We start from the raw sequence: 111,258 nt of genomic DNA, 5'->3' as shown, positions 1-111,258 counted from the left end.
GAAGTGCAGTTTTCAGATCGCCGGTCCGCCCGAGCGCTATCAGCAGCAGCCCGGCCACCGGCACCGACCAGATCACCCGATGCGCAACTACCTCGATCGGGCCGATATGCTCCATTGCTTTCATGTAAAGTGGCAGGAAGCCCCAAAGCACATAGGCCATCACAGCCAACGCCAGCCCTTTGGGCGTATCGGTATTGTTTGGTGGTACGCGGGTGTCTGCCACAGAGAGTCTCCGACTGATACCGTGTTTCTCTACGGCAAATCAGATGGGCTTGGGAACTATCAAAACTGTGAAGCAGGGCATCAAAGTTTCTGATAGGTCGCGCGTTCTGCAGCCAACCTACGTGCGAAGCGCTGTCTCACGCCCATGGATATTGTTGGCCAGATGAGCAGGTGATCCCTTGTTGATCTGGCCACAAATACTCTCGCGAGCGTCGCCTGGTACGGACGGTGGGGCAGAGCCTACCCCTGTCGATATTTTCTAGACTTTGACCCGCTCGGATTTCGCATCATACATCGGTTTCAACGACGCCTCTGCCTGGACTTTCACACCACAGACATCGATCTCATAGGTCGAGGCCAGCAAGTCTGCAGGCTTTTCGCCCTCGCAGGGCACATAGCCCAGACCAATGGCACCACCCAGCGTGTGACCATAATTGCCCGAGCTAAGGTAACCTACATATTCACCATCGCGCACGATTGGTTCGTTGTGGAACAACAGTGGTTCGGGATCAGTCAGTCTAAACTGGACAAGCCGGTTCTTAGGCCCGCTTTCCTTTCGGGCCATCACCGCCTCGCGACCGATGAAATCGCTGCCTTTGTCCACTTTGACGGCAAATCCCAATCCCGCGTCGACCACGTGATCCTCGCAGGTGATGTCATGACCGAAATGGCGAAAACCCTTCTCGATCCGGCAACTGTCCATCATGTGCATGCCGCAGAGTTTCAGGCCCATATCTTGTCCGGCTTCGTACAGTGACTCAAAAACATGACCTGCCATGTCGGACGACACATAGATCTCCCACCCAAGCTCACCCACATAGGTCACCCTGTGGGCGCGAGCGAGACCCATACCGATCTCAATCTGCTGTGCCGTGCCAAATGGGTTAGTCCTGTTCGAGAAATCAGCGGGCGAAACCCTTTCAAGCAATGCACGCGCATTCGGCCCCATGACGGCCAAAACGCCCTCGCCAGCGGTGACATCGGTGATAACCACATTGAAGCCGCCTGCATGACGCATCAACCAGGTCTGATCCGCCAATCGGGTCGCCGCGGGGGTGACGACCAGGTAGGCGGTCTCAGTCAACCGTGTGACCGTGACATCTGCTTCGATCCCACCGCTACGGTTTAGGAATTGGGTGTAGACGATCTTGCCATTGGGCACTGAATAATCGCCGCCGCCGATATAGTTCATGAATTTCTCGGCATCCGGCCCTTCGACGCGGATTTTGCCGAAGGACGACATGTCATACATGCCTACATTTTCGCGCACGGCACGGTGTTCGGCAGCCGAATTCTCGAACCAGTTCTGCCGTTTCCAGCTGTATTGATATTCTCGTTCCTGCCCTTCGTTGGCAAACCAATTGGCGCGCTCCCACCCAGCCAATTCGCCCATCACGGCACCCTGTTCGATCAGGTGATGGTGAAACGGTGTCCGGCGCACACCGCGCGCGGTGGTCTTTTGGCGATAGGGATAGTGGTCGGCATAAAGCAGGCCGAGCGTCTCTTTCGAACGCTCAAAGAGGTACTGCTTGTTGCCCTGAAACGGCTGCATGCGACTGATGTCAACATCGCCCAGATCGAACGGTTTCTCGCCCGAGTCCATCCACTCGGCCAGTGCCATACCAGCACCACCCGCCGACTGAATACCAATCGAATTGAACCCTGCAGCGACCCAAACGTTATCCATCTCGGGGGCGAGTCCCAAGTGATATGCATCATCCGGCGTAAAGGACTCGGGGCCGTTAAAGAAGGTGTGAATCCCCGCCTCGGCCAACATCGGCATCCGATTGCAGGCCGCTTCGAGTATTGGTTCAAAGTGATCGAAATCCTCTGGCAACTGGTCGAATTCGAAACTGTCGGGGATGCCGTTCATCGCCCAGGGTTTTGCATTTGGCTCAAACGCGCCCAGCAGGATTTTTCCGGCATCCTCTTTGTAGTAGGCACATTCATCCGGTACGCGCAGCACCGGCAGTTGGGTCAGCCCGTCGATCCCTTCGGTCACGATATAGAAATGTTCGCAGGCGTGAAGCGGCACGTTCACACCTGCCATCTTACCAACCTCGTGGCCCCACATGCCCGCACAGTTCACCACCATGTCGCATTCGATATGGCCCGAGGAACTGCCATCGTCCGCAATCCAGTCCACGCCGGTGACTTTACGACCCTGCTTGACGATGTCGGTGACTTTCACACGTTCTTTGACGACGCCACCGCGCTGACGCGCACCTTTAGCCAAAGCCAGAGCGATATTCGCTGGATCACCCTGCCCGTCCAAAGGCAAATAAACCGCCCCCTTGACCCCTTCGAGGTTCAGATGGGGATACAGCTCCTGCACACGATCATTGTCGATCTCTTCGACCTCAACCCCGAAGGCGCGGGCCATGGCGGCCTGACGATAGATCTCTTCCTTGCGCTCTTCAGTCAGGGCCACCGTGATGGATCCGCAACGCTTGAACCCTGTGGCTACGCCAGTTTCTTCCTCAAGTGCGCCATAGAGTTCCTGACTGTACTTGGCCAGCTTGGTCATGTTTGCGGTCGCGCGCAGCTGCGCAATCAGACCTGCAGCATGCCATGTGGTGCCGCTGGTCAGTTGCTTGCGCTCAAGCAACACAACATCGGTCCACCCTTTCTTGGTAAGGTGATACGCGACCGAGCATCCGATGACGCCGCCGCCGATGATGACCACACGGGCCTTGGTGGGAAGATCAACCATCCTGATGTCTCCGCTGTCTCAGGTTTTTTGCAAAATGCCATGAAGGATCGACAAAAAAAGCGTCAAAAACGTCATCTCAATCGCGAAAATCACCTATATTCTGCACGTCTTTTTTGACGTCTCAGAACAAACGGAGTGACGCCAAAGACGCTTTTGTAAACGGATGAGAATCCGTTTGGAAAGCCGCACACCAAGCCGATTTCCCGCACGCTCATCGTTGTGTTCAAAAGCAGGTTGTTGGCTTTGGCCAAGCGCATTTCTCGGTAGAATCCGTTTGGAGTGGTTGCGAAAGTTGCCTTGAACTTGCGCTCAAGCGATCTGTTCGACACGTGTAACATGTCAACGATCTGATTGATCGGTAGCGGTTCTTCAATATTTGCCTGCATCAGCTTGATACACTGATCCAGCTTTGCGTCACCTGTGGCTGTATTCCGAGCGCCCGAAAACGGCTGCATGGATGAGAAATCGCGGATGTTCTCGTGCAGCATGATATCCGCAACTGTCATCTTGGCGGCACCCGAAATGTGCCGCCCAATCACCGCCAGTGCCACATCCGTCGTTGCCTCCATTCCCGCGCAGGTGACCACCGAACCCTGTTCGGTCGCAATTGAAAGCTTGGCCTCAAACCGCGCGCCACGTTCGCGTAAGAAAGAGGCGTTTTCCCAATGGGTTGCCATATGATCAGCGCCGTTTTCATCGATGTACCTGCTTGCCGCTTCGGCCAGCAAAAAGACCTGGGCTCCCCGGTACGTATAGTCGGGCACGACGCGACCTAAAGAAAGCTCTGGCTGATCCGGATCCGAGTTTCCGATCACAAACAGATAATCCGCATCGGGCTGCGCAGGTATGGTTTCGGTCGACACCGTCGCGCAACTGCTGCTTTCAACAGGCCCCCCCTTTCGGGACCGGTAAGTGAATGTGAACGGAGGATGCGCGCAAACCCGGTTAGCCAGGCGCAACACTTCGACCAACGAGGCCAATTCAAGCAACACGAAACCGGGTGCAACCAGAATATCGAAATGCTGCTGATCCCGATCTTTTCGCCGTTCAGATTTGTTGCGGATCGACATGAGGCACACTCAAACAATTGTGTGCCCGGCCGCACGTAAACTGTCGGCAAGGGTTTCGATATGATCTGGCCCAACTTCGCAGCAACCGCCAACAATCGTCGCGCCCTGCGCCACCCAGCCCATGGCATGCTGTGCATAGGCGTCAGGGTCTAGGTCATGACGGCTTTCCAGAGAGTCAACCGTCGGGGCATCCTTCAAAAAACCGTCTTTGATACCAGTAAAGCCATTGGCATAAGCGCCGAACGGGCGACCCAGCTTTGCGATGATCTCCAGTGCAGCCGGAATCGCTTCCGGGCGCGCGCAGTTGATCAAAACGGCCTCGGGGGCGTAACGCGCAACAAGCGGGGCGATGTCCTCCAGCGCTTCGCCTGACCGCAATCGCGTGCCGTCATCATCCATAACCGACATTGCCAGCCAGACGGGTTTGCCGCAATTCTCGGTACCGCGAAGCGCACCTTCGGCTTCCAGAACCGAGGACACGGTTTCGATCAGGAATAGATCAACCCGGTCTGCCATCAGTTGAGCCAGCTCGGCAAATTTTTCAGCCGCATCGTCTGGGTCGGGGTTCAGATCGGGCCGGTAGCTGGCCAAAAGCGGACCAAGCGCACCAGCGATACGACCGTCAGTTCCCGCGCAAGCCTGCTCGGCCCGCGAAAGAGCAGCCTCGATCAGAAGTGGCATCTGGTCTTCGATCCCCTCACGCACCAGCCGCGAGCGGTGAATGGCATAGGTATTCGTGGTGGCAATCGTCGCGCCACTGCGGAAATAGGCCGCGTGAACTTCGGTCAGCAAGTCAGGTTTGTCGATCATCACCCGCGTTGACCACAAAGGCGTGGGCTGGTCACCGCTGCGTTTCACCAGTTCCTGCCCGATCGAACCATCTAAAAGCGTAATGTCAGCCATCTACCCCCCTTTCACGGTATTAATACCAGTTTCCCGGGCAAGGTCTTGGACATAAAATCCTCTTGCGCCTGAACAATGTCACGCAACGGGTAGGTTTTTGAGACCAAAGGCCTGATCCGACCTGCATTCATCAGCACAACAAGTCGGCCAAAGACTTCGGGAGGCTGATGGGTGCAGCCATGGATTGTGATGTCGCGCAGATAGATGTCTCGCAAATCGGCGCTGACGATGGGGCCAGCGATTGCACCTGACACCGCATAGTGCCCGCCGGGTTTCAGCGCCAGTATGAGATCGGGCCAAGCCGAGCCGCCCACCACATCGATGACGACATCGAACATATCCTTCGGCAGCTGCGCATCCCGTTCAAAGGTTGCCGACGCCCCCTGCGCTTTGACCACATCCGCCTTGGCAGCGCTTGTCACCCCCCAGACCGTCGCTCCTCGTAGCGCCGCGAGCTGGACCGCGGCGAGGCCCACACCGCCTGAAGCCCCTGTAATCAGCACTGTGTGGCCTGCCGACACACCAGCGCGAGTCAGCAGGTTTTCTGCGGTCCCAAACGCGCAGGGAATAGCGGCGATTTCCACGTCTGATAGGGGCGAGGCGGTCACATCATAGAGATCATTGCTATCGACCAGACAGTATTGGGCAAACGCTCCGTCGATTTCTGAACCAAGCGCGATAAAACCATGCGGTCTACCCGGCCCCGGGCGTGGCAAGTTGATAGGACAGGTCACGCGTTGGCCGGGCTTGAACGCTGCCCCCGGTCCAATCTCTTCAACAATCCCACACAGATCACCGCCTTGGATGCGGGGAAAGTGCAGCGCACCTCCCCACCCGCCGGCCTCAACCTGCTGATCTACCGCATCCGTCGCTTCTGTAACATCCGACGAGTACCAGCCGATCCGCGTGTTGATGTCGGTGTTGTTGACCCCGGCAGCGGCGACGCGCACCAGAACCTGCCCTGGACCGGGGGTCGGAACGGGGACGTCTTCCCGCCATTCCAACACCTCAGGACCTCCATGGCCAGTCAGATATACGCCTTCCATCTGCCGGGTCATATCAGCGCCTTTCTGTCGTAGGGGTCAGGCCCTCAACCGTTCATTTGCAGGATCCCAGAGCGGCTGATCCTCCTGAACAACAGCACGACATTTCTGTCCGTAGATTTCAACCTCTAGCTCAGTTCCCGGGACAGCCAGATCTGCGCGCACCATGCCCAGCGCGACCGAGGCACCAATGCGATACCCCCACGCACCCGATGTGGTTTCACCCACGATCTCATCACCGCTCCAGATGCAGGACATGTAAGGCGCATCGACCTCACCTGCGTCCACGATCAGAGTGACAAAGGACTTTTTAACGCCTTGCTGTTTTTCGTTCTGAATGGCTGCTTTGCCAACAAAATCCTGCGGTTTATCGAGCTTGACAAAGCGCCCCAAACCACCTTCCAGCAGAGAGTAATCCGTGCTTAGGTCGCCTTTCCACGCGCGATAGCCTTTCTCGATCCGCAGCGAATTCAACGCATACATGCCAAAGGGTTTCGCTCCAGCGGCCAGCACAGCTTCGTAGATGGCGGGCATCGCATCATTTTCAGCATGGATTTCCCAACCCAACTCACCCGCGAAAGATACACGGATCAAGAAGGCATCCTGCCCGGCCACTTTGGCGAATTGGTGGGTCAGCCACCCTTGCTGCAAATCTGCATCGGTGATGCCGGACAATACGTTCCGCGTCATCGGTCCTGTCACGATCAGTGTGTCGCGCTCGGTTGTGGTTTCCCGAACGGTCACACCTTCGGGCACCGAATTGCGGATCAAATCACCATCGTGCCACTGTGCCGTGGCAGCAGTGATTAGGACGAAATTGTTCTCAGCCAGACGGATACAGGACAGCTCGGTCAGAATGCGCCCTCTTTCATCCGAGACATAGATCAGATTCATGCGCCCTGCTTTAGGGATACCTCCGGTACAGAAGCCACGCAGCCAGTCATCCGCCCCCTCGCCTTGTATCCAGAACCGCGAGAAGCCCGGCAGATCCAGCACCCCGCAGTGATCGCGCACGGCTTCGCATTCTTCTTTGACCCGTTGCTCCCAAGGGCCCGAACGTCCCCAGGTATGGGTGGCTTCCAGTGACGTGTCATCGCCGGTTTGCGCAAACCAGTTTGCGCGTTCCCAGCCGTTGTACGCGCCCATGACACCGCCCAATTCCTTGACCTTGGCGTGCACAGGCGAGACCTTCTTGTCGCGTGCGGCAGGCCATTCGTGATGTGGGAAATGCATGGCGTATTCGTTGCCGTAGACCTCCATCCCTTTCTGATTGCAATAATCCTGATCGGTGTAGTCGGTGTAACGACGCGGATCGACCGCCCACATATCCCATTCGGTGTGACCATCGACGATCCATTCGGCCAGAACTTTGCCTGCACCACCACCTTGGGCGATACCGAAAGTGAAGGTATGAGCCTCGAACGCGTTTGTCACACCCGGCATCGGGCCAATCAACGGCAGACCATCTGGCGCATAGGGGATCGGGCCATTGATGACGCGACCAACGCCCGAGGTTGCCATCAGCGGAACCCGTTCCATTGCATCGGTGACGATATCCTCGATCCGGTCCAGATCATCATTCCACAGTTGGAAGCTGAAATCCTCGGGCATCGGGTCATCCTTGGTCATCCAGTGGCCCTTGCAATTGGGCTCATAAGGGCCAAGGTTGAAGCCATTCTTCTCTTGCCGCAGATAGTACGAGATATCGACATCGCGCAGCAGCGGTAGCTTCTTGCCACCGTTTTCTTTCGACCACGCTTCGATTTCAGGAACTTCGTCGGTCAACAGATACTGATGGCTCATGACCATTGCCGGGACGGTTCGGCCGCCAAAGGGTTTGAACCATTCCCCTACGCGCTGCGCATAGTAACCGGCGGCGTTCACCACATAATCGCAGGCAATATCACCCTTTTCGGTATGCACGGTCCATGTGCCGTCGTCCTGCTGTGTCACACCGGTTGCCGGGCAGAATCGGATAATCTTTTGCCCCATATCCCGCGCTCCCTTGGCCAGAGCCTGAGTCAGCTGCGCCGGGTCAATGTCACCATCGGTCGGGTCATACAGAACGCCTTCAATATCATGGGTCTCCAGGAAAGGATAGCGTTCCTTGGCCTCTTCCGGAGTCCACATCTCCATCGGGATGCCTTGATAGCGGCCCATAGACATGGCCCGTTCGAATTCCTGCATCCGCTCCTTGCTGTGCGCCAGACGAATTGACCCGGAAACGTGGTAGTTCATCGGATAGTCGACCTCGTCCGCGAGGCGCGAATACAGTTCGGTCGAATAGCGCTGCATGTTCATGATCGCCCACGAGGTCGAAAACGTCGGAACGTTACCCGCCGCGTGCCATGTCGAGCCTGCGGTCAGTTCGTTCTTTTCCAGCAGAACACAATCCGTCCAGCCCTTCTTGGCCAGATGATACAGCGATGAACAGCCCACAACGCCGCCGCCGATGATGACCACACGGGCCTTGGTTGGAAAATCACTCATGTGTTTGGTTCCCTATTAGTGTGCCCGCTGGGGCAGGTCGTCTTTGATGTCATAGTAATCGCCCTTGTCCGCAACGAAGATGTGCTGGGCGAGTTTCAACCCGGTCGGCTCATCCAATGAGCCCACGGAAATTGCGATCGTGTCCTCGTCATTGTGCTGCCAGAAGAGGAACGAGCCACAAGCGCGGCAAAATCCGCGCTTGGCAATGTCAGAGGCGCGATACCAGCCCAGCGTTTCGCTGGTGGTAAAGCTGAGATTGTCCTGTTGCGTAACGGTCGAGGCCCACAGGTGACCCGACTGTTTGCGACACTGCCCGCAATGGCAGGCATTTGGTGGCGTGAGGTCTCCGTCAACAACAAAAGCGACCGCGCCGCACAGGCAGGAACCGGTATGCATATCCTTACCCCCTCGCTGTCGGCGTCGAACTGGCACCCAGCAAAACGCCATAAATGATGAAACAGGTCGCCATCACGCGGCGTACCCAGATATTAAACACCGCCCCCAACGCAGCCTTGCCCATCAGCGCCCCCAGCGAGGTGAACCCGGTATAGCTGAGCGTCGTGATGACCAGTGCCGTCGGCATGATCACCGCCATCTGCTGCCAGATGGGTACATTCGGCTGCACAAATTGCGAAAACGCCGCAAGGTATCCGGCGACGCTTTTGGGGTTGATCGTGGCAACAGCCAACGCGTGAAAGTAAACATGTCGCGCCGGACGCTCTGACGCCGGAGCGGGTTTCGCTGCGTTCATCCAACCGCGAATGCCCATCCAGATCAGAAACCCGGCCCCGATCAGCTTGGCGACAAAGAAACCTGTTGGCGACGCGGCAATCAACGCTGTGATTCCCACAGCCGAGAGGATCAGGAACACACACGCCTGAGTCAAAATAGCCAAGACACCCAACATAGCCTTGGAGAACGGCAGGCTCATCCCATTTGAGATGCAATTGACCGCATTAGGCCCCGGGGTGGTAACGAACACCACCCAGAACAGGGCGAATATGGTCCAGGCCTCGAAACTCATCAGTACACCGGTGGGGCGATAACCCAGATGGCCACAGCGGGCTCATCAAAGGGGTTGGACCAAGTGTAGGGCTCGTGCTTGATCCGGAAGCTATCGCCGGGGCCGACCTGGAAGCTGCGCGAGCCGATCGTCAGTTCCAGACGGCCTGAAACCATATAGCCGACTTCCTGCGTCGGCCGGTTTGCCGGGGTCTGCATCTGCGAATGCGGCTCAAAGGTCGAATGCACCATCTCGAAATCATCGGTCAGGTCAGGCGAAAGCAGTTCTTCGATCAACCCTTCTTCGCCAGAGCCCATCGGGCGACGGGACCCTGCCCGCACAATATACCCTTGCTCATCCGCCGGCGCAGCGGAATGGGCAAACAGCATCGACATCGGCACACCCAGACATTCGGCAATCTGGCGTAGATCCGAAATCGACGGCTCGGACATGTCACGTTCGACTTGGCTGAGCCAGCCAACGGACCGATCCAATCGGTTGGCGATCTCGGTCAGAGTCAGCCCGCGCGCCTTGCGCAGTGCGCGCAGATCGGCACCGAGGGATGCGCTATGAGGGGCTTGCGAATTCAAGTTGCGCTCCGAGTCTGCGTGAAATTTTCTGTTACTTTTTCACGGTGCCTCGAATCGGTGAAATTTCCAAGCATTTTTTCACTTGGGTCTGCAAATTTAGTTGGCTATGCACGGTCCATGTGGATTGCCGTAATCTATCTTTGGGCCATTAATACCCTGACTTTGATGGCGTTTGGCTGGGATAAGCTGCGCGCGCGCCGTAGAAGGCGACGCATCCCCGAGCGGCGCTTGTTATGGTTGGCGGCACTAGGTGGCAGCTTGGCCGCGCTACTGGGGCGCTGGATCTTCGGGCACAAGACCCGCAAGCGCGGTTTCTCGGCTTGGCTATACACGATCACAGCGTTTCAGGCCGGGCTTTGCTATCTGATTATGTCCCGAGATCTTGGCGCATTTTTGCGATAGCTCGGAACCCTCTAACGCGCAAATACATCCGTTAGAATAGCACCAAGTGCGGTCGCATCATCTTTGGTAAACGCGTCGGGCTGGTCGCTGTCGATATCAAAGACAGCGATCACGTTACCATTCGCATCCCGCACTGGTAGAACCAACTCGGACCGAGTGGATGACGCACAAGCGATATGGCCGGGGAAAGCATCTACATCCGAAACCAATTGCACTTGCCCTGTACGGGCAGCCGCACCACACACACCGCGTTCGAAAGGGATCACAAGGCAGCCATGCCCCCCCTGATAAGGCCCGATCTTTAGCACCTCGGGCTCAGTTACGCGGTAAAATCCCGTCCAGTCGAATCGGTCGTCCGAGTGATGCACTTCGCATGCCACCGTAGCCATCAGTGCAACCTCGTCGGTTTCACTGTCGGTCAAGGCGGCTATGGTTTTGGAGAGTGTGTCGTAGTCGGCTTTCATGTTGGTAGACCTTGCATCCGGGGAACTGCGGGCGCTGCCGCCAATTCCCCGAGTATTTGCAAAAAGGCAAAGCGTCAAATGCGTTCTATTGCAATGGCCGTCCCTTCTCCGCCGCCAATGCAGATTGCAGCGACACCGCGCTTGAGATTTCGCTTTTCTAGCGCATTGAGCAGCGTGACCATGATCCGGGCCCCCGAGGCACCTATCGGGTGGCCAAGCGCACATGCGCCGCCATTCACATTCACGATCTCACGGGACAAGCCCATTTCGTGCATGAAAGCCATGGGTACAACGGCGAAGGCTTCGTTAACCTCCCACAGATCGACATCCTCTTTTTTCCAACCGATATGGCCCAACAATTTCTGCGCCGCCGGAACCGGAGCAGTTGTGAACAACCCCGGTGCCTGCGCGTGACTGGCGTGGCCAAGAATCCGTGCGCGCACGGTCAGGCCCTGCTGTTCTGCCGCCTCTGCCGAGGCAAGCACAAGGGCGGCTGCGCCATCCGAGATCGAAGAAGAATTGGCTGCCGTTACCGTTCCATCCTTGCGAAAGGCTGGTTTCAGTGTGGGTATCTTCTCGGGCCGCGCCGATTTTGGTTGCTCATCCGCGTCCAGCACAACCTCGCCTTTACGAGTCTGAATCTTGATCTGTGTAATTTCCTGGTCGAACGCATTATTTTCCTGCGCGGACAGCGCGTTGGAGAGCGACCGCAGGGCGTATTCGTCCTGCGCCTCGCGCGTGAACTGATAGGATTCGGCACAGTCCTCGGCAAACGTGCCCATAAGCCGACCTTTGTCATAGGCGTCTTCGAGCCCGTCCAGAAACATGTGATCGACGACCTGCCCATGTCCGATCCGGGCGCCACCGCGCATCTTGGGCAGCAGATAGGGCGCGTTGGTCATGCTCTCCATCCCGCCAGCGACCATGGTCTGAGTATGGCCCAAAGCGATCTGATCAAACGCGATCATTGCGGCCTTCATGCCTGAACCGCACATTTTGTTGAGCGTTGTGGCAGGTACATCTTCTCCCAGACCGGCGGCAAACCCAGCCTGACGCGCCGGGGCCTGTCCCTGGCCGGCAGGCAAGACGCAGCCCATCAGCAACTCATCCACGGCCCGAATGCCTGCACCCTCCAGCGCTGCGCGGATAGCAGCACCGCCCAGATCAGCAGCGGCGACGCCGTCAAACATGCCCTGAAAGCCGCCCATTGGTGTACGCGCGGCACCTGCTATCACAACCTCGTTCATCCGAAATCTCCTTGAACTTTCCAGCCTATGGATACCGAATGGTAAGAATTACCGTCTAGCGTATTTCTACTATCATTTTGCATTGCCAAAGGCGGACGAACATGGGGCTCAGCAGCGAGATCACCGGCGAGACACAGATAATATCCGTTCATTGTGATCGAATTGATGCCGCAATGGCGATTCAATTCAAGGAAGATATGCGCGCGGAAACCCAAACCCATGCCAAACGGGTGGTGTTGGATTTGTCTTCTGTTGAATTCATCGATTCCAGCGGTCTGGGCGCCATTGTCGCCTCGATGAAACAATTGGAAAAAGGGCGCAGATTGGATCTGGCCGGCTTGCGCCCGATCGTTGAAAAAGTGTTCCGCCTGACCCGCATGGACACCGTGTTCAGACTGTTCAAATCGCTGGATGAGGCGATCGGCGCTGGTGCAGACTGACGATCGGCAGAGGTGGAACAGCGTGTGCTCGAATTGCAAACAAAACTGCCTGGAGGTGAGCTTTCCCGCGACACAAGTGCAGGCCAGCGCAGGGATCGCGGCGTTAAGCGCACGGCTGGCGGCGCAGGGATTGCCGGAAAGCAAAGCAGATGACGTAAGAATCGCGCTGACGGAAGCGATCAACAACGTGGTCGAACATGCCTATGCCGGGGTGGCCGCCGCTGACGTTCAAATCGATTGCTCATTATGTGCAATGAAGCTGGTGATTCAGATCACCGATACCGGCGACCCGATGCCTGAATTGCGGATACCGAGCGGCACTCCACCATCTGTCGACACTGCTTTGCAGGACCTGCCCGAGGGCGGCTTTGGCTGGCACCTGATTCATCAACTTGCCAGCGACATACAATATGAACGCAAAAGCGGCGGGAACCTGCTCTGCTTGCGGTTCGACTTTGACGAGATGCCCTAGCAGGCATCAAATGGCCACAATAAGGCCTAGATCGAACCATTGTCGCGCCGCAAACAAAGGTCATAAGTAAGGGGTAGCTCAGATAGCTTCCCTCGGCGCCTAGCGTCACAGCCCCCACCCAGTGAGCGGCGCCGAGGACCTCCTTCCTCTGATAGCATTGGACAATTCCCAGCTGCGGCTTAGTGTCTGCGTGTTTGCAGAAGGAAAGACCCATGCGCGATTTTCACAAGACAGGACGTTCTGAAGTTTTGGCAACCGAAGGGATGTGCGCAACGTCCCATCCGTTGGCCGCCAAAATCGCGCTAGATATTCTGCAGCAGGGCGGCAATGCCATGGACGCAGCCATTGCAGGCGCGGTGCTTCTGGGAATTTGCGAGCCGCAAATGACCGGCTTGGGCGGAGATTGCTTTGTTCTGTACAATCGCGCAGGCGAGCAGACTGTTCGCGCACTAAACGGTTCGGGTCGGGCCGCGGCAGCAGCGGATGCACAGGCATTGCGGGATCGCGGTTTAAATTCGGTTCCCGAGACCAGCCCGGATGCCGTGACAATTCCCGGAGCGGTTGAGGCATTCTGCCGTCTGGCAAAAACCGAAGGTCGGCTGGGCCTGGAAGCAATCCTGCAACCCGCAATCCATTATGCCGAGTCAGGTGTCCCGGTGGCTCCACGCGTTGCCTTTGATTGGATGAACAGCGCGTCCACCCTGCAAGGCGCGGCTCGTGATCATTATCTGATTGACGGCAAACCCTTGCAAACCGGGCAGGTTTTTCGCGCCCCCGGTCAGGCAGAAGTTCTTCGGCGCGTGGCCCAACACGGTCAAAAGGCATTTTATTCTGGTGAGATTGCCGATGACGTGCTTGCGGCCCTGTCCGATCTGGGTGGAGTACAGACTGCGCAGGATTTCGCGGCCGTGCAAAGCGATGAAACTGTGCCCGTCAGCGGAGATTATGGCGGTGTCGAACTGGTCGAGCACCCACCGAACGGCCAAGGCGCGACGGCAATCCTGTTGCTGAATATCTTGAAGCACTTCGATCTGGCCGCAATGGACCCTTGGGGGGCTGAACGTGTGCATATCGAAGCCGAGGCCAGCAAACTGGCCTACGACGCTCGCAATCGTTTCATCGCCGATCCCGACCACAGCACGCGGATGGCTCATTTTCTTGCACCTGAGACAGCCGCCCAACTTGCCGCGCTGATCAATCCGAAACGCGCCATGGCTGCCGCCGCTCCACTGACCGAGTCTGTTCACAAAGACACCGTCTATATCACCGTGGTTGACCGGGATCGCATGGCCGTTTCACTTATTTATTCGATCTACCACGGGTTCGGGTCGGGTATCGCTTCGGAAAAGTTCGGCATTTTGCTGCAGAATCGGGGTGCTGGTTTCAACCTCGAACCCGGTCATCCAAATGAGCTTGCCGGTGGAAAGCGACCAATGCACTCAATCATACCGGGAATGTTGCGCGCCCAAGGCCGCATCGCGATGCCCTTTGGTGTCATGGGAGGTGCCTATCAACCAACCGGACACGCCAGGCTAGTGTCAAATCTCACGGATTTCAACATAGAGCTGCAGGAAGCTATAGATGCGCCTCGGGCATTTGCAGTTGGGGGCGTTCTGAAAGTTGAGCGCGGCTATTCCGATGCCGTTTTGCAACAATTGTCCGATATGGGGCACACTGTCCAAATACCGGAAACACCTCTGGGTGGCGCGCAAGCCATTCGAATCTGTTCAAACGGAGTTCTGGAAGGTGCTAGCGATCCCCGTAAAGATGGTTGCGCATTAGGCTACTGACACACGCCAATATGACGGACACATTCAGTTCAACTGAAAGTGCAGCGGATAAGATCCATCCTGAAACGGGCCGAACATGTTGGGGATATCTGGATGGTCTACCGGCTCACCCGATTGATCCTCAACCAGATTTTGTTCTGAAACATAAGCGACATAGAAGGATTGATCATTCTCAGCCAGCAAATGATAGAACGGCTGATCCTTCAGCGGGCGACTGTCTTCAGGAATGGCCTGATACCATTCCTCCGAGTTCGAGAATTTCGGATCGACATCAAAAATAACCCCTCGAAAAGGGTGTCTACGGTGTCGAACCACCTGTCCCAGGCGGTACTTGGCTTGTGTCTTTAGCATTGTTTCGGCCCCCAAAGCATTTAGTACATCTTTTCGGGCAGAAAAGCCAACCAATGAGCTGAAATTCGGGGAAACAGTCTGTGAACCTACTCCTAACAGTGTTCGAAATCGTTGCCCCGGTGTTCCTTCTGGCCGGGATCGGATTTGCATGGGTCAAGCTCGGGTTCGAGTATCGGCTGCAATTTGTCACGCGGTTTGCGGTGACGCTTGCAGTGCCCAGCCTGATCTTCGTAGCTTTGATGCAAACCGACATTCCTGGCAGTGAATTGACCGTTTTCACGCTCGCTGCGATTGCATCACATGTTGCTTTGGCGGTGGTTTTCTGGGTCTTTGTACGTGCCTCAGGGCTTGAGCAGCGGACCTATCTGTCACCTCTTATCTTCGGTAACACTGGGAATCTGGGCCTGCCTTTGTGCATCTTTGCGTTTGGGCAGGCTGGGTTGGGTTTCGCGGTGATCTTTTTGGCCGTAACCGCTCTGTTTTCTTTTACCTACGGTATCTATCTGGTCGCGGGGCGCGGCGCCTTTGGCAAGGTTCTGCGCGAGCCGATGGTCTGGGCCACGCTGCTGGGGGCATTGTTTCTGTGGCGTGGATGGCAGACGCCACTGTTTCTAACCAACACGCTGGAACTGTTGGGCCAGATGGCGGTGCCTATGATGCTGATCACCCTTGGGGTCGCGATTGCACGCCTGACAACACAGAAGCTGCAACAGGCTATATGGTTGTCCTTGCTGAAACTCGCGGTGTGCTTCGGGTTGGGCTGGGTTCTTGCCATCAGTTTTGAACTGGGCCCTGTGGCTTTCGGAGTTTTAGTTTTGCAGATGTGTACCCCAGTCGCTGTCACCTCATACCTGCTGGCAGAGCGGTTTGAGGCGGATTCAGATGCGGTTGCAGGCATGGTCATGGTCTCGACCGTGCTATCGGTTGCCGCACTGCCTATAATTCTCGCTATTATTCTGTAACGATTGTGATTTCCTCAGAGCTCAATCTGCGCTAGAATAAAGAAAAAAAGGCACGAGGCACATGAGCAGATTTCTTTTCGTACTCTTCGGGGTGCTGCTTTTGGCATCCTGTGGTGGTGGGTCCAAACAGCCACCGAGCAGACTGAATGACGCGTGCAGCATTGCGCGCGAAAAACCCGATTATATCAAGGCCTTCAAAAGCACCGAACGCAAATGGGGTGTCCCCGTTCACGTTCAGATGGCCACGATTTACCAAGAAAGCCGTTATCGCGCAGATGCGCGCACACCGCACAAATACGTGCTGGGCGTCATCCCGATGGGTCGCCAAAGCAGTGCTTACGGCTATGGTCAGGCACTTGATGGCACGTGGGAGCAGTATCAACGCGAAACCGGCAAACGCCGCGCCAAGCGGGATCGCATCCGTGATGCGTCGGATTTCATTGGCTGGTACATGAACAAAAGCTATGAGCGGAACGGGATTCATCCCACCGACGCGCGTAACCAATACCTGGCCTATCACGAAGGGCAAACCGGCTACGCGCGCGGCAGCTACAACAGCAAATCTTGGCTGTTGAACGTTGCGAATGATGTAGACGCCCGAGCGCAACTGTATCAGGCGCAGCTGGCGAACTGCCGTTACTAAACAAACCCTGTCAGGTCAGCGATCGTCTGACCTGATACGGGTTTTGCTTGAAAACACGCTGGAATCGAGGTTTCCGCCTTCAGTCAACGGCCCCAGCAGTACGGTCGTTTGACTTCCAGCGTTGTCGTGGATCACCCATTTGCGCAGCTCAACCGGATTGGATGTAAACATTAACTCGATCCGCCCGCTTTCCGGGTTCTTGGGGTCCTGAGCCGTCACAACCGTGGCGGTCCCGTCAAAATCGTGCCCAACAACCATATTGGCTTGCCCCAGATTGACATTCCGCGCCAACACCAGTGACAGCGGTGTGCGTTTCAGCGGGTACTGTTCGGGCGGCTGATTGGATTTCGGGTCAAAGATCTGCACCGTCCCTGACCGCGCCAAAACTACCGCGCTGTTGGGCGGATCATATTCGAACCGCATTTTTCCGGGCCGCTCGAGCCACAGCTTACCGGTGCTAAGCGATCCGTCATCATTCACCTGCGTGAATGTGGTCTGAACCGTCTTCATCTGGTTCAGGTAGTTAGAGATTTGCGACAGTGGCAGCTTTTCAGCCGCCCACGCGGCGGGCGCAGCCAGTGTCAGAGCAAGGGCAAAAGCAATCTGTTTCATAGGACCCAGATAGGCGTTCTGCCCTTGTTATTAAATATCTTACTGCTCGGGGACGAGGATTTCGCGTTTTCCAACGTGATTTGCCCCGGAAACAACGCCTTCGTCCTCCATCTGCTCAACAAGCCGCGCAGCTTTGTTGTAGCCAATGGCAAGTTTTCGCTGAATGTAGGACGTCGAGCATTTGCGATCTTTGATCACAATCGCCACTGCCTGATCGTAAAGGGCGTCTTCTCCGTTCGTGTTGCCACCCGTGTTCAGGCCCAGAACAGCGTCGATATTGTCAGCCTTTTCCTCAGCCGGGCCATCGACCACGCCACTCATGTAGGCCGGCGGACCGAACTGTTTCAGGTGGTTGACGATTTCTTCGACCTCTTCATCCGAGACAAACGGACCGTGGCAACGGGTGATCTTCGCCCCGCCCGCCATATACAGCATGTCGCCCTGCCCAAGCAGTTGCTCGGCACCCATCTCGCCCAGGATCGTGCGGCTGTCGACTTTCGAGGTCACTTGGAACGAAATCCGCGTTGGGAAGTTCGCCTTGATCGTCCCGGTGATCACGTCAACAGAAGGGCGCTGAGTGGCCATGATCAAGTGAATGCCCGAAGCCCGCGCCATCTGTGCCAGACGTTGGATGCAGGCTTCGATTTCCTTGCCCGCGACCATCATCAGGTCGGCCATTTCGTCGACGATCACAACGATATAAGGCATTGCTTCGGGCGCGAATTCTTCGGTCTCGAACATTGGCTCGCCGGTTTCATCGTCAAAGCCGGTCTGGACCGTGCGGCTGAACATCTCGCCCTTGGACAGCGCATCCTTCACGCGGCCATTGTAGCCCGCGATATTGCGCACGCCCATTTTGGACATTTTGCGATAGCGATCCTCCATCTCGCCCACGACCCATTTCAGGGCCACAACCGCCTTTTTCGGGTCGGTCACAACGGGCGAAAGCAGGTGCGGGATACCATCATAGACCGACAGTTCCAGCATCTTGGGGTCGATCATGATCAGGCGGCACTCATCCGGCGTTAGCTTATAAAGCAGCGACAGGATCATCGTATTGATTGCCACCGACTTACCGGAACCGGTCGTACCAGCGATCAAGAGGTGAGGCATTTTTGCCAAGTTCGCCACCACGGACTCACCGCCGATATCCTTGCCTAACGCCAAGGGCAGCGCATGGTTACCATCGCCGAAATCGCGACTGGCGAGGATTTCGCGCAGCACCACCATCTCACGGTTTTCATTGGGCAGTTCAATGCCAATAACCGAGCGCCCCGGTAGAGTTGAAACCCGCGCGGACAAAGCCGACATTGAGCGCGCGATATCGTCGGCCAAACCGATCACACGGCTGGCTTTTAAACCCGGTGCAGGCTCCAATTCGTACATGGTCACAACCGGACCGGGGCGGACGCTGACGATCTCACCCTTGACGCCGTAGTCATCCAGCACGTTTTCCAGCATCCGCGCATTTTCCTCGAGCGCCTCATCGCTTAGGTGATGGCGTTGGATGCTTGCAGGGTTGGACAGAAGGCCCAGCGGTGGCAGTTCGAAATCAGAATGCCGTTCCTCGAAAGAAAGTGTCGGCTGTGCTTCGGCTTGCGCCCTGCGCGAAGGTGGAGGAGTGCGTCGGACCGGTTGAGCTACGACAGGTTTACGCGGCTCAGCGACAGGAATCTTGACAGCCTGTCTCGCTTGGAGCGCGGGTTCGGAGGCATCATCAAACACGGCCTCATCATCATAGTCCGGTTCGGAAACATAGTCCTGCTGCATCCAATTATCAGCCTCGGAGTCAGCCGCCAGCGTCTCAACATCAGATCCTGCTGTCAGCGGTGGTTCGGGTGGCAAACCTGCAGAGGTCATCGGGGGTTCGGGCGGCAACTCGTCTGCCGCGCCAGAGTTCAAAATCAACGGGTCCGGTCCCCTGCCCCGCCCTTTGGTCAATGGCAAGTTGGGATCGGGTTCGGGCGTTAGCACACCAGCGGCCACTTTACGATTGCGCACAGCGGCGGATATCTTGGACCTGATGCGATCCTCACCCGGCATGTCGTAATACCCTTCGACCGCAACGTTTTCGACCAACTCAGGCTCGGGCATTGGGTCAGGACGACGGATCAGGGAAGGCATTCGAGCCAGAAGGCCTGTCTTGGCGACAGGTTCCTGCGCTTCAATCTCAGGGTCTTCAAAGACCGGATCAGCGTAGGCCAGGTCGTCGTCAAAATCCGCTTGAACCGGAATTGCACGTTCGGCCTTGCGCTCGGCCCATTGGGCCTTCCGGTCCCGTGCTGCCCGCGCTGTCGCCGATGCCCCGCGTCCCAGCGCGTTCATCAACAGATCATAGGCCATGACCAGTCCCAACAGAAACGCCCGGAAGCCATTGCGAACGTCCGCTTTGCCGAAACCCAACACAAATACACCCAGAGCCAGCATACCGACCGCCATCGCCAGCGACATCAGCTTGACCAGGAAATGCGATGAGATCGGCAACAAAGTCAAAATCGCGCCCATCACTGTATCGCCGAATAGACCACCCAAGCCATAGCTGTGCGTCGTCCGCCATTCGGCACCCGGCACCAGAGTCGCTGCATAGACAGCCAGAACGGCGATCCAGATCGGCGCAAAAATCAGGCGGGCAATGGCACGGTCTTCACCTAAATGACCTGCAAATCGAACGCCCCAAGTGATCAGCACCAAGGCGACACCCAAGCTGCCCCAACCCACGATCATAAACAACGGCGCGGCAATCGAGGCCCCAATGCGCCCCATCCAGTTTTGCACGGGCGCATCAGTCGAAACCATCCAGTTTGGATCATCGGGCGTATAGGACCAGATCATCGCTGCAGCGGCCAACCCCAACAGGATCAAAGCGATCCCGATCAGTTCTTTGCTACGCCGTTCAATGGCGGCTTGCGTGTTGCTGTCCAGCAGCGGGTCACGGTTTCGCGCGTTATATGATGCCATTTTGCCCTCGTACCTCACGAATAGATGCAGTCGCGGAGTGTAATCAGCCCGCGCTTCATCTCTGTTTTTGGGGCCACCATCGCGACCCGGATAAATTGCTCGCCCGGGTTTTGCCCCGGATCACCTTGAGAAAGATATGCGCCCGGCAGAACCCGAACACCGGTTTCCTGCCAAAGCTTCAATGCGGTTTCTTCACCGTTTTCGACCGGCAGCCACAGGAAGAACCCGGCCTCGGGCGGCATGTAGCCTTGTACGCCTGCGAAAACCTCATCCGCGACGGCGTATTTCTCCTGATACAGCGCGCGGTTTTCCTGCACATGCGCTTCATCCGCCCAAACCTTGGCGGCGGCGGCCTGCAGCGGGGCGGGCAAAGGGGCACCCGCATAGCTGCGCAACAGTTTGACACGGCTGATTGTTTCAGGTCCACCTGCGATCAGCCCCGACCGCAGCCCGGCCAAGTTCGACCGCTTGGACAGAGAGTTGAACAGCGTGACACGTTCGGGGTCAGCACCCAGTTCCTGCGCAACGGTCAGCGCGCCAACCGGCGCGGCGTCGCGGTAGATTTCGGAATAGCATTCATCGGCAAAGATGCGGAAATCGTACTTTTCAGCCAATTGAATCAGCTCAACCCAGTAATCGCGCGAGGCGACCGCCCCCTGAGGGTTCGCGGGCGAGCAGATATAGGCTACAGCAGTACGGTTCAGAACCTCTTCGGGCAGGCCTGCATAGTCTGGCAAATGGCCAGTGGCAGCGGTTGCCGGCACGAAATATGGCTGCGCACCGACCGAAATCGAGGCAACCATGTAGACCTGATAGAAGGGGTTCGGGCACAGAATGATCGGTTGCTGCCCATTTTTCTGTTCGGGGCAGAGCGCCATTGCAGCGTTATAAAGACCCTCGCGCGTACCGTTCAGTGCCATCACATTGGCATCTGCATCCATCGACACACCATAGCGGCGGTTGATCCAACCCGTGATCGCTGCTCGCAATTCAGGTGAGCCTTCGTTCGGGGGATAGCCCTGAAACCCGGCGGCGTTTTCCATGATCACGTCGGTCACCCAAGATGGGAAATCATGCTTGGGCTCGCCAATGGTCATGTGAACGACTTCACCACCCGGCTGATGATGATCCAACAGGGCGCGTAGACGCGGAAATGCGTATTCCGGTAGGTTCGAAAACCGCTCGGGGAAATTCATGATACTGCCTCAATTTCGGGGTCATTTTGCGCCCCGTTTTATGGCAGATTACAGATCGACCCGGGCTTCGTCCAGACAAAGAGGTGCCGAATCAGGGGATTGTGGCATTCAGGTCAAAGCGCTTTCGGCTGCTGACCCGAGCCGTAACAAGGCCTCTTCCGACCCCGGATAGCCCAACATCATCAGCCCGCAACCGGGTGTTCCCGTGGGCAAAGTCAGTGCCGCAAGCCCCATCAGATTGCCGATCCGGGTGTTGCGGAGAGCCAAGAGATTTTCGGTAACATAGTAGTCATGATCATTCATCAACCGGTCGAGATTGGGCGGTAGGATCGGGGCCGTCGGCGCAAGCACGGCGTCAAAGCCCGCAGTGGCCGCATCCCAAGCCTGTCGACAAGCGGTTAGTTTCGACCAAGCGGCCACGTAATCGGGGCCGGAATAGGCCTTGCCCATTCGGAACCGTTCAAGGATTTCGGGATACATCGCTTCGGGGTTCGCTTCTATCACATCTCGCCACAAGCCGTAGGCTTCGGTTGTATAAAGCACGCCCGACAGGCTCATCGCTTCGTTCAGCTCAGGCACGTCAAGCGGAACGATCTCGGCCCCGGCCTCTTTCAGGCGCGCCAGCGCCTCATCATAGGCCTTAGCGGGTGCTTCGCGCAGATCGTCCTTGGCGACGTTCTGTAAATCAGCAAAGCGGCGACCGATCAATGACGCCCCGCGCAGGTCAGCCGGGGCGGTGCCCTCAAGCGCGGCAAGCATATGTGCGGCGTCCTCAATTGATCGCGCCAGAGGCCCAACGGTATCGAATTTAAGACACAGCGGCACGACGCCCTCAAGGCTAACGCGCCCCGCCGTGGTTTTCAGCCCCACCAGATCGTTCCAGGCCGAGGGAATCCGCACCGATCCACCCGTGTCCGAGCCAACGCCGCCTGCAGCAAGCCCCCAAGCCACCGAAGCTCCTGCACCTGAAGATGAGCCGCCCGGCACTGCGTCTTCGTCATTCACGCATGGAGGCGTAGCCGTCACAGGGTTTAGACCCAAACCCGAGAACGCCAATTCGCTCATATGCGTTTTACCCAGACAGACCGTACCCATCGCGGTCGCGTTCCGCACCACCTGCGCATCGGATTCGGGCACGCGGCCTTCCAACAGGGCCGAACCGGCCTCGGTCCCTACGCCTGCCGTGTCAAACAGGTCTTTCCAGCTGATCGGGACGCCATCCAACAAAGACCGCCGCAGGCCAAGCTTGGCCCGCTCTTGCGCCGCAAGGGCCTCGGCGCGGGCGCGATCGTGGGTCACCCGGGCATAGATCCGATCGCGATGTGGATGGGCGTCAATCGCGCTGAGATAAGTTTCTGTCAGTTCAACCGGATCGATCTGCCCCATTCCGATACCACGGCCCAAATCACATGCCGTCATGGTCAGCCAGTCTTGCATCCGGTCCCCTCCCGAGTAATTCCGTGATCGGACGGTAGCGACAGGACCGCACATGGACAATCCCGAAAGGGCGCGCATATTGCAGCACATGGAACACAGATCCGATATCCTGATCGTTGGTGGTGGCCTGAACGGCCCTGCCCTTGCGCTGGCGCTGGCGCAGACCGGGCATTCAGTCGTGGTTGTTGACGCTCTGGCAGAGAAAGTGCGCAAGAATGCGGCCTTCGACGGGCGCGCTTATGCGCTGGCATTGGCGTCGCAACGTCTGCTCGACGCAATAGGCGTTTGGGAAAAGGTGGAAGAGCACGCCCAGCCGATGCTGGAGATCAAGGTAACGGATGGCCATGCCGGTGCCGGACCTTCCCCGTTCTTCATGCATTTTGATCATGCCGAGATCGAAGAAGGCCCGATGGGCTATATGGTTGAAGATCGCCACCTGCGGCGGGCTTTTCTGGAGGCCATGACCGAACAAGACGGGATTACCGAAATCAGCGGAAAAACGGTCGTGTCTCAGGACATCTCAGCGCTCGGGGCAACGCTGACGCTGGATGACGGGGCCGCCCTATCTGGCAGCCTACTGGTGGGTTGCGATGGCCGCCGCAGCGGGACCGCTATGCGCGCCGGAATCAAGCGAACCGGCTGGGACTATGGCCAGACCGCTCTGGTCTGCGCCATTGAACACGAGCTACCGCATCACGGTATCGCCCATCAGTTCTTCATGCCCCCCGGCCCGTTGGCGATTCTGCCGCTGACCGGGAACCGCAGTTCCATCGTCTGGAGCGAACGCAATGATACGTCCGCGCAGATCAATGCGCTGCCCGAGGCAGATTACCTACAAGTTCTGCGCCCGCGCTTTGGCGATTTCCTGGGGGATATCCGCCTGCAGGGTGACCGGTTCACATACCCGTTGAACCTGACCATCGCCAATTCCTTCATCTCGGACCGGTTGGCTTTGGTCGGAGACGCCGCCCATGGCATGCACCCCATCGCCGGGCAAGGCCTGAACGCAGGTCTGCGTGATGTCGGTGCATTGGCCGAGGTTCTGACCCTTGCGGGACGACGTGGCGAGGATATCGGATCAACGCTTGTGCTGGAGCGCTATCAGGAGTGGCGCCGGTTCGACACCGCCTCGCTTGCGATGGCGACTGATGTGTTCAACAAGCTGTTTTCGAACGACAATCCCCTGCTCCGCATAGGTCGGGATATTGGAATGGGTATCGTCGGATCGCTGCCCGGGCTGCGCCGAGGTTTCGTGCGCGAGGCTGCAGGTCTGACCGGAGACCTGCCGAAACTGCTGCAGGGACACCCGATCTAGTCCAGCTCTCGGGCCTCATCCACTAGCATCACTGGAATACCGTTGCGGATTGGAAAGGCCAGAGCGGCGGCTTTTGACACCAGCTCTTGCCGTTCGGCATCATAGTGCAGCGTCGTGTGGGTCTGCGGACAAATCAACGCCTCAAGCATATGGCGGTCAAAGGCGTGTTCGGTATCGCTCATTGCAGTTTTTCCTCATTCGATCCGCCGCGCATGGCGAATTCAATCAACGTCACCAATGTCTCGCGCCGGGTGCGTAAGCAAGGGGCCTCAAGCAAAGCCTGCTTTTCCTCCGGGTCAAATTCCAGCATCATGGACAGGGAATTGACCAAAAGCTCATCATCGGCATCTTTCATTGTGTCCCAATCGGTGGACAACTGACGGGACGAAAAAAACCGTTCCAACAGCCGCAGGAACCTGTTCCGATCAAAACCATCATCCACCTCGGCCTTGCCGAGATCTCGGTCAAACCCGTCCCAGGACACCGAAACCCGGCGATACGGGGTGAAACTGTCCAACTCTGATTTGACCCTGAACCGAGAGATTCCCGTCAGCGTAATCAGATACCTGCCATCTTCGGTCTCGGAAAACTGGGTGACCCGTCCAGCGCAGCCGATCTGGTGCAGCTTGGTTTCGTCGCCCTGACAGGTATTCGGTTGCACCATCCCGATCAGGCGTTCTTGCGTTTTCAGCGCGTCGTCCAGCATCTGTAGGTAGCGCGGCTCAAAAATATGCAGCGGCAGGCGAGACCGTGGCAGCAGCAGCGCTCCGGGCAAAGGGAAAACGGATACCGTTTCCGGCAAATCGGCAGGATGCATCATGTACCCGAGTTTAGTTCTGATCGGGGATTAGGCAAATATCATCGAGCTGAGCTTGCGCCGCCCGTTCAGAACAATCGGGTCATTGGGCTTGAGCGCATCGAAAATTGTGAAGAGCTGCGCCTTTGCCGCCCCATCATTCCACTCGCGATCGCGGCGGAACAATTCCAACAGTTGAGCCACTGCCTCTTCGACATCGCCATTGGCATGCAGGGCCTGCGCCAGATCGAAACGGGCTTGATGGTTGTCTGGCTCGGCCTCAACTGTTGCAGTCAACTCACCTACCGGACCAGCATCTGCAGCCTGCTTGGCCAATTCCAGTTGCGCATGGGCCGCTTCAACCTCGGGTGAAGTGGAAATCTCGGCAGGAGCGCCATTGAGGATCGCCTCAGCCTGATCCAGATCCCCCGATGCGATATGCGCGCGCACCAACCCGCCATAAGCGGCAGCGTGATTGGGGTCTTCACCCAGTATGGCGGCAAAAGTCTGTGCCGCGTCTACAGCGGCCCCCTCGGTCAACATTTCTTCGGCAGCTTGCACAGCATCATCTAGTTGACCACCCGGGCTTTCACCGCCCGCGGCTTCGATCACACGATCTATGAAGGCCTTGATCTCGGACCCTGGCAAAGCGCCCTGAAACCCGTCGATCGGTTGGCCTTTGTGAAATACATAGACCATCGGAATCGACTGGATGCGCAGTTGTCCTGCAATCATCTGCGCTTCGTCCACGTTGATCTTGACCATCTTGACCGCACCCTTGGCAGCGGTCACGGCCTCTTCCAACGCCGGGCCCAGCGTTTTGCAGGGGCCGCACCAAGGCGCCCAGAAGTCAACGATGATCGGCGTCTCTTGTGAGGCTTCGACCACATCGGCCATGAAGGTGGCCTCGGTCCCGTCTTTAATCAGATCAGTGGCTTGGGGGCTGCCTGCGCCGTTCAGAAGGTCCATGGCTTATACTCTCTGGTTCGAACTTGCGCCCTATATGCAGTCCAATGCGGCAGAAACCAAGGGGAGAGTTCGGCGAATTTGCTTCGGTCAGACGTCAAACGTGGCAAATACCGGGGCATGATCACTGGGTTTTTCCCATCCGCGCGCGTCGCGCAGAATGCGGCTGGAATGACCCGCGTTCGAGATATCGGGCGTAGCCCAGACATGATCCAGCCTGCGTCCCTTGTCGGCGGCATCCCAATCTCGTGCCCGATAAGACCACCAGCTGTATAGCTGGCCCTCGGGAATATCCTGCCGGGTGATATCGACCCAGCCACCTGCATCCTGAGTCTCGGCCAGCGTTTCAACCTCGATCGGCGTATGTGAAACCACCTTCAGCAACTGCTTGTGCGACCAGACATCATCTTCGCGGGGCGCAATATTCAGATCGCCTACCAGAATGGACTTTTTCGGCTTTTCCGCACGGAACCAATCGCGCATGTCAGCGAGGTAATCCAGCTTTTGGCCAAACTTCTCGTTCACTTCGCGATCCGGCACGTCGCCCCCAGCGGGGACATAGAAATTATGAATGGTCACGCCATTCTCCAACCGCCCCGCAATGTGTCGCGCATGACCCAGACCCGCGAAATCCTTATCCCCTACTTCCTTAAGCGGAAGGCGCGACAGTATGGCGACGCCGTTATACCCCTTCTGGCCCCGCGCAATCATATGCGTATAGCCCAGCTCGGCGAACCCTTCGGTCGGGATTTTGTCGACCGGCGATTTGCATTCCTGTAGACACAGCACATCCGGTGCCTCTTCCTGCAGCAATTTCAGAACGATAGGCTCGCGCAGGCGGACCGAATTGATGTTCCATGTGGCAAGGGTGAAGGGCATATCCGGGGGTTCCTTTGTCGAAGTTGCCGCAGGTTAGCGCGGCGCCAAGCGAGGTGCCATCGAAAAACAAAGCAATGTTGCCTGACCCGGCGGTTACGGAAACTTGCAAAGTTTCCGGTCCGATTTCATTGAATGAAATCGGATGCCCGGTGCCGATATCGCCCTGCACGATACAGTTGCACCCTACGAAAAAAGCCGGGCCATCAGGCCCGGCAGTCCAACAGGGAGGTGCATGTCATAACCCGGACATGCGCGGGTTGGGAGTAATCTAAAGATGCCTACAGAGTATCACTTTGATCCAAGTCAATCCACCATTAGTCAAGCAACAAGGCGATATCCGCCCGATTCTGTGACCAAAAGGCGTGCATTCGACGGGTCGGGTTCAATCTTCTGACGCAGACGATAGATATGGGTTTCAAGGGTGTGTGTTGTAACGCCCGCGTTGTAACCCCAGACTTCGTGCAACAAAACATCACGTGCAACGACGCCGTCAGTTGATCGATAGAGGAACTTGAGAATGTTGGTCTCTTTCTCGGTCAGGCGGATCTTGCGATCATCTTCGGTCATCAGCATCTTCATGGCCGGTTTGAAGGTGTAGGGCCCCAGAACAAAGACCGCATCCTCGGATTGTTCATGCTGGCGCAGTTGGGCCCGAATCCGGGCCAGAAGAACCGGAAATTTAAAAGGCTTGCTGACATAATCATTAGCGCCAGCATCAAGGCCCAGGATCGTGTCAGCATCGCTGTCGTGCCCAGTCAGCATCAGCACCGGGCTTTTGACGCCCTGCTTGCGCATCAGGCGACACAGCTCACGGCCATCGGTATCCGGCAGGCCGACATCCAGAATCACCAGATCGTATATTGCTTCGCGCGCGCGTTCCATTGCCGACGCGCCATCGGACGCCTCGAACACGTCAAAGTCTTCGGTCATGACAAGTTGCTCGCTGAGCGCTTCGCGCAGGTCTTCGTCGTCATCCACCAGCAGGATTTTCTTGAGCTGAGCCATGTACGGTCCTCCTAAGCCTTTTCCATCACTTGCGTATGAAGAATGCAATCAGCAAGATTTACTGCAGTCGTCTCACGCCCTCGTGTCTGACGCCGAGGAAATGTTTCACATTTTCCAGTGATCGGGGTAGGACAGGGTCTGATCGTTTCAAGGTAAACTGCATGAGTCTCACTCCCGACATCACCGAATTGCTGGCACGGGCGCGGGCTGACCTGCGTATGGGTGTTCCCGTTGTTCTGACCGACGAACTGGGATTTGGAGTACTCGCATTCGCCACCGAGACCCTGAGCCCGCAAAGGTTGGCCGATTTGCGCGGCTTGGGCGGGGACCCCGTTGTCGCCATAACGGTTCGGCGCGCTGAAACACTTAAAGCGCGCGCATATGACGGCGATCTTGCTCGCGTCATGATCCCGGCGGATGCTGGGCTGAGCTGGGTGCAGGCGGTGGCCGACCCGTCCGATGATCTAAACGCCCCGATGAAGGGCCCGCTGATGACCGAACGGCAAGGCAGCGCAAATCTGCACCGGATCGCTATTGCGTTGGCCAAGTCGGCGCACTTGCTTCCGGCCGCCGTCGTCGCCCCTATTCAAGACGGGCGCGAATTTGCGGCAGATCATGGTCTGACCTGCATTGACCATGCCCGGGCCGCGCCACATCTGACAGATCGCAGTGCTCTGCACCCTGTCGTCGCCGCACGCCTGCCGATGGAAGTGTCGGAGGCCGGGCGCCTGCATGTATTCCGCCCCGAAGATGGTGGAGAGGAACACTATGCGGTTGAAATCGGTCGCCCCGACCGCGACAAGCCCGTCCTCGCGCGGCTGCATTCGGCCTGTTTCACTGGCGATCTCATGGGCAGCCTGAAATGTGACTGTGGCCCGCAACTGCGCGGGGCCTTGGCCCAGATGGGGGACGAGGGTGCGGGTGTCCTGCTCTATCTGAATCAGGAAGGGCGTGGGATCGGGCTCGCCAACAAAATGCGCGCCTATTTTCTTCAGGATCAGGGATTTGACACAGTCGAGGCCAATCACCGGCTTGGATTCGAAGACGATGAACGGGATTTCAGGCTCGGCTCGGATATCCTGAAATCGCTGGGCTTCAATTCGGTCCGTCTGCTGACCAACAACCCTGCAAAAATCGCGATGATGGAACGCACAGGTATCGCCGTCACCGAACGGGTTCCGTTGAAAGTAGGTGAAACAGATTTCAACCGCGCGTATCTGGCGACCAAAGCGGCAAAGTCAGGCCACCTGCTGTGACACCAAGCGATCTGGTTCTTACACCACGTGGCATTCGGTTTCTCGGGCACCTGTTCCCCTGCGCTATAGGCAAAGGGGGCTTGAGCCCAACCAAGCAGGAAGGTGACGGAACAACACCAACAGGTGTGCATCACATTGTGGGTATGCTCTATCGCGCAGACCGAATGCCACGGCCGGCGCATTGGGCACGACCGATCGGACCGCGCGATTTATGGTCAGACGACGTAGAGGACGATGCGTATAACCATTTGGTGCGGGCGCCTCATGATTTCAGTCACGAAAAACTGCGTCGCCCAGATCCGCTTTATGACCTGATCTTGATAACCGATTGGAACTATCCCAATTCAGAACCCAGCCGGGGATCGGCCATCTTCCTGCATCAATGGCGACGCCCACGGTTTCCGACCGAAGGCTGCATCGCATTCAGGCGCGACCACCTACGTTGGATTGCCCAAAAAATCACGCCGGGCACACGGCTGATCATCCCTGAGGCTTAACCCGCGCCCCGAATATGGCAGACCCAATACGGACGTGTGTGGCACCCAAGGCGATTGCCGATTCAAAATCACTGCTCATTCCCATCGACAAACCCTCCAGCCCATTCCGCTCTGCGATTTTTGCTAATAGCGCGAAGTGCAGCGCGGGCTCCTCTTCAACCGGTGGAATGCACATCAAACCTCGGACGGGCAGGTCCATGCCGCGGCATTCTGCAATGAACGCATCAGCATCTTGTGGAAGAGTACCGGCTTTCTGATCCTCTTCGCCTGTGTTGATCTGTATAAAAAGATCAGGGCACTTACCCATCTCTTGCGCCAATCGCGCCAATATTTTGGCGAGCTTTGGTCGATCAACTGAATGGATGGCATTGCAAAGCTCAATCGCCTGCCGTGCCTTGTTTGTTTGCAATGGACCGATCAGATGCAGATCGATGTCCGGAAAACTCTCGCGAAATGCAGGCCATTTGCCAGCGGCTTCCTGCACACGGTTTTCTCCGAAACACCGGTGGCCCTGCTTCAATACGGCTTCGACCCGGTCGTTAGGTTGCACCTTGGAAACCGCGATTAATTGCACCGAGCCTTCGGCGCGTCCTGCCGCAGATTCAGCTTTGGCTATTCGATCGGTGATTTCTTGCAGCGACATGGGTTCCTCATTCTGCGTTTGCAGCAGCAAAACACCATGTTGCGGCAAAAGAAAAGGGCAGGTCCGAAGACCTGCCCTTGAACCTTGTGGTTCAGATCAACTTAGAAGTTGAACTGAGCACCAAAGTCGGCACGCAGCTGGCTGTCGCCGTCGCCACGCTTCTGGTTGCCGATACCACCGCGCAGCGATGCACCGCCACCCAGGTCGTAGATGGCACCGATGCCGTACTGCTGCAGATCGTCGTCTGCCGAACCGTCACCGTAAGCGAAGGTCAGAGTGGTTGCCGCGCCCAGGTTGTAGGCTGCCGACAGACCGTATGCGGTGCCGTTGCGGTCATCGTTTGCAACGTCATCGTCTGCGACGAACAGAGTACCGGAGAAGTCACCGAATTCTGCACCCAGGGTCAGAACGGTCAGGCTCTGCTTGTCGGCGTCGCCCAGACCGCTGGTCTGACCGTAGGCCAGAGCGGCAGTTACGTTACCGAAGGTGTAGGTCGCGCTGATGTCCCAGCGGTCTGCATCATCAGTGTCCGCACCCGCAACAGCTTCGTCAGCAAATGTGCGCTGGTCATACGACGCGCCAAAGGCGAAGTCGCCAACTGCGTACTGGAAGAACACAGCGTTTGCGCCCGAACCGGTCGACGAGTACGCCAGGAAGTCATAGTCGACGCCCGAGTACTGACCAATGAAGCTTTCCAGGCCAGGCTCGTTACCGTAGTAGTTTGCCAAGTTGTCGAACGAACCGGCTACGTTACCGGCGTCAACACGCAGACCACCGAAGATGACCGAGAAGCGTGCGCCGTTCAGGCCAGCGGAGTTTGCTTCGCCGTTGCCGGCATCTTCGTCTGCCTGCAGACGAACACGGCCTTCAAAGCGAACGCCACCGTCAGTTTCAACGATTCCGTCGATGTTCAGACGGAAGCGCGAGACCAGGATGGTTTCGTCGGTTTCTACGCCGGTCGCTTCACCACCACCAATTGCGTCAACGGTACCTGTACGGTCTTCCAGGTATCCCAGACCAAAGCGGCCGTAACCGCTGAACTTTACTTCGGCCGCTGCAACACTTGCGGTTGCAATCAGTGCGGTCGTTGCGAAGAGAACTTTTTTCATCTTGTTTCCCTCGGTTTCAAAGATTTTCTACTCGACACATGCAAAGCACGCGTCTCAGCACGGACACCGTTTCGCTTTTTTTGCCCCCGTTGCGCAAGCTTGGCATAAACGCAAAGACGTCATTCGGCCCAAATTGGTGCAAGGATGCCACAGTCGAATTCAACGGATCGTGCGGTTCGCGCGAGTCGATCATAAAAGAATAGGGTTGTTGCTGTACGGGTCCTTGTCTAGGAGTATCACTCGACAGAGCAAAACAAGTGACACGGGACCTTCCAACGATGCGCCGTATTACGATTCCAGGTTTGATCATGGTAACGGCTGCCTTATCAGCCTGCGGAGGGCCACCGCCTGGCGATGCAAGTGTGTTGACCGCTGATGGCAGCTCGACAGAGGAACGCGAACTGAATGACCCGAATCGTTCGACGATCTGGGACGTATTCGGCCCGAACACCTCAGAGCAGGTCACTCAGGTAAATCGCTATCTGTGGGCCGCATCGCTGGATGTACTGAATTTCTTGCCGATCCAAGAGGTCGATCCGTTTACCGGAGTGATCGTAACGGGTTATGGCACACCGCCCGGCGGCGGGCGTTCCTATCGCGCGACAGTTCACATCAGTGATCCCGCTTTGGAAGCGCGTTCTTTGTCCGTAGCTCTTCAGACCAGTGGCGGTTCTCCGGTCAGCGCTGCAACGTCGCGCGCCGTCGAAGATGCGATCCTGTCTCGCGCGCGTCAGCTACGCATTGCGGACAACAAGTTCTAGAAACCCGACAAAAATCACACTATTACCACGCCGGGTTCCTACCCGGCGTTTTCATTCACGAAGGACCGCATGATGTCGCGCTACTCGGCCAACGAAATCGAAGCAAAATGGCAGGAGGCCTGGGACAAGGCCGGAATCTTCACCGCCAATCACAAGGCGAACAAGCCGAAATACTATGTGCTTGAGATGTTCCCCTACCCGTCTGGCCGTATCCACATGGGGCATGTACGCAACTACACGATGGGTGATGTGATCGCCCGCCACAAGCTCGCAACCGGTCATAACGTGCTGCACCCGATGGGCTGGGACGCGTTCGGGATGCCTGCGGAAAACGCCGCAATGGCCAGTGGTGGCCACCCCAAAGATTGGACCTACGGCAATATCGCCGACATGCGCGGACAGATGAAGCCGCTGGGCCTGTCGATCGACTGGTCTCGTGAATTCGCCACCTGTGATCCGGAATACTACGGCCAGCAGCAGGCTTTGTTCCTGGATATGCTCGAGGCCGGTCTGGTCTATCGCAAGAACGCCGTGGTGAACTGGGACCCGGTCGATATGACCGTTTTGGCCAATGAACAGGTAGAAAACGGCCGTGGCTGGCGTTCAGGCGCCTTGGTTGAGCGTCGCGAGTTGACTCAGTGGTTTTTCAAGATTTCCGATTATTCCGAGGAACTGCTCGACGCGCTGGATACGCTGGATAACTGGCCCGCCAAGGTACGCCTGATGCAAGAGAACTGGATCGGCAAGTCCCGTGGCCTGCAATTCGGGTTCGAACGCACCGATGGAGGTGAGCCGATCACCGTCTACACGACACGGCCCGATACGCTGATGGGCGCGTCGTTTGTTGGCATCTCGCCCGATCATCCGATTGCCAAGCAGCTTGAGGCAGAAAACCCGAAAGTCGCTGAATTCGTTGCCGAATGCCGCAAGGGCGGCACCACCGAAGAGGCGATCGAAACCGCCGAAAAGCTGGGTTATGACACCGGCATACGTGTAAAACATCCACTCGACCCCAGCTGGGAGCTGCCGGTCTGGATCGCCAACTTTATCCTGATGGACTATGGCACCGGCGCCATCTTTGCCTGCCCAGCTCATGATCAACGCGACCTCGATTTCTGTCGCAAATACGGCCTGCCTGTGGTCGATACATTCTTTGCACTGGATGATGACACTCCAGTCGACAAAATCGCGTTTGTTCCACCGAAAACCGAAAAAGTCCGCTGGGTGAATCATTTTGCGGGTCTCACCGAGGCAACGGGTGACGAGGCCATCAATGCCACCGTTGATTTCGCCGAAAAGGCCGGTTGGGGTGAAGGTGTTACCAAATACCGCCTGCGCGATTGGGGGCTCAGCCGCCAACGCTATTGGGGCTGCCCGATTCCTGTTGTGCATTGTGATCAATGCGGCACGGTCTCCGAGAAGAAAGATAATCTGCCGATCGAGCTGCCTTATGATGATGGCAACGGCAAACCCATAGATTTTTCGATCCCCGGCAACCCGCTGGACCGCCACCCCAGCTGGCGCGACACCCCTTGCCCTTCCTGCGGCGCTCCAGCCAAGCGGGAAACTGACACGATGGACACGTTTGTCGATTCGTCGTGGTACTTCGCCCGTTTCACCGCTCCACGCGCGGAAACGCCCACCGATCTTGCCGAAGCCGAGTATTGGATGAATGTCGACCAATATATCGGTGGGATTGAGCATGCGATTCTGCACCTGCTCTATTCGCGCTTCTTCGCGCGGGCGATGAACATCACTGGTCATTTGCCGAAGAAAGCGATTGAGCCGTTCAACGCGCTGTTCACTCAAGGCATGGTGACTCATGAAATTTATCAAACACGCGACGCCAACGGTCGCCCGGTCTATCACCTGCCCGAAGACGTGACCGACGGCAAGCTGACCGACGGCACCGAGGTTGAAATCATCCCCTCAGCCAAAATGTCCAAGTCGAAAAAGAACGTCGTCGATCCGGTCAGCATCATCTCGGCCTTTGGTGCGGATACTGCGCGCTGGTTTGTTCTATCCGACTCCCCACCTGAGCGCGACGTGGAATGGACCGCGTCGGGCGCCGAAGCCGCGTTCAAACATCTCAGCCGCGTGCACCGCATCGCCGCAGAAATCGCAGAATCGGACTTGCCGGCCACAGCAGATGACGAAACGCTGCTACGTGAGATGCACAAAGCCATTCATGACGTATCGGGCGGGGTCGAATCCTTTGGCTTTAACGCATCTATCGCAAAGCTTTATGCATTCACTAACACGCTTGCCAAATCCAAAGCGGGCTCTGCAGTCAAGCGCGAGGCAGCCAAGACACTAGCGCAGCTGATGTCGCCGATGACGCCACACTTGTCCGAAGAACTTTGGCAGATGCTGGGCGGCGAAGGCCTGGTTGCAACCGCGCCTTGGCCCATCGCGGATGAGACGATGCTGATCGATGACACCATAACCCTGCCGATTCAGATCAACGGCAAGCGTCGGGCCGAGATCAGCGTAGCCAAAGATCTGGATAAAGCAGAGGTTGAAAAAATCGCCCTCAGCACCGAAGCTGTGCAAAAGGCGCTGGATGGCGCTGCACCGAAGAAAGTGATCGTTGTTCCGGGCCGGATCGTTAATGTCGTCGTTTGATCGTAGAACCCTGTTATTGATGCCGCTGGCGCTCGCCGCTTGCGGGTTCGAGCCGGTTTATGCGCCCGGAGGATCAGGCTCGGCCTTGGATGGCAAGGTCGAGGTGTCCGCACCAAATACGGTCGAAAGCTTTCTGCTGGTCCAAAACCTGGAACGTAAATTAGGTCGAAGCGCGACCTCGGGCAACGAATACAAGCTGGATGTCGGGGTATCGACGGTCACCCGCAGGGCCTCGATTACCACAGCGAATGAAACTAATCGCTATACGATCGACGGGAATGCGACTTACGCGCTGAAATCCAATGCGACCGGGCAAATCATCGCCTCGGGCAACGTTACCGAATTTGTCGGTTATTCTGCTGCGGGCTCAACTGTGTCGACGCTGGCCGATGAGCGTGATGCGACCGAGCGGCTGATGGTGATTCTAGCCGATCAGATCGTGAACCGCCTTTACGCCACGCCGGGCCTGTCCACATGAAGTTGAGCCCGCGTGAGGCTGAAGGGTATTTTTCCAAGCCGGACGCGGACAAAGCCGGATTGCTGATCTACGGGGCGGACGCGATGCGCGTTGCGTTGAAGCGTCAACAGGTGCTGGCGGCTTTGCTGGGACCTGGCGCCGAAGAGGAAATGCGCCTGACCCGCATTCCCGGAAGCGATCTACGCAGCGATCCGGCCCTGTTGCTGGACGCGGTCAAGGCTGTCGGATTTTTCCCCGGTCCCCGCGCGGTGTTTGTTGAAGACGCCACCGATGTCGCAGCGCCTGCGATTCTCACAGCCCTTGAAGACTGGGATCATGGCGATGCACAGATCATCGTGACGGCCGGGCAGCTCAAACCCAGCTCGAAAATCCGTAAAGCATTCGAAGCGAACCCTGCCGCATACGCTGTTGGCATCTACGATGACCCGCCCTCGCGTGCCGAGGTGGAGCGCATTCTGGCGCAAGCCGGATTGAAGAATATTCCGCACGATTCGATGTCGGCGCTTAGCGAACTTGCAATGGCGCTCAGCCCTGGTGATTTCACTCAATCAGTTGAGAAACTGTCGCTTTACAAACGCGGTGACGCCGGTGAACTGACGATTGAAGACATTGAAGCCTGTGCGCCGCGGTCGACCGAGGCGGCGCTGGATGATGTATTGAACGTCGTTGCCGAGGGCCGGGCACAGGAAATCGGCCCCCTGATCCGACGCCTGCAGGCGCAGGGCACCAACGGGGTCACCTTGTGTATTGGGGCGACGCGGCATTTCCGAACGCTCTATGCCTGCGCATCCGACCCTGGAGGCGCGGCGCAGGGAATCGGCAAGCTGCGCCCTCCGGTCTATGGCAAACGACGTGACCGGATCCTGAGGCAAGCTCAGGGATGGGGGGCGCCCAAGCTGCAGACCGCTTTAACCGTCCTTACAGATACGGACCTATCCTTGCGCTCGGCAGGTCAAACCGCACCTGCAATGGCACTGGTAGAGCGTGCCATGATCCGTCTGGCGATGCTGGCCCGATCGGGTTAAGGCCTAGCGCGCCAACCACGTTGCCGCCGACTGACCGGCCCAACGTCCCGTCGCCAGACAGGCGGTCAGAAGATAACCACCGGTTGGGGCTTCCCAATCCAGCATCTCGCCCGCGCAAAAAACGCCCGGACATGCAGTCAGCATCAAACCGCTGTCCACGGCACCCGATGCTACCCCGCCAGCGGTCGAAATCGCCTCATCCATCGGACGTAGTCCAGCGTAACGGATGGGCAGGTTTTTCAGCGCACCGATCCATTGCGTTTGCTTCAATGCGCGGCCCTTAGTCATTTCGTGGAACAAAGCGATCTTTTGCGGAGACAGACGCAGACCATTCTTCAACCAATGCGAAAGCGTTGCCTTTGATTTCTTCGCGTCCAATCGCGCCTGCATCCCTTCAACCGTCACATCCGGGACCAGATCAACAAACAGCGGCGCCCCCGTCCGCAGCGCAGGGGTCAGGGCATACATACCGCCACCTTCCAGGCCTTTTGCGGAAATAGTGGCCTCACCACGGCTATCCAGATCGCCCGCCATCCACCGCACCGATTTGAGCGCCGCGCCAAAATGTGGCTGCATATAGGGGCTCCAATCGACTGACAGAGCGGCGTTAGCCGGTGCAAACGGTGTTAGATCAACTCCGCTGTCCGCAAGCCATTGGGCCCAAGCCCCATCCGAACCCAACCGCGCCCAGCTGGCACCCCCTAATGCCAAAACCGTCGCGCCGGGCGAGCAAAACTGCATGCCATCTGGCGTCTCAAAAACCAACGCGCCACCTTGCCATCCCTGCCAGCGCCAGCGTGTCCTGATCTGAACACCGGCCTGATCCAATCTGGCCAGCCAGGCCCGCAGCAAGGGTGAGGCCTTCATGACTTTCGGAAACACCCGCCCGGTGGAGCCCGTGAACATCTCTTGCCCAAGATCACCGGCCCAAGCCTTCACCGCCTGTGCGTCAAACGCTTGTATCATCGGATGCAACCAATCCTTTGCATCCCCGTATGCGCCCATAAGCATGTCAAAAGGCTCATCCTTGGTCAGGTTCAGGCCGGACTTCCCCGCCATCAGGAATTTACGCGCGACAGACGGCATGGCTTCGGCCACTACAACCTCGTGCCCGGCGGCGGCAAGCTGTTCGGCGGCCATTAGCCCCGCTGGCCCTGCTCCGATGACCATGGTTTGCGCCATTGTGTCCCTCTTGCCCTGTACACGCATCAGCGCGAAGTTAGGTCATGGCAAATTCCGATCCGATCTGCCCGCTCTGCAACCGTCCGATCCCCGAAGGTGGTGGAAGCCTGCACCATCTGATCCCAAAGCTTAAGGGAGGCAAGGGCGGGCCCACCGTTTTGTTGCATCAGATATGCCACAAAGAGGTCCACGCGACGTTGACCGAGTCCGAACTGGCGCGCGACTTCCACACTGTCGATGCGCTCCGCACCCACCCGAGGCTTGAGAAGTTCCTGATTTGGGTGCGCAAACGCCCACCGGGGTTTCGCTCAAAAGTGCCGGGCAAACGGCGCAGACGTTGATCAGGCCGGAAGCCAGGGATCACCGAATGCATCCTTTTTCGGGTCGGTCAGCCCTTCAACCTCGATCCCAAGATAATCCGGCACCGGTGCAAACCGAGCATTCGGAATATGCTGGTATTCCAACGTGGTATATGGGCGTTTCCACAGCCATTCGCGATTTTCAACCGCCCAGAGATTGGGGTTGGGAGGCTCCTCTGCGGTGAACGCGTAGAAATGCAGATCGAACCCGTGAGGTTCGACATCCTGCAGAGACAGCAATGACATTCCCATGGATCGGCAGAACGCATCTTCGGCAGCAATATCGCCAGTTCGCAGGGTGATCTGGCCGATACAGGCCTTGGCGAAGGGTGCGTCTGGGCTTGTAGCATCAACCGGTCGGTTGCCCTCGAAATCCTGCTGCAACAGCTCGATGGCAAAACCTTCGAGGTCATTCAGATGGCACATATAGCCGATATCCAGAAACTGCCGCGGCGCGCTGACCAGGATGCCCTTCTGGCGCAGGTGTTCTGCAGCAAGATCAACATCCGGCAGCGTGATCCCGATCTTCCAATACCGTTGCCCCGGGTCATGGCGGTAGCCCCCGCCGCCCGGCATAAGCAACAGATCGGCATCCTGACCCGGATACCCAAGACCACGATTGGCGCCTTCAACCCTGACAGACATGCCAAGCACATCACGATAAAACGCTGCCAACGCATCCGGGTCCGCCACCCGCAATCGGAGCGCGGCCAACCTCATGGGCACAATCCGGCTATGCCCGCAGCAACCGACGGATCTGCGGACAGGCTGTCGGCTACAAGTTCTTGTGCAGTTGGTATCAAATGTTCGGGCTCAACCACCCGATCAACCAGCCCAAAGCTATAAGCTTCTTCTGCAGAAATCTTCTGTCCCGCCATCAGTATGAGTCGGGTTCTGGCCGGACCGATCAACTCTGCCATCCGCTTGGGATCCGAGGGCTGCGGCAAGAATCCCAGCTTCATGACCGGGTAAAAGAACTTGGCCGAGGGCACTGCGATACGCAGGTCACAGGCCAGCACCATACCGTTGGCTCCACCGGCCAAAGTGCCGTTGAGTGCGGCCACCGTCAGACAGGGCAAGGCGGCAATGGCACCCGACAACCTCTCCCAAAGATCGGAGGTCGCAAGGCCCGCCCGCGCTTCTTCAAGATCGGCGCCCGCACTGAAGACCCGGCCCGCCCCCGTCAGGATCAATGCACGTGCCTCGGTCGCCGCCTCTGCGATGCGTACCAATTCGCTAAGCATCGCTGAGGTCAGCGCATTGGCCTTATCCGGATTGTTCAACCTGACGGTCCACAACCCATCATCCTGTGTCAGTTCGATCACGTCAGCCCGACCCTTTTTCGGATGTCTTCGTTGCGCAGCGATATCTCGGTCCCCAAGAACTCATCCGCATCTGCCGAGCACATCCACATCAACGCCCGCGCGGGCCAGTCTGCGGGGATGTGATCGTCCCAATCCAGCTGACTTACTGGATTGATTCCGCTGGCCTTGATCACCCGCTGCATATCTGTGGCCACAGTTCCCGGGGACAGGCCCATTGCGCGAATACCGTGATGCGCCTCTTCCAGATGCAGGCATTCGGTCAGCATCTTGGCCCCGGCTTTTGATGCGCAATAGTGGCTCCAGGCTTCGACCGGGTTCGACGCGGCACCGGACGAGACTGTCAGAACGGTCCCGCCGCCTGCTGCCCGCATGATGGGCAGGACGGCACGCATTCCATAAAAGACACCCTTCAAGTTGATGTCGATTGCTTGGCTCCAGGCCCGGGTGTCGGCATTCGAAAGATGAAAGATCGGATCAATGACGCCCGCGTTCCCGATTAGCACATCCAGCTTGCCGAACCGGTCGATGCAATCGGCAACTGTCTGTTCGACCTGGGAAAAATCGCTGACGTCGCAGGCCAGCGCCATTGCATTTTCACCCAATGCCGCAGCCAGAGCGTCAATCTGATCGCGGCTGCGTGCGACCAAGGCCACATTGGCCCCAGCTGCGGCAAAAACGCGCCCGGCTTCCGCTCCAATGCCTCGGCTTGCCCCTGTGATCAGAACCGTTTTCCCTTGCATATGCATCGTTTAAATCCCTGCATTTGAAATTGTCTTAACTCGTACCCTGCAAATGGGGAATTGGTCCACCCCTTCCCCCTTGACGCTGGCCGCTACAGGCACGACCATGCCGGCAAATTGATCAAGAAGGGTTCTCTTATGACTGTTTTCCTTCGCCGTAGCTGCGGTGCAGCTTTGGCCTATGCTGTTGCAACCAACGGCGCGTTTGCAGATGTTACCGCCAATGATGTCTGGGCCGATTGGCAGGCTTATCTGGGCGGCATGGGCTATGACGTCACTGGCGATCAGAGCGTTTCCGGCAACGTCACCACCATCGCGAACATGACGATGGCCATGGCCATTCCGGACACCGAAGGCACCTTCGACATGGTCATCCCCGAGATGACGTTGACCGAAAATGGCGACGGTACAGTCAATATCGGCTTTCCTGCCAGCTTCCCGATGACAATTTCGGGTGAAGCCGAGGGCGAGACATTTTCGGCTGATCTGATGTACGCTCACGACGCCTTGGAAATGGTCGTTTCGGGTACCCCCGAAAACATGACATATGACTATACGGCGAACAGCCTGACTCTGTCGATGGACTCGATGGAGTTTGATGGCGAAACCGTATCCAGCGACATGTTTGCCTTGAACGTTCAGATGGACGAAATCGCAGGCACATCGCAGATGCAGATCGGCGAGATGCGCGATATCGCGCAGCAGTTCACGGCCAGCAGCCTGTCCTATGATGTGGCCTTCAACGAGCCCGAAAGTGAAGACACGGGCCGGATCAGCGGTAAATTAGATGGTTTGAAATTTGATGGCGATACAATCATCCCACCCGGTATGGATGTCGCCAACATTGAAGACATCTACAAGGCCGGATTTGCCGCTTCAGGTACATTCACGTACGCCGCGGGCAGCACCGAAATGGCAGGCACTGCCGAGGGTGAGCCATTCTCGCTCAGCAGCAGTTCCGAAGGAGGCAGCTTTACCGGCAGCATCGATGCACAACGCCTTGTCTACGATCTTGCGCAGAACAGCACCAAACTAGCCGTCACCACGTCGGATCTGCCTTTTCCAATCGAAATCGCGATGGCAAATGCAGGGCTGAAATTCGAGCTTCCGGTGCAGGCCTCGGAAGAAATCCAGCCATTTGGATTTGGCATGAACCTGACGGATTTCACCATGTCCGACGTGTTGTGGAGCATGTTCGACCCTGCTAGTGCGCTGCCGCGCGATCCGGCGACCATCGCGTTGGATGCAACCGGCACCGCCAAAGTTCTGGTCGATTTCATGGACCCGGAAGCCGTCGAAGAGCTTGAGACATCTGATATCGTTCCGGGCGAGCTGCATTCGCTGAAGATCAACAAGCTTCTCGTATCATTAGTCGGAGCCCAATTGAGCGGTGATGGCGACTTTGCGTTCGACAACTCCAACACGGAAGAGTTTGATGGCCTGCCTGCCCCGTCGGGTGTCGCCAACTTGAAACTTGTTGGGGCCAACGCTCTGCTGGACAAGCTGATCGGCATGGGCTTTGTGTCGGAAAACGACGCGCTGGGCGCGCGTATGATGATGGGTCTGATGGCTGTTCCGGGCGAAGAACCGGACACGTTGAACTCGAAAATCGAGTTTACCGAGGATGGACAGATCCTGGCGAACGGTCAGCGTATCAAGTGACAAACAAATCGGGAAAGGCCGCTGTGCTGGCCTTTCCCGCCCGAGGCACATAAAGCCAGTGGGCTGCAGGCCTTGCGGGACAGACTATCCGAGGCTAGGTCCAGAACAACAAGACCGGAGGCCTCATGACGCGAACACCTCAAACAATCAGTGAAGAGCTGCTGAATGCAGCCCGCAAGGCAGGCGCCGAGGCAGCGGATGCCATAGTAATTGATGGCTCATCCGTTTCTGTGGAAGTACGTAGTGGCGCATTGGAACATGCCGAACGCTCGGAGGCGACCGATCTAGGGCTGCGGGTCTTCCTTGGCAAACAGCAGGCAATCGTATCCAGTTCGGATAGTCGCCCCGATACGCTTACCGCGATGGCCGAGCGCGCCGTGGCCATGGCACGGGAAGCGCCCGAAGATCCGTTCACCGGCTTGGCCGCGCCTGACCAATTGGTCGCCGACTGTAATTTCGACGCGCTGGAGCTGTTTGACCCAGCCCCTGAACCCAGCGCTGAAGCTCTGATGCAGGATGCGCTGGCGGCAGAGGCAGCAGCGCTGGACGTTGCGGGAGTCTCACAGGTGTCCGACGCTGCGGCCGCCTATGGTACCCACCGGGTCCATCTTGCCGCAACAAACGGCTTTTCGGATGGCTACATGCGCAGCAGCCGTTCAACCTCATGCGTCGCCATTTCCGGCGAAGGGACGGGAATGGAGCGTGACTATGACGGTGACAGCCGGACTTTTCAGTCTGACCTGCGCAGCCCCGCCGAGATTGGTCGCACGGCTGGTGAACGTGCGGTTCAGATCGTGGGAGCACGCAAGCCCCAGACCGGCAGTTTTCCGGTGGTGTTCGACGAACGGATTTCATCATCCCTGATCGGCCATCTGCTGGCCGCCAGCAATGGCGCGGCGATAGCCCGCGGGGCCTCGTGGCTGAAGGAAAGCCTTGGGCAACAGGTTCTACCGGCACATTTGTCTTTGATTGAAGACCCGCATCGCCCGCGCATTTCAGGCTCGCGCCCGTTCGATGCCGAAGGGCTGGCAACACGGCGCAGGGCGATCGTTGAAGATGGCGTTCTGACCGGTTGGACGTTAGACCTGTCCAGCGCCCGCAAATTGGGAATGACCTCGACCGGCAACGCAGCGCGCGGCGTGTCCGGGCCGCCGTCGCCTAGCAACTGGAACCTGAGCCTGACGCAAGGCGAGAAGACCCGCGCAGAGTTGTTGCGCGACATGGGTACCGGGCTTTTGGTCACTTCGATGATCGGATCGACCATCAATCCGAATACCGGCGACTATTCACGCGGCGCTTCGGGATTTTGGGTTGAGAACGGAGAGATCACCCATCCCGTCAACGAGTGTACCATCGCTGGCAATCTTCGCGACATGCTGATGCGAATCATTCCGGCAAACGATGCGCGGCCTTACCTATCGCGCGTTGTACCCTCGCTGTTGATCGAAGGGATGACACTTGCCGGCAACTGACCTGCCCCTGCTGATCGACGCTGCGCTTGAGGCCGGAAAGATCGCCACGCGCTATTCGGGTCCTGATGCCCAGCGCTGGGATAAACCCGAAGGCGCAGGCCCGGTGACCGAGGCCGATCTGGCCGTCAACGCGATGCTAGAACGTGATCTGCAGGCGGCCCGCCCGGATTATGGCTGGCTGAGCGAAGAAACCGAGGATTCACCCGATCGTCTGGCCCGTGATCGGGTCTTCGTCATCGATCCCATCGACGGCACCCGCAGTTTTGCCGAGGGGTCGCGCACATGGGCCCATTCGCTGGCCGTAACCGAGAACGGTGAGGTCACGGCAGCCGTCATCTACCTGCCCTTACGTGATCTGCTGTATGCGGCTGCAAAAGGGCAAGGTGCAACGTTGAATGGCACTGCCATCCAAGTGTCAGGGCAAGCGCACCTGCCCGAAGCCGAGATTTTGGCGGCAAAACCCAATCTAGATCCGCGCCACTGGCAATCCGGTGCTGCACCTGACTTTCGCCGTGTATACCGCCCGTCTCTGGCCTATCGGATGGCGCTGGTTGCGCAGGGACGGTTTGACGGGATGCTGACGTTGCGACCCAGTTGGGAATGGGATATCGCCGCCGGAGATCTGATCCTGCGCGAGGCAGGCGGGCTCTGTACCGATCGTTTGGGGCAACCTCTGCGCTTCAACAATACCCACCCGCGCCTGAACGGCGTGGTGGCGGCAGGTTCAGCGGTGCATTCGGACCTTCAGACCCGACTTAACCCGAATGGGGCCGGAATTCCGGCATGAGCAAGCCGCGATCTCTGAGCCTTGCGGCCTATCGAGTCCTGTCCTGGGGCGTCCCGCAAAGCACGGGTCACCCCGAGATTGCGCGCCCGGAAGGTGAACTTCTGTGGGTCCATGTCAGTACACCCGATCGGTTGCGGGCCGTCGACAATATTTGCCGTCGGCTGCTGTCTGTGCGACCAGAACTTTCGCTGTTGCTGACCGCCCCACCCGATGTTGATCTGAAGGACTGGGAAGATTGCGATACCCCGATCACAATGCTGCCCGCCGAGCATACCGGCGCGGCGCGCACGTTCTTGGATCACTGGCGCCCTGATATGGGGCTGTGGTTTGGCGGTGGGCTGATGCCCAATGTCATAACACGCGCACAGGAGCGGGGCATTCCGCTAATTTTGCTTGAGGCTGTGGTCGACGTGAAAACCGCAAGGGGTGGACGTTGGCTACCTGATATCACGCGATACACGCTGGATTGCTTTACAGCGATACTTGCGCCCAATGATGACAGCGCACGCCAAATCCGACGCCTGGGAGTGAACTCGGCAAAAATCTCGGTCGCGCCACCACTTCATATCAGCCCCAACCCAGAGCCCTGGCCCGAAGATGAATTGATCGAGACCACTCACACAATGGCCGGGCGCCCAGTTTGGCTGGCCGCATGGGTTCAGGACAAGGAATTCATCTCGGTTCTGACGGCCCATCGTCAGGCCTTGCGGATGCTGCCACGTCTGGCTTTGGTCCTGCATGTGGCGGATATGTCCGAGGCATCGCCCCTGTTTAAACGCCTCGAAGCGATGGACCTTCGATGCGCCAACTGGGATGAAGGCCATCCAATCGAAGACACCACACAAGTGATTCTAACAGCCGAGCCCGAGGATCTGGGCCTTTGGCATCGTGTATCCGCAGTTACCTTCATGGGAAGTTCACTGGAACGCGGGGCGCGGGGGCACGACCCTCTGACCGCAGTCGCCTTGGGATCTGCGGTAATCCATGGGCCTCATGTCAGCAAGCATCGCAGTCTCTATGACAGATTGGGGCAGGCAAAAGCCGCGTTGAAGATACGAACCGCAACAGAGTTGGGCGATGGCGTTGTCGAATTGTTGGCACCTGACCGCACAGCAGACATGGCATTGGCCGGATGGCGGATTGTCACCGAAGGGGCTCCACAGGCGGACCAACTGATCGATATGGTACAGGATACACTGGACCGGCGAGGGCGTGACGATGCGGGCACCTGACTTCTGGAACTCAGCCCCTGATCGGTTGGATCTGCGCGCCAGGCTGTTGGCGCCACTTGGTCGCCTCTATGCCGCTGCAACCGCCCGTCGCGTGGCGAGCGGGCAAGGCATCTCGCCGGGCGTACCGGTTATCTGCGTTGGAAACCTGAATGCCGGTGGCACAGGGAAGACACCGACGGTGATCTGGGTTTTGGAATATTTGAGGGATACCTGGCATCAACCTCATGTCGTGACCAAAGGCCATGGTGGCTCGCTGGAAGGCCCGGTGCAGGTCGACCCGCGCAAACACACAGCGGCTCAGGTCGGGGACGAACCCCTGTTGCTCGCCGCGTTTGCCGAGGTCTGGGTCGCCAAAGATCGTGCAGCGGGCGCGCAGGCAGCCGCAGCGGCAGGGGCAACCGCGATCGTGCTGGACGACGGTTTTCAGAACCCCGCAGTTGCCAAGGATTTTTCCATCATCGTGGTGGATGCGCAGCGCGGATTTGGCAATGGCCTTTGCCTTCCTGCTGGTCCACTGCGAGAGCCTGTGGCCGTTGGATTGAAACGTGCCGATCTCGTGTTGTCGCTAGGGGACGCCGCAGCGCAGTCAACATTTTCAGAAAGATGGGAACCTGCCCTGACGGTCCCACACGCCACCGGCGAGGTGTGTCCGCTCCAAACCGGAATGGACTGGAACAATACACCCGTTCTGGCCTTTGCGGGCATAGGCTATCCGGACAAGTTCTTTGGAACTCTGCGACAGCAAGGCGCTAAACTGCTGCGGGCCGAGGCACTGGATGATCACCAACCACTGACTTCAGCGCTGATGACGCGGCTTGAGAACGAGGCCAAAGCACTGGGCGCGCAACTGGTGACAACCGAGAAAGACGCCGTGCGCCTGCCCGCCACATTCCGCAGCAAAGTTCTGACCCTACCGGTTCGGTTGCAAATCAATCAGGATGACAAAGTCAAAGAGTTGTTGGCGAAGGCCGCGCCTTCACCTTAGGCAGATGGCCAGCCCAAAACAGGCTGACCATTCAGGATTTAGCTGCCAAGCTCGGCTTCGATCAGCGTCTTGAAGTCGTCATAAGGCTGATTTTCAACCTTCTTCCCATTCACGACGAAAGTAGGCGTCGCCTGAATTCCATCGCGTTCGGCATTTTCCTGATACCAGGCCACCAGTGTCTGCGCGCGGGTACCGTCCTGCAGGCAAGCCTCAAGCTGATCATTGTCTATGCCAGCGAGACGCCCGATCTTGCGCAGTTCATCAACGATCTCGGCAGGACCTCCGGCCCGAGTCCATTCCGACTGGCCTTCATACAGCAGGTCGGTGATGCCAAAGAACTTTTCAGGTCCTGCACAGCGCGCGACCATCGAGGCCCACAGGCCATAGCGGTCGAAATACACCTCACGGTAAGTGAACTTTACCTTGCCGGTATCGATGAAGTCCTTTTTGAGCTGCTTGTACGTGCCCTGATGGAAATTCGCGCAATGCGGGCAGGTGTACGATGCATATTCGATGATCTCGACTGGCGCGTCTTCGGCCCCCTGCACCATCTCGACGATGGTCGAGGTGTCCAAATCCGCCTCTTGCGCCTCAGCAGCACCAACAAGCGGGTTCGAAGGGATCGTGTTACTCGACGTTGTCAGCCAATAGCCGCCAGCGGCCACGGCGACAGCCGCACATATTACGGTTGCAATCCGGCTCATTCATCAGCCCTTTCTTAGCGTTTCTGTCTGGATAAAACGTTGCGGCCCAAACGTTCAAGGGCCGCGCGCAAATCTTCATCATCAACGGCGCGCGACACATTGTCGGCCTCAGCTGCGATTTCTGGTGAAACAACCGGTTTCGTCTGTTTCGGTTTGTGATCGAAACTCGCCTGCCCCTCAGCAAATCCGGTAGGCGCGGTCTGGGTGATACGCACCCGATTGATCGCGTTGTAACCATAGACCGCATTCACTTTGTCGCGCAGCTGTTCTTTCTGCATCTCTAGCATTGGCGCCTGCGGCCCGGTTGTCAGCACCGTCAGTGTCGCGCCAAAGCCACCCTTGGCGTATCCCACATTCACCGGCCGGGCGATCGACGCGATGTCCTGGCCCACAATCTCGGCCCAATGGGTCAAAAGGCGCGAGACGGCAAATCCCCGGCTTTCCCCGGCCTGCCTGATCCGGTCGTTCAGCAAAGTGGCGGTGCGCTTGAACCCGCGGGTCGAGGAACGTCTGCGTTGCATCTGGTTTCCAACTCCTGCGTCGCTATTGTAATAGGCTGATACCCGGACGCCAGCGAAACCCGACAGAGAGTTACATAAAACTTGCGTGACTGCACCGAATCTGACCTGAGCAATACGCTGCTGGATTGGTACGACCGCCACGCACGTGAAATGCCTTGGCGTATCGGCCCGGCAGCGCGTGCCGCAGGCGTAGCACCAGACCCCTACCGCGTCTGGCTATCCGAAGTGATGCTGCAACAAACGACCGTTGCCGCCGTTCGCGACTATTTTGTTCGTTTCACCACGCGCTGGCCAACCGTCGAGGCCCTTGCCAATGCGCAAGATGATCAAGTCATGGGGGAATGGGCTGGCCTGGGCTACTACGCCCGCGCCCGCAATCTTCTGAAATGCGCGCGGGTGGTTGCGTCCGCGCATGACGGGCAATTCCCGGACAGCTACGACGCGTTACTGAAACTGCCGGGCGTTGGCCCCTACACGGCGGCGGCCATCGCAGCCATCGCATTTGATCGGCCCGAAACTGTCCTGGACGGCAATGTCGAACGGGTCATAGCAAGGCTCTATGATATTCACGAACCCCTGCCCGCCTCAAAACCCCTGTTAAAGAAAAAAGCCGCGGCATTGACCCCGCAGCACCGGCCTGGAGATTACGCGCAGGCTGTCATGGATTTGGGTGCAACTATCTGTACTCCAAAATCTCCGACTTGCGGTATTTGCCCCCTGCATGCGGCCTGTCTGGCGCGGAAGGCGAGGACGCAGGTGGAACTGCCGCAAAAAACGCCCAGGAAACCCAAACCCACCCGGCTGGGCCACATCTACATCGCCCAACGCGGCGATGGTGCCCTGCTGTTGGAACGCCGCCCCGATAAGGGCCTGCTGGGCGGAATGTTGGGCTGGCCCGGCTCGGACTGGTCCGAAACACCGCTGGAAAGCCCTCCGTTCCCGGCGCGATGGCACGAAATCCCCGGTGAAGTGAGACACACCTTCACCCACTTTCACCTGATCCTGCGTATTTGGACAACCGAATTGCCAGACGGTTGCAATCCGAACGGTCTGACAGTCATGGACAAACACCAATTCAGGCCCAGCGATCTGCCCACGGTTATGCGCAAGGCTTTTGACCTCTGGCGCGGCCAATAGACCGCTGGGCAAAGCCCAGTGCGCGGTCTACGGTGCCGCCAACGTTTCGGAGCCTCAACATGATCGCATCTGACACCCTGTCCCGATGGCAATCCGCCCTTCCCTTTTGGGTCTCATACCTCCTGATCCCACTGATCTGGATGACCACTACGGCAGGCGGATGGTGGGTCCTGCTGGTACCGCTTTCGACATGGTGGGTCTTTGCGGTGCTAGACCGGCTGACCGGCCTAAACCTTGAAAACGCCGACCCGGATACGCCAGATGCGGGGCTGCAATGGTATATCTGGCTGACCAAAGCCTGGGCGCCGGTGCAATTCCTCACGCTCTATGGGCTGATCTGGTACACTACCCGAGCCGTAAATATGAGCTCGGTCGAAAAAATCGGCGTGTTCTTCGGCATGGGCGTCCTTTCCGGAACGATCGGGATCAACTACAGCCACGAGCTGATGCATCAGAAAGGCAAACTGGAACGCTGGCTTGGCGATTTACTGTTGTCGATGGTCCTTTATTCCCATTTCCGGTCCGAGCACCTGCTGGTTCACCACCGCTACGTCGGAACCCCGCGTGATCCGGTAACCGCTCGCTACAACGAAGGTTTCCACCGGTTCTATCCGCGCGTTCTGCGCCAAAGCCTGATTTCAGCTTTCCGGGCTGAGCGGGAAAAACTGGCCCGCAAAGACCGCCCGTGGACCGACCCGGCAAACCCGTTCTGGCGCTATTGGAGCCTGCAAGGAGCCATGCTGCTGCTAGCATTTCTGATCGGCGGATGGGCAGGGCTAGGCCTGTTTTTGGTACAGGCCGGCACCGCGATCTGGCAGCTTGAACTTGTTAACTATGTCGAGCACTACGGGCTGACGCGCAAATATCTGGGCGATGGCAAATATGAGCATGTGCACCCGCGCCATTCCTGGAACGCGTCACAAAAGGCCTCGAATTGGTTGTTGATAAACTTGCAACGCCACTCGGACCACCACTACAAGCCAAACCGGCGCTTTCCATTGCTGCAACACCATACGCAGGACGCAGCGCCGCAACTGCCTCATGGATATCCGGTCATGACCCTTGCCGCGATGATCCCGCCCTTGTGGCGGCGTATCATGAATCCGAGGGTCCGCGCTTGGCGGCGTCAATACTATCCCGAAATCACCAACTGGAAGCCTTACAACAAAGCGCACAACCCTGCCCCTCGCACCTGACTGCAGCGCGCACCAGCGCGCTGCCCGGCCCAACGGGAAGGATCACATCTTTGATCCGGTGCTGACAGGCGGGAGCCCTGGTTGCTACAGCACCCAGACATCCATCGGGGCTGTAACACCGCGAACAGGCTGGTCCGAGTGCTGTGCAAACCCGGTCATCATGTCTTGCGCATTTGGCGTCTCGCTTAGAGCCTGAGACCGCAATGCATCGCTGACAATGATGCGCGCTTGAAAATCGCGCGTCAGGGCCTCTAGCTTCGCAGCAACATTCACCGCATCGCCGATCACTGCAAATTCCAGCCGGTTTGCACCGATATCCCCCAGTACGACCGAGCCATAATGAACCCCGACCCCGATCCGAATCTCTGGCTCACCCGCGCGCTTGCGCTCCAAATTCCAACGGTCGATCATCTCGACCATGGACCGCGCGCATGCCAGCGCATTGCTTGCATCCAGCTCTCCAGGTACGGGGGTTCCAAACGTGGCCATCAGCCCATCGCCCAAGTATTTGTCGAGTGTTCCGTGATGGCGAAACACCTCGGTCTCCATTCGGGCGTGGAAACCACGCAAAACTTCAATAACCTCATATGGATCACGGCCAGCCGAGAACTTGGTGAAGCCAACGATGTCGATAAATAGAACCGCGATATCCTCTTTGCGGACCTGCTTCAGAGGTTCGTCGTTCTGGCTCAGCTCATCCACCACATTCGGCGAAAAGTATCGAGACAGATTAGCACGTTCACGTTCAAGCCCAGCATTGGACATCAGCAAGCGATTGAGGCGGCGCATCGACACCCCAAGCGTCACTGCGACCATGACAAAAACGATCACCTGCTGGATACGTAGGGTTGGCATGAAACTGTTGGGATCCATGAACTCGGCCACATCCGGGTAGCCTGACAAAGCCTCGGCCACACGCTCGCTAATCCCGGGGATCGGGGTGGCGACCCACCAAGCGATCACCCATCCAGCCGTCCACATCATCGCCGTCCACGAACCGATCGCAATGACAGTGCGCCAGGAATAGGCAAGCGTCCCTGCTGCCAGGATAATGAAGAAATACTGAAAATTGTCGAACCGATACTGCATCGCCAGTGGTCGCACATCGTCGCTGAACGGGTTGGGCACAATCATCCCCAGCGTCATGATCAGCAGATCGACGAAGATCAAAAGCAACTCGGTCCGGGATTGCCCCACACGACCCGCGCGTTGGATCAGCCAACCATTGGCGCAGATCAGAAGTAGGATGAAATGGTACCATAGGACCTCCCACTGGGGATTCAGATAGATCAGCAAAAGCCCGGTCAACGCCATCGCGATCCAACGTGCACGAACGGCCAGTTCAAGCCCCTCTCGCTTGTGTCGTTCCAGTGCTGCCTCGGTATATTTGTTGTCCAGATCGAAGTTGTCGGGTTGCGTAACAAAGAACCGGCTAAGGCGGGATTGACTGGCGGTGGTCTCGGTCATTGCCTTTATCTCCCAAAAGGGCTGTCAGGGGCTGCCCTATGCAACCATCTCACAGGCAAAAACAAAAGACCCCGCCGGTAACGGCGGGGCAAGGCGTAGTGCCTTGTGTCAGGCCACAGGCACCGGCGGTATTCAGTTATGCAATTCGGCCCTGATCTGCTGACGCAACACGTCGATGGGCACGGTTTTGCCATCGCGTTTGAAGCACCAATAGGTCCAGCCATTACAAGACGGAGCATTTTCCAGATGCGCGCCAACCTGATGGATCGAACCTTTGACGTTCTGCCCTACCAGAGTCCCGTCGGCGCGGACCTTGGCCTTGTGGCGTTGGTTCATCGAATACAGTTCCTCACCCGGGCGCAGCATGCCGCGTTCGACCAATTGGCCGAAGGGCACGCGCGGCTCAGCGCGCTTGCTAGCGCTGACTTCCAACGCTTCGCGGTCAAACTTACGGACCTTTGAGATACGCTTTTCAGCCACCTTGCGATAACTTTCTTCGCGCTCGATTCCAATGAACTCACGCCCCAGCATTTTCGCTACAGCACCTGTGGTGCCCGTGCCAAAGAACGGATCCAGCACCACGTCACCGGGATTGGTCGAGCCAATCAGGACACGATGCAGCAGTGATTCCGGTTTCTGTGTCGGATGCGCCTTGTCGCCGTTTTCGTCCTTGAGCCGTTCATGCCCGGTGCAGATCGGCAGTACCCAATCGCTGCGCATCTGCACGCCTTCGTTCAGCGCTTTCAGTGCTTCGTAGTTAAACGTGTATTTGGCCCCTTCGCGCTTGGACGCCCAGATCATTGTTTCATGCGCATTGGTAAACCGCTTGCCACGGAAGTTCGGCATCGGGTTCGACTTGCGCCACACAACGTCGTTTAAAATCCAATAGCCCGCATCCTGCAGGGCGGAACCCACGCGGAAAATGTTGTGATAAGACCCAATCACCCAGATCGCACCATTGGGCTTCAGCAGACGATGCGCAGCCTTCAACCATTCCCGCGTGAACTGGTCATAAGCCCCAAAGCTGCTGAACTGATCCCAGTGATCATCGACCGCATCGACCTGAGAATTATCGGGCCGGTGCAATTGACCTTTCAACTGTAAATTATACGGGGGGTCCGCAAAAATCAGGTCAATCGACGCCTCGGGCAGACTGTTCATCGCCTCGATGCAGTCACCGGATAGAATCGTGTTTAAAGGGAGCGCGGCTGCGCCCTTTGTCTTGATTGTGGTCATATCACTGCCTCAGTTCCACGGCGCTTTTGCGCTCATTTGGTTGAGACAAGGATGAGTCAAAGATGATTCGCCGTCAATTTCTTTTTTGAATCAGCGACTTACGATTTACTCTTGATACAAGATATTGTGGACCGGTTTGAACGAACGTCTATGGTGTGGGGTCACGCCAAGATTTTGCAACGCCTCGCGGTGCTGTTTTGTCGGATATCCGGCATTCGCCTCCCACCCATAGCCGGGATGCTGTTGCGCCAAATCCACCATCAGCTGATCACGCCAGATTTTTGCAATGATCGATGCTGCCGAAATCGACACCGACCGTGCGTCGCCCTTCACCACCGCCTGCGAGGGCAATTTCATACCGCGCGGGATCATGTTGCCATCAATCAGCAAGAAATCCGGAGCCGGGTCCAGCGCAGCTACCGCGCGTACCATCGCCAGATGCGAGGCGCGCAGGATGTTATGCTCATCGATCTCTGCAACCGTGGCTTCGGCCACCGCGACCTCTGCCCGGTCGCGCAATATCTCATCCAAACCGCCGCGACGCTTGGCCGTCAGTTTTTTTGAATCGTTCAACCCAGCGGGAATGTCATCCGGGTTCAAAATAACCGCTGCGGCTACAACCGGGCCGGCCAGCGGACCGCGCCCAACCTCATCCACCCCGGCAATTCGGGTATATCCGCGTGCCAGCAAAGCCCGTTCGAGTTCATAATCAGGTGTCGTCATATCCTTGGCAAATCGCGTTTCGTAGCGCTTCGCAAGAAAAAAGAGAGGGCAGCTTGCGCCACCCTCTCCCGCGCGGCGCTTCTATGGCGCCACTCCTGCTCGAAACCTGTTACTGGTAAACGACACGGTATCCTTTCTGGCGCAGGCAGGCGGGTTCGTATGCCCGTTTTACCTTTTTACCATTCCAGAAACCAACCTTGCATTGGTGTGGCAGGCTATCGGCATGTTTATAGTACTTCTTCAGGCAATTCGGCCCAAGCAGCGGACGCTTGTTCGAATAGGCATTGAACGTGCGCAGGCAACGCTGTGGTAGGTCATAACGGGCCACGCGCTTTGGCAACGGGCGTACAGCATGTTTTTTCTTGGCCTTCTTCGCCTTGGCTTCAGCCTGCTTGTGACGCTTGCGGCGCTCTGCCTCTTCGTCGCGCTTTTTCTCCTGATGATAGTGGTTGACCGCAGCACCTATGAGCGCGATCGCAGCCAATCCGCCGAGAATATCTCGGGTATCTGCCGCCCGTGCCTGCGACGCTGAGATCCCCGTAATGGCGACGGCGGTTGCTATGATCAGAGCGATAAATTTCCGGTGCATGATGCGTGTCCTTTCGGATAATGGGCAGGCCGGTTACCGACCGCGAATTTGATAACCTGACACTGCGACCACCCCGTTCAGACAAGCAATAACGGCATACTGTTATTCAATATCAGCACCACAAACCCCCTGAGGTTATTGAATATCCACCCAACCCATGCGCAGGATGCAGCCCATGAAACAGATCCTCTCTTCTCTGGCTCTGACGGCCCTGATATCGGTTGGGTCGCAAGCCATCGCGGCAGATTGCTATGCCGACTACAAGGCCAAGCAGGACAATCCCTTACGCCTGCACTATGGCGTCATGCAGGTCTCAAACTGCGATAAAGGCTCGGCCCGGAAAGAAGTCGCCAAGCGGCTGAAATCAAACGGCTGGACCCTGCTGAACGTGATGACCGTTTTCGAGGCGGGTGGATTGGATCAAAGGAAGGCCAATGCCGGAAAATACTATCTCCGTTACTGAGGCGCGTCGTTCGGGGGTTCGGCTGGTTGGTCTGGGGATTGCGGCAATCGTCGCGATCCTGGTGACTGCAGCGGTTTTCCTGTTCTGGACGCTACCGGACGCAAATGCCTTCAACGCGCGGGTTGAACGGCTGTTTGTCGAGGCTGACCTGACCTCGCAATCGGAAATCCGTCTGCTCGAGATTCTGGCGCAATCGGGCACCGCCTTTGCCGATACGCTATCCAGCTATCGAATGGTCATCTTCGTGCTGTTGGTCTTTGCCAGCGCCATGCTGATCACCGCGCTTGTTTTTCTGGTCATGCTGGTTCTGCTGAACCGCCGCATGGCCCAGATTGAACGGACGGGGATCCAGGTAACATCCCTGCTGATCAGCCGTGAAGAGAATACCGTTTATCTCAACAACATGGATTTTAAGTTGACCCCCGCCGCGATGGAAACGCTTTCGGTTCTGGCTGAATCCCGGCTGGATGACGAGGTCCTGTCGGGTGCCCAGATCGAAGCGATGATCTCGGGCAGAAACGCTGCAGATTGCGATGAGGCCGCCGGGGCAACCCGGATCAAACGCCTGCGCGACGCCTTGGGAAATCAGATGGTCAGTGAGCTGCTGGTGAAGAACATCGCCAAGAAGGGCTATATGCTGTCGATTGAGAAAGACGTTATTCAAATGGTCTGAGGATGCCATTGCGGTAAAATCTACGTGCGCATCTTGGAATTCTCGCCCTCAAGACCCATGATATAAGGGCTTGGCCAAGGGAGGTTGCAGATGAACGTCCATGCCACACCGAATGTCAAAGGCTATGGGATATCAGTTGAGCCGCTGCAGGGACGGATCGCGATCTACCGTGGTGATATACTGCTGGCCGAAAGCCACAACGCCAAAGTGATGTACGAAACGCGGCTACCTCCCGCGATCTATGTTCCGCGCGAAGACCTGTGCGTCGAACTCAGCCCTGAGACCGAATTGCAGACGTTCTGCCCCTTCAAGGGTACCGCAACCTATCACGACATTAGCCTACCGGAAGAGCGCCTTACGAACTCGATTTGGGCTTATGAAGACGCCTTCCCTGAAAGCGCGGCCATTCAGGGCCATATTGGATTCATGCCGGATACCGCGACGCGGATCGACCTCGGCGACAACCAACTGCGTCAACCCGACGATGGCAATATCAGCGGCCCCCTGATCGATTGGCTGATGCGCGGTGCGTCCGAAATTAACACTCCTGATGCCTTTACAAAAACGCTGGCCGAAAAAATGCTGGAACATGGCATCGCTATTCAACGCCTAAGCATTCTGGTCTGGTCGCTGCATCCGCTGATCGCAGGCAAACACTATATCTGGGAGAAAGACTCGGCTGAGATTTCGACCCACACTCCGACCTATGAAATTCATGATCACCCTGCCTTTACCAATAGCCCTCTGCGTCACGTTTCAAACGGGTTGGGTGGTGTCCGCCAGCGCCTGAACAACGACAATCCGCATAACAGCTTTCCGATCATCGAAGACCTGCGCGCAAAAGGGGCCACCGATTACGTTGCCATGCCACTGCCTTTCTCGGATGGGCGGACGAATGTCCTGACCCTGACTTGCGATCATCCCGATGGGTTCACGACTGAGAATCTGGGTCTGGTTTTTGAATGCTCTACTGTCATCGCGCGGTTCTACGAGGTCTTCATGCAGCGCGAAAACGCGCAGGTTCTGCTGGAAACCTATGTAGGCAAGCGCAGCGGTGCGCGCGTTCTGGGGGGCGAGATTCGCCGCGGTGATGGCGATGACATAGATGCGGCGATCATGTTTTGCGATCTTCGAAATTCAACCGCATTGGAAGAAAAACTGGGGCGTGATGACTATATCGAGCTACTGAATGCGTTTTTTGAGACAGTTTCAGGGATCGTGCACGACCATGACGGAGAAGTTCTGAAGTTCATCGGCGACGCTGTTCTTGCCGTCTTCCCGGCGGGTGACGATGCCGCCAAAGCCCGATCCAGCGCGCAGCTTTCGGCAACAGAGATCGTCGAAAAACTGGGTGAATTGCGCAGTGACGGAAGTGATCATGATTTCGACTGCTCGATTGGTGTCGCCTATGGCCGCGTCACCTATGGCAATGTGGGCTCACGCGAACGGTTGGACTTTACCGTGATCGGTCAGGCCGCCAATGTCGCTGCCAGATTGGGCGAATATGGCAAAACCGTCGGACATAGAATTGTTGTCTCGCAAGATATCGAACCTGTTTGCAAACAGGCGATCCCTTTAGGGGCGATCAAGCTGCACAACGTCTCGCAACCGATCAAATCATTTGCCCTGCAAACCTCAGCCGATGCCTGATTTGACAGTTTACTTCGCAAGAGTTGAACCTCAAATTGTGCCACTCACTATCTCGGATCGGTCAACCTATGGCCTTGCGCGAGAAACCGTACACACCGTGTCTGGTTGACATCAATGGTTCAAAAACCACCGCCCAGCAGGATCAGAGCCGTCTGCGCAGGTGAGATCGTCTGTTGGATTTGATTGATCTGATTGCGGGCCAGATACGTGTCGGTCAGTTTGTCGATTGCCTCACCTTCAGTGAACTGCGCCAAATCGGATGACCCTGTAACGCGCTGCAATCGATCTTTGAACACCTCAAGCTGCTTGTCGATATCCAGTTGCGCAAATGCTGAAGGCAGCCCCAATGCCGTTTCCATCATGCGGCGCAAGGGAGGCAGCCCCATCAGATCAAACCACCTTCTGTCCTCACTGCCACCCTGGCCAGCCAGATCGCGCAAAGCATGCTGGGTGTACAACGCGATACGCATCGATTCATCTGCTTCACCAACCGAGATTTCAAATCGCGCAATCAAGTTGTCGTCAGCGATCTTTTCCATGGCGTCCACCAATCCGGTCTTGCGCACATCGCCGGGACCAAGTCCAAAGGCATTGGCAAAATCACGGTACCTGCCGTCGGCCAGCCTGTTCGCAAGCGCATCGTCAGCCTGCGTTCCATCGGACAAGATTTTTTGGACAAAATACCGATTGTCGAGATCACCTTCCAAGCCAAACGCACCCAAAGCCACCTGCAACAACCGTCGGTCCGAAACCAGATCCTCGGCCGTTTGGACCTTGCCGATATTGTCTAGAAAATACCTTGCGTCCCGTTCATTGATCCCCGAGGCAGAATAGCTTTGAAGCTGCGCATCATAGGTACGCTGCAAAAAGCGCCAGCCAACCAGACCACCTGAAGGTATGACCGGCTGGAAGGTCACTGCTGATACGCCATCAGACGTTCTTCGCGCGGCAACAGTGAACGCAAGGCCTTTAAACACTTATAGTATTGCTCTGCCACCAATGCTTCAGTTGCATTGGCCAGGACCCGGCGACTGTCGGCATCCGTGAAAACCTGGCTCAGCTCTTCCACGCGCCGCAGAAGTTGCTGGCGCGCCTGCTCAGGTTCGGTATCGCCTGACAGAACCAACTGCGCGGCATAGCAGACACGGCGTACCGGCGTGTTGACCTCTTCCGGGTGAATGGCATCGCGCAGGCGCAGGACATTTGCCTGAGGTGTCATGATCGAAAACCGACTACGTCGATCCCCGTTTTCGATTACAACACCATTGATCAGAACCCGTTCCTTTGGGGCAAGTTTCAGGACCAGACCCCCCATCAGTTGCCCCTCATTTGACGTAGCCCGCGCAACACGGCCATGTTGATCTCAAGCAGCGGCTCAACGGTCGCCTTGTTCGCCAGCACCTGGCTGCTGTGTTGTTCGGTAAACTCAGCCAAATAGAAAATCCGCGCCCGCAGATTGCTCGGCAGCCCGTTATCCGCATCCGCCACATCGGTTGCCAGCACATTCCACAGCCGGCGATTTTCGTGCAAGGCTTGAACGAACCCTCCGAAATCAGCCGCTTTCCGTGTGGAAGCAGCCTTCAACCGATGTGTAATCCTGGAAATCGCCTCATACTCTGTATCCCGAGGTGTTCGCGTCGGTGCAGCAGATTGCGCATAAGCGCGGTGAGCAAGCGTTTGCGGTGTCACTTGAAATCCTTCCAATTGTCCTTCAGCGGGCGATTAAGTCCGGGGCACGGCGTGCGTGCCCCGGATCAGTTCCAAAGTTAGCGGAACAGCGACAGGATGGACTGTGGCGCCTGGTTCGCGATCGATAGCGATTGGGTTGCCAGCTGTTGCTGGACCTGCAACGCTTGCAGTCGCGCCGAGGTTTCTTCCATGTCAGCGTCAACCAACGAGCCGATACCGGATTTGAACGAGTCAGACAGGTTCGAGATGAACTCTTTCTGGGTCTCGATCCGACCCTGCGCCGAACCAAAAGCCGCCGAAGCATCAATCGCAGTATCGATTAGGCCTTCGATCGCGCCAAGCGCTGCGGATGCGCCGGCAGAAGTCGACACATCAATCGAGGCCAGAGCGCCTAGACCGCCAGAGTTGGCGTTGGCATATTGACCGCTGATCTGCAGCGAATCTGAACCTTCGTTGGTGATATCGAGCTGTGCAGCGTTCGTGCCCGGATCATAGACGACCGAAACATTGGCATCCGAAGCTTCGATGGCAGCTTTCAGCCCCGCAGCGATGATCTCTTCGGGCGCGTTGCCTGCGGCGATATCCTCAGCCCGGACTGTATAAGACGCGACATCGTCGCCCAGTCGGACCGTGAAAGTATCACCAGCGGACAATGTGCCCGGATCAGCGATCACGATGCTTCCATCATCATCGCTTCCGCCGTTTCCATCCAACGAAAATCCGAATGCGTCGGCCGTATCCGCAGTGACCCCGTCAGTTCCAGTGAACACGTCGGCAGCAGTGTAACCACCTGTCGACAGGTTTTGCGCCGATACACTAATGGAAGACGCTGTCACGTTGCCTGCATTGTCTCGATCCAAAGAGGACAGAATGCTTGCGCCAGCCCCACCGTTCACCAGATTGAGGCCATTGAACTGGGCAGCGCCGACAACCGATTCGATCTGATCCCTAAGCGCGGCCACATCGGTGTTGATCTTAGCACGATCAACGTTGTCTTCCTGCGCCGCAACGATCTTGCCTTTCATCTGGTTCAGCAGATCCGTCACAGTTTCTGAGGCGTTTCGAGCAACTGCGACAGTGGATTCACCCAAGGCCAGGCTGTCCTTGATCGCATTGAAGCCGTTGACGTCTGATTCCATCACCTTTGAGATGGCCCAGACAGCCGAGTTATCCTTGGCTGTAGCCACATCCTTGCCGGTCGAGATCGCGTTTTGCGTCTGCGCGAGGTTCTTGTTGACCGATTTGAGAGTTTGCAGCGCAACCATTGCGCCATTGTTCGTCAGAATGCTTGACATATTTGTCATCCTCTTAGCGTTCGGGCGCGTTTGACGCCCATGTTGGACCCACCAAACCGGCAGGCATTCTGTCGTTCTGACCTGTGCGTCGTGCCTTGTGGCCTTCGCGCCACCCGTTGTTTCAGGTGCATCGCCACATTTGCCCCCGATCTCCTAACGGAGTGCTAAGACGGGCAAATCCGAAATCTCGGATTTGAATCAAACCTGATGCTATGCCCGTTTTTCCAGCTTTGCCCGCGATCGCAAGGCAAACCCACTACGCTGCCCCGAGGCGTCATAAGTACTGAACTCCTGCCGGACCTGTTTCAGTTCCGCCATTCGGTCCGCCACAGCCCGAATACCCTCGGCCGCACTGTTCAAAAGGGCTTGATTGCGCACGACCTTCTTCTGAATCCGGATCAGATCATCGCTTTCCAACACCTGCAGATCATTTATTGCATCGATCAGATTCTCTTTTTTAGGCACCAATCGATCCAGATCGGTCAAATCCCCCTGGACCAGGGCTGTGCGCTCCAGATCCAAAAGGACTTCCAGTGCCTGAATCGGATCTTTATCCATCGGACTTCTCCATCATTGCATTGAACAATATTTCGGAAAGGCCGATTCCACCTGCCTTTGCCATTTGCTGTGCCTGCTGTTGCACCAGAAACGAAGCAAACTGATCTTCGCCTGCGCCACCGCCAAAAGAACTTCGTGTTTGGCCGAGGCCTGCAGACTTGAGCATTTCAGCCAGAAAAGCGGCTTCCAGCTCAACAGAGGCGGCTTTCATTTTCTGTGGAATCTGGGCGGAATGCATGGTCGCACTGGTAGATGTAATCGTCATCGGATTCTCCGAAAATTGCTATGAACTTTCTCGATCAAAGGGGAAAGCGGTTAAAATAAACGTAACTTCCTGTGGGCACAGTGCCGGCCAGATCAAAGAAACCCCGGAGCGAAAAATGACCAACCCGCTGACGATCATGTCGCCTGCATCTGCCACGGGTGACAAACCGGGGGCATCTCAAGGTAAAGAGCGTGATACCAAAGGTGGGTTTGCCTTTGAGGAAGTGCTTAATGAGGATGTCGAACAAATCGAGTTGAAGGATGTTGATCCGTTTGTGGCTGATTCAAACCTGCCACCCGAACAATCAGAAATTCCATCTGTTTCTACGGCAGATTCAACTGAGACAATCAAAACCGACGAACTAGAGCCCGCCCAACTGCAGGTGGCGGCGCAAGAGGTCGCAAATGCGCCGAAACACCACTCGGATTTTGCCGTCGGTGAGACGAACCATGTTGCCGCTCCGCCCAGCCCGGTACAGCAAATTTCGCAGTTGGCCTCTGAAAACTCAACGCTAAGACAAAATGCAGGCTCGCCCGAAGCGGCTGCCCCAAGGCCTGACGCAAACGTGCTTCGAGCGCCAACCCAAGTTCCGATCCATGATGTTAGCGGAAATGGATATCTACACCAAATGCCGGCCTCACACGCGCTAAATGCTAGCTTTGTGGGGGATACTTTTTCGAAACTGGAACCGCCAAGCCCCGAACCAGAGGTGCCACTCGTCGCACGCGTATTTGAGCCTGTAGAGGCTCGAATAACCCAGCAAACTGTCATTTCTGCCGCCTTGAAACCGCAGGCAACAGCTTGGAATCTCGACCGGGCTCCGGGCGATGCTATTGCTGAAACGGCGATCAGCGAGGAAGTTGATGACTTTTTTGCTGTCAAAGACACAGCGGTGGGCCACACGATACGCGACACGACGCAAGCGATGCCCGTCGCTGCAGCCCGCGCGGAAACGGCACGCACGATTGCGGGGCAACTGGCCGCTTCGATTTCGACCCGACCAAATACCGGTGGCGTTGAAATAGCCCTGAACCCCGAAGAGCTTGGGCGCGTATCAATCACGCTCAACGGTCGAGAAGACGGGTTTCATCTATCGATCGCGGCCGAACGGCCCGAAACACTGGACCTGATGCGGCGACACATTGCGATCCTGTCGGCTGAGTTCGAAAAGCTGGGTTATGGGGATCTGTCGCTTGATCTTAGCATGTCCGGGGACTCGTCCCAGCATGGTGATCCATCAGAGCCTGACCCTTCCTCAGAAACGGTCGAAATGGTTCGCGACGCGGACCATAAGGCGCCCCCACTCCCGGCTGGCCCTGAACGGGGCCTTGATATGAGGCTTTAACTAATGATTTCAGCGACCAATTCAGTGACCGCAACGGGTGCAAGTCCCGGCGCAAACAACAATTCGGAACGCTCGGCACTGACGTCAGATTTTGAGACCTTTCTGCGCATGCTGACCGTGCAGGCGCGCAATCAGGATCCGCTTGAACCTCTGGATTCCTCCGAATATGCCTCTCAGCTGGCGCAGTTCTCGATGGTCGAACAACAAGTCAAAGCCAATGAGCTTCTGTCTGGTCTCACGCTGACAATGGGGGCAGTCGACCTTAATCAGCTCACCGGGTGGGTTGGGATGAATGTCAAAACCGATGCACCGTTTCGCATTGTAGATCAGCCTGTTCCGATTTTTGCTCAGGCCGAACCCACTGCCGACCGGGCCGAGTTGGTCATCCGCAACGACCAGGGCACCATTGTCGATCGCATCCCTGTGCCTACTGATAAGGCCGAATTCGAGTGGGCCGGGGTCAGCAGTGCCGGTGATCCCTTTCCCGCTGGCAGTTACTCAGCCACATTGGAGAGCTTCAAAAGAGGTGAGTTACTAACCAGCACGCCCGCATCTGCCTTCGGTCGGGTGGTAGAGGCACAGGTCAGCGAAGGTGGCATCATCCTGAAACTGGAGAGCGGTGCAGAGGTGTCCGCCGAAATGGTCACGCAAATCCGCACGGGCGCTTGATCTGGAAGGCAAGGCGGGCCAAAGCTTGGCGCATCGCGACTCGCCCCCTAACCCGGTATCTCTCCTGTCTGATCATCACCAACCTCCCCCGGGCCTTGTTGCCCAGCTCAGCACCCAAGGTTTGATCCGCCACGACGTGACCTTCGAGGTGTTGTACGGTGGGCGGACCAATCATGTCTGGAAGGTTTTGTCCGGCAATAGTGATGCCGTGCTTAAGCTATACAGTGCGCGGTTTCAGAACCCCTTGTTTCGCAACGATGCCCGGCTTGAGTCAGAATGTCTGCGCACGCTCAACAGCTTTGGCTTCGTGCCCAATTTACGTGCCACGGGTTCCTTTGGAGACGACAGCTGGGTCTACTATGACCACGCTCCGGGCGTCCCTTGGCAGGACGATGTTTCGGGCGTGGCCCATCTGCTTGGAAGGTTGCACCAAATTCCGGTCAATCTGGACCTCCCTAACGGCTGCAATGGCAGCGAAGATCTGGAACAGCACGCGTGTCAAATTCTGGCTGATTGCCACGCGGAAGAGCGGCGATCGTTGCTTGCAAAAAAACCTCAGGCCCAAGTACCGCCATTATCCGCGCGGTGCTTGATCCATGGCGATCCGGTCGCGGGAAACATCCTGCAATCGAAAAATGGGCTGACGCTGATCGATTGGCAATGCCCGGCCTTCGGTGACCCATGTGAAGACTTGGCGATATTCCTTTCACCTGCGATGCAGCAACTCTATCGAGGCGCGCCCTTGTCCGAGGCCGAAGAGACGCTGTTTCTTAAGGCCTACGACCAACCCGATATCACCGAACGCTATCTGTCATTGAGGCCTTGGTTTGCCTGGCGCATGGCCGCTTATTGTCTTTGGCGGGCCGAAAACGGTGCGGCTGATTATGCCATTGGGTATGAGTTGGAAGTTGAGGCCTTATAGGTCCGCCAGACCCAGATACGCATAGGCTGGCGGCATGACAGCGCGACGCCAACGGCCAAAGGGAAACCGCCCCGGCGCACCCGCAATAGGGGACGGAATGTCTGCGGATTGCCCCAGCACCAGTCGCGCCAAAGCACGTCCACAATAGGTTCCCATCGCCACACCATTGCCGTGGTAAGCAAACCCTGCATACATCCCCGGATGCTCAGGAACCGGGCCCACAAAGGGCACAAGGTTCCGGGCAAGGCAAACCATGCCGGACCACTTATGTGTGACATCGACCGTGTCCCAGGCGGGGAACATCCGCCTGAAATCCCCGAAGGCCTTTTGCCGAATGCGCGCCTCAGCCCCAGGGGATGAAAGCAGCCCCCCTCGTGTCCCAAACAGAAATCGTCGATTGGGCATCAATCGGAAATAGTGCAGCAAATTACGCGTGTCATAGGCCATCTGATCCGACGTCCAGCCTTGCGCCTGCAGCTCGACATCAGTCAGAGGCCGCGTCACAAGAACCGTTGACTGTGCAGGCATATAACGCGCGGCCAACCAGGGCGGCAGATCCTCGCTTGAGTAGCCATTTGTGCACACCAGAACGTTCGAAGCACGAACGTGACCCGCAGGCGAGGTCAGCACGAATCCCGAGGTGGCCTGTTTGATCTGCGTGATCGGGCTGTTCTGGAACAGAGTTGCGCCCTTTGCCTGGGCAGCGCCTGCCAAGCCGAACAGATACTTTCGGGGGTTCAGGGCAAAACCAATCGGAGTTGTATAGCCGCCGAAAAACGCACCGCCCAACCCAAGGCTCCTCAGTTCGCCGATTTCGTGCAATTGTCCGGCCGGATCGGCCGACCGGCGCAATCGTTCCATCGCGCGCCGTGAATGGGCCAGTTGAGTTTCACCATTGGAATGCGTTTCGGCGTCGATTTGGTTATCACGCAGAAGGTCAGCAACCAGTGAAACGGCGTCTTCTTCCGCTTGGTAATAGGCCTGCGTTGCCACCTGACCATAGCGACGGGTCAGACCAGCCTTGCTGAGCTTTGACCCGCCCAGACAACAAAAGCCCCCGTTTCGACCGGACGCCCCCCAGCCCGGTGTTTCCGCCTCGAACACAGCGACCGAAACCCCTGCCTCGGACAGATGCAATGCGGCGGACAAGCCGGTAAACCCGCCCCCGATGACGGCGACGTCAACGCTGATATCGTCTTCGAGCTTTGGCCAAGCAGGGGTCGCGATCGTCTCATCCCACCAACACCCCGCGCGTGGCGCGGGGCCGTAGGCATAATCAGGAAATATACGCCTCATTCAGCGCTTGCCGCGGCCAACTCATCCTGTTTCTGCCGAACCATCGCCCGCTTGGTCACCAGGGACGCGGTAATAACGCCCACCGTGACAACCGCGATCATTAACGTCGACAGCGCGTTGATCTCTGGACTGACCCCCAGACGCACAGCCGAGAAAATCTTGATCGGCAACGTGGTGGCAGAAGGTCCAGATGTAAACGAGGCAATCACAAGGTCATCCAGCGATAGGGTGAAAGCCAGCAGCCATCCCGAAATCACTGCAGGCGCGATGATTGGCAGTGTGACCAGACGAAACGCCTGCGCCGGAGAGCAGCCCAGGTCCAGCGCCGCCTCTTCCAACGACCGATCAAAGGTCACAAGACGCGAGGATACGACGACCGAGACAAAACACATCGAAAACGTCGTGTGCGCCAGAACGATGGTCAAGATCCCCCGGTCCAATCCGATGCCAATGAACAACAACAGCAGCGACAGACCCGTGATCACTTCGGGCATCACGAGCGGGGCATAGATCATCCCGGAAAACAGCGTGCGCCCAAAGAACCGTCCGCCGCGCACCAGAACGTAAGCTGCTGCGGTGCCCAGAATCGTGGCCAACGTTGACGAGAACACAGCCACACGCAGCGTGACCCAGGCTGCATCAAGAAAGGCTTCGTTCTGCATCAACTCGCCGTACCATTTGGTCGAAAAACCGGCCCAAACAGTGACTAGCTTGCTTTCGTTGAAGCTGAAGATGATCAGGATGATCATCGGGATATACAGAAAGGCAAATCCCAGCGTCAGTGAGACAGTGTTGAACCAGCTCAGCCTGTTCATTGTTCTGCCTCCGTCTGCTTTTGCTGGTTGCGCTGGAACAGCACAATCGGGATCACGAGGATGAGCAACAGAACCACGGCCACCGCGCTGGCGACGGGCCAATCGCGGTTCGAGAAGAACTCTTCCCACAGCACCTTACCGATCATCAAGGTCCCCGATCCGCCCAGTAGCGAGGGGATTACGAATTCCCCAATCACCGGAATCATCACGAGGAAGCAGCCCGCGATAATACCGGGGCGCGACAAGGGGATTGTGATCAACCAGAATGCCTGCAGTCGCGAACACCCAAGGTCTTCGGCGGCTTCGATCAGCGACCCGTCCATCCGTTCAAGCGACGAATAAATCGGCAGGATCATAAAAGGTAGGTAGGTATAAACGATACCGATATAAACTGCGGTATTCGTGTTCAGAATGGTCAACGGGGTCGAGATGATGCCCGTCCACAGCAACAATTGGTTCAGATAGCCTTCGTTGCTGAGGATACCCATCCATGCGTAGACCCGGATCAGAAACGAAGTCCAGAACGGCAGGATGACCAGCATCATGAATGTAGGTCGCCACTCTTCAGGTGCGCGCGCCATCGCATATGCGATCGGATACCCGACAATCAGCGTCAACACCGTTGAGATCAGCGCGATCTTTACGCTGGACAGATAGGCCTTCCAATAAAGATCATCTTCAGTCAGCCAGACAAAGTTTTCCAGATCAAGCTGGCTGAAGAAATCCCTGATACCCGCCCAACCTGCGGCCAGGTCCAGCGTCGGAGTGTAGGGCGGAATGGCAAGTGCGGTGTCTGAAAGCGATATCTTTAGGACGATAAAGAACGGCACCAAGAACAGTGCCAGCAACCAGACATACGGGACAGCGATAAGAACAGCGCGGCGCATCAGTTTTCCAGCAGAACTGCGGCAGTCGCTGTCCAGGACAGCCAAACCGGGTCTTCCCAGGTGAATGAGCGGCGCGAGATGCGGCGGGTATTCGCTGTTTGCGCCTTGATGATCGTGCCGTTTGGCAGTTCGACATGATAGGTCGACAAGTTGCCCAGATAGGCGATGTCATGCACCTTGCCTTGAATGGCGTTGATCGCATCGACCGGGCGCTCGGCAGAGATCGCGACCTTTTCAGGCCGGATCGCCAGATGACAGCTCTGACCATTGGAAAGTTGGGTCGCGGAAGACGCCGCTAACGGGGGTTGCCCTTCTGCCCACTCGATCTGATAGCTTTCGTCGCCTGCTGCGGTAGCGCGTCCCTCAATGATATTCACATCCCCAATGAAATCAGCAACATAAACCGAGTTTGGCGTCTCATAGATGCGATCTGGAGTTGCCACTTGCATCAGTTTGCCCTGATCCATCACGGCCACTCGGCTGGCAACGGTCATCGCCTCTTCTTGATCGTGCGTCACGATGACAAAGGTCGTGCCGGTTTTTTCCTGAATGTCCATCAACTCGAACTGAGTATCCTGACGGAGTTTCTTATCCAAAGCGCCCAAAGGTTCGTCGAGCAATAGCAGTTTTGGTGCTTTGGCCAATGACCGGGCCAGCGCAACGCGTTGGCGTTGACCACCCGAGATCTGGTGCGGCTTGCGGCGTGCGAACTGTTCCAGCCGGGTTAGGCGCAGCATCTCATCGACCCGCTCTTCCAGATCGCGTTTGGGCATGTTGTCCCGGCGCAGGCCAAAGGCGATGTTGTCCCAGATGCTGAGATGAGGAAACAGCGCATACGACTGAAACATCATGTTTACCGCCCGTTTGTTGGGCGGGATCGGGTCGATATCCTGTCCACCCAGAAGGATGTGACCATCGGTAGGGGTTTCGAATCCGGCCAGCATCCGCATCATCGTGGTCTTGCCGCAGCCCGACGGGCCGAGCAGCGCAAAGAACTCACGCTCGTAGATATCCAAAGAAAGATTGTCGATTGCGGTGAATGCGCCAAAACGCTTGGTGACGTTCTGGAACTGGATCAAGGGTTTCGCCTGCGGGTCATCCCACGGCGCAAAGACTTCAGAATTCAAGGCGGCCCCCGTTTATCGGTCAGGATAAAAATGGCGCAAGGCAGTGGGCCCGCCTTGCGCTATGATCAGATCAGGTGCCTGATTTCACTTTGGTCCAGAGACGTGTCACCACCCGCTGGGTCTTTGCCGGATAAGGTGTGGTGATGTAGAGGTTCTGCATGGTCGCATCATCCGGATAGATCGCCGGATCACCGATCACGTCCTCTTCAAGAAACTCCTGCGAGGCCTTGTTGCCGTTGGCGTAGTACACATAGTTCGACGCCGCAGCCATGTTGTTGGCATCCAGGATAAAGTTCAGGAACTGGTGCGCGCCTTCGGGGTTTGGTGCGTCGACCGGAATAGCCATCTGGTCAAACCACATCAGCGAGCCTTCCGCAAAGGGATGGTATTCAATGTCCACGCCGTTATCCGCTTCCGCCGCACGGTCGCGTGCCTGCAAGATGTCGCCCGACCAGCCGACAGCAACGCAGATATCACCATTGGCGAGCGCATTGATGTATTCCGAACTATGGAATTTCTGAACATACGGGCGCACACTGGTCAGAATTTCTTCGGTTTTCCCAATTACATCCGTGTCGTGGCTGTCAGGGTCTTCGCCGATATACTGCAGCACCATCGGAATGATCTCAGACGGTGCGTCGAGGAAATGCACCCCACACGAGGCCAGCTTTTCCATGTTCTCGGGCTTGAGCACCAGATCCATGCTGTTAAGCGCAACATCGTCGCCCAGCACTTCTTTGACCTTGCCGACATTCAACCCGATACCTGTCGTGCCCCACATATAGTTGATCGAGTAGGCGTTGTTGGGGTCATACCCTGCAGTTCGTTCCTGGATCACATCCCATAGGTTGCCTGCATTCGACAGCTTGGCGGCATCCAGTTCCTGGAATGCGCCGGCCTGGATCTGGCGTTGTAGGAACGTGCCTGAAGGCACAACCACATCATAGCCTGACCCACCGGCCAGCATTTTTGTTTCCAGAACCTCGTTGCTGTCGAACACATCGTAGATCAGGGTTAGCCCTGTTTCTTCTTCGAATTTGCTCAGCAGATCTTCGTCGATGTAGTCGGACCAGTTATAGACGCGCACTTCTTCAGCAAACGCGGCCGAAGTCCCCAATGCGACGATCGCTGTCATCCCCAGCGTTTTCAGTTTCATATTTTTCTCCCTGCAACTGTGCGGCCATTTTGACCTTTTTTTGCATTTGATCAAGTTTTGCGTTTCATGGCGGTTTCACCTATGGTCGGAATAGGTGAAGATTCTGGCAAGACAGAAACACTTGGATTGGGGCAAACCTTTTGGATTTGATCAAAAATAAAGCAGATACACCTCCGGTAGATGAAGAAAAACGCCCAGCGCACGAACAGGTCTATCGGACACTGAAATCCCAGATTCTGTTTGGCGATCTTGTGCCCGGGCAGCCGGTCACGATCCAGGGCCTGACTGATTCGCTTGGTGTCGGCATGACTCCGGTGCGCGAGGCGATACGCCGTCTGATTTCCGACGGCGCGCTCATTTTTCAGGGCAATCGTCGCGTGAGCGTCCCGCTGCTTTCAGCCAACGACATCGAGCAGATGATTTTCGCAAGAATTTCAATAGAAACAGAGCTTTCCAGGCGATCCACAAAGAACATATCTATAACCGAGATCGACTATCTTGAGCAGCTGGATCAACGATTGGACAATATGATCGCGGATGGGGACGTAGGGGGTTACCTGCGTTTGAACCACGCCTTTCACCAATCTCTGTATTCCCATGCGGACGCTCCGATACTTGTTGATCTAGCCGAACGGCTATGGCTACGATTCGGCCCTTCGTTGCGCATCGTTTGCGGTCGCTTCGGCACTCAAAGCCTGCCCGACAGACACAAAGACATTATTGCCGCGCTACGTGAGCGAGATGCAGAAAAGGCCGCGTTAGCAACAGCGCAGGACATTGAGCAGGGTATGGGAATGATGGGCGATGCTTTGCCAAGCACCTAGAAACCAGCGATTCGATTGACAGCATAAAATTTGATCATATTCTATCTGGCAACGACGCTTGCTGGAGAATCCGAGATGTCCACCATCACCAATCACATGCCCACTGCCGAATTGCAGGCGCTGGACGCAGCACACCATTTGCATCCTTTTTCAACCAATGAGGCGCTGGCAGACGAAGGTGTCAGGGTCATCACCCGTGCCAAGGGCGTCTATCTGACCGATAGCGAAGGTCATGAAATTCTGGATGGTATGGCCGGATTGTGGTGCGTAAATATCGGATATGGCCGCAACGAACTGGCTGATGCAGCCGCACGTCAAATGCGCGAGCTGCCGTATTATAATACTTTCTTCAAGACGACCCATACGCCCGCCATTGCGCTGGCTGCAAAACTGGCTGAGCTTGCGCCAGGTGATCTGAACCATGTCTTCTTTGCCGGAAGCGGGTCCGAGGCCAACGACACCAACATCCGTCTAGTGCGCACCTATTGGGCCGAAAAAGGTCAGCCGGACAAGAACATCATCATCAGCCGCAAGAATGCCTATCACGGTTCTTCTGTTGGATCGGCGTCGTTGGGTGGCATGGCAGGAATGCATGCGCAGGGCGGCATTCCAATCCCGAATGTCCACCATATCAACCAGCCGAACTGGTGGGCGGAAGGCGGCGATATGAGCCCCGAGGAATTCGGCCTTGCCCGCGCGCGCGAGCTGGAAGAAGCCATTCAGGAACTGGGCGAAGATCGCGTCGCTGCCTTCATCGCCGAACCTGTGCAGGGCGCAGGCGGCGTGATAATCGCACCCGACACATATTGGCCTGAAATTCAGCGCATCTGCGACAAGTACGATATACTGCTGATCGCGGATGAGGTGATCTGCGGGTTTGGCCGAACCGGCAACTGGTTTGGCTCGCAAACCGTCGGGATCAAACCGCATATCATGACAATCGCCAAGGGCCTTAGCTCAGGCTATGCACCTATTGGCGGATCGATCGTCTGCGACGAAGTCGCCCGTGTCATCAGCGCCACCGAGTTCAACCATGGCTACACCTATTCCGGCCACCCGGTTGCCGCAGCAGTTGCGCTCGAAAATCTGCGCATCCTCGAAGAAGAAAACGTCGTCGATCATGTGCGCAACGTGGCCGCGCCCTATATGAAAAAGAAATGGGACGCATTGGTCGAGCATCCGCTGGTCGGAGAGGCAAAGATCGCAGGCTTGATGGGGTCCATCGCATTAACGCCTGAAAAGGCAAGCCGAGCCAAGTTCGCATCAGATCCCGGCACGATCGGATATATCTGCCGCGAACATTGCTTCAAAAACAATCTGATCATGCGTCATGTGGATGACCGCTTGGTCATCTCTCCGCCGCTGGTCATTACCCCGGCCGAAATCGACGAGATGTTCGTGCGCATTCAAAAATCGTTGGATGATGCGTTGGTTGAAATCAACGAAAAAGGTCTGATGAAGCCTGCGTCCTGATCATTAGATCATGGGCGACCCAAGTGGGCCGCCCTAATTATCAGCGCATCCTTTCCAGCAGGCCGAGCGACGGGTATCCATCCGGGATCAACCCCTGAGCAACCTGAAACGCGCGCACCGCGTTAATCGTATTTGGCCCGGTGCGCCCATCGATCCCTTGTGTATCGAAGCCCGCCTGAGTCAGCCGACGCTGTAGTTCTTTCTTTTCAGTAAAGCTCAATACGCGATCGCCACGCGGCCAATCGGCCTCAAACGGAGAGCCTCCTGCAAGCCGGTCGGACAGATGCCCGATGCCGATCACATAGGCATCGGCGCCGTTGTAGGCCTCGATCACTTTGAAATTATTGAAGATCATCAGGGCGACACCCCGACCACCCGCCGGTAACAAGATTGCTGCTTGCCCGTGATCGGGCACTGCCTTGCCCGAGTAAGCAAGAACCCCACGGGCCGCCCATTCCGACGGCATCAGAGTGAAATCTCGCCGCGCATTGGCGTAGTCAAAGTCGGATGGTAGTTGCACTTCGACCCCCCAAGGTTGGCCTTTGGTCCACCCATGTTTTGCCAAATAAGAAGCGGCTGATGCTAAGGCATCAGTTGGATTATCCGACCAGATCTCGCGACGCCCATCTCCATCGAAATCAACCGCGTAATCAAGAAACGAGGTCGGCATGAACTGTGTATGCCCCATCGCCCCAGCCCAACTGCCTACCATATTCTCAGGGTCGACATCCCCTGCTTGCAGTATCTGCAACGCGGCGATCAGCTGTCCCTCAAAAAAGCTTGCACGTCGAGCATCAAAGGCCAAAGTCGCCAGCGACCGAATGGTTTGCTTGCTTCCTCGGTAGGTGCCGAACGAAGTCTCAAGACCCCAGATCGCGGTCACGACCTCTTTTTCGACGCCGTACCGGGCTTCGATCCGGGTCAAAATCTCTCGGTGCTTGTCTAGTCCAACGCGACCGTTGGAAATCCGCGTTTTTGAAACCGCTCCGTCCAGATATTCCCAGATCGGTTTGGAAAACTCCGCCTGATTGCGATCGCGTTTGATGATGTCACTGTCATAGGTCACCCCAGCCAACGCCCGATCCAGCGTATTGACCGAGATGCCCTGCTCTTGCGCCCGCTTGCGAAATGCCCCCAGCCAAGCCTGAAATCGGGCATTCCCGTCTGCCGATACCCGTTGCACCTCGACCTTTGGCCGCAGCACGGGCCGTACCGAGACCGTCACGTCCGCCGAGGCCAGTTGCACATTGTCGACCAAAGGTCGGGCCAGAGGCCGTATCGAATTGTCTGTTGTATCCGCCTGCACGATGGATGCCCATAATGCGGCGGTCATAACGCCACCTACACACTTACGCATTCCGTTTTATCCTGATTACTGCTCGGAGCCGATGATAGCGCACAATCGGGATTTCTCAAAACGCAGAACGTCAGGTTTCGTGATCCTGTTCCTCACGTTCCGCGCGAATACGGGCAATGGCATCACGCAAAAGCGATACGCGATTGGGTCGAAAGCTATCCTCGGTCACATCCATGCCCTGCATACGATCCAGCCGAAACACTCGGAAATCCTGGCGCAAGTGACACCAGCTGAGCAGTACGCTGGCGCGATCCATATATACGATGCTCAGCGGATTGACCCGACGCCGGGTATCCGCGCCTTTGGCATCGGTATAGGCGAACTCGATCACGCGTTCATCCCATGCGGCTTGGCGTAGAATGGCGACGTCAATTGTTGGCACCGCTGGTCTGTCAAATCGCGTGGCGGTCAAAACGGCGTGGCTCAATCGGTGCGACTGGCGCTGCGGCAATCGGCCCTGCAGCTTGCGTAAGGCTGCGCTTGCAGCATCCGACAGCGCCGGGTCTCCGATCAATTGCACCTCGCGCAAGCCCAACACCAGCGCTTCGAGCTCGTCATTGGTGAAACCCAACGGCGGTAGGGTCGCATCCTCGATTAGGGTGAACCCGAACCCGGCCTCTCCGTCGATTATCGCCCCGAGGCCACGCAATGCATCGATATCCCGGTGCACTGTGCGCGGCGAAACGCCTAAATCCTGCGCCAATTGAACCGACGTTCTGGGCGAGGGGCCAGATCGTAGGGCCTGCATCAACTGAAAAAGACGAGCGGTGCGGGACATAGTATATTCTACTCTAAATCTAATGTCAGAATCTGTCATCAGTCCGGCGTATCCATCAGGCGTCCCAACTATGGAGCTGATGATGCTGACCCTTCTCACCTTCCCCTCTGCCTTTGGCCTGTTCAGCGCCAGCCCATTCTGCGTGAAAACGGCCCTGATGCTTCAAAACGCGGGCCTGCGCTGGCAACGGTCCGATCTGCTGGACCCGCGCAAGATGCCGCACCAGAAATTGCCGGTTCTGCGCACGCCTGAACGTCTGATTCCGGACAGCGACCTGATCCGCGACTGGCTTGAGGCTCAGGGGGCAGATTTCGATGCTGGCCTGACCGACCTGCAAAAAGCCCAGTCCCGCGCGCTGATCCGCATGGCCGAGGAACATCTGTACTTCCATGTCGTGCAGGACCGTTGGGCCAATGATGAGGTTTGGCCAATTCTGCGCGATACATTCTTTACCGTCATTCCCGCACTGATCCGCAAGCCGGTTTCGAATTCAATCCGGAAATCCGTTCTCAAGGGGCTCGCGTTTCAAGGTGTATCCCGCTTTTCGCCCGTCGAACGACAAGACCGGCTGGAGCGCGACTTTGAGGCGATCTCGACCTATCTTTGGCAATCGCCCTACCTGATGGGAGAGAAACCTACCTCGGCGGACATGAGCGTTGGTCCAATGTTGGCGGCGATGCGCGCGACACCATCAGACACCCCCCTGACCCGTCGGATTAAACAAGATAAGCTGCTCAACAGCTATATCGACCGAATGGAGCAGGCGATCCCGCTATCATGACAGCCTTTGAGGACAAAAAAGTCGCTGCAGCCTATGAGGCGCTTCCGGAAGAGACGCGCAATGGGGCACTAGCGCTGCGCGAGTTGATCTTCGAAACTGCGGCCTCGCTGCCACACGTTCAGCCTCTGGAAGAAGCGTTGCGGTGGGGCCAGCCCGCCTATCTGGCGCCCAAAGGCTCGACGATTCGTTTGGGCGGACACAAGGCGGCTTGCTTTGCGTTGTTCGTACACTGCCAAAGCCGACTGATGGGGGATTTTACTTCCGCCTTTCCTGGTGAGGATCGGATCGACGGCAATCGCGCGATTCTGTTCGACCGGCCCGATCAGATTGATCCTACGCGCCATGGCTGGCTGATTGCGCGCGCGCTTACTTATCACCTCTGACGGCGTTTGCGTTCGACCTTGCGCTTGATCTTGTCCTTCTTGCGTTTGGTGCTGGCGGCCTTGCGCCGCGTTCCGCGCTTGGCGGGGCCACGGCCGCGCGGCAGCGCCTGATCATCGATGGACAACAACTCCAATTCCAATCCGCCCGTCACCGGCGTCGCCTCGGTCAACCGCACCGTGACACGCTGGCCAATGGCGATGATCAGCCCGGTGTCCGAGCCCATCAGCGTCCCGGCTTCTCGGTCGAAATGGAAAAACTCTCGCCCCAGAGAACGCACTGGAACCAGACCGTCCGCTCCGGTCTCGTCCATCTTCACGAAGGCGCCGAACCGGGCAATACCGCTGACCCGGCCAGAAAACTCATTGCCGACCCCCTCGCTGAGATAGGCCGCCAGATAGCGATCAGTCGTATCGCGCTCGGCCATCATCGAGCGGCGCTCGGTATCCGAGATATGGGTCGCCGTTTCTTCCAACCGTGCAATCTCATCCTCGGTCAATCCGTCCTTGCCCCAGCCATGGGCTGAGATCAGCGCGCGATGCACGATCAGATCAGCATAGCGCCGGATGGGAGAAGTGAAATGCGCATAGTTCCGCAGAGCCAGCCCAAAATGGCCGAAATTTTCGGGGTTGTAATAGGCCTGCGCCATCGACCGCAGGGTCGTCAGGTTGATCAGTTCCGCATCCTCGGTACCAGCAGCAGCGTTTAGCAGCGCGTTCAAATGTCGGGTCTGCAATACCTGTCCTTTGGCGAGATTTAGTCCCGCCGCCTGCGCCGTCTCTCTCAGGCTTTCCAGCTTTTCAGGCGCGGGCTCTTCGTGGACGCGGAACAGTAGCGGGCGGCGTTTGGCGATCAGGGTCTCGGCAGCGGCGACATTGGCGAGGATCATGAATTCCTCGATCAGCTTGTGCGCATCCAGCCGGTCACGGAACGCGACGCTGGTCACCTCTCCCGCATCGCTGAGTACGATTTTGCGCTCAGACAGGTCCAGTTCCAGCGGCTGCCGCACGGAACGTGCCTTTTTCAGCGCAGCAAAGGCGGCGTAAAGCGGATTCAGCACCGTATCCAACAGCGGCCCGGTGCGGTCGTTCGGGTTGCCGTCGATGGCCTCCTGCACCTCGGTATAATTCAGCGAGGCGGCAGAGCGCATCAGGCCGCGCACGAACCGGTGGCCGATCTTGTTGCCTTCGGCATCAATCTGCATCCGAACCGCGATACAAGCGCGCGGGACGCCTTCGTGCAGGGAGCATAGATCGCCGGACAGGCGATCCGGCAGCATCGGCACTACGCGGTCCGGGAAGTAACTGGAGTTGCCTCGCTTGCGTGCCTCGCGATCCAGAGCCGTACCGGGTTTCACATAGGCGGCGACGTCAGCGATGGCGACCCAGATCACATGGCCACCCGGGTTCTTGGGATCGTCATCGGCATGGGCATAGCAGGCGTCGTCGTGGTCCCGTGCATCCGCAGGATCGATGGTCAGCAACGGCATATCCCGCAGGTCTTCACGCCCTTTCAGTCCAACGGGTTTGGCCTTGTCGGCTTCTTCGATCACCTTGTCCGGGAAATCGTCGGGAATACCGTGTTGGTGGATGGCGATCAATGAGACAGCCTTGGGCGCGGTCGGATCGCCGAGCCGTTCAACAATACGCGCACGCGGCAGGCCCATGCGGTTCTTGGGTCCGGCCTGTTCGGCCTCAACCAACTCACCGTCCTTGGCGCCCAGAACGGCCCCGTCCGCGACCAGCCATTCTGTCTGACCAGCCTTGTCGATGGGCACGATCCGTCCGCCCTCGGCCCCTTTGCGAAAAATGCCGACGATCTTGCGCGGGTTGGTGCCGATGCGGCGGATCAAGCGGGCTTCGTAATTGTGATCTTCCTCATGCACCACGGTCAGGCGGGCCAGAATGCGGTCACCCTCACCCAGCGCCGGATCGCTGGCACGCGTGACGAGCAGAACGATGGGCTCAACCCCCTCGCCGTGCCATTCCAACGGGCGCGCAAACAGGTCGCCATCTACGTTGGGAGCCTTTACCTGCAACACGCTGACCGGCGGCAGACGATCCGGATCACGATAGCTGCGCTTGCGCTTTTCCAGATGGCCTTCGGCCTCAAGCTCTTTCAGGATGCGCTTCAGGTCGATCCGATCCGCGCCCTTGATGCCAAAAGCCTTGGCGATATCACGTTTCGAGGTCAGGGTAGGGTTCGCCGAGATCCAGTCGAGGACCTCTTGCTTGGTCGGAATGCGTGTCATGAGTTTGGCCTAGCACGGGCATGCGACCGCGTCATGGTCAAAAAGCGGTGCATGATGTCAGCCGTGCAGATCGGCCACGGTATCCACATCGCTCAGGTGATCCAGCAACGTTACTCGGCACCCGCGAACCGAATTCAGTGTGTCTTTCAACGCGTGTTCCGTTGACCAGCGCACATCGCGGAATAACCCCGAAGGCAACGCGCCATAACGCTGAGCACCAACCAACCAATAGCCGCCATCCGGGGATGGCCCGAACACCATCTCAGCCCGGCCCAACGCGCGAAAGGCCCGCGCAATGTGACCCCTTGTGATGCCCGGAATATCCGCACCGATCAGGCACACCGGACCATCGGGAGCACCGCGCAACATCCGCCCCATACGGTCGCCCAGATCTCCGCGCCCCTGAGGCTTCCGGGGTAAATCAACAGGCCAGACCCGACTGTTCATTCCCTCCCTATCCGGAGAGACCGCCAGTACAATCTGCCAGCGCGGATCACGCAGATGCCGGATCAGAGATCGCGTTTGATGCCGAAACCACCAAGCAGCCCCAACCATGCCGATATCGCGCCCCAAACGGGTCTTGACCCGCCCTGGACGTGGCTCTTTCACCATGATGACCAGCGTTTTCTGCATGGATCAGGCGAAGTAGTCCATCAGAATACGGGTGTAGATCGCCTTGAGTTGATGAATTTGCGCCATTTCGACACATTCATCGACCTGATGCATGGTGTGCCCGACCAGACCAAACTCGACCACCGGGCAATGATCTTTGATGAAGCGGGCATCCGAGGTCCCGCCGGTGGTCGAAAGCGCGGGGCGGATATTGGTTTCTGCCTTAACAGCATGAGCTACCAGATCAGACAATGCCCCCGGAGGGGTCAGAAAGCTTTCACCCGAAATCTTGATCCGGGTCTCGACATCGACGCCAAACGCCTCGGCAACGGTGTCTGCCTCGGATTGCAACCAATCGCTCAAACTGGCCCCGGAATGCAGGTCATTGAACCGGATGTTCACTGTCCCAGAACATTGCGCCGGGATCACATTTGTCGCCGGATTACCGGTGTCGATCGTGACAACCGCCAAGGTCGAGGCGTCAAAGTGGTCGGTACCCTGATCCAGTTCGTGGCTGGCCAGCCGATCCATGAGCCGTGCCATCGCGGGCACCGGGTTCTTCGCCCGATGCGGATAGGCCGAATGCCCCTGCACTCCGCTCACAGTGAACCACGCAGTCATCGAACCGCGCCGGCCGATCTTCATCATTTCGCCCATCGTGTTCGGGCAAGTGGGTTCTCCCACCAGACAAACCGACATCCGCTCATCCGTTGCGGCCATGTGATCCAGTAAAGCAACCGTGCCATCCAGCGCGTCGCCTTCTTCATCACCTGTGATCGTCAGGATCACCGCCCCAACCGGGGGCGTATCGCGCACAAAGTCAATGGCCGCCGCCGCAAAGGCCGCCACGCCCGATTTCATATCCGTCGCGCCCCTGCCGTACATCACCCCGTCCCGGACCTCGGCGCCAAAGGGGGGCATGGTCCAGGCTGCTTCATCCCCTACCGGAACCACATCCGTATGACCATTAAAGCCAAAGCTGCGCGCGTGACCCTTCTGCCCCCACCGGGCGAAGAGGTTGCAGATTCCACCACGATCTACGCGAGTGCAATAAAATCCGGCCTCCTCCAGCACTTGCTGCAGCAAGACCAAAGCCCCGCCTTCATCGGGTGTGACCGATGGGCAACGGATCAGATTTGCTGTCAGCTCAACTGGATCGGTCATATTGGGCCTCTTGTCCTTAGGGGTGCCTATGTTCGTGCACAGATTCAACGAATTGCCCGGATTGCCAACCCCGAATAGTCGAATTCCGAGACCGAATGCCCAAGCGGCTTGATTTTGCACCCCAACAAAACATGAGCGTTGACCCAGCGGCTGCCTTGCCGCGCTGCCCTTAAGTGAGTTAGAGGGCCGCGAAACAGGTGATTCCACATGAAGCGTGTCTTCTTCGCATTGATCTGCCTGACTTTCGCGACTCTTGCGCAGCAAAGCCAGGCCCAGTCTCTTACGGTTACAACGGTAACCCGTCCTCCGTTCTCATTTGTCGAGGACGGTGCCCAGACCGGTTTCTCGATGGATCTTCTGGCGGCACTGTCTGAATCGCTCGGCTGGAAATACTCGATCAACCGCGTCGAGACATTTGGAGAAATGTTGGGCGCGGTTCAGGATGGCTCTGCCGATCTGGCGATCGCTAATATATCGATCACCGCCTTGCGCGAAACCCGAATGGATTTCACACAACCGATATTTGAGGCCGGATTACAGATCATGGTCCCGTCAGAGGCCGCTCGCCAGCCATCGCTGTTGCACGCTTTGCTGTCTCGGGAATTGTTCATCGCCATCGGGCTGGCCTTTGCGATCCTGCTTGGTGGCGGCATGCTGATGTGGAGTTTTGAGAAACGCGCGCAGCCCTACTTTGATCGCAAATTGAATGAGGCGTGGTTCCCGTCGTTCTGGTGGGCCCTCAACCTGGTGGTGAACGGTGGCTTTGAAGAGCGGATGCCGCGCACCCCGTTTGGCCGCCTGTTGGGTGTAGTACTGGTGGTGTCATCCCTATTCATCGTCTCCGTTTTCACGGCCCGGATCACCTCGGTGATGACGGTGGACGCAATCACCGGCAGCGTCAATTCGGTCAACGACCTTTACGGCAAACAGGTCGGGACGATTTCCGATTCAACCGCCGCCAGTTTCCTGAACCGGCGCGAGATCGACTATACCGGCTATGGCGATCTGCAGGACATGCTGAACGCGTTTGAGAATAAGGATTTGGATGCGGTCGTTTTCGACGCTCCGATCCTGTCCTATTATGCCAGCCACGAAGGGCGCAGAATGGCGACAATGACCGGGGGCATCTTCCTGCGTGAAAACTATGGGATCGCATTTCCAACCGGATCGCCATTGGTCGAAGACGTCAATCAGGCGCTGCTGTCCCTGCGCGAAGACGGCACCTATGACGAAATCTATCGCAAGTGGTTCGGGGTGAGAAACTAAGCAGTTTCCTCGTCGCCGAAGAATGGTGTCATCTGTGCCACGATAACCGCGTTTTCATCCAGCGCCCGTTGCATCAATGCCCGCTCATCCGGATCGATATCATGCCCTTGCGCCTCACGCTCGGCCAAGGTGCCATAGCCGGTGACATCCAGAGGTGCAGTATCGGCCTGCTTCAGGATCGCTACTGTCTCGCGCACGGCTTCGGCCTCGTCCACGCCGCTGGCAAAACACATCAACGCCGCCCCGGTCGCGCCTTCGGGCAGGCCGTCGCCATCTTTGCGACCAATCTGAACCAACAACGTATAGACTTGCTGGCGCGAAGGTTTTTTCTGCTTTTCCATAGTGCCCGCAATACGCTGGCCCGATGGCACGGTCAACTCAGTCGCAGGTGCTGGCGTATAGGTGGTCCAACAGCATCTGCGCTGCCACGCGCTGCGTGTCGCGCCATTCCGCCCGGGGTCGCAATGGCATCACAGCATCCGTATTGAAATAAATTGCGGACATACCCGCTGCCACGGCTTGGACCCCTTGCACATTGGCAGCAGGCAGTTCGTTCATGATTTCAGCAGCGATCCTTGCCTCGAAGTCATAGACAAACCCAAGCAAGGGTTCTCGCAAATCCGCGTGTCTTTCTGAGGCTGCGACCAAAGCAGCAAACACCGCGGCACTTTCCGAAGAATAGGTGCCGCGTCCGAACAAAGCGTCCAGCATCGCTGCAACCCGATCAGTGCACGGCAGAGTGTCGAAGAGCGCCTCAACCTGATCCGCGAAGACTTTCAGGACGTGATCCAGCAGCTTGCGAACCATCTCATCCCGGTTGCCCAGATAGTGGCGTAGCAATGGCCGCCCGACGCCTGCCTCTTCTGATATGCGCGCCAGGGTCGAGCCATCCAGCCCATACCGCGCGACACAACGCATAAATGCGTTCAGGATTTGCTCGGATCTGGCGTCTTTCATACTGGGACGGGGCATCAGAATCCGTTCGCAACTGGTGGAAAAACATCCGCTAGAACGTAGAGAACGCCCAAACCGGTCCACAAACCCGTCAGCGACCAGAACAGTGCCGGATCTGTCGCGCGGTTTATCGGTTCGATCAAGAAGGCCTGCCCCGAGCGCACCGCCAAGAGCCCCCAAAATATGAACAACAGACCCCAAAGGCCGTAATACCCGGCGAAGGTCGAGACAAGAAGCGCCGCCAGAATTAGCAGTGTCATCCACCTTTGATTCCTCAGGGTTTGAATAAAAGTCATCCTGCCTCCAAGCGGGTTCAGAAAAATCTTAAGGTGAAATCTGGACATTCGAAGGTTTATTGTCAATATTGATGATTATCATTTTTGACAATAAATGGACTCGACAATGCCGCCTGACGCACTTCCGGATCAACCCAAGCAACAACTGCCGCGTGAGGCATATGTCTCGGACAGTTGGTATGAGGCCGAACAGAAAACCCTGTTCAGCAAGTGCTGGAGTTTTGCCGGCGTGACTATGGATTTCACCGAACCCGGCGATTTTAGGACAATTCAGGCCGGAGCCTACGCTCTGATCGTCATAAGGGACGCAAATGGCGACTTGCGCGCCTTCCACAACCAATGCCGCCATCGCGGAACCGAGTTGCTGGAAGGCTGTGGCAACGCAGGCAAAACCATTGTCTGCCCTTATCACAACTGGGTCTACAATCTGGATGGCGCTTTGCGCGGAGTACCAGCCCAGCGCGAGTGCTTTCCGGACCTGGACAAGAAGGCAACCGCGTTGTTCGGTGCCTCAGTCGGTGTCTTCCGCAACCTTGTTTTTGTTCACCCAGAACCGGATCAGAGCTTTGACGCGTGGCTTGGCGATCTGGCTCAAATACCTTGGCCTCATGATCTGGCATCAAGCGAGCTACAAGAGAACCCCGACGACGTGGTCTATGAGATCAACTGCAATTGGAAGGTCTTCTTTGAAAATGCAATCGACGGCTATCATCTGGCCTATCTGCACAAAGACACGTTGGGCGGGCCAACCCATGACAAGAATCTTTGGGAGGTTTTTGGCCACAACATGGTCTGGTGGTCGACCGAGCGCGAAGGCGTCAAGCATCGTATCCCTCAGTTTGTTGAAAACTCGGCCAAAGGGTCCGGCCTGAAAACGGTACGGAATGCCGAAACGCCGGGCTATGGCGGGGTCTACATGCTGTTTCCGACCACGATCCTGACGCCAAACCCCTGGGGGTTTTCGATATCGACCATGGAACCGGTCGACGCCAACACAACTCTGCTGCGGGTCAGAAACTGGTCGCCTAAAGGCTGGTTCACCTATACGCATCGCGCGGCGGACATACCCGGATACGACCCGGAATCCGGTCGGATCAAATCCTCTCACTGGACCCAGCACCCACTGGAGACGGGGGATTTTCAGACCGAGGATGTCTGGGTGTGCGAAAAGATGCAGCGCGCCCTTCAATCGCCCCGATATCAAGTCGGCCCTCTGGCCAAAGGGGCCGGAGGTGAGGCGGCGATTGATTTCTTTCAGCAAACAGTGCTGGAGTTCATGCCAAAATAAGAAAGGCCGCAGAGCATGCACTCTGCGGCCTATTCAAACTGAAACGACGGGATCAGTCGCGCAGTAGCTCATTGATCCCAGTTTTCGAACGGGTCTTTTCATCGACGCGTTTCACGATGACCGCGCAATACAGGCTTACATTGTTCTTGGACGGCATCGAGCCCGCAACAACCACCGAATAGGGCGGAACCTCGCCATACATGACTTCACCGGTTTCGCGATCTACGATCTTGGTGGATTTACCGATGAATACGCCCATGCCCAGAACCGAACCCTCGCGGACGATGCAGCCTTCGACCACTTCCGAACGCGCACCGATAAAGCAGTTGTCCTCGATAATGGTCGGACCGGCCTGCATCGGCTCCAGTACGCCTCCAATGCCGACGCCGCCCGACAAGTGCACGTTCTTGCCGATCTGCGCGCAGGAACCAACGGTGGCCCAGGTATCAACCATCGTGCCTTCATCGACATAAGCGCCAAGGTTCACGAACGAGGGCATCAGCACCACACCAGGTGCGACATAGGCCGACTTGCGGACCACACAGTTTGGCACGGCGCGGAACCCTGCCGCGCGCCACTGGTTCTCTCCCCAGCCGGCGAACTTGCTGTCGACCTTATCCCACCAGCCGCCGTCTTGCGGGCCTCCGGTCTGGATTTCCATGTCCTTGATGCGGAACCCCAGCAGAACTGCTTTTTTCGCCCACTGGTTCACGTGCCAATCACCACTGTCGAGCTTTTCAGCCACCCGCAGCGAACCGCTGTCCAGCGCGCTCAGCGTGTCTTCGATTGCTTCTCGTTGCTCGCCGGTGGTCGCAGGGGTGATTGTGTCACGTACTTCCCAGGCGGCTTCGATGGCGGCTTCCAGTTGCGCATTGGACATGGGGCGTCTCCCTAGAGAATCTGTTCACGTTGATGTGGCCTATACGCAAGCGAGACCCATGGCGCAATGCGACGCGGATACCTCGGTTTGCGTCAATCATCGGTAAGTGCGCTGAGTGCGGCAAACATATCCCGGTCATTTTGGGTTCCGGCATTGGGTGCAGTCAGCAACACATCGCCGTAGAAAACCGAATTTGCACCAGCCAGAAAGCACAATGCCTGCTCGGCAGTTGAAAAGTCCGACCGTCCTGCCGACAGGCGCACCCGTGTTTGCGGCATGGTGATCCGCGCGGTCGCAACCATGCGCACCAGATCAAAAATGCCTACTTTTTCTAGATGCGCCAGTGGCGTGCCTTTGATCGGGATCAGCGCGTTTATCGGTACGCTTTCGGGATGCGGGTCAAAATTCGCAAGGACCTGCAACAGCGAGGCACGATCCCGCAGGCTTTCACCCATACCGATAATGCCGCCGCAACACAGATCAATACCTTCGTCCCGGCAATAGCTGAGGGTCTCAAGACGATCCTGATAGGTACGAGTTCCAATAATCTCGCCATAGAATTCCGGCGAAGTATCCAGGTTATGATTGTACGCCGTAAGTCCCGCCTCGGCCAGTCGTTTGGCCTGATGTGGCTTGAGCATGCCCAGTGTGACGCAAGCCTCCATGCCCAGATCACGCACGCCCCGCACCATGTCCAGCACATTGTCGAATTCTTCGCCGTCGCGCACCTGACGCCATGCAGCACCCATGCAAAACCGTTCAGCCCCCGCATCGCGCGCCCGTTTGGCAAGCGAGATGACATGCGCAGGGTTCATGAGCTTTTCCTTGGTCAGCTCGACCTCGCGATGATGGGCGGATTGCGGGCAATAGGCGCAATCCTCGGGACAGCTTCCGGTTTTTATCGACAGCAGGCTGGCTTTTTGGATGTCGTTTGGATCGTGATACGTCCGGTGAATTACATTTGCGCGACCTACCAGATCCAACAGTGGGAGGCGCATCAGCGCCTCCACTTCATCCACGGTCCAATCGCTGCGGATATCTTGCCCGGTATCAAGCATTTGGCTGCGGCCCACGGATTTTCTGCATCAGACCCGTCGGCAGGCCAATCACGAGAACGGCTGCCAATGCAATCTTCACGAGATCACCCAGAATGAAAGGGCTGAAACCGTAAACCAGAACCTTGTCTGCAGGCACGAACTGAGCCAACCAACCCAGACCCAGCGCATAGGTCACCGCAAGTCCAGCCAGCATCGCCGGAACCAGAAACAGTTTGCGCAGATTGTCCGCGGCCCATCCAACCATGACCGAGGCGACCACGAAACCCAGCAAATAACCTCCGGTTCCGCCCATCATATAGGCCAGCCCGATGCCTTTTTCGGGCGTTCCGGCAAACACCGGCAAACCCACTGCCCCGGCGACCATGTAACCAATCACCGTTGCAGAACCGAGACGCAGCCCAAATGCCGCGGCGATAGCCATGACAGCGGCGACTTGAAGGGTCATGGGCACAGGCCAAAATGGCACCTGGACTTTTGCACTGGCGGTCAAAAGAAGAATACCCCACGCGACACGAAGGATCTGACCCGCAGGGGTTATTACTCCGGCGGCCGGGAGGGTGGATTGCAGAGTAGCTTTCATCGTCTTGCTCCTTTTATAGATAATATTTCATTGACTCGAAATTGATCATCATTTTTATCTATTAAAAATCAAGTCAAATCTTCTGAGAAGGCACAGATTGTCGTTTCAAAGGCAGAAAGTATCAGCTTGCACGACGGATATGGCGCACAAGTATCGAGGTTGCGGCGGAAACGTCTTTACTCTTCAGCGCCTGAATGATCGCAGCGTGATCCGTATCGACGCGCTGCACCCATTTGGGCCGCCAATGTGCAAACAGGTGCCTGGCACTGGCAATGTGCAGATCATCGACAGCATGCAAAAGACGGGGCAACCCGCAAGGTGTCAGGATGGCACGATGAAAGACCCTGTTCCGCGCCTCCCATTGAGGCATGTTTTCAGCCTGATCACATGCCTTTCGCGCATCATCAGCCACTTTCAGAGCAGCTGGCGTCATATTTTGCACGGAATGCTGCATCGCCAGCGTTTCCAGCGCGACACGCATTTCGATCACCTCACGCACTTCGGCAGGGTCCAACGCGGTGACGCGCATGCCCTTTCGCGGTTCGCTTTTGGCCAATCCATGCGCCTCAAGCCGCAGCAGTGCTTCGCGCACCGGCACATGGCTGGTCTCAAAGTCGCGCGCGATATGGTCCTGACGCAGCTTTTCACCGGCAGGAAGATCGCCGGTGATGATTTTCTGGCTCAGGGCATTATAGATTGTGTCGGCAATGGTCGCGGTCATTAATTATAGATAAAATCCATGAACAACATCTACAAGCCGTATTCTCAACCTGTTAGCGGATCTGGCGCGATGTTCCCGCCGCAAATCAGCACTGCGACACGCTCACCCGGCTCCGGCTGGTAAGCGCCCGAAATCAGTGCGGCAAGCGCAGCAGCCCCTGCCGGTTCAACCAGTATTCGATGCGTCTGCCACAGAGCATTCTGGGCTTGCGATATCGCATCGTCAGAAACCAGAACCGAACTCATGCCTTGGGCCAGCCGAAAGCAAATATCACCAATTCTCCGTGCGCCCAGTGCGTTCGCTGCGATGCCCGAAACGGAAACATCAACCGGTTCGCCCGTAGCCAACGCCGCATTCAGCGCGCAAGAGGTTTCCGGTTCGACCGCCACGACTTTGCGCGCACCCTGAAACCATGCCAAAGCTCCGGCAATCAGCCCACCGCCGCCCACGGCCACCAATACTGTGTCCGCCTGCAAGCCCTGCGCGTCCCATTCAGCAAAACATGTCCCCTGCCCTGCCACCGTCGCTGGCGCATCATAGGCATGGATTTGCATGGCGCCGGTGCTTTCCTCATGCGCCTGCGCCATGGTCAGTGCATTGGCGTATTCACCCGAAACAACACTCAGATCAGCCCCGATCCGCTTGATCAGCGCAATCTTGGAGGGACCTGCAAGTTCGGGCACAAAAATCTTCGCTGGATAGCCCAGTGATTGCGCGGCATAAGCCGCTGCCGCACCGTGGTTGCCACCGGAAGCCGCCACGACGCCTGCCGCAGGCACATCCATGCTGAGCAGGGTATTGAACGCCCCGCGCGCTTTGAAGCTGCCGGTGTGCTGCATATGTTCAAGCTTCATTTCAATCGGATAGCCCGGAATATGGCTTTCCATCACCGGTGTGACCTGCGCGTGTCCGGCAATGCGATCCCGCGCTGCCAATATTTCACTTTTCCAATCCATTCTTGTCTTTCCGTGACTGGCACTCTGCCCGCGAACCCTATAGCTGTTTTGGAAACACGCAAGCAGGGAACCCCGTTAATGAGAGAAGATCGCCTCAGCCCGTTTCGCGACGCACAGACCGACCGCTCGACCGCAAGCGAGGTACCAGATACCCCGCAGACGCGGTCTTCGGCCTATCGCCTTGCCTTCGCTGATGATGACTTCCTGTGCCGGGATGAGCTGCGCCCCGTACGACTGCAGCTGGAGCTGCTGAAGCCCGAGATGATCATGACAGAGCGTGAGATCACCTCGACCATCGTCATGTTCGGTGGCGCGCGCATTCCGGAACCCGCTCAGAAACACACGGCGCGGACCGAGACCTTGGCCGGGCTGTCGAAATACTACGATGAAGCGCGTGAGTTTGCGCGGCTGATGACCGAGAAGTCAAATCAGACAGGCTGCCGCGAAAATGTGATCGTCACCGGTGGCGGCCCCGGCGTGATGGAGGCGGGTAACCGTGGTGCACAGGATGCGGGCGGGTGTTCGATCGGCCTGAACATCGTGCTTCCGCACGAGCAGGCTCCGAACCTATACGTGACGCCTGATCTCAGCTTTAACTTCCACTATTTCGCCATCCGCAAGATGCACTTCCTGATGCGCGCCCGCGCCATCACCATCTTCCCCGGTGGCTTCGGCACCATGGATGAGCTGTTCGAATCCCTGACCTTGATCCAGACCGGCCGCATGGATCGCGTCCCTTTCCTGCTGTTCGGGCGTGAGTTCTGGGAGAAGGTTATCAACTGGGAGGCTCTGGCTGATGCGGGCACCATCTCGGACGAAGATCTTGACCTGTTCCGCTTTGTCGACACCGCGCAAGAGGCGGTCGAGATCATCGAGAATTGGGAACCCGCGCCCCCACGCGATGAAATACCGGGGCGCTGAGCCATGAGCCCGAAGACCGGCGAAATGTTGCACTTGCGCGGGAATGCCCTGAACAAGGGCGAGCCTGTGGCCCTGCCGCTGACCCAAAGCAGCATGTACCATCTGCCCGGTGCGCCGGATGGGCATGCCAGCTATGGCCGGGTCGACAACCCGACCTGGGTGCATCTGGAACACGTTCTGTCGCATCTCGAAGATGCACCCTGCCTCAGCTTTCCTTCGGGTATGGGTGCGATTTCGGCGGCCTTGTTTGCGACGGTCCAAGCCGGGTCGCGGCTGCTGATCCCGTCCGACGGGTATTATGTGACGCGCCTTTTGGCTGATCGGTTCCTGTCAAATCTGGGCGTCTCGGTTATCGAACGCCCAACCACCGACTTTGCCGAAGGTGGCTTTGATGAATTCGATGTGGTGTTTCTGGAAAGCCCCTCGAACCCCGGTTTGGACATGCTTGATCTGCCAGTAATCGCCGAGGCCGTGCGCGAGGCCGGCGGCATCACCATCGCCGACAACACAACGATGACCCCATTGGGCCTGCGCCCACTGGACCTTGGCATCGATGTGGTTGTGAGTTCAGACACCAAAGCGATGGGTGGGCATTCGGACCTGTTGATGGGTCATTTAGCCAGCCGCAATCCGCAAATCATGGAGCGAGTTGAGGAATGGCGCCGCGTCTCCGGTGCGATCCCGGGGCCACATGAAGCGTGGTTGCTACATCGGGGTTTGGAGACTCTGGATGTGCGGTTTGATCGGATGTGTAGCTCAGCACAAATACTGGCTGAACGGCTGGCGGCGCACCCGGCCGTGAAACAGATCCGCTATCCCGGACTGACCGATGATCCGGCGCACACATTGGCGACGGCTCAAACCACGCGCTTCGGGTTTCTGCTAAGCATCACGCTTGAGACCGAGAACAAAGCCGAACAGTTCATCAACAGCTGCCCACTGCTGCGTCCGGCTACATCCTTCGGCGGCGTCCACAGTTCGGCCGAGCGGCGCGCCCGTTGGGGGGATGCTGTCGATCCTGCTTTCATCCGCCTGTCCGTGGGGTGCGAACCGGTGGACGAGTTGTGGCAGGCCATCGAGGCCAGTTTAGACGCGATATGACTATTTCTTAGGGTCGCGCAGTTCGGGAAACACGTAGATCGGCAGCACAATACTGCCGATCAGAGCGCCCAACCATACCAGCAAGGTTGCGGCCAACAGATTTGAGATACCGCCAATGGTCAGACCGGATGTGATCAGATCGGTGACCAGAAGGCCAACAAAGGTCACGATCAAGGCAATTCCGCCCTTCAGCGCCGGTGCCTTCTTTTCCCCCAGCTTCAGGATCAGCGGTTCGGCTATCACCTGGACCAGGGTGAACACGACTACCACCACGATGAAGGAAATCGGTCGGATCGCAAACTCTGACAGCAGCAAACTGGCCAACAACAGCCCGATGGCGTTCCCAGCCAGCAATGCCAGCACCGATTTGAGCCTGCGCGTCATGGGGTGATCTCCGTCAATGATCAATCTGAAACATCTTAATATTAGCAGAGCTTGACAGATTTACGAGACAATTTAGCCGCCTCTTCTTTTTGACCTGTTGAAATCAATTGATAAAATACCTTCATCAAGGCCAAACCCCACATCGACGAGAGGCAAGATGAGCGACGACCCCTATTCCGTACTTGGCGTCGCCAAAGACGCTAGCGATGCCGAGATCAAGAAAGCCTATCGGAAGATCGCCAAAGAATGCCACCCGGACCTCAAGCCGGGCGATGCCGAGGCAGAGGCCAAGTTCAAAGCCGCTGCTGCTGCTTATGACCTGCTGAAAGACCCCGAGACGCGCAAACGCTACGACAATGGCGAAATTGATGCGTCGGGTCAGGAACGTCCGCAGCAGCAGTATTATCGCGAATATGCCGAGGCTGCTGGCAACCCTTATCGCGGTCACGCGGCTGAACAGGACGATATGTCCGACATCTTTGCCGAATTCATGCGCGGGCGGGGTGGATATGGACAGCGCACGCAGGAGTTCCATGCACCGGGCCACAACCTGAACTACTCGCTGCAGATCAGCTTTCTTGACGCCGTTTTCGGAGCCAGCCAGAAATTGACCCTGCCAGATGGGAACCGGATTGAAGTGAAGATACCTGCGGGTATCACGACCGGGCAAACCATCCGCCTGCGTGGCAAAGGGGCCCCGGGGTACGGCGATGGGCCTCCCGGCGATGCGCTTGTGACGATCTCGGTTGCGGATCACCCGGTGTTCGACCGTCAGGGCGATGACATCCACATCACGCTGCCCATCACCATTGATGAGGCCGTTCTGGGTGGCAAGGTTCCCGCCCCCACCATCGACGGTGGCGTCAATGTCAGTGTCCCAGCGGGGACCAGCAGCGGCAAAACCCTGCGCCTGCGTGGCAAAGGGGTCAAGAAACGCGGCTCGTCCGAGCGGGGCGATCAGTTCATTGAACTGACCGTCGCAATGCCAGACAAGGTAGACGATGAATTGAAGCACTTCATGGAGACATGGCGCGAAACCCACGGCTATGATCCGCGCAAAGGAATGCCGTCATGAGCCGCACATTGACCGAAGCCGAACTGATCGACGCCATCGCCCGCCTGACTTCGGATCGCCTGACCGAATATCTGGCCGCTGAGATCGTGATCCCCGAGCAATCGGAGCAAGGGCTGCGATACCAGCGTATCGACGTTGCTCGTCTGGAACTGGCATGCGAACTGCATGACCAGTACGACATGGAGGCCGATGCACTATCGATGATGATCTCTCTGATCGACCAGATGCATGGGCTGCGCGCCGAACTGCGCGAGGTTTTGAACGCGGTCGAGGCGCAACCGGAACCGGTTCGCCAACAACTGATCGAAGTAATCGGAACAGCGCGATTCCGTCGCAGTTAACGGGGTTTTGGGAGCCGGGATTTTGGCGTAGAAGGCGCCCTTGATCCTTAGCCCGGTATCCCCATGACCCAGTCCAGATCCGAATTGCTGATGCCTGCGGGCAATCTGCGTAAGTTGAAACTCGCCATCCTCTATGGCGCGGATGCGGTCTATCTGGGCACACCGGATATGTCGCTGCGGACAAAGTCCGAGTTCTCGCTGGAAGAGGTGATAGAGGGAGTCGAGTTTTGCCACAACCATGGCCGGCGCGCGTACCTGACGCTGAACCTGTTCTCGCACAATAAGGACATTCCGAAGCTGGACGAATACATCGACACTGTCCGCACGGTGAAACCTGACGGGCTGATCATCGCCGACCCCGGAGTGTTCCAATACGTCCGCGAACGCGCGCCGGAACTGCCGCTGCATATCTCGACGCAAGCCAATATCTGTTCGTGGTTGTCGGTGAAGTTCTGGCAGGATCAGGGGGCCGAGCTTGTGGTTCTGGCCCGCGAAGTCTCATACCCCGAATTGGTCGAGATTCGCGAGAAATGCCCCGATATCAAGCTTGAGGCGTTTGTGCACGGGGCCATGTGCATGACCTATTCGGGCCGCTGCCTACTGTCGAACTTCATGGCCGAACGCGGGGCCAATCAGGGCAACTGCGCCAATTCCTGCCGCTGGAACTATGGCCTGAAACTGCGCCTCAAAGATGGCACGCATCAGGAGCTGCGCATCACCGATGAAAACGCCGACCTATTCGAATTCCTGCTGGAAGAAGGCTGTCGCCCCGGTGATTTGATGCCCATCGAAGAGGATGATCGGGGATCCTACATCCTCAATTCCCGCGACCTGTGCATCATGCCCAAGCTGGATGAATACTTGAAGATCGGTGTCGACAGTCTGAAAGTCGAAGGGCGCGGCAAATCGGAATACTATGCCGCCATCGTCGCGCGCGCCTATCGTATGGCCATCGACGACTATCACGCCGACCCTGAGAACTGGGACCCGAAGCCCTATATGCGTGAACTCGAAACAATCGGGAACCGCGGCTACACGCTGGCTTTCCACGAAGGCCGCCTGACCAATTATGCACATGATTACGAACACACAGCCTCGATCGCGCAGTGGGAATATGCCGGGATCGTCACCGAGGTGACCGAGGATGCCTTTCTGGTCGAGGTGAAAAACAAGCTGGAACCGGGGGATGTATTGGATTTCGTCTCTCCGGTTTCGCGCGAGACGGTTCTGCTGCGGGTCTATGACTTTGAACGCGCTCATGATGGGGCGCGGCTGGACGTTGTGCATGGCAGTACCAAAACCATCATCCGCCTTCCCTTCACCCTGTTCGATCACGAGGATATCGACGATCTGCGCACCCGTTTCCCGATCTACTCCGTCCTGCGCAAAGAACGTGCCCTGACCGACGAACATTGGAGCCGCATCCGCTTTGACAAGCTGGTGCAGGGGCTGGAAACCTCAGGTCGCGACAACCCTAAGGCCTATACCCGCCGTCGTGACGAGCTGGTCGAGAAAATCGGCGAAGACGGCAATGAGCGTCGCTTCAAAACCAATCGTATCGGAACCGAGGGATGTTGCGGCAAAGGCTGCAACGGCTGTTTGATCTTCTGGCAGGATGAGAAATACGCGCTCGCCCGCGAGGTCCTATCCAAACGCAAACAGGGTGACCAACTCAGTCGTCAGGAAGCGACCGAGCTGAAGCTGCCTGACCCGGCGGCCTGAAGATCACTCTGCGACACGATACTCTTCGGGTACGTAAAACGTATAGTCCCGGTCCGCGACGGCCTCGTGGCAGACATGGCAGTAATCGACCTCTGACGCGCGAAAGCCCATCGTATCACCGAACAGCGAACCGTCTGGCATCACCATGATATAACGCCAGTCGGCTGTTTCCGGGTTGGTGCCTTCTGGCAGTTTCTCCATCACGAACAGGGCACCGGGATGGATATTGCCCTCATCTGTGACAGTCATACTGTCTTTGGCTAGGACCGAGCCTGCAGGCAGCTCTTCGCCTTCTTGCAATGTGCCGTAGTTGTGGGCCATGCGGTTCGCATAGCTGTTGACATAGCGCTGCCCATGCGTGGCCGAGATGTAGGGCGCATCGTTGAACAAAGGCCAGTTCTGATAGTTTCGGATCAAGTCCATCTGTGCCGCCGCATAACCCCGCGACATGCGTCGTATCAATGACTGATAGTGTTTCTGCGCTTGCTCCTTGGTCAGATCAGCTGGGTTTTCAATCGCCAAATGCGCATCCTGATCTTTGGTCTGAGCAGATGCCGCGTGGAGAACAAATCCCGAGATCGCCAGAACAGCCGCGATACCCAAGACTTGCCGGTGACTTACAATCATATTGTGGCCTCCCTGACTGATCAGTTCGCCTAAATGCCGCTTTGCTTCAGAAAATGGTAGCGGCCTTAATTGGTGTTACCAGCACCGCCCCGGCAATCTCACCACCTTGTGTCTGTCGGTGAGTTCCCCATCCAGAGCGGGTCTGCGCCGAAGATACCAAATTTTGAACAAGGAAACAGCACTCAATTCATTAAGTTTTTCGCGTGAAGCCACGGCGCATGCCCTTAGCGGTTTAGCCCGGCTTCAGCCTCGATCTGCTTTCGCGATTTCCGGGCCCGTTCGGTGGCCGATTTTAACTGGCCACAGGCCGCCATGATATCCTCACCCCGCGTTTTGCGGATGGGTGAGGCATAGCCCGCCTGATAGATGATGTTCGCAAAGGCGCGGATACGATTGTTCGAGCTGCGCTTGTAGGGCGCGCCCGGCCATTCGTTGAACGGGATCAGGTTGATCTTGGCCGGGATGTTATGGCGCTTGATATGTGCGATCAGGCGATGCGCGTCTTCGTCGCTGTCGTTCACGCCATCCAGCATCACGTATTCGAACGTGATCCGTTCAGAATTCGACGCGTTGGGATAGCTGGCCAACGCCTGCAGCAGTTCCTCGATATTCCAGCGCTTGTTGATCGGAACAAGTACGTCGCGAGTTTCATCAGTGGTAGCGTGGAACGAGATCGCCAACAGGCATCCAATTTCTTCAGCCGTGCGCGCGATCTCGGGTACCACACCCGAGGTCGACAGCGTGATGCGGCGACGGGACAGAGAAATCCCCTCGGGGTCCATCGCAATCTTCATTGCGTCACGGACGTTTTCAAAGTTGTAAAGCGGCTCGCCCATACCCATCAGCACGATATTTGACAGCAGGCGTGTTTCATCTTTGGGCGCACCCGGTGTTGGCCATTCCTCAAGATCGTCACGCGCCATCATGACCTGCCCGACAATTTCGGCCGCTGTCAGGTTGCGCACCAATTTCTGCGTGCCCGTGTGGCAGAAGGAACAAGTCAGCGTACAGCCCACCTGAGATGAGATGCATAGCGTTCCGCGATCATCTTCAGGGATATAGACAACCTCAACCTCGTGCCCGCCCGCGATACGGCACAGATACTTGCGGGTGCCGTCCTCTGAGACCTGACGGGTCACGACTTCGGGGATTTCGATTACGAACTGCTCGGCCAGTTGCGCGCGATAGGCCTTGGCCAGATTGGTCATCTCACCAAAATCACGCACACCCCATTGGTAGATCCATTGCCAAATCTGCCCCGTGCGCATCTTCGCCTGCTTTTCGGGCGTGCCGTGTTCAATTAGCGCCTCACGCAATTGATCGCGGGTCAAACCGACAAGGTTCATCTTCCCCTCGGGCAGTTTGCGGGGGATGGTCATGACGTCTTGAGTGATCGGCGCTTTGGGCGACATTGGCGTATCTCGGTGGATTCTGGCTTGGGATGCGCCTCTATATAGGAACACACGTAAAGATCAAAAGAATTCGTGCTTCAATTTGCGTAACGCAACAATTCGTCAACCCGCGCCCGGCCAAGGTCAACCCGACAGGCTGTGATGGCGATCCCCGTACCCGATCCTCCGCCGAACGAAGCACCTACCGCTTCGCACTGCGCATCGCGATAGGCCACCCACGCGTTTTGCGAGGCCTCCAGCGCAGGCACAGCGACGACCCGTCCAGTGACCTCGTCCAGTTCTTGTGCGGAGCCAAGCACCAGCGAATAGCTGGAGTCTATCGCAGCGTTTACCCGCAACTCCATATCCGAAACACAAGATCCAATTTCCACCTGCGAACCGGCGTCAATACACTCCATAGTTGGATCCGCAATTGCGGATATCGGAAACATCAAAAAAACAAATGCCCATCGCATCCATCAATCCTCCAGACAGAGATATCTGTCTATCACAGATCAAGATGCGCGCCCAATCAAGATGGGCCACTAAAGCAGAAACTTAAGCGGCCCACTGTTGTTAGTTTACTGCGGGCGGGATGTAGCAATCTTCTGCATCCAGGGTCTTTACGGGATCTTCCGGACCACATTGCTCACCCGTTATCGGATAGGTTTCCGATCCTTTCTCACAACCTGCAAGGATCACCGCAGACGCCATCAAGAGCACTGCCAGGTTTTTGCTTAAGTTCATTGCCGACTCCTCAACAAATTCTGAACTAATTAGTTCAGTAAACGGGGACGCAGGCTTTGACACGGATCAAGAAACACCGCTCTACGTAGCGTAAATTTCTGAAAACACACAGGATCGGACCAAACAAATAAAACCCCGCCGGAAAGCGGGGTTTCGGAATTTGATCTGCTTGTGGCTTAGTTCGTGCAGCGCGTTTCCGCGTCTTCAATCGCGGCCGTAAAGCCCAGCAACGAGAAAGTGTCCTTGGTCTGCGTACCACGTTCCGAACGGGCGGTCAGCACCGCCTCACTTCCGCGCTTCATCGCTGTGACGATCTTGGCATCATCCGAGGCGGTCGCAGGCCATGCCCACTCACCATCGGTGAACAGCTCGAACTCGCTGCCATCGACAACCAAATTGACAGTAGAACCAGACGCAAACGGATAGCCGCCGGTAAAGGTCACCTGCCCTTTAACCTCGGCATTCGGGCGATAGAACACAAACAGCAGGATATCGCTGCGCCGAACGGAAACGACCCGGCCACCGCGTGTGTTCACGGTCTCTTTCGGGGCAGAAACGCTCCAGCATTCGGTTGGGTCGTCCTCGACAAACACGCTCCAGTCCGTTTTTGCAGCGACGCGATTGGTACTGGTCGCCTGCTGCGCAATTGCCGTTGTCGCCATTCCTGCCATGCACAGGCCCGCGATTACGCGGACGAGCTTTAATCCCATCGGTTCAGCCTCCTAGCCCGACCTATTACCTCATACCCATCGGAAATACGTGCGAACTCTGCCGGTTCGTCTGTTCAGTTGCGTATTCCGATGATTGTCGACATACACACACTAACGCAGGTTTCGCCACAGGCGAAAGGGCGATTGGCAGATTTTTGCGCATGATTGATGGGGTGGACATGACACAAGCCGTACCAATGACAGAACTCTGGCGCGGGTCACTGTTGGAAAGCCTGCATATGGGCCATGCAGTGATCTGTGACGATAGTGGTCAGATCGTGCGCAGCTGGGGTGATCCAAACGCGGTGATCTATCCCCGTTCCTCGGCCAAAATGATCCAGGCCCTGCCGCTGATCACCTCGGGTGCGGCTGCAAAATACGGTTTGAACAGCGAGCATCTGGCCTTGGCCTGTGCTTCACATAACGGGGCGCATATCCATACTGACCGCGTGTCCGCATGGCTCGATCATCTCGGTCTGTCCGAGCCCGATCTGCGCTGCGGCCCACAGGAACCTGCCGACATGGCGGCCCGCGACGGGTTGATTCTTGCGGACGATGCACCCTGCCAGATTCACAACAATTGCTCAGGAAAGCACTGCGGCTTCCTTACTTTGGCGGAGCATATGGGGGCCGGGCCGGAATACTTGGAAATAGATCATCCTGTTCAGCAGGCCTGCCTGTCTGCCATCGAAGAAACCACAAGCGAAACCAGTCCCACCTACGGAATCGACGGGTGCTCCGCCCCAAATTTTGCGACATCACTGGTAGGGCTTGCGCGATCAATGGCTTGGTTTGCCTCTGCCGCAGACCGTTCGGACCGCTCCAGCGAAGCAGCGGTGCAGCTCACAGAAGCGATGGTGAAACATCCCGAACTTGTCGCAGGTGAAACTCGCGCTTGTACCGAGTTGATGCGAGCGATGAACGGGCGCGTTGCAATCAAGACAGGGGCCGAGGCCGTCTTTGTTGCCATCATCCCTGAAAAGCGCATGGGCGTTGCGCTTAAAATCACTGACGGCACTACCCGCGCCAGCGAATGCGCCATTGCCGCGATTCTAGTGCATTTAGGTGTGCTAGAGGCCGATCACCCGGCCACTCGCAAATTCATGAATGCCACACAGTATAGCCGTCGTGGGCTGGAATGCGGCGCTATCAAACCTGCACCGGGCTTCCCCGGCTGAGGATTACATCTCGATCTCGTGGACCTCGGCCACCTCGACCGAACCCGAGCCGTTCACAACCATCGGGCAGCCCTTGGCCATCTCGGTTGCGGCGTCAATGCTATCAGCCTTGACCACCGTGAAACCCGAGGCCGGGTTTGCACCACCATTGTCTTCGATCCCACCACTGCTGACCGTGTAGGACTGGCCTACAGGATTTCCCGGAATCTCTAATGAGCCGCCGATTTCCTGAAACCAAGCGCCCCAAGCGGCCATGGTCGCCTCGATCTCGGCGGGATCGGTTGGGGTGTGACCCCCGTGATAAACAAACAAATATTGGGGCATATCGCTCCTCCCTGATGAAAACCTATTTGCAAAGTGCTTCGAGTTTGCGCAGCGACGATGTCCAGCCTTCGTTGTGGTTCGTGGCCGACTCGGCATCGACAAGTTCACGGTGATCAACCACCAGCCGTGATCCGCTGTTGGTCGCGGTAACCGAAAAGGTCACATGGCTTTCCGCACCGCGCTGGTCCTGATCGTCATGCCAAGCCCACGTAAATCCAACAGATTTTGGTCGATCGATATGGGTAACGTGACCCGAGACTTTGAACTGCTGACCCTCGCCATTCTGCATAACCGAATACCACGGACCAATGCGCGAAAAGTCGAGATCATGTTCCGGTACATGCAACCCTTCGGGCCCCCACCACTGCAGAAGCTTCGCACCATCGCTGACCCATGCGAACAGGACCTCGGGACTAACGGGAAAATCTCGTTCCAGTTTCAGGTCGGCCATGAATTTTCCCTTTCAATAAGCTCTTCCAAACGGTCGAGGCTGCTTTCCCAGAAATGTCGTTTCGAAATCGTCCATTCGGCTATCGCGCGCAGACCCTCGGGCTGCACCGAGTACATCCGTTGCGTGCCGTGTACCCGCTGCTGCACCAACCCGGCCTCGCGCAAAACCTTCAAATGGCGCGAGATCGCGGCCCCTGACATGCCCTTGCCTTCTATCAAATTACCGACGGGCAGTTCGCCTTCGTCCATCAGTTGCTCGACAATCGAGAACCGAGTGGCATCAGACAAAGCGGAGAATGTGACCAGAAGCGTATTCATGGCTTTATTTAACACAATAGTTAAATTAAAGGAAGCCCCTTAGAGGCCTTGAAATTCTGACCTGCCATAGCCCTGCAGATACAACAACGCTGTCAGATCGCCGTGATTTATGCGGACATCACATTCGGCAGCGACCGAAGGCTTGGCGTGCAACGCGACACCCGTCCCCGCCCGACCCAACATTCCCAGATCATTCGCTCCATCGCCAACGGCAATCACGTCAACCTCGGAGATACCTAGGCGTGTTGTGATCTGCTCCAATGCCTCTATTTTGGCCTGTCGCCCAAGAATGGGCCGCTTCACGTCGCCGGTAAGCTTGCCATCCTCAGCCAGCAATGTATTCGCCCGGTTCTCATCAAACCCAAGCTCTTCGGCGACCTTAGCCGTAAAAGCCGTGAACCCACCCGAGACCAGCGCTGCATAGACCCCATTCGCGCGCATCGTGGCAAGTAACGCCTTGCCGCCGGGCATCAGCGTGATCCGTTCATTCAGAACCTTGCCGATCACGCTTTCATCCAGCCCTTTCAACAAGCCCACACGCTCAGTCAGCGCACCTTCGAAATCCAGCTCGCCGTTCATTGCACGCGCGGTGATATCCTTGACCCGATCACCGACACCAGCCTCATCAGCCAGTTCATCGATGCATTCCTGTTGGATCATGGTGCTGTCCATATCGGCCAGCAGCATCTTTTTCCGGCGACCGTCAGCTTTTTGCACGACCAGGTCCACGCCCATCTCTTGCAACTCGCCCCAAACGTCCCAGCGATTGTCGGGAATTTCTGGCAGGGAAAACTCGGCCGCCTCATCGAGGCTCAGCCAGTTCGCATCACCCCCGCCCCATGCATTCCGCAACGACTCAACCAGCGTCGCCTCTAAAGAAGGGGCCGCAGGGTTGGTCAGCAGAGTAGCTACATACATGTCAGGCCTCCGATTAGCGCACCTGCGGGATATCGCAGGTGCAGCATTTTCACCAGAGGCAGATTGATCTAACCGAGAATACCAGGCAGGCGCAGCCCATGTTCGCGAGCGCAGTCTTTCGCGATCTCATACCCCGCATCTGCGTGACGCCAGACGCCTGAGGCAGGGTCGTTCCACAGAACGCGCTCCAATCGCCGCGCGGCATCATCGGTCCCATCGGCGCAGATCACAACACCCGCGTGCTGACTAAAGCCCATGCCCACGCCGCCGCCATGATGCAGCGAGACCCAGGTCGCACCGCTGGCCGTATTGATCAGAGCGTTCAACAGCGGCCAATCCGACACTGCATCCGAGCCGTCCAGCATCGCCTCGGTCTCGCGGTTCGGGCTGGCGACCGAGCCCGAGTCCAGATGGTCTCGGCCAATGACAACAGGCGCTTTCAACTCGCCATTGGCAACCATTTCGTTGAAGGCCAGCCCCGCGCGGTGGCGATCTCCAAGGCCGATCCAGCATATACGTGCGGGCAGACCCTGAAACGCAATGCGTTCCTGCGCCATATCCAGCCAACGATGCAGATGCTCGTTCTCGGGGAACAGCTCCTTCATCTTGGCGTCGGTCTTGTAGATATCCTCGGGGTCACCCGACAATGCACACCAGCGGAACGGGCCGATGCCCTTGCAGAACAGCGGCCGGATATAGGCGGGCACAAAGCCGGGGAAGGCAAAGGCATTCTCCAAGCCTTCATCCTGCGCCACCTGACGGATGTTGTTGCCGTAATCCAGCGTCGGAACGCCCGCGTTCCAGAAATCGACCATTGCAGCGACATGCTGTTTCATCGAGGCACGGGCGGCCTTTTCAACCGCTTTAGGATCAGTTTCGCGCTTGTCCTTCCACTGCGCCATGCTCCAGCCAATCGGCAGATACCCATTGATCGGGTCATGGGCGCTGGTTTGGTCAGTGACGATATCGGGGCGCATGCCACCGGCCTGCATCCGCGCATAAATTTCGGGGAACACCTCAGCCGCATTGCCTAGCAGACCCACAGATTTCGCCTCGCCCGCCTTGGTCCAGCGGTCGATCATCTCAAGCGCTTCGTCGAGAGTCTCGGCTTTTTCGTCCAGATACTTGGTGCGCAGGCGGAAATCGATAGAATCCGGATTGCACTCGACCGCCAAACAACTGGCCCCGGCGAACACTGCCGCCAGAGGCTGTGCGCCACCCATGCCGCCCAGACCGCCGGTCAGAATCCACTTGCCAGTCAAGTCGCCGCCATAGTGCTGACGGCCAGCCTCGGCAAAGGTTTCGTAGGTGCCCTGTACGATGCCCTGCGTACCGATATAGATCCACGAACCGGCCGTCATCTGGCCGTACATCATCAGCCCCTTCTTATCGAGCTCGTTGAAGTGATCCCAATTGGCCCAATGAGGCACGATGTTTGAGTTGGCGATCAGAACCCGAGGCGCATCCTTATGGGTGCGGATGATCGCCACCGGTTTGCCCGACTGGACGATCAGGGTTTCATCCTCTTCCAGATCTTTCAGCCCTGCGACGATCCGGTCGAAATCGTTCCATGTCCGCGCCGCGCGACCGATGCCGCCATAAACCACCAGCTCGTGCGGGTTTTCGGCCACATCCGGATGCAGGTTATTCATCATCATCCGCAACGGCGCTTCGGTCACCCAGCTTTTTGCGTTCAGTTCGGGGCCGGTGGGCGGATAGATATCGCGGGTATTCTTGCGAGGATCGGTCATGTCAAAGCTCCAATGCAGTGTCTTGGATGGCGTCGAGAATATCCACCAACCAGCGACGCAGGCGCTTGGCTTTCGCCTCGTCAAACGCCCACGGAGGGGTTTCGGCGGACAGATAGGTAGATTGCGCCAACTCCATCTGGATCGCGTGTTGGCCTTCATCAGGACGGCCATAGTGGCGGGTCGTCCAACCCCCTCGGAATCGCCCGTTCAGGACGGTGCTGTAAGGGGAGGAATGCGAAAATTCATAGGCCGCGGCCTCAATGCCGGGGGCACAGGTCGCGCCACCATCGGTGCCGATGTTCATATCTGGCAGGGTGCCTTCAAAGAGGAACGGAATCTTGCTTCGGATCGAGTGGCAGTCAAACAGGATCGCAACACCGTGTATTGCCCGCACCCTTTCAAGCTCTTGCTCAAGCGCGTTGTGATAGGGCGCGTGGTAGGCGGTTCGACGTACCTCGATCTCATCGACTGAGGGCTCCTGCCCCTCGGTCCAGATCGGCTGACCGTCAAAATCGGTCAACGGCACCAGAGTTGTTGTGTTCTGCCCAGGATACAATGATACGCCCGCAGGGTCTCGATTAGCGTCAATGACATAGCGGTGGATATGGGATTGCACGACCGTCGCGTTGGCAACGAGCCCATCGTAGAGCTGATTGATATGCCAATCCGTATCCGCCAGCGCCTGCCCATTCGCATTCAGTCGCGCAGCAATGTCGTCGGGCACATACGTACCGCCATGCGGCTGTCCCAGCACGATGGGCCCATCGCCACGCTGAACACTGAAAACCTGCATCACGACAGCTCCGGCATGGGCATTGCAGCTGCCTGCAAAATAGTTCCGCTTTCGACTAGGGACTTCGCGGTTTCCAATTCAGGCGCCAGATAGCGATCATCGCCAAGCGACGGGATATCGTCGCGCAAACGCCCAACCACGCTGGTTAGCGCTTTGCTGGTCGCAAGAGGTGCGCGGAACTCGATGCCTTGCGCGGCGCAGAGCAGTTCGATCCCCAGAATATAGTTCAAATTATCAACCATCCGGCCTAAACGCCGCGCCCCGTGGGCAGCCATCGAGACGTGGTCTTCTTGATTGGCCGATGTAGGTGTGCTGTCGGTCACACATGGGTTGGCCAGATGTTTGTTCTCGCTCATCAACGCAGCCGTCGTGACCTCGGCGATCATCAGACCCGAGTTAAGCCCCGGCTCGGGCGTCAGGAAGGGCGGCAGATCAAAGCTAAGCGCCGGGTCGACCATTAATGCGATCCGACGCTGTGCGATCGCCCCGATCTCTGACAGGGCCAAAGCAATCATATCGGCGGCAAAGCCTACCGGCTCGGCGTGGAAATTCCCGCCCGAAACGATTGCATCCGGATCGGTCAGAACCAGCGGATTATCAGTGGCCGCGTTGGCCTCAGTTACAAGAGTTGCGGACGCCTGCCGGATCACATCCATCGCTGCGCCGGTCACCTGTGGTTGGCATCGGATGCAATATGGATCCTGCACTCGCGTATCCCCATCACGGTGACTTTCGCGGATCTCAGAGCCCTCCAGAGTGGCCCGCATCGCCGCCGCCGCTTCGATCTGCCCACGATGCCCGCGCAACGCGTGAATCTCGGGTTGCAGAGGGGCGGTGGATCCCATGATCGCATCAGTTGAAGCCGCCGAAATCACCAGCGCATTTTGTGCTGAACGCCAACCTTCGAACAATCCGGCCAGAGCAAAGGCAGTCGAAAACTGCGTCCCGTTGATGAACGCAAGGCCCTCCTTTGGACCAAGTTGAATCGGCTCTAGCCCAGCTGTTTTCAGAGCCTCTGCACCCGGCATAACAACACCGTTCACCTCTGCCTCGCCCTCACCGATCACCACAGCGGTCATATGGGCCAGTGGCGCAAGATCGCCAGACGCGCCGACCGAACCCTGTGCCGGGATCACAGGTGTCACACCACACGCCAGCATCTGTTGCAGCAATTCGACAAGTTCCCAGCGGACACCCGAAGCACCTCGGCCGAATGACAGCAACTTCAGTGACATCATCAGCCGCGCCAGACGACGCGGCACTGCCGGACCCACCCCGCAACAATGGCTGAGGATCAGGTTGCGCTGCAGGGTTGAGGTATCTTTGGCCGCAATCTTGTGACTCGCCAGTTTGCCAAAGCCGGTGTTGACGCCATAGACGGGCTCGCTTCCTTCGGCAGCCTGCGCAATGCGTGCAGCAGCGACCTCAACCTTGGGTCGGCAGGCGACGTCAAGCGAAATGGCGGCTTCGGTCCAGTAGATCTGGGCAAGCTGTTCCAGCGAAACCTGACCGGGGACAAGCAACAGAGGTGTCATTCCAGACCTCCAAAAATACGTTTATGCAGAGGGTTGAAGCCGATGCGATAGGACAGCTCTGCAGGGTGAGTGGCATCCCAGACGGCCAGATCAGCGCGCAATCCGGGCGCGATCACGCCGGTATCATCCAGACCCAAAGCACGGGCCGCGACGCGCGTAACACCTGCCAATGCTTCCTCAGGCGTCATGCGAAACAAAGTGCACCCCATGTTCATTGTTAGCAGCAGAGAAGTCAGGGGTGAGGACCCCGGATTGCAATCGGTCGCCAGTGCTATGGGAACATTCTTCTGGCGCAACAATTCAATCGGCGGAGCTTGCGTTTCATGCAGCGTATAAAACGCGCCGGGCAGCAGGACCGCGACCGTTCCGGCCCCAGCCATGGCGGTAACGCCGTCGGCGTCCAGATATTCGATATGATCAGCGGATATCGCTCCGTAAGCTGCCGCCAGCTTAGCCCCACCTAGATTTGAAAGTTGTTCAGCATGCAGCTTCACCGGTAGGCCAAGCTCTTGCGCGACAACAAAAACCCGTTCGATCTGTGTTGGATCAAATGCAATGCCTTCGCAGAACCCATCCACCGCGTCCACCAGCCCTTCGGCATGGGCCGCGCGCAGTGTCGGAATGCAGACCTCGTCAATATAGGCGTCATCCCGACCCGCATATTCTGGCGGAACGGCATGTGCGCCAAGAAAACTGGTGTTGACCCGAATAGGGCGCTCCCGCGCTATTCGGCGCGCCGCGCGCAACATACGCAGTTCGGTTTCGGTATCGAGCCCATAACCCGACTTCACCTCGATGCAGGACACACCTTCGGCCAGCAATGCGTCCACGCGCGAAAGCGCGCCTGCAAGCAGCTCTTCTTCTGTTGCTGCCCGCGTGCCGTTTACGGTCGACAGGATGCCTCCACCCGCGCGGGCAATTTCTTCGTAGGTCGCGCCCTTCAGGCGCATTTCGAACTCAACCGCGCGGTTGCCGCCAAACACAACATGAGTATGAGCATCAATCAGAGCAGGCGTGATCAAGCGGTCACCATAGTCGTTCTGCGGCCACTCGGCATATGACGGCGGCATTGCCGACCGAGCGCCAACCCAAACGATTTCCGACCCATCGATGGCAATCGCACCATCCTCGATCATCCCATAGGGTTGGTCGCCCCCCATGGTGGCTACATGTTTGCTACGAAGAACAGTTTTTTTCGTCATGGCGATTCTTTTGGGCTCCCCCTGCGCTTGATTTTTTCGTATACGGCTAAAAATATAAAGTCTACACAAAATGGAATTACGATGACGGTTCATGCTAAAACGGCCCTGTTAGGCTCTGAGTGGGTGCACAACCTACGAGTCGAAATCGAAGACGGTCGGATCGCTGCGCTGAAATCAGGGACCGAGCCAAATCCCGAAGACACTCGGGTCGACGTGTTGCTGCCCGCTTTGGCGAACCTGCACAGCCATGCTTTTCAACGCGCCATGGCGGGCATGACCGAAACGCGCGTAGCGGGGCGCGAAAGCTTTTGGACCTGGCGTACCTTGATGTACCGATTTCTGGACCGCCTCACTCCTGCACAGATCGAGGCCATTGCTGCATTGGTCTATATGGAGATGCAGGAAGCCGGGTATGCTGCGGTCGGGGAATTCCACTACGTCCACCACCAACCCGGCGGCACGCCTTATGCGCAGTTGTCTGAGCTGAGTCAGCGCATCTTCTCGGCAGTCAGCCAAACCGGGATTGGATTGACACATCTACCGGTGCTCTACACCTATGGCGGCGTCGCGCAAGAGCCTCTGACCGGTGGTCAATTGCGGTTCGGCAATGATGTGGAAAGGTTCCTGCAGCTTGTCGAGGACTGTAAGCCGCTGATGCCTTATGCAGACAGCCAGATCGGCATCGCGCCGCACTCTCTGCGTGCGACCTCGCCTGATGATCTACGGCAAGTGCTGAACGCTACCCCACGAGGCCCGGTGCACATCCACATCTCTGAACAAGAGAAGGAGGTCACGGATGTAGAAGCCGCTCTGGGTCAACGACCGGTAGATTGGCTGCTGAGCAACGTGGATGTGAACGAACGATGGTGCCTGATCCATGCCACTCATATGACAGACGATGAAACCCGCGCTCTTGCCCGATCCGGGGCTGTGGCCGGTCTTTGCCCGATCACAGAGGCCAATCTGGGGGATGGTATTTTCAATGGTGCCGTCTACATCGAGCAGGGCGGTGCCTTTGGTGTCGGTTCAGACTCGAATGTGCGTATTTCGCTGCCCGAGGAATTGCGTACGCTGGAGTATTCTCAACGTCTGCGCGACAAGGCCCGCACTGTGCTGGTACGTGGCGAAGGCTCGGTCGGTCAAACGCTGTATACCGGAGCCGCCCGCGGTGGCGCACAGGCGCTGGGGCGCGACGCCGGAGAGATCGCAATAGGTCATCTGGCCGATCTGGTTGCGATCGATCGAAGTCACCCCACCCTGTGTACTTTGCGCGACGATCAATTGATTGACGGCCTGAGCTTTGCCGCGCCTGACGGAACAGTGACCGACCTTTGGTCTGCCGGGCGACATCAGGTGAGCGGCGGGCGCCATATCGCCCGCGATGCGATCCTGAACAATTATCGTGCCGCGATAAATGACCTTTTGGAAGACATCTGAACTGATATGACCCAAACCAGCGACACAACCAGCTACAAAGACATTAAGCAAACCGTCCTGCGCCGGATCCGCTCGGGCGAGTTGCAGCCCGACGCTCTGCTTCCCAATGAGCAAGAATTAGCGGTCGAGTTTTCGTGCACCCGCACCACAGTCAACAGAGCACTGCGGGAACTGGCGGATGAAGGGTTTCTTGAACGGCGCCGAAAGGCAGGCACCCGGGTCCTTAGCGCACCGCAGCGACAGGCGCGCTTCACAATTCCTCTGGTCCGAGATGAAATCGAAGCGGCGGGCGGAACCTATCGCTACGCTCTTGTGTCATGTGAAACGCAGATCGCCCCAGACTGGCTGGCGGCCCGGTTGGCCCTACGTGCTGATCAAAGTGTGATGCACGTGCGATGCATGCATTTCTCCGGCAATTCACCTTTTCAGTTCGAAGACCGCTGGATCGTGATAGACAGCGTACCTCAGGTCACGCAGGCAGATTTCTCTAGCGTCGGACCCAATGACTGGCTGGTGCAAACTGTCCCGTTCACCAATGTCGAGTTGACCTTTCTGGCCAGCCGCGCCGATACCACTTTGGCCGGATTTCTGGACGTTCCCGAGGGTGAACCCGTTTTTACTGCCGAGCGTATCACATGGCTGCAGGGTCAGCCGGTAACGTTTGCCAAGATGTATTTTGCGGCCGGATATCGGATGACGACCGAGTTCTGATTGTCCGGGCTTTACGCTTCCCCAATTCCACGACAGATTTGCTGCAGAATGTGCGCGTCTGCTGGAAAGGATATCGGGATGGGCAACCCGCTTTATGATCGTTTGCTGGGCATCCATGCAGGCAAGGATACGCCATTTTTGCACCTTCCGGATGGTCAGACTTTGACCCATGCCACGTTTCTGGACACGGCGGCCCGTCTGGCCAACACCATGACAGGACTGGAAATGGAACCGGGCGACCGCGTGGCGGTGCAGGTGGAGAAATCCGTTGAGGCACTGGCGCTTTATGCCGCCTGTGCCCAAGCGGGGCTGATCTTTCTACCTCTCAATACGGGCTATACGACGCAAGAGCTAAGCTATTTCATCGAAAACAGCGGCGCCTCACTGGTGGTGTGCGATGAGGCAAACGAGGCAGGGCTTGCCGAGATCGCGCAAAAGAACAATGCCCGGCTTGAAACACTGAACGCCGACGGTTCAGGCAGCCTGATGCGGCGTGCACTTGGGATGCTTCCGGCCTTTCAGCCGGCACACCGATCAGAAGATGATCTGGCTGCGTTTCTATATACTTCAGGCACGACGGGGCGTTCGAAAGGGGCAATGCTGACGCAGGCGAATCTGCTGTCGAACGCGGAGACCCTTGTGCAGGAATGGCGATTCACAGATGATGACGTGCTGTTGCACGCGCTGCCGATCTTTCACACGCATGGACTGTTTGTTGCGACAAATGTCGTACTCGCATCGGGCGGGTCGATGATATTTCTGCCGAAGTTCGACCTGGAAGATATGTTACGCCTGATGTCACAGGCAACGGCGATGATGGGGGTGCCGACGTTTTACACCCGCCTGCTAAGCGACGACCGCTTCGCCCAAGATCTGACTCAGGATATGCGGCTGTTCATCTCAGGTTCAGCGCCTTTGCTGGCAGATACCCACGTCCAATTTGAAGACCGTACAGGTCATCGCATCCTGGAACGCTATGGCATGACCGAGACGAACATGAACACTTCTAACCCCTATGACGGCGAACGCCGGGCGGGAACGGTCGGATTTCCCCTGCCGGATGTTGAACTGAAGGTCACAGACCCCAAAACAGGTCAAACCCTAGCAGATGGTGAGATCGGCATCATCGAGGTGCGCGGTCCCAATGTGTTTCAGGGCTACTGGCAAATGCCCGACAAAACCGCCGCAGAACTGCGTGAAGACGGGTTCTTCATCACTGGCGATCTGGGTCGGATCGACGAGGACGGCTATGTCCATATCGTCGGGCGCGAGAAAGACCTGATCATCTCGGGCGGGTATAATATCTATCCCAAAGAGATCGAGCTGCTGCTAGACGAACAACCCGGCGTGCTGGAAAGCGCGGTAATTGGCGTCCCGCATCCGGATTTCGGAGAAACCCCGGTTGGCATTCTGGTCCCTGCCCCTAGTCACACGCCAGATATCGAGGCCATCATGGGTGCGGTTCGGGACGCGCTCGCCCGGTTCAAACATCCCCGCCAGTTGATCCTGCTGGACGAGCTCCCCCGCAACACAATGGGCAAGGTGCAAAAGAACATCCTGCGTGACCGCTGCAAAGACCTTTTCACCAAGACCTGATCTTCAAGGCAAAAGCGCAACGCGACCCTTGTCCGTCAACAACCAGCAATCCTGTCCTTCGAACACCACAACGCCAACCTGGCGGCCATACCCTGCGCCGCTATCCAGGTTGATGCGATTGCCGTAATGCGTTGATTGATCCACCGGCGTATGCCCATGGACGATCAGTTTCGGATGCGGACCTCGGTGGTTGTGAAAGGTTTGCCTGATCCAGACCAGATCATTTTCCCGTTGTTCGCTCAGCGGAATACCGGGCCGAATGCCCGCATGGACAAAAGCAATCTCGCGCGTTTGATGCATGGCGATGAGCCCTTGCAGAAATATCCGATGCGCATCGGGAACCGCACCCCGCGCTGTTGCATGCAGATCCTCGAGCCGTGTCTGCTGATCGAAGAACACGCCATAGCTTTGTAGTGTTTCGACACCACCCAACCGCTCGTGCAGCCAATGATATCCGACCAACATATGCGGATCGTGACGCGGGACATCTTCGAGGAACCATGAAAACATCCGGTCATGGTTGCCCAGCAGAGTGATCCAGCGCTTGCCCGCATCGCGACCAGCGATCAGCCGATCCAGAACGCCCCGGCTGTCGGGGCCCCGATCAACGTAATCGCCCAGATACACGATCTCGGCATCGGGGCCGCCATCGCGTTCGATCAGCGCCAAGGAGCGCTCGAACTCATCCACGCGGCCGTGCAAATCTCCAATTGCGTAGATCGGATTGGTCATCAGCTTCCCCTCGGGCAATGGTGATTGCCGCACTTCTGGCGCAAAATCAGCACTTTGAAAAGGCGATGCCCACGCTTTGGACAAGCGCGGGCATCAATCTGTCACAGAAGTTCAACAGCGACCGTCAGGCCACGTCAAACTCCAACGGTTTGATCTGAGTAAACAGACCTGTCTCGGCGAGTTTGGCGCGCGCCTCGGCTGGTACCGGTTCATCAACATAAAGCAACGCAATCGCCTCACCGCCGGCTTCGGATCGTCCAAGAGTAAAGTTCGCGATGTTCACATCGTTCTCGCCCATGGTCTGTCCTAAAGCACCAATGATGCCCGGCACGTCTTCGTTAGTCGTATAGAGCATATGCGCCCCGATCTCGGCATCGATATTGATGCCCTTGATCTGAATAAACCGCGGCTTGCCGTCGCTGAACACCGTGCCACCGATTGAGCGTTCACGCTTTTCAGTCACCACAGTGACCTTGATATAGCCTTCGAACGCACCGGATTTGTCCTGATTGGTGGTCGATATCTGGATACCACGCTCTCTCGCGACAACCGGGGCCGAGACCATGTTCACCTCGGGATTGAATTTCTTCATGATCCCGGCAACGACCGAACAATTCAACGCAGCCAGGTTCATGTTCGCAGCGACACCGTCATAGAGGATGTTGATTGCCTTGATCGGCTCATCCGTCATCTGACCAATGAAGCTGCCCAGATGCCCGGCCAGCTTGATCCACGGCCCCATGACCTTGGCCTCCTCTGCCGTCACACTGGGCATGTTCAGTGCGTTCTCGACCGCTCCGGTCAGCAGGTAATTCGAGATCTGCTCGGCCACTTGCAGCGCCACGTTCTCCTGCGCCTCAGTCGTGGCCGCACCCAAGTGCGGTGTGCAAACCACATTGGGTAGGTTGAACAGGGCGTTCTCCTTGGCCGGTTCCTCACTGAACACGTCAAAGGCCGCACCGGCGACATGACCCGATTGCAACGCCTCGGCCAGCGCGTCCTCGTCGACCAGACCGCCACGGGCGCAGTTGACAATGCGCACGCCTTTCTTGGTCTTGGCCAGATTCTCACGGCTGAGGATATTGCGCGTCTGATCGGTCAGCGGCACGTGCAGAGTGATAAAGTCAGCGCGGGCCAGAAGCTCGTCCAATTCGACCTTTTCCACACCCATCTGCGCGGCTTTCTCTTCGCCAAGATAGGGATCATAGGCGACAACCTTCATCTTCAGACCCAAAGCACGCTCGCAGACGATGCCACCAATGTTGCCCGCGCCGATCACGCCCAGGGTCTTGTTGGTCAGCTCAATCCCCATGAACTTGGACTTTTCCCACTTACCCGCATGGGTCGAGGTGCTGGCTTCGGGGATCTGCCGCGCCACGGCAAACATCATCGCGATGGCATGCTCGGCGGTGGTGATCATGTTGCCGAACGGTGTGTTCATCACGATCACGCCTTTTTTCGAGGCCGCATCCTTGTCGATATTGTCGGTGCCGATCCCGGCACGACCAATGACTTTTAACTTGTCTGCCTTCTCCAGAATGGTTGGCGTGACTTTGGTGGCAGAACGGATGGCGAGGCCGTCATACTGACCGATCACCTCGGCCAGCTTGTCTTTATCCTTTCCCAGATCGGGCATGAAATCCACGTCGATGCCACGGTCGCGGAAGATTTGAACGGCGGTTTCGCTCAGCTTGTCAGAGACGAGTACTTTGGGAGCCATATTTTTGGTCCTTGAACATTGTGGAAGGTCCGGGCCGGATGCGGCCCGGTAGAAAAGTTCAGGCAGCTTCGGTTTGCGCTGCAATCTCGGCTTCAAAAGCCCATGCAAGCCAGGGCAGCATCGCCTCGATATCTGATGTCTCAACCGTGCCGCCGCACCAGATGCGCAGACCCGCAGGGGCGTCGCGATAGGCACCGATATCAAGCGCAATGTTTTCGGCCTCAAGCCGTTTGGCGACGGCTTTGGCAAAAACGGCACCATCTTGAATGCGCGTATCGGTGAACTTCAGACAGACCGATGTATTTGATTGAGTTGTCGAGTCTTCGGCCAGATTGGCGATCCAGTCATTTTGGTCGCAGAACGCATGAACCGCGCCAGCATTGGCATTCGCACGAGCAATCAGCCCCTGCAAGCCTCCGACTGAACGCGCCCAATCCAACGCGAAAAGGTAATCCTCAACCGCGAGCATTGAGGGTGTGTTGATCGTCGCGCCGGTGAATATCCCATCAATCAGCTTGCCACCTTTGGTCAGTCGGAAGATCTTCGGCAAAGGCCATGACGGGGTGTAACTCTCCAAGCGCTCGACCGCGCGCGGAGACAGGATCAGCATCCCATGAGCCGCCTCTCCGCCTAGAACCTTCTGCCAACTGAACGTTGTCACATCCAACTTGTCCCATGGCAAGTCCATCGCGAACGCAGCGGATGTCGCGTCACAGATCGTCAGACCCTGACGATCATCGGCGATCCAGTCGCCATCTGGGACCCGCACACCCGAAGTCGTTCCGTTCCATGTGAACACCACATCGTTGGCGAAATCGACGGACGCGAGATCAATGATCTGCCCGTACTCGGCGGTTTTCACTTCAGCGTCGATTTTCAGTTGCTTGACCACATCAGTCACCCACCCCGCGCCAAAGCTTTCCCAGGCCAGCATTTCAACTTTGCGCTCACCCAGCAAAGACCAAAGCGCCATCTCAACCGCACCGGTGTCCGAAGCTGGTACAATGCCGATGCGATAATCCGCTGGAATGCCTAGAATCTCTCGCGTGCCTTCAATGGCCGCCTTCAGCTTGTCCTTGCCAACCGCAGCCCGATGCGAGCGGCCCAAGGCGGCATCCGCCAGTTTGGTCAGATCAAATGTGGGGGGTTTGGCACAGGGGCCCGAGGAAAAACGCGGGTTGGCCGGCCGCGTCGCCGGTTGTTCGATAGTCATGTGTATTACCCTTCCAGATACACGCCCCTCGTTGGGGAGGGGTGTCCCACGCACAGAGGTATGGGTCGTTTGCACCTGCAGCAAGCGTAAAAGACGCTTCATCAGCGGAAAACGACACTGGAAATAGGCTCAGATCGGAACACAGGTTTCCGATGGGCGAAAACCCCCGCCAGTTGGCGGGGGTTTATTGATTGAGGTTTACTCTGCTGCGTCCATGTATTCGGTCATTGGAGGGCATGTGCAGATGAGGT

General features: G+C 57.3%; 116 protein-coding genes (1 of these 116 only partly in view). 42 read left to right on the top strand and 74 right to left on the bottom strand.

The genetic code is table 11. The features are described 5' to 3' along the window. The 9 genes from rarD to ACR0AY_RS16980 form a co-directional block, all read right to left on the bottom strand. Positions 1–223, bottom strand: the 5' portion of a protein-coding gene (gene rarD, locus ACR0AY_RS17020) for an EamA family transporter RarD (RefSeq protein ID WP_170406626.1). It extends 683 nt beyond the left edge of the window; the window shows 223 of its 906 coding nt (coding positions 1–223); the start codon lies at positions 221–223; the stop codon falls past the left edge of the window. 258 nt (positions 224–481) lie between these two features. Next, positions 482–2,935 (bottom strand): GcvT family protein, encoded by a 2,454-nt coding sequence (locus tag ACR0AY_RS17015; RefSeq protein WP_170514785.1) that lies wholly within the window; start codon positions 2,933–2,935, stop codon positions 482–484. A gap of 89 nt (positions 2,936–3,024) precedes the next feature. Continuing rightward, complete coding sequence (locus ACR0AY_RS17010; protein ID WP_170514788.1) at positions 3,025–4,005, bottom strand: helix-turn-helix domain-containing protein; 981 nt, start codon at positions 4,003–4,005, stop codon at positions 3,025–3,027. A 9-nt stretch (positions 4,006–4,014) separates the two neighbouring features. Then, positions 4,015–4,908, bottom strand: a complete 894-nt coding sequence (locus ACR0AY_RS17005) for a homocysteine S-methyltransferase family protein (RefSeq protein ID WP_170514791.1) — start codon at positions 4,906–4,908, stop codon at positions 4,015–4,017. 11 nt (positions 4,909–4,919) lie between these two features. Next, entirely contained in the window at positions 4,920–5,966 is a 1,047-nt protein-coding gene (locus tag ACR0AY_RS17000; RefSeq protein WP_170514794.1) for an alcohol dehydrogenase family protein, read from the bottom strand. A 24-nt stretch (positions 5,967–5,990) separates the two neighbouring features. Further along, positions 5,991–8,441, bottom strand: a complete 2,451-nt coding sequence (locus ACR0AY_RS16995) for a GcvT family protein (protein ID WP_170514797.1) — start codon at positions 8,439–8,441, stop codon at positions 5,991–5,993. 15 nt (positions 8,442–8,456) lie between these two features. Then, entirely contained in the window at positions 8,457–8,837 is a 381-nt protein-coding gene (locus tag ACR0AY_RS16990; RefSeq protein ID WP_170406643.1) for a GFA family protein, read from the bottom strand. A gap of 4 nt (positions 8,838–8,841) precedes the next feature. Beyond that, positions 8,842–9,465: a LysE family translocator gene (locus tag ACR0AY_RS16985; protein ID WP_480454449.1), complete on the bottom strand. Its 624-nt coding sequence runs from the start codon at positions 9,463–9,465 to the stop codon at positions 8,842–8,844. Continuing rightward, a complete protein-coding gene (locus tag ACR0AY_RS16980) occupies positions 9,465–10,034 on the bottom strand; it encodes an XRE family transcriptional regulator (protein WP_170514802.1) in 570 nt (189 codons plus the stop codon). Before ACR0AY_RS16980 ends, ACR0AY_RS16985 begins: the two co-directional genes overlap by 1 nt. A 117-nt stretch (positions 10,035–10,151) precedes the next feature. Between ACR0AY_RS16980 and ACR0AY_RS16975 the strand changes: the two genes are divergently transcribed. Continuing rightward, complete coding sequence (locus tag ACR0AY_RS16975) at positions 10,152–10,436, top strand: DUF1294 domain-containing protein (RefSeq protein WP_170398800.1); 285 nt, start codon at positions 10,152–10,154, stop codon at positions 10,434–10,436. A gap of 11 nt (positions 10,437–10,447) precedes the next feature. Here the strand turns inward: ACR0AY_RS16975 and ACR0AY_RS16970 are convergent, their stop codons facing one another. Both ACR0AY_RS16970 and ACR0AY_RS16965 read right to left on the bottom strand, forming a co-directional pair. After that, positions 10,448–10,900, bottom strand: a complete 453-nt coding sequence (locus ACR0AY_RS16970) for a GAF domain-containing protein (RefSeq protein ID WP_170514805.1) — start codon at positions 10,898–10,900, stop codon at positions 10,448–10,450. Between the two features lie 74 nt (positions 10,901–10,974). Beyond that, positions 10,975–12,147: an acetyl-CoA C-acyltransferase gene (locus tag ACR0AY_RS16965; protein WP_170514808.1), complete on the bottom strand. Its 1,173-nt coding sequence runs from the start codon at positions 12,145–12,147 to the stop codon at positions 10,975–10,977. A gap of 101 nt (positions 12,148–12,248) precedes the next feature. Between ACR0AY_RS16965 and ACR0AY_RS16960 the strand changes: the two genes are divergently transcribed. The 3 genes from ACR0AY_RS16960 (at position 12,249) to ggt (ending at position 14,849) form a co-directional block, all read left to right on the top strand. Beyond that, positions 12,249–12,587 (top strand): STAS domain-containing protein, encoded by a 339-nt coding sequence (locus ACR0AY_RS16960; protein WP_170398809.1) that lies wholly within the window; start codon positions 12,249–12,251, stop codon positions 12,585–12,587. Positions 12,588–12,642: 55 nt separating this feature from the next. Further along, entirely contained in the window at positions 12,643–13,059 is a 417-nt protein-coding gene (locus ACR0AY_RS16955) for an ATP-binding protein (protein WP_480454447.1), read from the top strand. Positions 13,060–13,271: 212 nt separating this feature from the next. Then, positions 13,272–14,849: a gamma-glutamyltransferase gene (gene ggt / locus ACR0AY_RS16950; protein WP_170514814.1), complete on the top strand. Its 1,578-nt coding sequence runs from the start codon at positions 13,272–13,274 to the stop codon at positions 14,847–14,849. A gap of 24 nt (positions 14,850–14,873) precedes the next feature. Here ggt and hspQ read toward each other — a convergent pair whose 3' ends face one another. Then, positions 14,874–15,200, bottom strand: a complete 327-nt coding sequence (gene hspQ, locus ACR0AY_RS16945) for a heat shock protein HspQ (RefSeq protein ID WP_170514816.1) — start codon at positions 15,198–15,200, stop codon at positions 14,874–14,876. Positions 15,201–15,280: 80 nt separating this feature from the next. On the opposite strand from hspQ, the gene ACR0AY_RS16940 reads away from it, so the two are divergent. Next, on the top strand, positions 15,281–16,162 hold the full coding sequence (locus ACR0AY_RS16940; RefSeq protein ID WP_170514819.1) for an AEC family transporter: 882 nt from the start codon (positions 15,281–15,283) through the stop codon (positions 16,160–16,162). A 61-nt stretch (positions 16,163–16,223) separates the two neighbouring features. Then, positions 16,224–16,805, top strand: coding sequence for a transglycosylase SLT domain-containing protein (locus tag ACR0AY_RS16935; protein ID WP_170514822.1), 582 nt, complete (start codon positions 16,224–16,226; stop codon positions 16,803–16,805). Positions 16,806–16,820: 15 nt separating this feature from the next. Here ACR0AY_RS16935 and ACR0AY_RS16930 read toward each other — a convergent pair whose 3' ends face one another. From ACR0AY_RS16930 to ACR0AY_RS16915, 4 genes are all read right to left on the bottom strand, one after another. Further along, complete coding sequence (locus ACR0AY_RS16930; protein WP_170398828.1) at positions 16,821–17,417, bottom strand: LolA family protein; 597 nt, start codon at positions 17,415–17,417, stop codon at positions 16,821–16,823. Between the two features lie 39 nt (positions 17,418–17,456). Next, positions 17,457–20,375: a DNA translocase FtsK gene (locus ACR0AY_RS16925; protein WP_170514825.1), complete on the bottom strand. Its 2,919-nt coding sequence runs from the start codon at positions 20,373–20,375 to the stop codon at positions 17,457–17,459. A gap of 14 nt (positions 20,376–20,389) precedes the next feature. Next, positions 20,390–21,571, bottom strand: a complete 1,182-nt coding sequence (locus ACR0AY_RS16920; RefSeq protein ID WP_170508890.1) for an aminotransferase class I/II-fold pyridoxal phosphate-dependent enzyme — start codon at positions 21,569–21,571, stop codon at positions 20,390–20,392. 108 nt (positions 21,572–21,679) lie between these two features. Next, positions 21,680–23,008, bottom strand: coding sequence for an amidase family protein (locus ACR0AY_RS16915; protein WP_170514828.1), 1,329 nt, complete (start codon positions 23,006–23,008; stop codon positions 21,680–21,682). Between the two features lie 88 nt (positions 23,009–23,096). Here ACR0AY_RS16915 and ACR0AY_RS16910 point away from each other — a divergent pair, with 88 nt between their 5' ends. Next, the gene (locus tag ACR0AY_RS16910; protein ID WP_170514949.1) at positions 23,097–24,323 is read left to right on the top strand and encodes an FAD-dependent monooxygenase; all 1,227 of its coding nucleotides are present in this window, start codon (positions 23,097–23,099) and stop codon (positions 24,321–24,323) included. On the opposite strand, the gene ACR0AY_RS16905 is transcribed toward ACR0AY_RS16910, so the two are convergent. The 5 genes from ACR0AY_RS16905 to ACR0AY_RS16885 form a co-directional block, all read right to left on the bottom strand. Next, on the bottom strand, positions 24,320–24,505 hold the full coding sequence (locus ACR0AY_RS16905) for a Trm112 family protein (protein WP_170398842.1): 186 nt from the start codon (positions 24,503–24,505) through the stop codon (positions 24,320–24,322). The genes ACR0AY_RS16910 and ACR0AY_RS16905 overlap by 4 nt on opposite strands. Beyond that, a complete protein-coding gene (locus ACR0AY_RS16900; protein WP_170398861.1) occupies positions 24,502–25,143 on the bottom strand; it encodes an LON peptidase substrate-binding domain-containing protein in 642 nt (213 codons plus the stop codon). The genes ACR0AY_RS16905 and ACR0AY_RS16900 overlap by 4 nt, the downstream gene beginning before the upstream one ends. 27 nt (positions 25,144–25,170) lie before the next feature. Beyond that, positions 25,171–26,088, bottom strand: coding sequence for a thioredoxin family protein (locus ACR0AY_RS16895; RefSeq protein WP_170514831.1), 918 nt, complete (start codon positions 26,086–26,088; stop codon positions 25,171–25,173). An 87-nt stretch (positions 26,089–26,175) separates the two neighbouring features. Beyond that, positions 26,176–26,964, bottom strand: a complete 789-nt coding sequence (locus tag ACR0AY_RS16890) for an exodeoxyribonuclease III (protein ID WP_170562325.1) — start codon at positions 26,962–26,964, stop codon at positions 26,176–26,178. Positions 26,965–27,282: 318 nt separating this feature from the next. After that, on the bottom strand, positions 27,283–27,969 hold the full coding sequence (locus tag ACR0AY_RS16885; RefSeq protein ID WP_170398869.1) for a response regulator transcription factor: 687 nt from the start codon (positions 27,967–27,969) through the stop codon (positions 27,283–27,285). A gap of 161 nt (positions 27,970–28,130) precedes the next feature. Between ACR0AY_RS16885 and ribA the strand changes: the two genes are divergently transcribed. Further along, entirely contained in the window at positions 28,131–29,225 is a 1,095-nt protein-coding gene (gene ribA / locus ACR0AY_RS16880) for a GTP cyclohydrolase II (protein WP_170425856.1), read from the top strand. Next, positions 29,222–29,722, top strand: coding sequence for a L,D-transpeptidase family protein (locus ACR0AY_RS16875; protein WP_170406691.1), 501 nt, complete (start codon positions 29,222–29,224; stop codon positions 29,720–29,722). Before ribA ends, ACR0AY_RS16875 begins: the two co-directional genes overlap by 4 nt. On the opposite strand, the gene ACR0AY_RS16870 is transcribed toward ACR0AY_RS16875, so the two are convergent. Further along, positions 29,706–30,365 (bottom strand): YggS family pyridoxal phosphate-dependent enzyme, encoded by a 660-nt coding sequence (locus ACR0AY_RS16870; protein ID WP_170406696.1) that lies wholly within the window; start codon positions 30,363–30,365, stop codon positions 29,706–29,708. The two genes, ACR0AY_RS16875 and ACR0AY_RS16870, sit on opposite strands and share 17 nt — an antisense overlap. A gap of 101 nt (positions 30,366–30,466) precedes the next feature. Continuing rightward, positions 30,467–31,474, bottom strand: a complete 1,008-nt coding sequence (locus ACR0AY_RS16865) for a porin (RefSeq protein WP_170398881.1) — start codon at positions 31,472–31,474, stop codon at positions 30,467–30,469. A 278-nt stretch (positions 31,475–31,752) separates the two neighbouring features. On the opposite strand from ACR0AY_RS16865, the gene ACR0AY_RS16860 reads away from it, so the two are divergent. The 4 genes from ACR0AY_RS16860 to holA all read left to right on the top strand — a co-directional run bounded on the left by ACR0AY_RS16860 (position 31,753) and on the right by holA (position 36,363). After that, positions 31,753–32,235 carry a DUF3576 domain-containing protein gene (locus tag ACR0AY_RS16860; protein WP_170398884.1) on the top strand — a complete coding sequence of 161 codons (483 nt, stop codon included), beginning with the start codon at positions 31,753–31,755 and terminating at the stop codon, positions 32,233–32,235. 72 nt (positions 32,236–32,307) lie between these two features. Continuing rightward, positions 32,308–34,860 (top strand): leucine--tRNA ligase, encoded by a 2,553-nt coding sequence (gene leuS / locus ACR0AY_RS16855; RefSeq protein ID WP_170514837.1) that lies wholly within the window; start codon positions 32,308–32,310, stop codon positions 34,858–34,860. After that, positions 34,847–35,338, top strand: coding sequence for an LPS assembly lipoprotein LptE (gene lptE / locus ACR0AY_RS16850; protein ID WP_170398890.1), 492 nt, complete (start codon positions 34,847–34,849; stop codon positions 35,336–35,338). The genes leuS and lptE overlap by 14 nt, the downstream gene beginning before the upstream one ends. Further along, complete coding sequence (holA, locus tag ACR0AY_RS16845) at positions 35,335–36,363, top strand: DNA polymerase III subunit delta (protein ID WP_170514840.1); 1,029 nt, start codon at positions 35,335–35,337, stop codon at positions 36,361–36,363. Before lptE ends, holA begins: the two co-directional genes overlap by 4 nt. 3 nt (positions 36,364–36,366) lie before the next feature. Here the strand turns inward: holA and ACR0AY_RS16840 are convergent, their stop codons facing one another. Beyond that, positions 36,367–37,545, bottom strand: a complete 1,179-nt coding sequence (locus tag ACR0AY_RS16840; RefSeq protein ID WP_170514842.1) for a TIGR03862 family flavoprotein — start codon at positions 37,543–37,545, stop codon at positions 36,367–36,369. Between the two features lie 44 nt (positions 37,546–37,589). Here ACR0AY_RS16840 and ACR0AY_RS16835 point away from each other — a divergent pair, with 44 nt between their 5' ends. Continuing rightward, on the top strand, positions 37,590–37,886 hold the full coding sequence (locus ACR0AY_RS16835) for an HNH endonuclease (RefSeq protein WP_170514846.1): 297 nt from the start codon (positions 37,590–37,592) through the stop codon (positions 37,884–37,886). Here the strand turns inward: ACR0AY_RS16835 and ACR0AY_RS16830 are convergent, their stop codons facing one another. Genes ACR0AY_RS16830 through ACR0AY_RS16820 form a run of 3 tightly spaced genes read right to left on the bottom strand, consistent with a single transcriptional unit; the run spans position 37,887 to position 39,975 of the window. Beyond that, positions 37,887–38,624 (bottom strand): VOC family protein, encoded by a 738-nt coding sequence (locus tag ACR0AY_RS16830; protein ID WP_480454443.1) that lies wholly within the window; start codon positions 38,622–38,624, stop codon positions 37,887–37,889. Continuing rightward, entirely contained in the window at positions 38,621–39,229 is a 609-nt protein-coding gene (locus tag ACR0AY_RS16825; protein WP_480454442.1) for an enoyl-CoA hydratase/isomerase family protein, read from the bottom strand. Before ACR0AY_RS16825 ends, ACR0AY_RS16830 begins: the two co-directional genes overlap by 4 nt. Continuing rightward, the gene (locus ACR0AY_RS16820; RefSeq protein WP_170398908.1) at positions 39,226–39,975 is read right to left on the bottom strand and encodes an SDR family oxidoreductase; all 750 of its coding nucleotides are present in this window, start codon (positions 39,973–39,975) and stop codon (positions 39,226–39,228) included. The genes ACR0AY_RS16825 and ACR0AY_RS16820 overlap by 4 nt, the downstream gene beginning before the upstream one ends. 132 nt (positions 39,976–40,107) lie before the next feature. Here ACR0AY_RS16820 and ACR0AY_RS16815 point away from each other — a divergent pair, with 132 nt between their 5' ends. From ACR0AY_RS16815 to lpxK, 5 genes are all read left to right on the top strand, one after another. Further along, positions 40,108–41,631 carry a DUF2125 domain-containing protein gene (locus ACR0AY_RS16815; RefSeq protein ID WP_170663251.1) on the top strand — a complete coding sequence of 508 codons (1,524 nt, stop codon included), beginning with the start codon at positions 40,108–40,110 and terminating at the stop codon, positions 41,629–41,631. 125 nt (positions 41,632–41,756) lie between these two features. After that, on the top strand, positions 41,757–43,103 hold the full coding sequence (locus tag ACR0AY_RS16810; RefSeq protein ID WP_170398913.1) for a TldD/PmbA family protein: 1,347 nt from the start codon (positions 41,757–41,759) through the stop codon (positions 43,101–43,103). Continuing rightward, on the top strand, positions 43,090–43,890 hold the full coding sequence (locus ACR0AY_RS16805; RefSeq protein WP_170406723.1) for a 3'(2'),5'-bisphosphate nucleotidase CysQ: 801 nt from the start codon (positions 43,090–43,092) through the stop codon (positions 43,888–43,890). Before ACR0AY_RS16810 ends, ACR0AY_RS16805 begins: the two co-directional genes overlap by 14 nt. Continuing rightward, positions 43,887–45,122 carry a glycosyltransferase N-terminal domain-containing protein gene (locus ACR0AY_RS16800; protein ID WP_170425876.1) on the top strand — a complete coding sequence of 412 codons (1,236 nt, stop codon included), beginning with the start codon at positions 43,887–43,889 and terminating at the stop codon, positions 45,120–45,122. The genes ACR0AY_RS16805 and ACR0AY_RS16800 overlap by 4 nt, the downstream gene beginning before the upstream one ends. After that, the gene (gene lpxK, locus ACR0AY_RS16795) at positions 45,109–46,107 is read left to right on the top strand and encodes a tetraacyldisaccharide 4'-kinase (RefSeq protein WP_170398923.1); all 999 of its coding nucleotides are present in this window, start codon (positions 45,109–45,111) and stop codon (positions 46,105–46,107) included. The genes ACR0AY_RS16800 and lpxK overlap by 14 nt, the downstream gene beginning before the upstream one ends. 38 nt (positions 46,108–46,145) lie before the next feature. Here lpxK and ACR0AY_RS16790 read toward each other — a convergent pair whose 3' ends face one another. Both ACR0AY_RS16790 and ACR0AY_RS16785 read right to left on the bottom strand, forming a co-directional pair. Then, the gene (locus tag ACR0AY_RS16790) at positions 46,146–46,811 is read right to left on the bottom strand and encodes a DsbA family protein (RefSeq protein WP_480454440.1); all 666 of its coding nucleotides are present in this window, start codon (positions 46,809–46,811) and stop codon (positions 46,146–46,148) included. A gap of 14 nt (positions 46,812–46,825) precedes the next feature. Further along, positions 46,826–47,332, bottom strand: a complete 507-nt coding sequence (locus tag ACR0AY_RS16785; protein ID WP_170398930.1) for a DUF721 domain-containing protein — start codon at positions 47,330–47,332, stop codon at positions 46,826–46,828. Positions 47,333–47,413: 81 nt separating this feature from the next. Between ACR0AY_RS16785 and mutY the strand changes: the two genes are divergently transcribed. Beyond that, positions 47,414–48,469 carry an A/G-specific adenine glycosylase gene (gene mutY, locus ACR0AY_RS16780; RefSeq protein ID WP_480438894.1) on the top strand — a complete coding sequence of 352 codons (1,056 nt, stop codon included), beginning with the start codon at positions 47,414–47,416 and terminating at the stop codon, positions 48,467–48,469. Between the two features lie 59 nt (positions 48,470–48,528). Then, positions 48,529–49,665 carry an alkane 1-monooxygenase gene (locus tag ACR0AY_RS16775; RefSeq protein ID WP_170514857.1) on the top strand — a complete coding sequence of 379 codons (1,137 nt, stop codon included), beginning with the start codon at positions 48,529–48,531 and terminating at the stop codon, positions 49,663–49,665. A gap of 84 nt (positions 49,666–49,749) precedes the next feature. Here the strand turns inward: ACR0AY_RS16775 and ACR0AY_RS16770 are convergent, their stop codons facing one another. The 4 genes from ACR0AY_RS16770 to ACR0AY_RS16755 form a co-directional block, all read right to left on the bottom strand. Further along, positions 49,750–51,132 carry an adenylate/guanylate cyclase domain-containing protein gene (locus ACR0AY_RS16770; protein ID WP_170398937.1) on the bottom strand — a complete coding sequence of 461 codons (1,383 nt, stop codon included), beginning with the start codon at positions 51,130–51,132 and terminating at the stop codon, positions 49,750–49,752. 132 nt (positions 51,133–51,264) lie between these two features. Next, on the bottom strand, positions 51,265–52,368 hold the full coding sequence (locus ACR0AY_RS16765; protein ID WP_170406740.1) for a site-specific DNA-methyltransferase: 1,104 nt from the start codon (positions 52,366–52,368) through the stop codon (positions 51,265–51,267). A gap of 105 nt (positions 52,369–52,473) precedes the next feature. Further along, on the bottom strand, positions 52,474–53,091 hold the full coding sequence (locus ACR0AY_RS16760) for a ribonuclease HII (protein WP_170406743.1): 618 nt from the start codon (positions 53,089–53,091) through the stop codon (positions 52,474–52,476). 109 nt (positions 53,092–53,200) lie between these two features. Then, the gene (locus ACR0AY_RS16755) at positions 53,201–53,680 is read right to left on the bottom strand and encodes a hypothetical protein (RefSeq protein WP_170425883.1); all 480 of its coding nucleotides are present in this window, start codon (positions 53,678–53,680) and stop codon (positions 53,201–53,203) included. Between the two features lie 175 nt (positions 53,681–53,855). On the opposite strand from ACR0AY_RS16755, the gene ACR0AY_RS16750 reads away from it, so the two are divergent. The 3 genes from ACR0AY_RS16750 to ACR0AY_RS16740 all read left to right on the top strand — a co-directional run bounded on the left by ACR0AY_RS16750 (position 53,856) and on the right by ACR0AY_RS16740 (position 56,466). After that, a complete protein-coding gene (locus ACR0AY_RS16750; protein ID WP_170425885.1) occupies positions 53,856–54,143 on the top strand; it encodes a hypothetical protein in 288 nt (95 codons plus the stop codon). Next, positions 54,115–54,816: a winged helix-turn-helix domain-containing protein gene (locus ACR0AY_RS16745; protein ID WP_170398951.1), complete on the top strand. Its 702-nt coding sequence runs from the start codon at positions 54,115–54,117 to the stop codon at positions 54,814–54,816. The genes ACR0AY_RS16750 and ACR0AY_RS16745 overlap by 29 nt, the downstream gene beginning before the upstream one ends. A gap of 90 nt (positions 54,817–54,906) precedes the next feature. After that, complete coding sequence (locus ACR0AY_RS16740) at positions 54,907–56,466, top strand: DUF427 domain-containing protein (protein ID WP_170398954.1); 1,560 nt, start codon at positions 54,907–54,909, stop codon at positions 56,464–56,466. Positions 56,467–56,585: 119 nt separating this feature from the next. On the opposite strand, the gene ACR0AY_RS16735 is transcribed toward ACR0AY_RS16740, so the two are convergent. From ACR0AY_RS16735 to ACR0AY_RS16710, 6 genes are all read right to left on the bottom strand, one after another. Further along, entirely contained in the window at positions 56,586–57,383 is a 798-nt protein-coding gene (locus ACR0AY_RS16735) for a DUF1217 domain-containing protein (RefSeq protein ID WP_170514860.1), read from the bottom strand. Continuing rightward, positions 57,380–57,781, bottom strand: a complete 402-nt coding sequence (flbT, locus tag ACR0AY_RS16730) for a flagellar biosynthesis repressor FlbT (RefSeq protein ID WP_170398959.1) — start codon at positions 57,779–57,781, stop codon at positions 57,380–57,382. The genes ACR0AY_RS16735 and flbT overlap by 4 nt, the downstream gene beginning before the upstream one ends. Next, the gene (gene flaF, locus ACR0AY_RS16725; RefSeq protein ID WP_170514863.1) at positions 57,781–58,155 is read right to left on the bottom strand and encodes a flagellar biosynthesis regulator FlaF; all 375 of its coding nucleotides are present in this window, start codon (positions 58,153–58,155) and stop codon (positions 57,781–57,783) included. The genes flbT and flaF overlap by 1 nt, the downstream gene beginning before the upstream one ends. Positions 58,156–58,232: 77 nt before the next feature. Then, complete coding sequence (locus ACR0AY_RS16720; protein WP_170406757.1) at positions 58,233–59,450, bottom strand: flagellin N-terminal helical domain-containing protein; 1,218 nt, start codon at positions 59,448–59,450, stop codon at positions 58,233–58,235. A gap of 210 nt (positions 59,451–59,660) precedes the next feature. Continuing rightward, entirely contained in the window at positions 59,661–60,008 is a 348-nt protein-coding gene (locus tag ACR0AY_RS16715; protein WP_170514865.1) for a flagellar biosynthesis protein FlgN, read from the bottom strand. Next, the gene (locus ACR0AY_RS16710; RefSeq protein ID WP_170508935.1) at positions 60,001–60,273 is read right to left on the bottom strand and encodes a rod-binding protein; all 273 of its coding nucleotides are present in this window, start codon (positions 60,271–60,273) and stop codon (positions 60,001–60,003) included. Before ACR0AY_RS16710 ends, ACR0AY_RS16715 begins: the two co-directional genes overlap by 8 nt. A gap of 115 nt (positions 60,274–60,388) precedes the next feature. Between ACR0AY_RS16710 and ACR0AY_RS16705 the strand changes: the two genes are divergently transcribed. The 3 genes from ACR0AY_RS16705 to ACR0AY_RS16695 are packed head-to-tail and all read left to right on the top strand — an operon-like array spanning position 60,389 to position 63,209. Beyond that, complete coding sequence (locus ACR0AY_RS16705; RefSeq protein ID WP_170514868.1) at positions 60,389–61,618, top strand: flagellar hook-length control protein FliK; 1,230 nt, start codon at positions 60,389–60,391, stop codon at positions 61,616–61,618. Positions 61,619–61,621: 3 nt separating this feature from the next. Continuing rightward, positions 61,622–62,287 (top strand): flagellar hook capping FlgD N-terminal domain-containing protein, encoded by a 666-nt coding sequence (locus ACR0AY_RS16700; protein WP_170514873.1) that lies wholly within the window; start codon positions 61,622–61,624, stop codon positions 62,285–62,287. Continuing rightward, positions 62,238–63,209 carry a phosphotransferase family protein gene (locus ACR0AY_RS16695; protein ID WP_480454439.1) on the top strand — a complete coding sequence of 324 codons (972 nt, stop codon included), beginning with the start codon at positions 62,238–62,240 and terminating at the stop codon, positions 63,207–63,209. The genes ACR0AY_RS16700 and ACR0AY_RS16695 overlap by 50 nt, the downstream gene beginning before the upstream one ends. Here the strand turns inward: ACR0AY_RS16695 and ACR0AY_RS16690 are convergent. From ACR0AY_RS16690 to ACR0AY_RS16670, 5 genes are all read right to left on the bottom strand, one after another. After that, entirely contained in the window at positions 63,204–64,505 is a 1,302-nt protein-coding gene (locus ACR0AY_RS16690) for an NAD(P)/FAD-dependent oxidoreductase (protein ID WP_170514876.1), read from the bottom strand. The two genes, ACR0AY_RS16695 and ACR0AY_RS16690, sit on opposite strands and share 6 nt — an antisense overlap. Then, positions 64,502–65,320, bottom strand: coding sequence for an ABC transporter permease (locus ACR0AY_RS16685; protein WP_170398984.1), 819 nt, complete (start codon positions 65,318–65,320; stop codon positions 64,502–64,504). Before ACR0AY_RS16685 ends, ACR0AY_RS16690 begins: the two co-directional genes overlap by 4 nt. Then, a complete protein-coding gene (locus tag ACR0AY_RS16680) occupies positions 65,317–66,207 on the bottom strand; it encodes an ABC transporter permease subunit (protein ID WP_170514879.1) in 891 nt (296 codons plus the stop codon). The genes ACR0AY_RS16685 and ACR0AY_RS16680 overlap by 4 nt, the downstream gene beginning before the upstream one ends. Then, complete coding sequence (locus ACR0AY_RS16675; RefSeq protein WP_170425908.1) at positions 66,207–67,334, bottom strand: ABC transporter ATP-binding protein; 1,128 nt, start codon at positions 67,332–67,334, stop codon at positions 66,207–66,209. The genes ACR0AY_RS16680 and ACR0AY_RS16675 overlap by 1 nt, the downstream gene beginning before the upstream one ends. Before the next feature lie 70 nt (positions 67,335–67,404). Further along, positions 67,405–68,490 carry a polyamine ABC transporter substrate-binding protein gene (locus tag ACR0AY_RS16670; protein WP_170508945.1) on the bottom strand — a complete coding sequence of 362 codons (1,086 nt, stop codon included), beginning with the start codon at positions 68,488–68,490 and terminating at the stop codon, positions 67,405–67,407. 140 nt (positions 68,491–68,630) lie between these two features. On the opposite strand from ACR0AY_RS16670, the gene ACR0AY_RS16665 reads away from it, so the two are divergent. Then, entirely contained in the window at positions 68,631–69,314 is a 684-nt protein-coding gene (locus ACR0AY_RS16665; RefSeq protein ID WP_170406782.1) for a GntR family transcriptional regulator, read from the top strand. Between the two features lie 75 nt (positions 69,315–69,389). Beyond that, positions 69,390–70,787, top strand: a complete 1,398-nt coding sequence (locus ACR0AY_RS16660; RefSeq protein ID WP_170514882.1) for an aspartate aminotransferase family protein — start codon at positions 69,390–69,392, stop codon at positions 70,785–70,787. Between the two features lie 40 nt (positions 70,788–70,827). On the opposite strand, the gene ACR0AY_RS16655 is transcribed toward ACR0AY_RS16660, so the two are convergent. Both ACR0AY_RS16655 and ACR0AY_RS16650 read right to left on the bottom strand, forming a co-directional pair. Beyond that, positions 70,828–72,144: a lytic murein transglycosylase gene (locus ACR0AY_RS16655; protein WP_170514885.1), complete on the bottom strand. Its 1,317-nt coding sequence runs from the start codon at positions 72,142–72,144 to the stop codon at positions 70,828–70,830. 70 nt (positions 72,145–72,214) lie between these two features. Further along, positions 72,215–72,922, bottom strand: a complete 708-nt coding sequence (locus ACR0AY_RS16650; protein WP_170514888.1) for a helix-turn-helix transcriptional regulator — start codon at positions 72,920–72,922, stop codon at positions 72,215–72,217. Between the two features lie 82 nt (positions 72,923–73,004). On the opposite strand from ACR0AY_RS16650, the gene ACR0AY_RS16645 reads away from it, so the two are divergent. Together ACR0AY_RS16645 and ACR0AY_RS16640 are read left to right on the top strand one after the other, a co-directional pair. Beyond that, the gene (locus tag ACR0AY_RS16645; RefSeq protein ID WP_480454437.1) at positions 73,005–73,703 is read left to right on the top strand and encodes a glutathione S-transferase family protein; all 699 of its coding nucleotides are present in this window, start codon (positions 73,005–73,007) and stop codon (positions 73,701–73,703) included. Beyond that, positions 73,700–74,086, top strand: a complete 387-nt coding sequence (locus ACR0AY_RS16640; protein ID WP_170399008.1) for a DUF1801 domain-containing protein — start codon at positions 73,700–73,702, stop codon at positions 74,084–74,086. The genes ACR0AY_RS16645 and ACR0AY_RS16640 overlap by 4 nt, the downstream gene beginning before the upstream one ends. Here the strand turns inward: ACR0AY_RS16640 and rnr are convergent. From rnr to dapE, 3 genes are read right to left on the bottom strand one after another with little or no spacing between them, the layout of a single operon-like run. Beyond that, positions 74,077–76,335 (bottom strand): ribonuclease R, encoded by a 2,259-nt coding sequence (rnr, locus tag ACR0AY_RS16635; RefSeq protein WP_480454435.1) that lies wholly within the window; start codon positions 76,333–76,335, stop codon positions 74,077–74,079. The two genes, ACR0AY_RS16640 and rnr, sit on opposite strands and share 10 nt — an antisense overlap. Positions 76,336–76,392: 57 nt before the next feature. After that, positions 76,393–76,968 carry a TIGR04282 family arsenosugar biosynthesis glycosyltransferase gene (locus ACR0AY_RS16630; RefSeq protein WP_480454433.1) on the bottom strand — a complete coding sequence of 192 codons (576 nt, stop codon included), beginning with the start codon at positions 76,966–76,968 and terminating at the stop codon, positions 76,393–76,395. 3 nt (positions 76,969–76,971) lie between these two features. Beyond that, entirely contained in the window at positions 76,972–78,111 is a 1,140-nt protein-coding gene (gene dapE, locus ACR0AY_RS16625; RefSeq protein WP_480454431.1) for a succinyl-diaminopimelate desuccinylase, read from the bottom strand. 207 nt (positions 78,112–78,318) lie between these two features. On the opposite strand from dapE, the gene ACR0AY_RS16620 reads away from it, so the two are divergent. Beyond that, positions 78,319–79,377, top strand: a complete 1,059-nt coding sequence (locus ACR0AY_RS16620; protein WP_170514903.1) for a transporter substrate-binding domain-containing protein — start codon at positions 78,319–78,321, stop codon at positions 79,375–79,377. On the opposite strand, the gene ACR0AY_RS16615 is transcribed toward ACR0AY_RS16620, so the two are convergent. Genes ACR0AY_RS16615 through ACR0AY_RS16605 form a run of 3 tightly spaced genes read right to left on the bottom strand, consistent with a single transcriptional unit; the run spans position 79,374 to position 80,591 of the window. Continuing rightward, complete coding sequence (locus ACR0AY_RS16615) at positions 79,374–79,718, bottom strand: hypothetical protein (RefSeq protein ID WP_170399025.1); 345 nt, start codon at positions 79,716–79,718, stop codon at positions 79,374–79,376. The genes ACR0AY_RS16620 and ACR0AY_RS16615 overlap by 4 nt on opposite strands. A gap of 37 nt (positions 79,719–79,755) precedes the next feature. Further along, positions 79,756–80,349, bottom strand: a complete 594-nt coding sequence (locus ACR0AY_RS16610) for a TetR/AcrR family transcriptional regulator (RefSeq protein WP_170514906.1) — start codon at positions 80,347–80,349, stop codon at positions 79,756–79,758. Further along, positions 80,349–80,591: a hypothetical protein gene (locus ACR0AY_RS16605; protein WP_480454429.1), complete on the bottom strand. Its 243-nt coding sequence runs from the start codon at positions 80,589–80,591 to the stop codon at positions 80,349–80,351. The genes ACR0AY_RS16610 and ACR0AY_RS16605 overlap by 1 nt, the downstream gene beginning before the upstream one ends. A gap of 130 nt (positions 80,592–80,721) precedes the next feature. Between ACR0AY_RS16605 and ACR0AY_RS16600 the strand changes: the two genes are divergently transcribed. Further along, positions 80,722–81,915: an aromatic ring-hydroxylating oxygenase subunit alpha gene (locus ACR0AY_RS16600; RefSeq protein WP_480454428.1), complete on the top strand. Its 1,194-nt coding sequence runs from the start codon at positions 80,722–80,724 to the stop codon at positions 81,913–81,915. A gap of 52 nt (positions 81,916–81,967) precedes the next feature. Here ACR0AY_RS16600 and dapD read toward each other — a convergent pair whose 3' ends face one another. The 5 genes from dapD to ACR0AY_RS16575 form a co-directional block, all read right to left on the bottom strand. Next, positions 81,968–82,795, bottom strand: coding sequence for a 2,3,4,5-tetrahydropyridine-2,6-dicarboxylate N-succinyltransferase (dapD, locus tag ACR0AY_RS16595; protein ID WP_170399035.1), 828 nt, complete (start codon positions 82,793–82,795; stop codon positions 81,968–81,970). Positions 82,796–82,887: 92 nt separating this feature from the next. Then, positions 82,888–83,853, bottom strand: a complete 966-nt coding sequence (gene bioB / locus ACR0AY_RS16590) for a biotin synthase BioB (protein WP_170514958.1) — start codon at positions 83,851–83,853, stop codon at positions 82,888–82,890. Beyond that, on the bottom strand, positions 83,846–84,373 hold the full coding sequence (locus ACR0AY_RS16585; RefSeq protein ID WP_480454467.1) for a biotin transporter BioY: 528 nt from the start codon (positions 84,371–84,373) through the stop codon (positions 83,846–83,848). Before ACR0AY_RS16585 ends, bioB begins: the two co-directional genes overlap by 8 nt. 181 nt (positions 84,374–84,554) lie before the next feature. Continuing rightward, on the bottom strand, positions 84,555–85,154 hold the full coding sequence (locus ACR0AY_RS16580) for a GntR family transcriptional regulator (RefSeq protein WP_170425930.1): 600 nt from the start codon (positions 85,152–85,154) through the stop codon (positions 84,555–84,557). Between the two features lie 44 nt (positions 85,155–85,198). Next, positions 85,199–86,110 carry a threonine/serine dehydratase gene (locus ACR0AY_RS16575; RefSeq protein ID WP_170514917.1) on the bottom strand — a complete coding sequence of 304 codons (912 nt, stop codon included), beginning with the start codon at positions 86,108–86,110 and terminating at the stop codon, positions 85,199–85,201. A 78-nt stretch (positions 86,111–86,188) separates the two neighbouring features. Between ACR0AY_RS16575 and ACR0AY_RS16570 the strand changes: the two genes are divergently transcribed. Next, positions 86,189–87,031 (top strand): LOG family protein, encoded by an 843-nt coding sequence (locus ACR0AY_RS16570; RefSeq protein WP_170399048.1) that lies wholly within the window; start codon positions 86,189–86,191, stop codon positions 87,029–87,031. 3 nt (positions 87,032–87,034) lie between these two features. Then, positions 87,035–88,132, top strand: a complete 1,098-nt coding sequence (locus ACR0AY_RS16565) for a cystathionine gamma-lyase (RefSeq protein WP_170514920.1) — start codon at positions 87,035–87,037, stop codon at positions 88,130–88,132. Here the strand turns inward: ACR0AY_RS16565 and ACR0AY_RS16560 are convergent, their stop codons facing one another. Next, the gene (locus tag ACR0AY_RS16560; RefSeq protein ID WP_170399056.1) at positions 88,133–88,516 is read right to left on the bottom strand and encodes a hypothetical protein; all 384 of its coding nucleotides are present in this window, start codon (positions 88,514–88,516) and stop codon (positions 88,133–88,135) included. 157 nt (positions 88,517–88,673) lie between these two features. Between ACR0AY_RS16560 and ACR0AY_RS16555 the strand changes: the two genes are divergently transcribed. The 3 genes from ACR0AY_RS16555 (at position 88,674) to ACR0AY_RS16545 (ending at position 91,654) form a co-directional block, all read left to right on the top strand. Further along, a complete protein-coding gene (locus ACR0AY_RS16555; RefSeq protein ID WP_170399059.1) occupies positions 88,674–89,591 on the top strand; it encodes a DnaJ C-terminal domain-containing protein in 918 nt (305 codons plus the stop codon). Further along, positions 89,588–89,932, top strand: coding sequence for a hypothetical protein (locus ACR0AY_RS16550; RefSeq protein ID WP_170406831.1), 345 nt, complete (start codon positions 89,588–89,590; stop codon positions 89,930–89,932). The genes ACR0AY_RS16555 and ACR0AY_RS16550 overlap by 4 nt, the downstream gene beginning before the upstream one ends. Positions 89,933–89,995: 63 nt before the next feature. Next, positions 89,996–91,654 carry a U32 family peptidase gene (locus tag ACR0AY_RS16545; protein WP_170514923.1) on the top strand — a complete coding sequence of 553 codons (1,659 nt, stop codon included), beginning with the start codon at positions 89,996–89,998 and terminating at the stop codon, positions 91,652–91,654. Positions 91,655–91,657: 3 nt separating this feature from the next. On the opposite strand, the gene ACR0AY_RS16540 is transcribed toward ACR0AY_RS16545, so the two are convergent. From ACR0AY_RS16540 to ACR0AY_RS16520, 5 genes are all read right to left on the bottom strand, one after another. After that, a complete protein-coding gene (locus ACR0AY_RS16540) occupies positions 91,658–92,281 on the bottom strand; it encodes a cytochrome P460 family protein (protein ID WP_170425939.1) in 624 nt (207 codons plus the stop codon). Between the two features lie 224 nt (positions 92,282–92,505). Beyond that, positions 92,506–93,693 (bottom strand): dual-specificity RNA methyltransferase RlmN, encoded by a 1,188-nt coding sequence (rlmN, locus tag ACR0AY_RS16535; RefSeq protein WP_170399071.1) that lies wholly within the window; start codon positions 93,691–93,693, stop codon positions 92,506–92,508. Between the two features lie 77 nt (positions 93,694–93,770). After that, complete coding sequence (locus tag ACR0AY_RS16530) at positions 93,771–94,091, bottom strand: lysozyme inhibitor LprI family protein (protein ID WP_170514925.1); 321 nt, start codon at positions 94,089–94,091, stop codon at positions 93,771–93,773. A 157-nt stretch (positions 94,092–94,248) separates the two neighbouring features. Then, entirely contained in the window at positions 94,249–94,419 is a 171-nt protein-coding gene (locus ACR0AY_RS16525) for a hypothetical protein (RefSeq protein WP_170399076.1), read from the bottom strand. Between the two features lie 176 nt (positions 94,420–94,595). Then, entirely contained in the window at positions 94,596–95,129 is a 534-nt protein-coding gene (locus ACR0AY_RS16520) for an invasion associated locus B family protein (protein WP_170399079.1), read from the bottom strand. Positions 95,130–95,308: 179 nt separating this feature from the next. On the opposite strand from ACR0AY_RS16520, the gene ACR0AY_RS16515 reads away from it, so the two are divergent. Continuing rightward, complete coding sequence (locus ACR0AY_RS16515) at positions 95,309–96,307, top strand: asparaginase (RefSeq protein WP_170514928.1); 999 nt, start codon at positions 95,309–95,311, stop codon at positions 96,305–96,307. 3 nt (positions 96,308–96,310) lie between these two features. Here ACR0AY_RS16515 and ACR0AY_RS16510 read toward each other — a convergent pair whose 3' ends face one another. The 8 genes from ACR0AY_RS16510 to hutI form a co-directional block, all read right to left on the bottom strand. After that, positions 96,311–96,631, bottom strand: coding sequence for a YciI family protein (locus ACR0AY_RS16510; RefSeq protein WP_170399083.1), 321 nt, complete (start codon positions 96,629–96,631; stop codon positions 96,311–96,313). A 22-nt stretch (positions 96,632–96,653) separates the two neighbouring features. Further along, positions 96,654–97,082 carry an SRPBCC family protein gene (locus tag ACR0AY_RS16505; RefSeq protein WP_170399086.1) on the bottom strand — a complete coding sequence of 143 codons (429 nt, stop codon included), beginning with the start codon at positions 97,080–97,082 and terminating at the stop codon, positions 96,654–96,656. Further along, positions 97,070–97,399, bottom strand: a complete 330-nt coding sequence (locus tag ACR0AY_RS16500; protein ID WP_170399088.1) for a metalloregulator ArsR/SmtB family transcription factor — start codon at positions 97,397–97,399, stop codon at positions 97,070–97,072. The genes ACR0AY_RS16505 and ACR0AY_RS16500 overlap by 13 nt, the downstream gene beginning before the upstream one ends. A gap of 39 nt (positions 97,400–97,438) precedes the next feature. Then, positions 97,439–98,317, bottom strand: coding sequence for a phosphoserine phosphatase SerB (gene serB, locus ACR0AY_RS16495; RefSeq protein ID WP_170399090.1), 879 nt, complete (start codon positions 98,315–98,317; stop codon positions 97,439–97,441). Positions 98,318–98,385: 68 nt separating this feature from the next. Further along, positions 98,386–100,068 carry a urocanate hydratase gene (gene hutU / locus ACR0AY_RS16490; RefSeq protein WP_170399092.1) on the bottom strand — a complete coding sequence of 561 codons (1,683 nt, stop codon included), beginning with the start codon at positions 100,066–100,068 and terminating at the stop codon, positions 98,386–98,388. A gap of 1 nt (position 100,069) precedes the next feature. Further along, the gene (hutG, locus tag ACR0AY_RS16485) at positions 100,070–100,861 is read right to left on the bottom strand and encodes an N-formylglutamate deformylase (protein WP_170399094.1); all 792 of its coding nucleotides are present in this window, start codon (positions 100,859–100,861) and stop codon (positions 100,070–100,072) included. Continuing rightward, the gene (hutH, locus tag ACR0AY_RS16480) at positions 100,861–102,396 is read right to left on the bottom strand and encodes a histidine ammonia-lyase (protein ID WP_170514932.1); all 1,536 of its coding nucleotides are present in this window, start codon (positions 102,394–102,396) and stop codon (positions 100,861–100,863) included. The genes hutG and hutH overlap by 1 nt, the downstream gene beginning before the upstream one ends. Next, positions 102,393–103,598: an imidazolonepropionase gene (gene hutI, locus ACR0AY_RS16475; protein WP_170514935.1), complete on the bottom strand. Its 1,206-nt coding sequence runs from the start codon at positions 103,596–103,598 to the stop codon at positions 102,393–102,395. Before hutI ends, hutH begins: the two co-directional genes overlap by 4 nt. A gap of 81 nt (positions 103,599–103,679) precedes the next feature. On the opposite strand from hutI, the gene ACR0AY_RS16470 reads away from it, so the two are divergent. From ACR0AY_RS16470 to ACR0AY_RS16460, 3 genes are all read left to right on the top strand, one after another. Beyond that, positions 103,680–105,035, top strand: coding sequence for a formimidoylglutamate deiminase (locus ACR0AY_RS16470; RefSeq protein ID WP_170514938.1), 1,356 nt, complete (start codon positions 103,680–103,682; stop codon positions 105,033–105,035). A 6-nt stretch (positions 105,036–105,041) separates the two neighbouring features. Continuing rightward, positions 105,042–105,746 (top strand): GntR family transcriptional regulator, encoded by a 705-nt coding sequence (locus ACR0AY_RS16465; RefSeq protein WP_170399103.1) that lies wholly within the window; start codon positions 105,042–105,044, stop codon positions 105,744–105,746. Between the two features lie 78 nt (positions 105,747–105,824). Continuing rightward, entirely contained in the window at positions 105,825–107,342 is a 1,518-nt protein-coding gene (locus ACR0AY_RS16460) for a malonate--CoA ligase (RefSeq protein ID WP_170514941.1), read from the top strand. Positions 107,343–107,345: 3 nt separating this feature from the next. On the opposite strand, the gene ACR0AY_RS16455 is transcribed toward ACR0AY_RS16460, so the two are convergent. The 3 genes from ACR0AY_RS16455 to ACR0AY_RS16445 form a co-directional block, all read right to left on the bottom strand. Next, positions 107,346–108,074, bottom strand: coding sequence for a metallophosphoesterase family protein (locus ACR0AY_RS16455; RefSeq protein WP_170514944.1), 729 nt, complete (start codon positions 108,072–108,074; stop codon positions 107,346–107,348). Between the two features lie 124 nt (positions 108,075–108,198). Next, on the bottom strand, positions 108,199–109,794 hold the full coding sequence (gene serA / locus ACR0AY_RS16450; protein ID WP_170399107.1) for a phosphoglycerate dehydrogenase: 1,596 nt from the start codon (positions 109,792–109,794) through the stop codon (positions 108,199–108,201). A 58-nt stretch (positions 109,795–109,852) separates the two neighbouring features. Then, positions 109,853–111,007 (bottom strand): phosphoserine transaminase, encoded by a 1,155-nt coding sequence (locus ACR0AY_RS16445; protein WP_170514947.1) that lies wholly within the window; start codon positions 111,005–111,007, stop codon positions 109,853–109,855. Between the last annotated feature and the right edge of the window lie 251 nt (positions 111,008–111,258).

This window comes from Ruegeria sp. A5 (assembly GCF_056543005.1).
This window is presented reverse-complemented; position numbering and strand designations above follow the sequence as displayed.

Bases quoted from the DNA above. Each gene is read 5' to 3' on its own strand.
- ACR0AY_RS16510 (WP_170399083.1), bottom strand. From the start codon at position 96,631: ATGCCCCAATATTTGTTTGTTTATCACGGGGGTCACACCCCAACCGAT.
- ACR0AY_RS16670 (WP_170508945.1), bottom strand. From the start codon at position 68,490: ATGAAACTGAAAACGCTGGGGATGACAGCGATCGTCGCATTGGGGACT.
- ACR0AY_RS16890 (WP_170562325.1), bottom strand. From the start codon at position 26,964: ATGCCCTTCACCCTTGCCACATGGAACATCAATTCGGTCCGCCTGCGC.
- ACR0AY_RS16895 (WP_170514831.1), bottom strand. From the start codon at position 26,088: ATGGACCTTCTGAACGGCGCAGGCAGCCCCCAAGCCACTGATCTGATT.
- ACR0AY_RS16520 (WP_170399079.1), bottom strand. From the start codon at position 95,129: ATGGGATTAAAGCTCGTCCGCGTAATCGCGGGCCTGTGCATGGCAGGA.
- ACR0AY_RS16685 (WP_170398984.1), bottom strand. From the start codon at position 65,320: ATGAACAGGCTGAGCTGGTTCAACACTGTCTCACTGACGCTGGGATTT.
- ggt (WP_170514814.1), top strand. From the start codon at position 13,272: ATGCGCGATTTTCACAAGACAGGACGTTCTGAAGTTTTGGCAACCGAA.
- ACR0AY_RS16830 (WP_480454443.1), bottom strand. From the start codon at position 38,624: ATGAGGTTGGCCGCGCTCCGATTGCGGGTGGCGGACCCGGATGCGTTG.
- ACR0AY_RS16885 (WP_170398869.1), bottom strand. From the start codon at position 27,969: ATGGCTCAGCTCAAGAAAATCCTGCTGGTGGATGACGACGAAGACCTG.
- ACR0AY_RS17000 (WP_170514794.1), bottom strand. From the start codon at position 5,966: ATGACCCGGCAGATGGAAGGCGTATATCTGACTGGCCATGGAGGTCCT.
- ACR0AY_RS16500 (WP_170399088.1), bottom strand. From the start codon at position 97,399: ATGAATACGCTTCTGGTCACATTCTCCGCTTTGTCTGATGCCACTCGG.
- ACR0AY_RS16715 (WP_170514865.1), bottom strand. From the start codon at position 60,008: ATGGATAAAGATCCGATTCAGGCACTGGAAGTCCTTTTGGATCTGGAG.
- serA (WP_170399107.1), bottom strand. From the start codon at position 109,794: ATGGCTCCCAAAGTACTCGTCTCTGACAAGCTGAGCGAAACCGCCGTT.
- ACR0AY_RS16760 (WP_170406743.1), bottom strand. From the start codon at position 53,091: ATGACGACACCTGATTATGAACTCGAACGGGCTTTGCTGGCACGCGGA.
- hutU (WP_170399092.1), bottom strand. From the start codon at position 100,068: ATGACCGATCCTCGCAAGAATACCCGCGATATCTATCCGCCCACCGGC.
- hutI (WP_170514935.1), bottom strand. From the start codon at position 103,598: ATGACGAAAAAAACTGTTCTTCGTAGCAAACATGTAGCCACCATGGGG.
- ACR0AY_RS16720 (WP_170406757.1), bottom strand. From the start codon at position 59,450: ATGTCAAGCATTCTGACGAACAATGGCGCAATGGTTGCGCTGCAAACT.
- ACR0AY_RS16900 (WP_170398861.1), bottom strand. From the start codon at position 25,143: ATGATGCATCCTGCCGATTTGCCGGAAACGGTATCCGTTTTCCCTTTG.
- ACR0AY_RS16790 (WP_480454440.1), bottom strand. From the start codon at position 46,811: ATGAGCCGGATTGCAACCGTAATATGTGCGGCTGTCGCCGTGGCCGCT.
- ACR0AY_RS16965 (WP_170514808.1), bottom strand. From the start codon at position 12,147: ATGAACGAGGTTGTGATAGCAGGTGCCGCGCGTACACCAATGGGCGGC.
- ACR0AY_RS16930 (WP_170398828.1), bottom strand. From the start codon at position 17,417: ATGAAACAGATTGCTTTTGCCCTTGCTCTGACACTGGCTGCGCCCGCC.
- ACR0AY_RS16925 (WP_170514825.1), bottom strand. From the start codon at position 20,375: ATGGCATCATATAACGCGCGAAACCGTGACCCGCTGCTGGACAGCAAC.
- ACR0AY_RS16645 (WP_480454437.1), top strand. From the start codon at position 73,005: ATGCTGACCCTTCTCACCTTCCCCTCTGCCTTTGGCCTGTTCAGCGCC.
- ACR0AY_RS16570 (WP_170399048.1), top strand. From the start codon at position 86,189: ATGAGAGAAGATCGCCTCAGCCCGTTTCGCGACGCACAGACCGACCGC.
- hutG (WP_170399094.1), bottom strand. From the start codon at position 100,861: ATGCAGGTTTTCAGTGTTCAGCGTGGCGATGGGCCCATCGTGCTGGGA.
- ACR0AY_RS16970 (WP_170514805.1), bottom strand. From the start codon at position 10,900: ATGAAAGCCGACTACGACACACTCTCCAAAACCATAGCCGCCTTGACC.
- ACR0AY_RS16785 (WP_170398930.1), bottom strand. From the start codon at position 47,332: ATGCAACGCAGACGTTCCTCGACCCGCGGGTTCAAGCGCACCGCCACT.
- ACR0AY_RS16690 (WP_170514876.1), bottom strand. From the start codon at position 64,505: ATGAGGCGTATATTTCCTGATTATGCCTACGGCCCCGCGCCACGCGCG.
- ACR0AY_RS16445 (WP_170514947.1), bottom strand. From the start codon at position 111,007: ATGACTATCGAACAACCGGCGACGCGGCCGGCCAACCCGCGTTTTTCC.
- ACR0AY_RS16530 (WP_170514925.1), bottom strand. From the start codon at position 94,091: ATGGAGTGTATTGACGCCGGTTCGCAGGTGGAAATTGGATCTTGTGTT.
- dapE (WP_480454431.1), bottom strand. From the start codon at position 78,111: ATGACCGATCCAGTTGAGCTGACAGCAAATCTGATCCGTTGCCCATCG.
- ACR0AY_RS16910 (WP_170514949.1), top strand. From the start codon at position 23,097: ATGGAACACAGATCCGATATCCTGATCGTTGGTGGTGGCCTGAACGGC.
- ACR0AY_RS16605 (WP_480454429.1), bottom strand. From the start codon at position 80,591: ATGACACTGCTAATTCTGGCGGCGCTTCTTGTCTCGACCTTCGCCGGG.
- ACR0AY_RS16545 (WP_170514923.1), top strand. From the start codon at position 89,996: ATGACCCAGTCCAGATCCGAATTGCTGATGCCTGCGGGCAATCTGCGT.
- lptE (WP_170398890.1), top strand. From the start codon at position 34,847: ATGTCGTCGTTTGATCGTAGAACCCTGTTATTGATGCCGCTGGCGCTC.
- ACR0AY_RS16660 (WP_170514882.1), top strand. From the start codon at position 69,390: ATGTCCACCATCACCAATCACATGCCCACTGCCGAATTGCAGGCGCTG.
- hspQ (WP_170514816.1), bottom strand. From the start codon at position 15,200: ATGCTAAAGACACAAGCCAAGTACCGCCTGGGACAGGTGGTTCGACAC.
- ACR0AY_RS16770 (WP_170398937.1), bottom strand. From the start codon at position 51,132: ATGACCGAGACCACCGCCAGTCAATCCCGCCTTAGCCGGTTCTTTGTT.
- ACR0AY_RS16470 (WP_170514938.1), top strand. From the start codon at position 103,680: ATGACGGTTCATGCTAAAACGGCCCTGTTAGGCTCTGAGTGGGTGCAC.
- ACR0AY_RS16560 (WP_170399056.1), bottom strand. From the start codon at position 88,516: ATGACGCGCAGGCTCAAATCGGTGCTGGCATTGCTGGCTGGGAACGCC.
- ACR0AY_RS16810 (WP_170398913.1), top strand. From the start codon at position 41,757: ATGACGCGAACACCTCAAACAATCAGTGAAGAGCTGCTGAATGCAGCC.
- ACR0AY_RS16465 (WP_170399103.1), top strand. From the start codon at position 105,042: ATGACCCAAACCAGCGACACAACCAGCTACAAAGACATTAAGCAAACC.
- serB (WP_170399090.1), bottom strand. From the start codon at position 98,317: ATGTATGTAGCTACTCTGCTGACCAACCCTGCGGCCCCTTCTTTAGAG.
- ACR0AY_RS16650 (WP_170514888.1), bottom strand. From the start codon at position 72,922: ATGTCCCGCACCGCTCGTCTTTTTCAGTTGATGCAGGCCCTACGATCT.
- ACR0AY_RS16920 (WP_170508890.1), bottom strand. From the start codon at position 21,571: ATGAATTTCCCCGAGCGGTTTTCGAACCTACCGGAATACGCATTTCCG.
- ACR0AY_RS16580 (WP_170425930.1), bottom strand. From the start codon at position 85,154: ATGACCGCGACCATTGCCGACACAATCTATAATGCCCTGAGCCAGAAA.
- ACR0AY_RS16905 (WP_170398842.1), bottom strand. From the start codon at position 24,505: ATGAGCGATACCGAACACGCCTTTGACCGCCATATGCTTGAGGCGTTG.
- ACR0AY_RS16755 (WP_170425883.1), bottom strand. From the start codon at position 53,680: ATGCACCGGAAATTTATCGCTCTGATCATAGCAACCGCCGTCGCCATT.
- ACR0AY_RS16935 (WP_170514822.1), top strand. From the start codon at position 16,224: ATGAGCAGATTTCTTTTCGTACTCTTCGGGGTGCTGCTTTTGGCATCC.
- holA (WP_170514840.1), top strand. From the start codon at position 35,335: ATGAAGTTGAGCCCGCGTGAGGCTGAAGGGTATTTTTCCAAGCCGGAC.
- ACR0AY_RS16840 (WP_170514842.1), bottom strand. From the start codon at position 37,545: ATGGCGCAAACCATGGTCATCGGAGCAGGGCCAGCGGGGCTAATGGCC.
- ACR0AY_RS16960 (WP_170398809.1), top strand. From the start codon at position 12,249: ATGGGGCTCAGCAGCGAGATCACCGGCGAGACACAGATAATATCCGTT.
- ACR0AY_RS16620 (WP_170514903.1), top strand. From the start codon at position 78,319: ATGAAGCGTGTCTTCTTCGCATTGATCTGCCTGACTTTCGCGACTCTT.
- ACR0AY_RS16640 (WP_170399008.1), top strand. From the start codon at position 73,700: ATGACAGCCTTTGAGGACAAAAAAGTCGCTGCAGCCTATGAGGCGCTT.
- leuS (WP_170514837.1), top strand. From the start codon at position 32,308: ATGTCGCGCTACTCGGCCAACGAAATCGAAGCAAAATGGCAGGAGGCC.
- ACR0AY_RS16610 (WP_170514906.1), bottom strand. From the start codon at position 80,349: ATGCCCCGTCCCAGTATGAAAGACGCCAGATCCGAGCAAATCCTGAAC.
- rnr (WP_480454435.1), bottom strand. From the start codon at position 76,335: ATGACACGCATTCCGACCAAGCAAGAGGTCCTCGACTGGATCTCGGCG.
- ACR0AY_RS16600 (WP_480454428.1), top strand. From the start codon at position 80,722: ATGGACTCGACAATGCCGCCTGACGCACTTCCGGATCAACCCAAGCAA.
- ACR0AY_RS16835 (WP_170514846.1), top strand. From the start codon at position 37,590: ATGGCAAATTCCGATCCGATCTGCCCGCTCTGCAACCGTCCGATCCCC.
- ACR0AY_RS16705 (WP_170514868.1), top strand. From the start codon at position 60,389: ATGACCAACCCGCTGACGATCATGTCGCCTGCATCTGCCACGGGTGAC.
- ACR0AY_RS16820 (WP_170398908.1), bottom strand. From the start codon at position 39,975: ATGCATATGCAAGGGAAAACGGTTCTGATCACAGGGGCAAGCCGAGGC.
- bioB (WP_170514958.1), bottom strand. From the start codon at position 83,853: ATGCTTGATACCGGGCAAGATATCCGCAGCGATTGGACCGTGGATGAA.
- ACR0AY_RS17005 (WP_170514791.1), bottom strand. From the start codon at position 4,908: ATGGCTGACATTACGCTTTTAGATGGTTCGATCGGGCAGGAACTGGTG.
- ACR0AY_RS16540 (WP_170425939.1), bottom strand. From the start codon at position 92,281: ATGATTGTAAGTCACCGGCAAGTCTTGGGTATCGCGGCTGTTCTGGCG.
- ACR0AY_RS16765 (WP_170406740.1), bottom strand. From the start codon at position 52,368: ATGACCACAATCAAGACAAAGGGCGCAGCCGCGCTCCCTTTAAACACG.
- ACR0AY_RS16750 (WP_170425885.1), top strand. From the start codon at position 53,856: ATGAAACAGATCCTCTCTTCTCTGGCTCTGACGGCCCTGATATCGGTT.
- ACR0AY_RS16575 (WP_170514917.1), bottom strand. From the start codon at position 86,110: ATGGATTGGAAAAGTGAAATATTGGCAGCGCGGGATCGCATTGCCGGA.
- ACR0AY_RS16740 (WP_170398954.1), top strand. From the start codon at position 54,907: ATGAACGTCCATGCCACACCGAATGTCAAAGGCTATGGGATATCAGTT.
- ACR0AY_RS16775 (WP_170514857.1), top strand. From the start codon at position 48,529: ATGATCGCATCTGACACCCTGTCCCGATGGCAATCCGCCCTTCCCTTT.
- hutH (WP_170514932.1), bottom strand. From the start codon at position 102,396: ATGACACCTCTGTTGCTTGTCCCCGGTCAGGTTTCGCTGGAACAGCTT.
- ACR0AY_RS16455 (WP_170514944.1), bottom strand. From the start codon at position 108,074: ATGACCAATCCGATCTACGCAATTGGAGATTTGCACGGCCGCGTGGAT.
- rlmN (WP_170399071.1), bottom strand. From the start codon at position 93,693: ATGTCGCCCAAAGCGCCGATCACTCAAGACGTCATGACCATCCCCCGC.
- ACR0AY_RS16870 (WP_170406696.1), bottom strand. From the start codon at position 30,365: ATGTCGCTGCAAGAAATCACCGATCGAATAGCCAAAGCTGAATCTGCG.
- ACR0AY_RS16615 (WP_170399025.1), bottom strand. From the start codon at position 79,718: ATGGAAAAGCAGAAAAAACCTTCGCGCCAGCAAGTCTATACGTTGTTG.
- ACR0AY_RS16985 (WP_480454449.1), bottom strand. From the start codon at position 9,465: ATGAGTTTCGAGGCCTGGACCATATTCGCCCTGTTCTGGGTGGTGTTC.
- ACR0AY_RS16655 (WP_170514885.1), bottom strand. From the start codon at position 72,144: ATGCGTAAGTGTGTAGGTGGCGTTATGACCGCCGCATTATGGGCATCC.
- ACR0AY_RS16565 (WP_170514920.1), top strand. From the start codon at position 87,035: ATGAGCCCGAAGACCGGCGAAATGTTGCACTTGCGCGGGAATGCCCTG.
- ACR0AY_RS16515 (WP_170514928.1), top strand. From the start codon at position 95,309: ATGACACAAGCCGTACCAATGACAGAACTCTGGCGCGGGTCACTGTTG.
- ACR0AY_RS17015 (WP_170514785.1), bottom strand. From the start codon at position 2,935: ATGGTTGATCTTCCCACCAAGGCCCGTGTGGTCATCATCGGCGGCGGC.
- ACR0AY_RS16860 (WP_170398884.1), top strand. From the start codon at position 31,753: ATGCGCCGTATTACGATTCCAGGTTTGATCATGGTAACGGCTGCCTTA.
- ACR0AY_RS16710 (WP_170508935.1), bottom strand. From the start codon at position 60,273: ATGACGATTACATCTACCAGTGCGACCATGCATTCCGCCCAGATTCCA.
- flbT (WP_170398959.1), bottom strand. From the start codon at position 57,781: ATGGGGGGTCTGGTCCTGAAACTTGCCCCAAAGGAACGGGTTCTGATC.
- dapD (WP_170399035.1), bottom strand. From the start codon at position 82,795: ATGTCCAATGCGCAACTGGAAGCCGCCATCGAAGCCGCCTGGGAAGTA.
- ACR0AY_RS16680 (WP_170514879.1), bottom strand. From the start codon at position 66,207: ATGCGCCGCGCTGTTCTTATCGCTGTCCCGTATGTCTGGTTGCTGGCA.
- ACR0AY_RS16975 (WP_170398800.1), top strand. From the start codon at position 10,152: ATGTGGATTGCCGTAATCTATCTTTGGGCCATTAATACCCTGACTTTG.
- ACR0AY_RS16995 (WP_170514797.1), bottom strand. From the start codon at position 8,441: ATGAGTGATTTTCCAACCAAGGCCCGTGTGGTCATCATCGGCGGCGGC.
- ACR0AY_RS16915 (WP_170514828.1), bottom strand. From the start codon at position 23,008: ATGCAAGACTGGCTGACCATGACGGCATGTGATTTGGGCCGTGGTATC.
- ribA (WP_170425856.1), top strand. From the start codon at position 28,131: ATGAGTCTCACTCCCGACATCACCGAATTGCTGGCACGGGCGCGGGCT.
- ACR0AY_RS16815 (WP_170663251.1), top strand. From the start codon at position 40,108: ATGACTGTTTTCCTTCGCCGTAGCTGCGGTGCAGCTTTGGCCTATGCT.
- ACR0AY_RS16525 (WP_170399076.1), bottom strand. From the start codon at position 94,419: ATGAACTTAAGCAAAAACCTGGCAGTGCTCTTGATGGCGTCTGCGGTG.
- lpxK (WP_170398923.1), top strand. From the start codon at position 45,109: ATGCGGGCACCTGACTTCTGGAACTCAGCCCCTGATCGGTTGGATCTG.
- ACR0AY_RS16630 (WP_480454433.1), bottom strand. From the start codon at position 76,968: ATGCAGAAAACGCTGGTCATCATGGTGAAAGAGCCACGTCCAGGGCGG.
- ACR0AY_RS16700 (WP_170514873.1), top strand. From the start codon at position 61,622: ATGATTTCAGCGACCAATTCAGTGACCGCAACGGGTGCAAGTCCCGGC.
- ACR0AY_RS16800 (WP_170425876.1), top strand. From the start codon at position 43,887: ATGAGCAAGCCGCGATCTCTGAGCCTTGCGGCCTATCGAGTCCTGTCC.
- ACR0AY_RS16865 (WP_170398881.1), bottom strand. From the start codon at position 31,474: ATGAAAAAAGTTCTCTTCGCAACGACCGCACTGATTGCAACCGCAAGT.
- ACR0AY_RS16990 (WP_170406643.1), bottom strand. From the start codon at position 8,837: ATGCATACCGGTTCCTGCCTGTGCGGCGCGGTCGCTTTTGTTGTTGAC.
- ACR0AY_RS16505 (WP_170399086.1), bottom strand. From the start codon at position 97,082: ATGGCCGACCTGAAACTGGAACGAGATTTTCCCGTTAGTCCCGAGGTC.
- ACR0AY_RS16550 (WP_170406831.1), top strand. From the start codon at position 89,588: ATGAGCCGCACATTGACCGAAGCCGAACTGATCGACGCCATCGCCCGC.
- ACR0AY_RS16460 (WP_170514941.1), top strand. From the start codon at position 105,825: ATGGGCAACCCGCTTTATGATCGTTTGCTGGGCATCCATGCAGGCAAG.
- ACR0AY_RS16555 (WP_170399059.1), top strand. From the start codon at position 88,674: ATGAGCGACGACCCCTATTCCGTACTTGGCGTCGCCAAAGACGCTAGC.
- ACR0AY_RS16745 (WP_170398951.1), top strand. From the start codon at position 54,115: ATGCCGGAAAATACTATCTCCGTTACTGAGGCGCGTCGTTCGGGGGTT.
- ACR0AY_RS17010 (WP_170514788.1), bottom strand. From the start codon at position 4,005: ATGTCGATCCGCAACAAATCTGAACGGCGAAAAGATCGGGATCAGCAG.